Annotated in this window: 116 protein-coding genes, 4 tRNA genes and 1 pseudogene (1 of these 121 running past the window's edge); 99 read left to right on the plus strand and 22 right to left on the minus strand. The window is 59.2% G+C overall.

What is annotated here, in order from left to right; all coding sequences use genetic code 11:
- Positions 1-106 (plus strand): annotated as a pseudogene (locus CGS49_RS14295) (IS200/IS605 family transposase); the annotation flags it as partial.
- A 593-nt stretch (positions 107-699) separates the two neighbouring features.
- Here the strand turns inward: CGS49_RS14295 and udk are convergent.
- A complete protein-coding gene (gene udk, locus CGS49_RS05245; protein ID WP_097800857.1) occupies positions 700-1,329 on the minus strand; it encodes a uridine kinase in 630 nt (209 codons plus the stop codon).
- 211 nt (positions 1,330-1,540) lie between these two features.
- On the opposite strand from udk, the gene CGS49_RS05250 reads away from it, so the two are divergent.
- Positions 1,541-3,133 (plus strand): phospholipase D-like domain-containing protein, encoded by a 1,593-nt coding sequence (locus tag CGS49_RS05250; protein WP_242975380.1) that lies wholly within the window; start codon positions 1,541-1,543, stop codon positions 3,131-3,133.
- 113 nt (positions 3,134-3,246) lie between these two features.
- On the opposite strand, the gene CGS49_RS05255 is transcribed toward CGS49_RS05250, so the two are convergent.
- Both CGS49_RS05255 and CGS49_RS05260 read right to left on the minus strand, forming a co-directional pair.
- Positions 3,247-3,537: a zinc-ribbon domain containing protein gene (locus CGS49_RS05255; RefSeq protein ID WP_055190671.1), complete on the minus strand. Its 291-nt coding sequence runs from the start codon at positions 3,535-3,537 to the stop codon at positions 3,247-3,249.
- Between the two features lie 305 nt (positions 3,538-3,842).
- Positions 3,843-5,039 (minus strand): acetate/propionate family kinase, encoded by a 1,197-nt coding sequence (locus CGS49_RS05260; RefSeq protein WP_097774388.1) that lies wholly within the window; start codon positions 5,037-5,039, stop codon positions 3,843-3,845.
- Between the two features lie 237 nt (positions 5,040-5,276).
- Here CGS49_RS05260 and CGS49_RS05265 point away from each other — a divergent pair, with 237 nt between their 5' ends.
- The 52 genes from CGS49_RS05265 (at position 5,277) to CGS49_RS14440 (ending at position 45,790) form a co-directional block, all read left to right on the plus strand.
- Positions 5,277-6,479, plus strand: coding sequence for a nucleotidyltransferase family protein (locus CGS49_RS05265; protein WP_097800859.1), 1,203 nt, complete (start codon positions 5,277-5,279; stop codon positions 6,477-6,479).
- 135 nt (positions 6,480-6,614) lie between these two features.
- Complete coding sequence (locus tag CGS49_RS05270) at positions 6,615-7,931, plus strand: NAD(P)-dependent oxidoreductase (RefSeq protein ID WP_097800860.1); 1,317 nt, start codon at positions 6,615-6,617, stop codon at positions 7,929-7,931.
- 105 nt (positions 7,932-8,036) lie between these two features.
- Complete coding sequence (locus tag CGS49_RS05275; RefSeq protein WP_097800861.1) at positions 8,037-9,587, plus strand: DUF1538 domain-containing protein; 1,551 nt, start codon at positions 8,037-8,039, stop codon at positions 9,585-9,587.
- A 30-nt stretch (positions 9,588-9,617) separates the two neighbouring features.
- Positions 9,618-10,301 carry a P-II family nitrogen regulator gene (locus tag CGS49_RS05280; RefSeq protein ID WP_179859040.1) on the plus strand — a complete coding sequence of 228 codons (684 nt, stop codon included), beginning with the start codon at positions 9,618-9,620 and terminating at the stop codon, positions 10,299-10,301.
- 115 nt (positions 10,302-10,416) lie between these two features.
- Positions 10,417-11,292 (plus strand): YitT family protein, encoded by an 876-nt coding sequence (locus tag CGS49_RS05285; RefSeq protein WP_097800863.1) that lies wholly within the window; start codon positions 10,417-10,419, stop codon positions 11,290-11,292.
- 100 nt (positions 11,293-11,392) lie between these two features.
- Complete coding sequence (locus CGS49_RS05290) at positions 11,393-11,647, plus strand: DUF1858 domain-containing protein (RefSeq protein WP_097800864.1); 255 nt, start codon at positions 11,393-11,395, stop codon at positions 11,645-11,647.
- A 12-nt stretch (positions 11,648-11,659) separates the two neighbouring features.
- Entirely contained in the window at positions 11,660-12,313 is a 654-nt protein-coding gene (locus tag CGS49_RS05295; RefSeq protein ID WP_242975382.1) for a class I SAM-dependent methyltransferase, read from the plus strand.
- Entirely contained in the window at positions 12,310-13,086 is a 777-nt protein-coding gene (locus CGS49_RS05300; RefSeq protein WP_097800866.1) for a Nif3-like dinuclear metal center hexameric protein, read from the plus strand. Before CGS49_RS05295 ends, CGS49_RS05300 begins: the two co-directional genes overlap by 4 nt.
- Positions 13,087-13,243: 157 nt before the next feature.
- Complete coding sequence (locus tag CGS49_RS05305; protein WP_097800867.1) at positions 13,244-14,998, plus strand: Rqc2 family fibronectin-binding protein; 1,755 nt, start codon at positions 13,244-13,246, stop codon at positions 14,996-14,998.
- Positions 14,999-15,885: 887 nt separating this feature from the next.
- On the plus strand, positions 15,886-16,197 hold the full coding sequence (gene rpsJ, locus CGS49_RS05310) for a 30S ribosomal protein S10 (RefSeq protein ID WP_005934923.1): 312 nt from the start codon (positions 15,886-15,888) through the stop codon (positions 16,195-16,197).
- A gap of 97 nt (positions 16,198-16,294) precedes the next feature.
- Entirely contained in the window at positions 16,295-16,927 is a 633-nt protein-coding gene (rplC, locus tag CGS49_RS05315) for a 50S ribosomal protein L3 (protein WP_097800868.1), read from the plus strand.
- A 14-nt stretch (positions 16,928-16,941) separates the two neighbouring features.
- Positions 16,942-17,565 carry a 50S ribosomal protein L4 gene (gene rplD / locus CGS49_RS05320; RefSeq protein ID WP_005938033.1) on the plus strand — a complete coding sequence of 208 codons (624 nt, stop codon included), beginning with the start codon at positions 16,942-16,944 and terminating at the stop codon, positions 17,563-17,565.
- On the plus strand, positions 17,565-17,861 hold the full coding sequence (gene rplW, locus CGS49_RS05325; RefSeq protein ID WP_097800869.1) for a 50S ribosomal protein L23: 297 nt from the start codon (positions 17,565-17,567) through the stop codon (positions 17,859-17,861). Before rplD ends, rplW begins: the two co-directional genes overlap by 1 nt.
- A gap of 77 nt (positions 17,862-17,938) precedes the next feature.
- Entirely contained in the window at positions 17,939-18,769 is an 831-nt protein-coding gene (gene rplB, locus CGS49_RS05330) for a 50S ribosomal protein L2 (protein WP_097800870.1), read from the plus strand.
- A gap of 17 nt (positions 18,770-18,786) precedes the next feature.
- Positions 18,787-19,053: a 30S ribosomal protein S19 gene (rpsS, locus tag CGS49_RS05335; protein ID WP_005921883.1), complete on the plus strand. Its 267-nt coding sequence runs from the start codon at positions 18,787-18,789 to the stop codon at positions 19,051-19,053.
- An 18-nt stretch (positions 19,054-19,071) separates the two neighbouring features.
- Positions 19,072-19,407, plus strand: coding sequence for a 50S ribosomal protein L22 (gene rplV / locus CGS49_RS05340; RefSeq protein ID WP_005921882.1), 336 nt, complete (start codon positions 19,072-19,074; stop codon positions 19,405-19,407).
- Between the two features lie 12 nt (positions 19,408-19,419).
- The gene (gene rpsC / locus CGS49_RS05345; protein ID WP_005938023.1) at positions 19,420-20,124 is read left to right on the plus strand and encodes a 30S ribosomal protein S3; all 705 of its coding nucleotides are present in this window, start codon (positions 19,420-19,422) and stop codon (positions 20,122-20,124) included.
- The gene (rplP, locus tag CGS49_RS05350) at positions 20,124-20,564 is read left to right on the plus strand and encodes a 50S ribosomal protein L16 (protein WP_005934913.1); all 441 of its coding nucleotides are present in this window, start codon (positions 20,124-20,126) and stop codon (positions 20,562-20,564) included. The genes rpsC and rplP overlap by 1 nt, the downstream gene beginning before the upstream one ends.
- A complete protein-coding gene (gene rpmC, locus CGS49_RS05355) occupies positions 20,554-20,739 on the plus strand; it encodes a 50S ribosomal protein L29 (RefSeq protein ID WP_005921879.1) in 186 nt (61 codons plus the stop codon). Before rplP ends, rpmC begins: the two co-directional genes overlap by 11 nt.
- A 12-nt stretch (positions 20,740-20,751) precedes the next feature.
- Complete coding sequence (gene rpsQ / locus CGS49_RS05360; protein ID WP_055190687.1) at positions 20,752-21,009, plus strand: 30S ribosomal protein S17; 258 nt, start codon at positions 20,752-20,754, stop codon at positions 21,007-21,009.
- Positions 21,010-21,050: 41 nt separating this feature from the next.
- Positions 21,051-21,419, plus strand: a complete 369-nt coding sequence (gene rplN / locus CGS49_RS05365; RefSeq protein WP_005938014.1) for a 50S ribosomal protein L14 — start codon at positions 21,051-21,053, stop codon at positions 21,417-21,419.
- Between the two features lie 13 nt (positions 21,420-21,432).
- Entirely contained in the window at positions 21,433-21,747 is a 315-nt protein-coding gene (rplX, locus tag CGS49_RS05370; RefSeq protein ID WP_005934911.1) for a 50S ribosomal protein L24, read from the plus strand.
- Between the two features lie 17 nt (positions 21,748-21,764).
- Positions 21,765-22,310: a 50S ribosomal protein L5 gene (gene rplE, locus CGS49_RS05375; protein WP_005938011.1), complete on the plus strand. Its 546-nt coding sequence runs from the start codon at positions 21,765-21,767 to the stop codon at positions 22,308-22,310.
- 17 nt (positions 22,311-22,327) lie between these two features.
- On the plus strand, positions 22,328-22,513 hold the full coding sequence (locus tag CGS49_RS05380; RefSeq protein ID WP_005921866.1) for a type Z 30S ribosomal protein S14: 186 nt from the start codon (positions 22,328-22,330) through the stop codon (positions 22,511-22,513).
- A gap of 110 nt (positions 22,514-22,623) precedes the next feature.
- Positions 22,624-23,022: a 30S ribosomal protein S8 gene (gene rpsH, locus CGS49_RS05385; protein ID WP_005938007.1), complete on the plus strand. Its 399-nt coding sequence runs from the start codon at positions 22,624-22,626 to the stop codon at positions 23,020-23,022.
- 17 nt (positions 23,023-23,039) lie between these two features.
- Entirely contained in the window at positions 23,040-23,591 is a 552-nt protein-coding gene (rplF, locus tag CGS49_RS05390; protein WP_097800871.1) for a 50S ribosomal protein L6, read from the plus strand.
- A gap of 18 nt (positions 23,592-23,609) precedes the next feature.
- Positions 23,610-23,969, plus strand: a complete 360-nt coding sequence (gene rplR / locus CGS49_RS05395; RefSeq protein ID WP_005938000.1) for a 50S ribosomal protein L18 — start codon at positions 23,610-23,612, stop codon at positions 23,967-23,969.
- A gap of 19 nt (positions 23,970-23,988) precedes the next feature.
- Entirely contained in the window at positions 23,989-24,489 is a 501-nt protein-coding gene (rpsE, locus tag CGS49_RS05400; protein WP_005937997.1) for a 30S ribosomal protein S5, read from the plus strand.
- A gap of 14 nt (positions 24,490-24,503) precedes the next feature.
- Positions 24,504-24,689, plus strand: a complete 186-nt coding sequence (gene rpmD, locus CGS49_RS05405) for a 50S ribosomal protein L30 (protein ID WP_005934904.1) — start codon at positions 24,504-24,506, stop codon at positions 24,687-24,689.
- Positions 24,690-24,709: 20 nt separating this feature from the next.
- Positions 24,710-25,150 carry a 50S ribosomal protein L15 gene (gene rplO, locus CGS49_RS05410; RefSeq protein ID WP_005934902.1) on the plus strand — a complete coding sequence of 147 codons (441 nt, stop codon included), beginning with the start codon at positions 24,710-24,712 and terminating at the stop codon, positions 25,148-25,150.
- 1 nt (position 25,151) lies between these two features.
- Positions 25,152-26,447, plus strand: coding sequence for a preprotein translocase subunit SecY (gene secY, locus CGS49_RS05415; protein ID WP_097800872.1), 1,296 nt, complete (start codon positions 25,152-25,154; stop codon positions 26,445-26,447).
- Positions 26,448-26,562: 115 nt separating this feature from the next.
- Positions 26,563-27,195 carry an adenylate kinase gene (locus CGS49_RS05420; RefSeq protein WP_097800873.1) on the plus strand — a complete coding sequence of 211 codons (633 nt, stop codon included), beginning with the start codon at positions 26,563-26,565 and terminating at the stop codon, positions 27,193-27,195.
- A 2-nt stretch (positions 27,196-27,197) separates the two neighbouring features.
- Positions 27,198-27,989, plus strand: coding sequence for a type I methionyl aminopeptidase (gene map / locus CGS49_RS05425; RefSeq protein ID WP_097800874.1), 792 nt, complete (start codon positions 27,198-27,200; stop codon positions 27,987-27,989).
- A gap of 519 nt (positions 27,990-28,508) precedes the next feature.
- On the plus strand, positions 28,509-28,760 hold the full coding sequence (infA, locus tag CGS49_RS05430; RefSeq protein ID WP_005937979.1) for a translation initiation factor IF-1: 252 nt from the start codon (positions 28,509-28,511) through the stop codon (positions 28,758-28,760).
- 35 nt (positions 28,761-28,795) lie between these two features.
- Positions 28,796-28,909, plus strand: a complete 114-nt coding sequence (gene rpmJ, locus CGS49_RS05435) for a 50S ribosomal protein L36 (RefSeq protein ID WP_005921832.1) — start codon at positions 28,796-28,798, stop codon at positions 28,907-28,909.
- An 82-nt stretch (positions 28,910-28,991) separates the two neighbouring features.
- The gene (gene rpsM / locus CGS49_RS05440) at positions 28,992-29,363 is read left to right on the plus strand and encodes a 30S ribosomal protein S13 (protein WP_005937976.1); all 372 of its coding nucleotides are present in this window, start codon (positions 28,992-28,994) and stop codon (positions 29,361-29,363) included.
- 14 nt (positions 29,364-29,377) lie between these two features.
- Complete coding sequence (gene rpsK / locus CGS49_RS05445) at positions 29,378-29,788, plus strand: 30S ribosomal protein S11 (protein WP_005921825.1); 411 nt, start codon at positions 29,378-29,380, stop codon at positions 29,786-29,788.
- A 20-nt stretch (positions 29,789-29,808) separates the two neighbouring features.
- Positions 29,809-30,411 carry a 30S ribosomal protein S4 gene (gene rpsD, locus CGS49_RS05450; RefSeq protein WP_097800875.1) on the plus strand — a complete coding sequence of 201 codons (603 nt, stop codon included), beginning with the start codon at positions 29,809-29,811 and terminating at the stop codon, positions 30,409-30,411.
- Positions 30,412-30,524: 113 nt separating this feature from the next.
- Entirely contained in the window at positions 30,525-31,481 is a 957-nt protein-coding gene (locus tag CGS49_RS05455) for a DNA-directed RNA polymerase subunit alpha (protein WP_097800876.1), read from the plus strand.
- 26 nt (positions 31,482-31,507) lie between these two features.
- A complete protein-coding gene (gene rplQ / locus CGS49_RS05460; protein WP_005934891.1) occupies positions 31,508-31,849 on the plus strand; it encodes a 50S ribosomal protein L17 in 342 nt (113 codons plus the stop codon).
- 1,240 nt (positions 31,850-33,089) lie between these two features.
- Positions 33,090-34,166, plus strand: a complete 1,077-nt coding sequence (locus CGS49_RS14185; protein WP_097800877.1) for an InlB B-repeat-containing protein — start codon at positions 33,090-33,092, stop codon at positions 34,164-34,166.
- A 170-nt stretch (positions 34,167-34,336) separates the two neighbouring features.
- Positions 34,337-35,647 carry a hypothetical protein gene (locus CGS49_RS05470; RefSeq protein ID WP_242975383.1) on the plus strand — a complete coding sequence of 437 codons (1,311 nt, stop codon included), beginning with the start codon at positions 34,337-34,339 and terminating at the stop codon, positions 35,645-35,647.
- A gap of 19 nt (positions 35,648-35,666) precedes the next feature.
- Positions 35,667-36,377, plus strand: coding sequence for a response regulator transcription factor (locus CGS49_RS05475; protein WP_097800878.1), 711 nt, complete (start codon positions 35,667-35,669; stop codon positions 36,375-36,377).
- Between the two features lie 728 nt (positions 36,378-37,105).
- Positions 37,106-38,530 (plus strand): sensor histidine kinase, encoded by a 1,425-nt coding sequence (locus CGS49_RS05480; protein ID WP_097800879.1) that lies wholly within the window; start codon positions 37,106-37,108, stop codon positions 38,528-38,530.
- Positions 38,531-38,593: 63 nt separating this feature from the next.
- Positions 38,594-39,541, plus strand: coding sequence for a DUF1385 domain-containing protein (locus CGS49_RS05485; protein ID WP_097800880.1), 948 nt, complete (start codon positions 38,594-38,596; stop codon positions 39,539-39,541).
- Positions 39,535-40,515 (plus strand): N5-glutamine methyltransferase family protein, encoded by a 981-nt coding sequence (locus CGS49_RS05490; protein WP_097800881.1) that lies wholly within the window; start codon positions 39,535-39,537, stop codon positions 40,513-40,515. Before CGS49_RS05485 ends, CGS49_RS05490 begins: the two co-directional genes overlap by 7 nt.
- Positions 40,516-40,617: 102 nt before the next feature.
- Positions 40,618-41,799, plus strand: a complete 1,182-nt coding sequence (gene recA / locus CGS49_RS05495; protein ID WP_097800882.1) for a recombinase RecA — start codon at positions 40,618-40,620, stop codon at positions 41,797-41,799.
- Complete coding sequence (locus CGS49_RS05500) at positions 41,800-42,321, plus strand: RecX family transcriptional regulator (RefSeq protein ID WP_097800883.1); 522 nt, start codon at positions 41,800-41,802, stop codon at positions 42,319-42,321.
- An 860-nt stretch (positions 42,322-43,181) separates the two neighbouring features.
- A complete protein-coding gene (rimO, locus tag CGS49_RS05505; protein WP_097800884.1) occupies positions 43,182-44,507 on the plus strand; it encodes a 30S ribosomal protein S12 methylthiotransferase RimO in 1,326 nt (441 codons plus the stop codon).
- A gap of 18 nt (positions 44,508-44,525) precedes the next feature.
- On the plus strand, positions 44,526-45,140 hold the full coding sequence (pgsA, locus tag CGS49_RS05510) for a CDP-diacylglycerol--glycerol-3-phosphate 3-phosphatidyltransferase (RefSeq protein ID WP_097800885.1): 615 nt from the start codon (positions 44,526-44,528) through the stop codon (positions 45,138-45,140).
- A 164-nt stretch (positions 45,141-45,304) separates the two neighbouring features.
- Positions 45,305-45,529, plus strand: a complete 225-nt coding sequence (locus CGS49_RS14435) for a hypothetical protein (RefSeq protein ID WP_242975384.1) — start codon at positions 45,305-45,307, stop codon at positions 45,527-45,529.
- 39 nt (positions 45,530-45,568) lie between these two features.
- A complete protein-coding gene (locus tag CGS49_RS14440; protein WP_242975385.1) occupies positions 45,569-45,790 on the plus strand; it encodes a hypothetical protein in 222 nt (73 codons plus the stop codon).
- A gap of 143 nt (positions 45,791-45,933) precedes the next feature.
- On the opposite strand, the gene tig is transcribed toward CGS49_RS14440, so the two are convergent.
- Positions 45,934-47,100, minus strand: coding sequence for a trigger factor (gene tig / locus CGS49_RS05520; RefSeq protein WP_242975386.1), 1,167 nt, complete (start codon positions 47,098-47,100; stop codon positions 45,934-45,936).
- A gap of 439 nt (positions 47,101-47,539) precedes the next feature.
- On the opposite strand from tig, the gene CGS49_RS05525 reads away from it, so the two are divergent.
- From CGS49_RS05525 to CGS49_RS05555, 7 genes are all read left to right on the plus strand, one after another.
- Positions 47,540-48,712, plus strand: coding sequence for an NAD(P)-dependent malic enzyme (locus tag CGS49_RS05525; protein ID WP_097800887.1), 1,173 nt, complete (start codon positions 47,540-47,542; stop codon positions 48,710-48,712).
- 15 nt (positions 48,713-48,727) lie between these two features.
- Positions 48,728-49,567, plus strand: coding sequence for a fumarate hydratase (locus tag CGS49_RS05530; RefSeq protein WP_097800888.1), 840 nt, complete (start codon positions 48,728-48,730; stop codon positions 49,565-49,567).
- Between the two features lie 12 nt (positions 49,568-49,579).
- Positions 49,580-50,134, plus strand: coding sequence for a Fe-S-containing hydro-lyase (locus CGS49_RS05535; RefSeq protein WP_097800889.1), 555 nt, complete (start codon positions 49,580-49,582; stop codon positions 50,132-50,134).
- A 185-nt stretch (positions 50,135-50,319) separates the two neighbouring features.
- The gene (locus CGS49_RS05540) at positions 50,320-50,712 is read left to right on the plus strand and encodes a metal-dependent transcriptional regulator (RefSeq protein WP_097800890.1); all 393 of its coding nucleotides are present in this window, start codon (positions 50,320-50,322) and stop codon (positions 50,710-50,712) included.
- Between the two features lie 166 nt (positions 50,713-50,878).
- The gene (locus CGS49_RS05545) at positions 50,879-54,190 is read left to right on the plus strand and encodes a DEAD/DEAH box helicase (RefSeq protein WP_097800891.1); all 3,312 of its coding nucleotides are present in this window, start codon (positions 50,879-50,881) and stop codon (positions 54,188-54,190) included.
- A gap of 13 nt (positions 54,191-54,203) precedes the next feature.
- Positions 54,204-55,193 (plus strand): dipeptidase, encoded by a 990-nt coding sequence (locus tag CGS49_RS05550; RefSeq protein ID WP_097800892.1) that lies wholly within the window; start codon positions 54,204-54,206, stop codon positions 55,191-55,193.
- 22 nt (positions 55,194-55,215) lie between these two features.
- Positions 55,216-56,064 (plus strand): serine hydrolase, encoded by an 849-nt coding sequence (locus tag CGS49_RS05555; RefSeq protein WP_097800893.1) that lies wholly within the window; start codon positions 55,216-55,218, stop codon positions 56,062-56,064.
- A 45-nt stretch (positions 56,065-56,109) separates the two neighbouring features.
- On the opposite strand, the gene CGS49_RS05560 is transcribed toward CGS49_RS05555, so the two are convergent.
- The gene (locus tag CGS49_RS05560; RefSeq protein WP_097800894.1) at positions 56,110-56,964 is read right to left on the minus strand and encodes a DegV family protein; all 855 of its coding nucleotides are present in this window, start codon (positions 56,962-56,964) and stop codon (positions 56,110-56,112) included.
- Positions 56,965-57,165: 201 nt separating this feature from the next.
- Between CGS49_RS05560 and CGS49_RS05565 the strand changes: the two genes are divergently transcribed.
- The 5 genes from CGS49_RS05565 to CGS49_RS05585 all read left to right on the plus strand — a co-directional run bounded on the left by CGS49_RS05565 (position 57,166) and on the right by CGS49_RS05585 (position 60,955).
- Positions 57,166-57,567 (plus strand): CPBP family intramembrane glutamic endopeptidase, encoded by a 402-nt coding sequence (locus CGS49_RS05565; RefSeq protein ID WP_097800895.1) that lies wholly within the window; start codon positions 57,166-57,168, stop codon positions 57,565-57,567.
- An 11-nt stretch (positions 57,568-57,578) separates the two neighbouring features.
- The gene (locus CGS49_RS05570; RefSeq protein ID WP_097800896.1) at positions 57,579-58,088 is read left to right on the plus strand and encodes a nucleoside deaminase; all 510 of its coding nucleotides are present in this window, start codon (positions 57,579-57,581) and stop codon (positions 58,086-58,088) included.
- A 236-nt stretch (positions 58,089-58,324) separates the two neighbouring features.
- Positions 58,325-59,284 (plus strand): elongation factor P 5-aminopentanone reductase, encoded by a 960-nt coding sequence (ymfI, locus tag CGS49_RS05575; RefSeq protein WP_242975387.1) that lies wholly within the window; start codon positions 58,325-58,327, stop codon positions 59,282-59,284.
- 58 nt (positions 59,285-59,342) lie between these two features.
- The gene (locus CGS49_RS05580) at positions 59,343-60,722 is read left to right on the plus strand and encodes a sigma-70 family RNA polymerase sigma factor (RefSeq protein WP_097800897.1); all 1,380 of its coding nucleotides are present in this window, start codon (positions 59,343-59,345) and stop codon (positions 60,720-60,722) included.
- Positions 60,723-60,879: 157 nt separating this feature from the next.
- Positions 60,880-60,955 (plus strand) — tRNA-Thr (locus CGS49_RS05585).
- 416 nt (positions 60,956-61,371) lie between these two features.
- On the opposite strand, the gene CGS49_RS05590 is transcribed toward CGS49_RS05585, so the two are convergent.
- The 5 genes from CGS49_RS05590 to CGS49_RS05610 form a co-directional block, all read right to left on the minus strand.
- Complete coding sequence (locus CGS49_RS05590; RefSeq protein ID WP_097800898.1) at positions 61,372-62,589, minus strand: iron-containing alcohol dehydrogenase; 1,218 nt, start codon at positions 62,587-62,589, stop codon at positions 61,372-61,374.
- A gap of 220 nt (positions 62,590-62,809) precedes the next feature.
- A tRNA-Thr gene (locus CGS49_RS05595) sits at positions 62,810-62,885 on the minus strand.
- 3 nt (positions 62,886-62,888) lie between these two features.
- Positions 62,889-62,965 (minus strand) — tRNA-Asp (locus CGS49_RS05600).
- A 213-nt stretch (positions 62,966-63,178) separates the two neighbouring features.
- Positions 63,179-63,254 (minus strand) — tRNA-Trp (locus tag CGS49_RS05605).
- Positions 63,255-63,315: 61 nt separating this feature from the next.
- Positions 63,316-63,783: an RrF2 family transcriptional regulator gene (locus CGS49_RS05610; RefSeq protein ID WP_097800899.1), complete on the minus strand. Its 468-nt coding sequence runs from the start codon at positions 63,781-63,783 to the stop codon at positions 63,316-63,318.
- Positions 63,784-63,912: 129 nt separating this feature from the next.
- On the opposite strand from CGS49_RS05610, the gene CGS49_RS05615 reads away from it, so the two are divergent.
- The 10 genes from CGS49_RS05615 (at position 63,913) to CGS49_RS05665 (ending at position 72,941) form a co-directional block, all read left to right on the plus strand.
- Positions 63,913-64,236, plus strand: a complete 324-nt coding sequence (locus tag CGS49_RS05615) for a rhodanese-like domain-containing protein (protein ID WP_097800900.1) — start codon at positions 63,913-63,915, stop codon at positions 64,234-64,236.
- 265 nt (positions 64,237-64,501) lie between these two features.
- Complete coding sequence (locus CGS49_RS05625) at positions 64,502-64,936, plus strand: hypothetical protein (protein ID WP_097800902.1); 435 nt, start codon at positions 64,502-64,504, stop codon at positions 64,934-64,936.
- A 151-nt stretch (positions 64,937-65,087) separates the two neighbouring features.
- On the plus strand, positions 65,088-66,305 hold the full coding sequence (locus tag CGS49_RS05630; RefSeq protein WP_097800903.1) for a cysteine desulfurase family protein: 1,218 nt from the start codon (positions 65,088-65,090) through the stop codon (positions 66,303-66,305).
- A 1-nt stretch (position 66,306) separates the two neighbouring features.
- Positions 66,307-66,747: a Fe-S cluster assembly scaffold protein NifU gene (gene nifU / locus CGS49_RS05635; protein WP_097800904.1), complete on the plus strand. Its 441-nt coding sequence runs from the start codon at positions 66,307-66,309 to the stop codon at positions 66,745-66,747.
- Between the two features lie 147 nt (positions 66,748-66,894).
- A complete protein-coding gene (locus tag CGS49_RS05640) occupies positions 66,895-67,689 on the plus strand; it encodes a hypothetical protein (RefSeq protein WP_097800905.1) in 795 nt (264 codons plus the stop codon).
- Positions 67,690-68,487: a hypothetical protein gene (locus tag CGS49_RS05645; protein ID WP_179859035.1), complete on the plus strand. Its 798-nt coding sequence runs from the start codon at positions 67,690-67,692 to the stop codon at positions 68,485-68,487.
- A gap of 324 nt (positions 68,488-68,811) precedes the next feature.
- A complete protein-coding gene (locus CGS49_RS05650) occupies positions 68,812-69,381 on the plus strand; it encodes a Sec-independent protein translocase subunit TatA/TatB (protein WP_097800907.1) in 570 nt (189 codons plus the stop codon).
- A gap of 91 nt (positions 69,382-69,472) precedes the next feature.
- A complete protein-coding gene (gene tatA / locus CGS49_RS05655) occupies positions 69,473-69,676 on the plus strand; it encodes a twin-arginine translocase TatA/TatE family subunit (protein ID WP_097800908.1) in 204 nt (67 codons plus the stop codon).
- A gap of 2 nt (positions 69,677-69,678) precedes the next feature.
- On the plus strand, positions 69,679-70,479 hold the full coding sequence (gene tatC / locus CGS49_RS05660; RefSeq protein ID WP_097800909.1) for a twin-arginine translocase subunit TatC: 801 nt from the start codon (positions 69,679-69,681) through the stop codon (positions 70,477-70,479).
- 671 nt (positions 70,480-71,150) lie between these two features.
- Positions 71,151-72,941: a glycoside hydrolase family 2 protein gene (locus tag CGS49_RS05665; protein WP_242975388.1), complete on the plus strand. Its 1,791-nt coding sequence runs from the start codon at positions 71,151-71,153 to the stop codon at positions 72,939-72,941.
- 109 nt (positions 72,942-73,050) lie between these two features.
- Here CGS49_RS05665 and CGS49_RS05670 read toward each other — a convergent pair whose 3' ends face one another.
- The 4 genes from CGS49_RS05670 to CGS49_RS05685 all read right to left on the minus strand — a co-directional run bounded on the left by CGS49_RS05670 (position 73,051) and on the right by CGS49_RS05685 (position 79,561).
- Positions 73,051-74,172 carry a foldase gene (locus CGS49_RS05670; RefSeq protein WP_097800910.1) on the minus strand — a complete coding sequence of 374 codons (1,122 nt, stop codon included), beginning with the start codon at positions 74,170-74,172 and terminating at the stop codon, positions 73,051-73,053.
- 118 nt (positions 74,173-74,290) lie between these two features.
- The gene (mfd, locus tag CGS49_RS05675; RefSeq protein WP_097800911.1) at positions 74,291-77,788 is read right to left on the minus strand and encodes a transcription-repair coupling factor; all 3,498 of its coding nucleotides are present in this window, start codon (positions 77,786-77,788) and stop codon (positions 74,291-74,293) included.
- Positions 77,789-78,056: 268 nt separating this feature from the next.
- Positions 78,057-78,635: an aminoacyl-tRNA hydrolase gene (gene pth / locus CGS49_RS05680; protein ID WP_097800912.1), complete on the minus strand. Its 579-nt coding sequence runs from the start codon at positions 78,633-78,635 to the stop codon at positions 78,057-78,059.
- Positions 78,636-78,802: 167 nt separating this feature from the next.
- Positions 78,803-79,561, minus strand: a complete 759-nt coding sequence (locus CGS49_RS05685) for a DapH/DapD/GlmU-related protein (protein ID WP_097800913.1) — start codon at positions 79,559-79,561, stop codon at positions 78,803-78,805.
- Positions 79,562-79,978: 417 nt separating this feature from the next.
- Here CGS49_RS05685 and ppdK point away from each other — a divergent pair, with 417 nt between their 5' ends.
- The 11 genes from ppdK (at position 79,979) to CGS49_RS05745 (ending at position 94,645) form a co-directional block, all read left to right on the plus strand.
- A complete protein-coding gene (ppdK, locus tag CGS49_RS05695; RefSeq protein WP_097800914.1) occupies positions 79,979-82,645 on the plus strand; it encodes a pyruvate, phosphate dikinase in 2,667 nt (888 codons plus the stop codon).
- A 240-nt stretch (positions 82,646-82,885) separates the two neighbouring features.
- Complete coding sequence (locus CGS49_RS05700; protein WP_097800915.1) at positions 82,886-84,784, plus strand: BglG family transcription antiterminator; 1,899 nt, start codon at positions 82,886-82,888, stop codon at positions 84,782-84,784.
- Positions 84,777-85,094, plus strand: a complete 318-nt coding sequence (locus CGS49_RS05705) for a PTS sugar transporter subunit IIA (RefSeq protein ID WP_097800916.1) — start codon at positions 84,777-84,779, stop codon at positions 85,092-85,094. Before CGS49_RS05700 ends, CGS49_RS05705 begins: the two co-directional genes overlap by 8 nt.
- 29 nt (positions 85,095-85,123) lie before the next feature.
- Positions 85,124-85,429, plus strand: a complete 306-nt coding sequence (locus tag CGS49_RS05710; protein WP_097777204.1) for a PTS sugar transporter subunit IIB — start codon at positions 85,124-85,126, stop codon at positions 85,427-85,429.
- A 35-nt stretch (positions 85,430-85,464) separates the two neighbouring features.
- Positions 85,465-86,757, plus strand: coding sequence for a PTS sugar transporter subunit IIC (locus tag CGS49_RS05715; protein ID WP_097800917.1), 1,293 nt, complete (start codon positions 85,465-85,467; stop codon positions 86,755-86,757).
- A 16-nt stretch (positions 86,758-86,773) separates the two neighbouring features.
- On the plus strand, positions 86,774-88,201 hold the full coding sequence (locus CGS49_RS05720; protein WP_097800918.1) for a glycoside hydrolase family 1 protein: 1,428 nt from the start codon (positions 86,774-86,776) through the stop codon (positions 88,199-88,201).
- A gap of 112 nt (positions 88,202-88,313) precedes the next feature.
- Positions 88,314-89,237 (plus strand): AEC family transporter, encoded by a 924-nt coding sequence (locus CGS49_RS05725; RefSeq protein WP_097800919.1) that lies wholly within the window; start codon positions 88,314-88,316, stop codon positions 89,235-89,237.
- Between the two features lie 453 nt (positions 89,238-89,690).
- Complete coding sequence (locus CGS49_RS05730; RefSeq protein WP_005920859.1) at positions 89,691-90,518, plus strand: PRD domain-containing protein; 828 nt, start codon at positions 89,691-89,693, stop codon at positions 90,516-90,518.
- Between the two features lie 308 nt (positions 90,519-90,826).
- Positions 90,827-92,311 carry a PTS transporter subunit EIIC gene (locus CGS49_RS05735; protein WP_242975389.1) on the plus strand — a complete coding sequence of 495 codons (1,485 nt, stop codon included), beginning with the start codon at positions 90,827-90,829 and terminating at the stop codon, positions 92,309-92,311.
- 56 nt (positions 92,312-92,367) lie between these two features.
- On the plus strand, positions 92,368-93,795 hold the full coding sequence (locus tag CGS49_RS05740; RefSeq protein WP_097800921.1) for a glycoside hydrolase family 1 protein: 1,428 nt from the start codon (positions 92,368-92,370) through the stop codon (positions 93,793-93,795).
- Positions 93,788-94,645 (plus strand): YitT family protein, encoded by an 858-nt coding sequence (locus CGS49_RS05745; RefSeq protein WP_097800922.1) that lies wholly within the window; start codon positions 93,788-93,790, stop codon positions 94,643-94,645. Before CGS49_RS05740 ends, CGS49_RS05745 begins: the two co-directional genes overlap by 8 nt.
- Positions 94,646-94,910: 265 nt before the next feature.
- Here CGS49_RS05745 and CGS49_RS05750 read toward each other — a convergent pair whose 3' ends face one another.
- Both CGS49_RS05750 and CGS49_RS05755 read right to left on the minus strand, forming a co-directional pair.
- Positions 94,911-95,237 carry a hypothetical protein gene (locus tag CGS49_RS05750; RefSeq protein ID WP_097800923.1) on the minus strand — a complete coding sequence of 109 codons (327 nt, stop codon included), beginning with the start codon at positions 95,235-95,237 and terminating at the stop codon, positions 94,911-94,913.
- A 96-nt stretch (positions 95,238-95,333) separates the two neighbouring features.
- Positions 95,334-95,531, minus strand: coding sequence for a hypothetical protein (locus CGS49_RS05755; RefSeq protein ID WP_097800924.1), 198 nt, complete (start codon positions 95,529-95,531; stop codon positions 95,334-95,336).
- Here CGS49_RS05755 and CGS49_RS05760 point away from each other — a divergent pair.
- The 10 genes from CGS49_RS05760 (at position 95,509) to CGS49_RS05805 (ending at position 103,552) form a co-directional block, all read left to right on the plus strand.
- On the plus strand, positions 95,509-95,919 hold the full coding sequence (locus tag CGS49_RS05760) for a hypothetical protein (protein ID WP_143405817.1): 411 nt from the start codon (positions 95,509-95,511) through the stop codon (positions 95,917-95,919). The two genes, CGS49_RS05755 and CGS49_RS05760, sit on opposite strands and share 23 nt — an antisense overlap.
- 8 nt (positions 95,920-95,927) lie before the next feature.
- On the plus strand, positions 95,928-96,275 hold the full coding sequence (locus CGS49_RS05765) for a hypothetical protein (RefSeq protein ID WP_179859036.1): 348 nt from the start codon (positions 95,928-95,930) through the stop codon (positions 96,273-96,275).
- A 262-nt stretch (positions 96,276-96,537) separates the two neighbouring features.
- On the plus strand, positions 96,538-97,056 hold the full coding sequence (mobB, locus tag CGS49_RS05770) for a molybdopterin-guanine dinucleotide biosynthesis protein B (protein ID WP_097800927.1): 519 nt from the start codon (positions 96,538-96,540) through the stop codon (positions 97,054-97,056).
- A gap of 12 nt (positions 97,057-97,068) precedes the next feature.
- Complete coding sequence (locus CGS49_RS05775) at positions 97,069-98,088, plus strand: molybdopterin-binding protein (protein WP_097800928.1); 1,020 nt, start codon at positions 97,069-97,071, stop codon at positions 98,086-98,088.
- Positions 98,089-98,305: 217 nt separating this feature from the next.
- Complete coding sequence (moaC, locus tag CGS49_RS05780; protein ID WP_097800929.1) at positions 98,306-98,803, plus strand: cyclic pyranopterin monophosphate synthase MoaC; 498 nt, start codon at positions 98,306-98,308, stop codon at positions 98,801-98,803.
- Positions 98,796-99,764: a GTP 3',8-cyclase MoaA gene (gene moaA, locus CGS49_RS05785; RefSeq protein ID WP_097800930.1), complete on the plus strand. Its 969-nt coding sequence runs from the start codon at positions 98,796-98,798 to the stop codon at positions 99,762-99,764. Before moaC ends, moaA begins: the two co-directional genes overlap by 8 nt.
- 5 nt (positions 99,765-99,769) lie before the next feature.
- Positions 99,770-100,702, plus strand: coding sequence for an MOSC domain-containing protein (locus CGS49_RS05790; protein ID WP_097800931.1), 933 nt, complete (start codon positions 99,770-99,772; stop codon positions 100,700-100,702).
- 224 nt (positions 100,703-100,926) lie between these two features.
- Positions 100,927-101,814 carry a molybdate ABC transporter substrate-binding protein gene (modA, locus tag CGS49_RS05795; RefSeq protein WP_097800932.1) on the plus strand — a complete coding sequence of 296 codons (888 nt, stop codon included), beginning with the start codon at positions 100,927-100,929 and terminating at the stop codon, positions 101,812-101,814.
- A gap of 5 nt (positions 101,815-101,819) precedes the next feature.
- Complete coding sequence (gene modB / locus CGS49_RS05800; protein ID WP_097800933.1) at positions 101,820-102,491, plus strand: molybdate ABC transporter permease subunit; 672 nt, start codon at positions 101,820-101,822, stop codon at positions 102,489-102,491.
- Positions 102,488-103,552: a sulfate/molybdate ABC transporter ATP-binding protein gene (locus CGS49_RS05805; RefSeq protein ID WP_097800934.1), complete on the plus strand. Its 1,065-nt coding sequence runs from the start codon at positions 102,488-102,490 to the stop codon at positions 103,550-103,552. Before modB ends, CGS49_RS05805 begins: the two co-directional genes overlap by 4 nt.
- A gap of 74 nt (positions 103,553-103,626) precedes the next feature.
- Here CGS49_RS05805 and CGS49_RS05810 read toward each other — a convergent pair whose 3' ends face one another.
- Complete coding sequence (locus CGS49_RS05810) at positions 103,627-104,958, minus strand: sensor histidine kinase (RefSeq protein WP_179859037.1); 1,332 nt, start codon at positions 104,956-104,958, stop codon at positions 103,627-103,629.
- Complete coding sequence (locus CGS49_RS05815) at positions 104,951-105,646, minus strand: response regulator transcription factor (protein ID WP_097800936.1); 696 nt, start codon at positions 105,644-105,646, stop codon at positions 104,951-104,953. The genes CGS49_RS05810 and CGS49_RS05815 overlap by 8 nt, the downstream gene beginning before the upstream one ends.
- Positions 105,647-105,843: 197 nt before the next feature.
- Here CGS49_RS05815 and CGS49_RS05820 point away from each other — a divergent pair, with 197 nt between their 5' ends.
- Both CGS49_RS05820 and CGS49_RS05825 read left to right on the plus strand, forming a co-directional pair.
- On the plus strand, positions 105,844-108,063 hold the full coding sequence (locus CGS49_RS05820; protein ID WP_097800937.1) for an FAD-binding protein: 2,220 nt from the start codon (positions 105,844-105,846) through the stop codon (positions 108,061-108,063).
- Between the two features lie 97 nt (positions 108,064-108,160).
- The gene (locus tag CGS49_RS05825; protein WP_097800938.1) at positions 108,161-109,417 is read left to right on the plus strand and encodes a S41 family peptidase; all 1,257 of its coding nucleotides are present in this window, start codon (positions 108,161-108,163) and stop codon (positions 109,415-109,417) included.
- A gap of 73 nt (positions 109,418-109,490) precedes the next feature.
- Here CGS49_RS05825 and CGS49_RS05830 read toward each other — a convergent pair whose 3' ends face one another.
- The 4 genes from CGS49_RS05830 to CGS49_RS05845 form a co-directional block, all read right to left on the minus strand.
- A complete protein-coding gene (locus tag CGS49_RS05830; RefSeq protein ID WP_097800939.1) occupies positions 109,491-110,771 on the minus strand; it encodes a sensor histidine kinase in 1,281 nt (426 codons plus the stop codon).
- The gene (locus tag CGS49_RS05835) at positions 110,768-111,502 is read right to left on the minus strand and encodes a LytR/AlgR family response regulator transcription factor (RefSeq protein ID WP_097800940.1); all 735 of its coding nucleotides are present in this window, start codon (positions 111,500-111,502) and stop codon (positions 110,768-110,770) included. The genes CGS49_RS05830 and CGS49_RS05835 overlap by 4 nt, the downstream gene beginning before the upstream one ends.
- Positions 111,503-111,698: 196 nt before the next feature.
- On the minus strand, positions 111,699-112,049 hold the full coding sequence (locus CGS49_RS05840; protein WP_097800941.1) for a type II toxin-antitoxin system PemK/MazF family toxin: 351 nt from the start codon (positions 112,047-112,049) through the stop codon (positions 111,699-111,701).
- Positions 112,050-112,187: 138 nt separating this feature from the next.
- Positions 112,188-112,325: the 3' end of a holo-ACP synthase gene (locus CGS49_RS05845; RefSeq protein ID WP_097800942.1), read on the minus strand. It continues 276 nt past the right edge of the window; the window shows 138 of its 414 coding nt (coding positions 277-414); the start codon falls outside the window, past its right edge; its stop codon occupies positions 112,188-112,190.

The following is a 112,325-nucleotide window of genomic DNA, read 5'->3' on the forward strand; positions in this document are numbered from 1 at the left end:
CCAAGAGTACATTAAAAATCAACTGCAACAGGACCAGATTGCCGATCAGTTGAGCCTTAAGGAGTTCGTGGACCCGTTTACGGGTAGCAAGGAAACTAAGGCGTAAATAAAAGGGCCCCTTAAGGGGCTTTGCTAGTATTATGCCCTTCTAGGGCTTACTCAAGCCACCGGCTCAGCCGGTGGTTTTGACTGCGATAGACGATTGGGAATGCGCTCCGCAGGAGAAGTTACTACCTGCCGTCAGCGTGCAGGGACGCTCCGCTGGGCCAGAGGCAGGAAGGGGTGTTCCGAGTCCCCCCTCCCTACCTCTGGACTCCACCCACCCCGCAACGGGCCAAGGGCTACTCGCCCTTGACAATCCTGAAGAAGAAGTCGAAGCACAAAAAAGCTAGCGCTGCGCCAGTCGGCGCTATCGCTTTAACGCTTTTTTCGCTTCTCCATTTAAAGCCCCTCAGTCGCTGCGCGACAGCTCCCCCGAGGGGGAGCGGGCACGCCCGCAAGCTTTGCGGTTTGACCAAAAACTTTCCCGCAGCGCCGCGCTTTCGCAGAAAGCAGGCGCTGCAAATGCCGTTTTCCTTCACGACCCCATCCGTGAAAATGGGGTTCAGAAACGCCCGCAGGCGTTTCTGAACCCCGAAATTTAAAATAATTTTTCCGCTGAAAATGGCTAGAGCGCAGCGGAAGCCATTCTAAATCGTTTTATCCCCGGTTTGCCTTCTCGATCAGGGTGCGGATGTGGTGCGCCAGCATCTCCACGGCGGTGCTGTTCTCGCCGCCGTTGGGTACAATGATGTCTGCGTTGCGCTTGCTGGGTTCCACAAAAGCCTCGTGCATGGGCTTGACGGTGGTCAGGTACTGATTGATGACGCTGTCCAGACTGCGGCCCCGCTCCTTCACATCCCGCACCAGACGGCGCAGGATGCGCTCGTCGGCGTCGGTGTCCACATAGATCTTATAGTCGAACAGGGCGCACAGCTCCGGCTCCACAAAGGGCAGGATGCCTTCCACGATCAGCACCGGTGCGGGCTCGATGTGCTGTACCTTGTCGCTGCGGTTGTGGTTGGAGTAGTCGTACACCGGGCAGTCGATGGCGCGGCCTGCCTTCAGCTCCTGCAGATGGTAGATCAGCAAAGCGTTGTCAAAAGCATCCGGGTGGTCGTAGTTCAGCTTGCAGCGCTCCTCAAAGGGCAGCTCGTCGTGGCGCTTGTAATAGCTGTCGTGGGAGATCAGGCGCACTTCATCCTCGCCAAAACGCTCCTTCAGCCGCAGAGCAAGGGTGGTCTTGCCGCTGCCGGAGCCGCCTGCAATGCCAATGATCAGATTATTCATAGGGGTCCCTCCTGCATCATCCTGCCGCTTTGGGTGGAAAAAAGGGCAGGAATGGATTATAATAGGTGCAAAGCTGCCTGTCCGGGACACAGCGCCGGGCGGGCTTGTTCCTGTACATCATAACACAAACCGACACATTTTTACAGCCCCAGGGCTGCAAATGTGCGAGATAAGGGAAAATGCCATGCAGAAAAAACAATTTCAGCAAAATATGAAGGACAAGGTCCGGGTGTTTGAGGATGGCGGCATCCGCCTGCTCAAACGGGGACAGAAGGGCGTGGTACACGCTATTTTCAGCCGTTTTGGTCTGGTGCTGGTTCTGCTGCTTTTACAGGCGTTCGCGCTGTTCAGCCTGCTGCAGTGGTTCGGTGGGCTGCTGCCGCATTATTTTGGCGGCACCCTGCTGGTAACAGCGGCAATGATGGTCTATCTGCTCAATCAGGACATGGATAACAGCGTGCGCATCACATGGCTGGTGGTCACAGCGCTGATGCCGGTGCTGGGCGTGCCGCTGTTCTGGTACACCAAAAGCGATGTGGGCCACAATGCCCTGAAGCACCGCCTGCTGGATCTGGAGGGACAGACCGGCGCCCGGCTGCCGCAGAATGAGCAGACCGTGGAGCTTTTGCAGGAGCAGGCACCCGAAGCGGTGCCACTGGCACGGTATCTGCGGGGCAAGGGCGGCGGCTTTCCGGTCTATGCCGACACGGTGGCCACCTACTTCAACGGCGGCGAAGCTATGTTCGATGAAATGCTGCGCCAGCTGGAAACGGCAAAAAAGTACATCTTTCTGGAATATTTCATCGTGGATGAAGGCCTGATGTGGGGCCGCATTCTGGAAGTGCTGGCCCGCAAGGCGGCGCAGGGGGTGGATGTGCGTGTGATGTATGACGGCACCTGCGAGTTTTCCACCCTGCCGCGGGATTACCCCAGCCGGCTGGAAGCGCTGGGCATCCAGTGCAAGGTGTTCTCGCCGGTCACGCCCTTCGTTTCCACTCACTACAACTACCGCGACCACCGCAAAATTCTGGTCATTGATGGCCAGGTGGGCTTTACCGGCGGCGTGAATCTGGCAGATGAGTACATCAACCACATAGAAAAGTATGGCCGCTGGAAGGACTCGGCCCTGATGCTGGAAGGCGAAGGCGTGCGCTCCATGACGGCACTGTTTTTGCAGATGTGGAGCATCCTGTGCCAGCCGGAGTTTGAGCAGTTCCTGTCCGATCCCATCCCGGCGGCAGCAAACGCCAAGGGCTTTGTGGTGCCCTACGGAGACTGCCCGCTGGACGGTGAGCGGGTGGGCGAAATGGTGTACATGGATATGCTCAACCGCGCCCGGAAGTATGTGCACATCATCTCGCCGTATCTGATTTTAGACGGCGAGCTGGAAACGGCCCTGCGCTTTGCGGCAGAGCGCGGTGTGGATGTGCACCTGATCCTGCCCGGCAAGCCGGATAAGTGGTTCGTTTATGCACTGGCCAAGACCCACTACAAGGCGCTGCTTTCTTCGGGTGTGAAGATCAGCGAGTGGCAGCCCGGCTTTACCCATGCGAAGATCGTGATCGCCGACGGAGTGGAAGCTGTGGCGGGCACCATCAATCTGGACTACCGCAGCCTGTACCATCACTTTGAAAACGCGGTCTGGATGCGCGGCACCGACTGCATTGCCAACATGGAAGCGGATTTTCAGGATACACTCACCCGGTGCCGCAGGGTGGAGCAGACGAGAGAAAGTATCTGGCAGGGCAAAAAGCTGCTGCATCTGGCGGGCATCCTGCTCAAGTTTATTGCGCCGCTGGTGTGAAAGACTCCTTCTGTCATGGCTGCGTAAGCAGACGGGAGAAGCTCTGAATACAAAAAGGCCCGCTGCCTTTCGACAGCGGGCCTTTTGTTACCGATTTAAATAAAAATCAGCGCTTAGTTCTGCTTCATGCGAGCGAAGCAGTCAGAGCAGTAGACCGGACGGTCCTCACGGGGCTGGAAGGGAACCTTGCAAGCCTTGCCGCAAGCTGCGCAGACAGCATCGAACATCTGACGCTCACCGCCGTTGTTGCCGCCACGGACGCCGTTCTTGCGGGCGTCACGGCAGGGCTTGCAGCGCTGGGGCTGATTCTCGAAGCCGCGAGATGCGTAGAACTCCTGCTCACCAGCAGTCCAAACAAACTCCTTACCGCAGTCCTTGCAAACTAAAGTCTTGTCTTCAAACATAGTAGTATCTCCTCTTTGTTAGTTCTTGCCCACGGAAGGATTGTAACCATACCTTTGGTTTTGGGACCATCGCGCTGATCAGTAAGCTTACCAGGGGCTTGAATGAATGGATGCCCTCGGATTGAGGACTTTCCTATTGTACCGTTAATTTTAAAATTTGTCAACCAAAAAACAAACCGACGGCCTTTTATTTGTGGATATGACACAATAAGAGGGACTTTCTTTGGTCAGTTTCACCGCTGCAGAAAAAGAAAGAGGAGCTGCATTCCCGTTGGGGAATGCAGCTCCTCACAAAAAACTTTTGCTTACTTCTCGATGACTTCCTTGGTGTCGCGGGCGATCATCAGCTCCTCGTCGGTAGCAATGACCAGAGTGCGCACCTTTGCGCCCCAGGCAGTGATCTCGCACACATCGCCCACGGGGTGCTTGTTCTTCTCGGTGTCGATGCGGATGCCCAGCCAATCCATGTGGTGGCAGACCTTTGCACGGGCAATGGCATCGTGCTCGCCGATGCCGCCGGTGAAGACGATGGCATCCACGCCGCCCATGGCAGCGATGTAAGCGCCAACGGTCTTCTTGATCTGGTAGTTCAGCATGTCGGAAGCCAGCTGTGCGCGCTTGTTGCCGGCGGCAGCTGCCTCCTCCACGTCACGCTTGTCGCTGGAAACACCGGAGATGCCCAGCAGGCCGGACTTCTTGTTCAGGATCTCGTCCAGCTCGTGGCCGGTGATGTTCAAGGTGTACTTCAGGTAGTTGACCACAGAGGGGTCCAGGTCGCCGCAGCGGGTGCCCATCATCAGGCCGGCCAGCGGGGTCATGCCCATGGAGGTATCAACGACCTTGCCCTGATCCACAGCGGCAATGGAGGAACCGTTGCCCAGATGGCAGGTGATCAGCTTCAGGCGCTCAATGGGCTCTTCCAGATACTCGGCAGCCTTGTGGGCAACGTACTTGTGGCTGGTGCCGTGGAAGCCGTAGCGGCGCACGCCGTACTTCTCGTAGTACTCATACGGAATGGCGTACATATAAGCCTTCGGAGGCATGGTGCTGTGGAAAGCGGTGTCGAACACAGCCACCATGGGGATGTTGCCGAACACCTTGCGTGCGGCCTCGATGCCCAGAATGCCGGCGGGGTTGTGCAGGGGAGCCAGAGGGCTCAGCTCGCGGATGGTCTCGATGACCTCGTCGGTGATCAGGCAGCTTTCCTTGAACTTCTCGCCGCCGTGCACGACGCGGTGGCCGATGGCGTCGATCTCGCTCACATCGTTGATGCACTTGCCTTCGCCGGTGGTCATCTTCTTCACGACCTCAGCAAATGCCTCGGTGTGGGTGGGGAAGATGGCCGGGGTGGTGGCCTTGTGGCCGTTGGCCTCGTGGGTGATCATGCTGCTCTCCATGCCGATGCGCTCGCACAGGCCCTTGCACAGCACCTTCTCGCCGTCCATATCGATCAGCTGATACTTCAGGGAAGAAGAACCGCAGTTAATAACCAGAACTTTCATCTGTGTTGCCTCCTGTATGTTTTTGGTCTGCCCCGTTTGAAAACGCGGACAGAATTTTACAGATTCCTGTGTTTATTATATAATAGGGTGGACGGCTTTTCAAGCCGCAACCCGGGCAAAGCGGTAAAACTTGTGTACAAGGTTTTTGTACATCCTGCCCACAAATGCGCAAAACCCGGGCAGTTTTCTGTATATACGATATAATTTTAACAATCTTTTGGCAAAAGGAGCACTCTCATGAAGTTTGCGGGCATCATCGCCGAATACGACCCCTTCCACAACGGCCACGCCTGGCAGCTGGCGCAGGCAAAGGCGCTGGGGGCAGAGCATGTGGCGGTGGCCATGAGTTGCGGGCTGACCCAGCGCGGGGCCTTGCCGCTGCTGCCGGATGCCGTGCGGGTGCAGGCGGCGCTGCAATGCGGGGCCGATTTTGTGTTCGCCCTGCCCGCACCCTTTGCCTGCGCAGGGGCCGAAGCTTTTGCCCGGGCGGGGGTACGCATCCTGGCCGCTGCCGGGTGCGACGCGCTGGTGTTCGGGGCCGAGACGCCGGACACAGACCTCTTGATGGAAGCCGCCCGGGTGCTGAACAGCGAAGCCTACCGCGCCGAGCTCAAGCACCAGCTTGCCGCTGGGGCCCGCAGCTTTGCGGCGGCCCGGCAGGCAGCGGTGGAAGCTCTCTGCCCGGGCACCGCGCTGGCCGCTTTGCTGGACAAGCCCAACAACAACCTTGCCGTGGAATACTGCAGGGCCATCCTTGAGCAGGGCACGAATATGACCCCGGTGCCGCTGCCGCGCGTGGGGGCGGGCCATGGCCAGGCCCTTGCCGAAAGCGGCCACGCCCAATTTGCCAGCGCCAGCGCTCTGCGCACTCTCTGGGCAGAGCAGGGGGCGGATGCTCTGGCTCCTTATGTGCCGGAAAAAGCGCTGGAATTGTATAAAAAGGCGGAAGTTGACGGAATGTATACGGATTTTGCCGCCGCAGGCCGATGCCAGCTGGCCCTGCTGCGGGCCGCCTGCGCCCAGCCGAACCCCTTTGCGGCGGTGCGCGGTGTCTCCGAAGGGCTGGACCACCGGCTGGAAAACGCGGTGCGGCAGTACACCACCCTGCCCGCTCTGCTGGATGAACTGACCACCGTGCGCTATCCCCGGGCCCGGATGCGCCGCCTTGCCATGGATGCCGCGCTGGGCTATACCGCCGCCCTGCCCGCCCTGCCGCCTTACCTGCACCTGCTGGGTGCCCGGCGGGAGGCTCTGCCGCTGTTGAAGCACACAGCTTTGCCGCTCTCGCATTCGCTGGCAAGGCTGGAACAAGAAGGCCCGGAATGCGCCTGCATTGCAGCCGCGCAGGCAAAGGCCAGCGACTTTGGTGCTCTGTGCCGCAAAGTGCCCGGGCCCATGGGCGGCGTGTATCGTCAAAAAATTATCTTTTTGACGAATTGACAAAAAATAATCGAAAAAATTTTATGCAGAACCCCTTGTATCTGGGCGGAATGTGGTGTATGATTAGAGCAATGCAATGTTGGATACAACAAACAAGAATGGAATCAGAGACCCGCACGCGATAAGGAGGAAATCATGGCACTTCACGTTCTGGACGAAGCCAACCGCTGCCTGGGCTGCAAAAAGCCCCTGTGCCAGCAGGGCTGCCCCATCCACACCAATATCCCGGAGGTCATCCGTCTGCTGAAGGCAAACCAGATGGACGAAGCCGGTAAAATGCTGTTCGAGAATAACCCCATGACCACTGTCTGCGCGCTGGTGTGCAACCACGAGAACCAGTGTGAGGGTCACTGCGTGCGCAACCGGATGCCCAGCCACGACCCGGTGCACTTCTCCATCATCGAGGATTATATCTCTACCACCTACGCCAACAAGATGACCGCAGGCCCTGCCCCGAAGAACGGCATGAAGGCGGCTGTGGTGGGCTCCGGCCCGGCGGGCCTGACCATTGCGGTGCTGCTGGCGCGCTGGGGCTACGATGTGACCATCTTCGACGCCCGGGATAAGATCGGCGGCGTCATGCGCTACGGCATCCCCAACTACCGCCTGCCGGACAGCGTGCTGGACGACTTCCAGTACCGCCACCTGGAACTGAAGGGCATCAAGGTGCGGCCCAACACCACCATCGGCAAGACCATCACCATCGACGACCTGTTCCGCGACGGCTACAAGAGCGTGTTCATCGGTGCCGGCCTGTGGAAGGCCAACGCCATGCACATCAAGGGCGAGACCTTGGGCAACGTGGCCTTCGGCATCGACTATCTGGCCAACTCCAAGGCCTTCCGTCTGGGCGACGACATCGCAGTCATCGGCGTGGGCAACTCTGCCATGGACTGCGCCCGCACCGCCATCCGCAACGGTGCCCGCCACGTCACCTGCTACGCCCGCCGCGACGAGAGCTGCATCAGCGCTTCCGAGTACGAGGTGAGCTATGCAAAGCTGGAGGGTGTGGGCTTCCGCTTCTGCAAGGCTCCCGTGGAGATCCGCGAGAACGGCCTCATCTGCCGCGACACCGTCAAGGGCGAGGACGGCAAGTTCACCCAGGTGGAGGGCAGCGAGACCTTCTACCCTCACACCGGCGTCATCGTCTCGGTGAGCCAGGGCTCCGAGAGCAACCTCGTCAAGACCACCACCGGCATCGAGACCAACCAGAAGGGCCTGCTGACCGTCAGCGAGGACGGCAGCACCACCCGCGCGGGCGTGTTTGCGGGCGGCGATGCCGTCATGGGTGCCCGCACGGTGGTGGAAGCCGTGGCCGTGGCCAAGAAGGTGGCCGAGAGCATGGACGCCTACATGAAGGCTCTGCCTGCCGACGACACCACCGACCCCTATGCCGATATCCCGGTGTTCCAGACGCCCACCTCGGACGTGCTGGCCCAGCAGGAATTGTAAATTAACTGTATCTTTGCCGCTCTGTTTGTTGACGGGGCGGCATTTGATTTGTATACTATTTATATAGTTTGAATGAAACTGTACGGAGCGGATACAAGAAGGGCGGTGGACGCTATCCTAAAAGCCTCTCTCCCCAAACTGCGGGAAAAATTGCTGGAAGCACTGCAGGCGGTGCTGCCCATTGCAGCCATCGTGCTGGTGCTCTGCTTTACCATCGCGCCGGTGTCGCCCAGCATCCTGCTGTGCTTTCTGCTGGGCGCAGCGATGATCGTGGTGGGCATCATGTTCTTCACACTGGGCGCGGAGATGAGCATGACCCCCATGGGCGAGCGGGTCGGCGCGGTCATCACCAAAAGCCGCCGCCTGCCGGTGGTGCTGGGCATCGGCTTTCTGCTGGGGTTCCTCATCACCATTTCGGAGCCGGATTTACAGGTGCTGGCCAATCAGGTGCCCTCCATCCCGAACCGCACCCTCATTTTGTCGGTGGCGGCGGGCGTGGGCCTGTTTCTGGTGTTCGCCTTCCTGCGCATGCTACTCGGCATTGCGCTGCCGAAGCTGCTGGTGCTGTTCTATGGTATCATCTTTGTGCTGGCGGCCTTTGTGCCCAAAGAGTTCCTCGCTGTGGCGTTTGACTCCGGCGGCGTGACCACCGGCCCCATGACGGTGCCCTTCATCATGGCGCTGGGCGTGGGCGTCTCGGCCATCCGCGGCGACCGCCACGCGGCCGACGACAGCTTTGGTCTGGTGGCCATGTGTTCCGTCGGGCCCATTCTGGCGGTGCTCCTTCTGGGCATCGTGTTCCGCGCGTCGGACAGCACCTACATCCCGCCGGTCCTGCCGGAGGTGAGCGACTCGGTGGAGCTGTGGCAGCTGTTCCATGTCAGCCTGCCGACGTATCTGAAAGAGATCGCCGGTTCGCTGCTGCCCATCATCGTCATGTTCGGCGTATTTCAGGCTGCGGCCCTGCATCTGGACAGGCGCACCCTCAGCCGCATCGCGGTGGGTCTGGCCTATACTTATGTGGGGTTGGTGCTGTTCCTCACCGGCGCAAACGTGGGCTTTATGCCGGCTGGTAATTATCTGGGGCAGGTGCTGGCCGGGCAGAGTTTCCGGTGGATCATCATCCCCATCGGGATGCTCATCGGCTACTTCATCGTCAAGGCCGAACCCGCCGTCTATGTGCTGAACAAGCAGGTGGAAGAAGTGACGGATGGTGCCATCTCGGCCAGGGCCATGGGTACGGCCCTCTCGGCAGGCGTGTCCATCTCGGTGGGCCTTGCCATGGTGCGGGTGCTCACCGGCATTTCCATCCTGTGGTTCCTCATTCCGGGCTATGCGGTGGCCATCGGCATCGCCTTCGTGGTGCCCAAGCTGTTCACCGCCATCGCCTTTGACGCGGGCGGCGTGGCCTCCGGCCCTATGACGGCTACCTTTCTGCTGCCGCTGGCGCAGGGCGCCTGCGCAGCGGTGGGCGGCAATATCGTCACCGACGCTTTCGGCGTGGTGGCCATGGTGGCCATGACGCCGCTCATCACGGTGCAGCTGATGGGCCTTGCCGCCCAGCTCAGGACCCGCAAAGCCCGCCCGGCCCAGCCAGCCGCTGTGGGCGCGGCAGCCTTTGCCGACTGGCCGGATGACGCCATCATTGAACTGTAAGGAGGGCGCGTTGTGAGCAGTTTGTTTTTCATGGTCACCATCACCGACCGCCGTTCCACCGACGCCTTTCTGCAGCTGTACGAGAGCCACGGTGTGGACGTCAGCCTGCGCACGGTGGGCAGCGGCACGGCGGTGCAGGAGACCCTGTCCACCCTCGGATTGGAGCGCACCGAAAAGGCGGTGCTGATGGCTGTGGTCACCGAGGAGACCTGGCAGGCAGCCCGGCGGGACCTTCGCCGGAAGCTGCGCATCGACGTGCCGGGCACCGGCATCGCGTTCACCGTGCCGCTGAGCAGCATCGGCGGCAAGCGGGCACTGATGTTCCTCACCGAACACCAGACCCTAAACTGGAAGGAGGAGAGCACCTTGAAGGATACCCGTTACGAGCTGCTGCTGGTCATTGCGAATCAGGGCTACACCGGCACCATCATGGACGCCGCCCGGGCGGCCGGGGCCGGTGGCGGCACGGTGCTCCACGCCAAAGGCACCGGCATGGAGGGCGCGGCAAAGTTTCTGGGCGTGGAGCTGGTGAACGAAAAGGAGCTGGTGCTCATCGTGGCCCGCACACCGGAGAAGAACCGCATCATGAAAGCCATCATGGACGGGGCCGACAAAAAGGCGGGGGCCATCGTGTTCTCACTGCCGGTGACGGATACCGCCGGTCTGCGGCTGCTGGAAGACGAAGAACCGGTGGCCGAGACTTCAGCACAGTAAACAACAGAATGTAAAATTGCGCAAAAATATTCCGCGTTTGCAGGGCGAAGGTCTTGATAAACGCGGATTTTTTCGCTATCATAGAAGAAAGAAATTCAGGAATGGGAGAGAAAAGATGATAAACCTTTCATACAAGCAGCAGATCGCGTTCAATTCGCTGTCCATCATTCTGGGCAACGCGCTCTATGCGCTGACGGTGGTGCTGTTCCTTGTGCCTTCGGGGCTGATCACCGGCGGTGCCACCGGTATTGCACTGGCCGTGAACAAGGCCGTGGGCCTGCCGGTGTCCGGTGTGCTGTTCGTGATCAACATCACCATGCTGGTGCTGGGCTGGATCGTGCTGGGCCGCCGCTTTGCGGTCACCACCGTTGCCAGCACCATTCTGAGCCCCATGTTCCTGGCCCTGTGGGAGCGGGTGTTTGCGGGCTTTGTGCTGACGGATGATCTGGTGCTCAACACCATCTTCGCGGGCTTTGGTGTGGGCATCTCGCTGGGCATCACCATCCGTGCAGGCGCTTCTACCGGCGGCATGGATATCCCGCCGCTGGTGCTGAACAAATATTTCCACATTCCGGTGTCGGCCAGTATGCTGGTGTTCGACCTGCTCATCCTCTGCCTGCAGGCGGCCTTCAGCCCGCTGCAGCAGTGCCTGTACGGCATCGTGCTGGTCATCGTGTATACCATCGTACTGGATAAGGTGCTCATCTTCGGCACCACCCGTACCGAGGTGAAGATCATCAGCAAATACTCCGACGAAATTCGCGAGGCCATCCTCTCCCAGCTGGACCGCGGCGTGACCGTGCTGCACGGCGAGGGAGGCTTCCGCCATGACCCGGAGCAGGTGCTGCTGAGCATCATCTCCAACCGCCAGCTGCCCAAGCTGGAAAAGCTGGCCCACGCCATCGACCCGGCCTGCTTCATGATCGTGAGCCATGTCACCGAGGTGAGCGGCCGCGGGTTCTCGCTGGAAAAGGATTATCAGAATCCCTGAAAATCCCGGCAGATACTTGCAAAGCAGTGCCCAGTTGGGGTATATTATAGAGGAACGGTAGGTTTTGCCGTGAACGTCCCATACAGAAAGGAAACACATCATGTTTGATATTTTCAATATGCTCAAGAAGGAAGACCACAAGGAAGCAAAGCAGGTGACCCGCGATACCATCATCGGCGATATCCTGGACATGGACCAGACCACTGCGCCCTACTTCATGGAGATCGGCATGCACTGCCTGGGCTGCCCGGCATCCCGCGGTGAGAGCATCGAGAAAGCCTGCGCTGTGCACGGCGTGGACTGCGATGAACTGATCGAGAAGCTGAACGAGCACCTGGCTGCAAAGAAGGTATAAGTGCTGCCCACATTGGATGCGCGTCTCGCGGCTGCCGCAGCGCTGGTGCGCCCCGGGGAACCGGTGGCGGATATCGGCTGCGATCACGGCAAGCTGACGGCAGTGCTGGCGGCTTCGGGCAAATACCCGAAGGTGATCGGTGCCGACCTGCGACCCGGCCCGCTGGCCAAAGCAAAGCAGACGCTGGAACATGCAGGCTGTGAAGACCGCGCTGAGCTTCGGCTCGGCGACGGTCTTTCTGTGCTTACAGAGAACGAAGTGGGCAGCATCGTGCTGGCGGGTGTCTCGGCCCAGACCACCTGGGAGATCTTGGAGAAGGCCCCGTGGGTGTTCCGCAAAGGCGGCCCGCGCATCATCATGATCCCGGCCACCCGCCACGACGCGCTGCGCCGCTGGCTGTGGGAGCACGGCTTTGCCTTTATCGCCGACCGCCCGGTGCAGGCGGCGGGCCGCTGGTACGCCGTGATGGCTGCAGAATATACCGGTGAGACCCATGAACCGACCTTCGCCGAATGCCTGTTCGGTGGGACAGGGGAATGGCCTGAGGGCGCAGGCTATGCAGAATGGCAGAAGGCAAAGCTGCCCCGGATGCGTCTCGGTGTGCCGGACGGCAGTGCGCTGGCACAGGAGATCGACGCGATTTTGAAAGAGGGAACAGAGCAATGACAACGGTACAGCAGGTATACGAAGCCATGCAGCACATTGCGCCGCTGGAGCTGGCAGAACACTGGGATAATCCCGGGCTGCTGGTGGACTGCGGCGGGCCGGTGCACCGCGTGCTGGTGGCGCTGGACATCACCCCGGAAGTGGTGGCCGAAGCCGCGTCCAGGCAGTGCGAGGTCATTGTGTCCCACCACCCGGTCATCTTTGACCCGCTCAAAAAGATCGGCCCGCAGGATGTGGCGTTCCAGCTGGTGCAGGCGGGCATTTCGGCCGTTTGTATGCATACCAATCTGGATGCCGCTGAGGGCGGCGTGAACGAAGTGCTGGCAGGCATCTTCGGCATGAAGGATATGGAAGTATTCGCCGAGGGCTGCGGCCGGGTGGGCGAGATCGAACCCATCTCGGTGCCGGAACTGGCCCGCGAGGCCCAGAAAGAGCTTGCCGCGCGCTGCAACGCGCCGGAGAACGGCCCGGCGGTGCAGGTGAAGTTTGCGGATGCCGGTAAGCCGGTCAAGCGGCTGGCCGTCATCAGCGGTGCGGGCGGCAGTCTGTTCGCAGACGCCATCGCCATGGGGGCCGACTGCCTGCTGACCGGCGAAGCCAACCACCACCACGCCATCGACGCGAAGCGCATGGGCCTTTCGCTCATTGCGGCGGGCCACTACGCGACTGAGTTCCCGGTGGCTGCCGCCGTGGCCGTAAAGCTCCGCGCCGCCCTGCCGGAGCTGGATGTGCTGGTGAGCACCGAGAACCGGGACCCTTATACTTATTTATAAAGGAAGATGCCGTCTTTCACTGCGGCCCCTCCCGTGAAAAGGCGTTTGTCGCGGCCCGCAGGCCGCGACAAACGCGAAATAAAAAATAATTATTCCGCTAATTATGGCCAAAGCGAACGCGGCGGCCATTCAAAATCGTTAAACGAGGTAAACCACTATGGCATTGGATGCCGCGACACTGGAACTGACGGCCCGGGAACTGAAAACCGTTCTGGCCGACGCCAAGATCGCAAAACTGTTTGAACCGACCCGCGATGAGCTGGTCATTACCCTGCGCACCCGCACGGACACCTACGCGCTGCTGCTGTCGGCCCGCAGCGGTTCCGCCCGGGTCTGCCTGACCGAAGAGACCTTTGAAAACCCGGAGACGCCGCCCTCCTTCTGTATGCTGATGCGCAAGCATCTCACCGGCGGCAAGCTGCTGGACGTGCGCATGGAGCCGGGGGACCGTATCGTGTACTTCGACTTCCAGTGCACCAACGAGATGGGCGACCTTGTGCGCAACACCCTGTGCGCCGAACTGATGGGCCGCTACTCCAATCTGGTTCTGGTGCAGAATGGCAAAATTATCGACGCCCTCAAGCGGGTGGATTTTGAGGACAGCGACATCCGGCAGCTGCTGCCGGGCCTGCCTTATACCACGCCGCCGAAACCTGCCCGGCCGGACTTCCTGCAGGTGAGCAGCGCGTCCATTGTGGCGGCGGCCTGCCAGCGCGACCTGCCGGTGGCCGATGCCCTCAATAAGACCGTGGCCGGTGTGGGCCCGGTGGTCTGCCGGGAAGCGGCATGGCGTGCCTTCGACGGCGAACACCTGATCGCCAACGAGCTGACCGAGGAGCAGAAGCGCCGCCTGATGGCTTCCATCGACGAGCTGAAGGAAGAACACGACAACGGTGGCTGCCCCTGCAGCGTCACCGACCCGGAAGGCAAGCCCATCGAGTACACCTTCTTCCGCCCGCAGCAGTACGGCGAAAAGTATCTTATTAAGGAATGGCCGTCCTTCAACGCCATGCTGGAAGGCTACTACGCCGAGAAGGACCGCGCCGAGCGCCTGCGCACCAAGAGCAAGGAACTGCACAAGGCCGTGCACAACATGTACGAGCGCGCGGTGCGCAAGCAGGCAGCCCGAAAAGAAGAACTGGCCGCCAGCGGCAAGAGCGAAAAGCTGCGTCTGTACGGCGAGCTGCTCTCGGCCAACCTCTATCTGGCTGAAAAAGGCATGAAAAGCATCACGGTCCAGAACTGGTATGACGACGGCAAAGAGGTGACCATCCCGCTGGACCTGCGGTTCACCCCCAGCCAGAACGCCCAGAGCTTCTTCAAAAACTACAAGAAGAAGCAGACCGCCGCCCGGATGCTGGTGGACCTGCTGGCCGAAGGCGAAAAAGAGATCGCCTATCTGGAAACGGTGCTCTACGAGGTGGAGACGGCCTCCGGCGAAGCTGCCCTGAATGAGATCCGGATGGAGTTGAAAAATCAGGGCTATCTGAAGTATTACAAGCAGCGGGATAAAAAGCAGAAGCCCGCAGATTTCCTGCGGTTTGTGTCCAGCGATGGCTTTGAGATTCTGGTGGGCCGCAACAACGCCCAGAACGACAAGCTCACCCTGCACACCGCCCGTGGCAAGGACTTGTGGTTCCATGTGCAGAAGGCACCCGGCAGCCACGTCGTGGTCATGAGCCGGGGCGAGGATATCCCGGACACCACGAAGCAGGAAGCCGCCGAGCTGGCAGTCATCCATTCCAGTGCCTACAAGGCAGGTGCCGGTGCCAAAGTCGCGGTGGACACCACTGAGGTGAAGAACATCTGGAAGGCCAACGGTGCAAAGCCCGGCATGGTGCTGTACGAGGTGTACACCACGGTGTATGTTACGCCCCGGGACGGGCTGGCGGAACAGCTGAAGAAAAAATGACGATTTGAAATGGCCGACGCGTTCGCTTTGGCCATATACAGCGGAATAATTATTTTTGATATTTGCAAAGCGGCAAAGCCTGCGGGCCTTGCCGCTTTGCGTTTTCACGGGAAGGGTCGTATCGGAAAACGGCATCTGATCTGCGCTGGCTCCCTGCGGGAGCGATCGCGCGGCAGCGTTGAGAGAACACGTTCCGTTAAAGCAATAGAATGCGGCAGATATTTCTGTAGGAAACGGATTTATCCGTTCCGCAGGCAGACAGCATCTGCCGGGCGGCAGGCGGAACGCATGAATGCGTTCCCTACACCGAAACGGCGGGCTTCCCTTTATATATAGGTATAATCCACAAGAAAACGGCCCATACTATCCCAGCAAACGCGGGGCGGGGAGTTTTCCACCCGCAAAATGGATGCGGATTGTGCATCTTGCACAGAAAATGCGCTCTTTGACAAAACAGAGAAAATAAAAAAGAAAATTCGTTCTTTTTTCTGAAAAACACTTGCCAAATGCACGAAGATGTGATAGAATATCTCTCGGCTGCAAAAGGCTTGTGCGATACAAGTCGTGCAGGCCAGCGATATGCGTAGATGCGGGAGGTTGTCATCCGGCGATAGCTGCGATGGGTTATTTCCGCGGAGTATGTCCGATCTTAGAACCGGGCGAAAGAATTACTGACAGCGATGGAATACGTTCCCTCGGCAGAGAAGTTACTCCTCTGCGAAACGGGCGGAACCAATGTTCGGATTTGATTTGCTAATAGATTTCCGGGAGAACTGCCAAGCGGTTCACCGGTTTTTATAGTGCCAAATCGAGGAACACCCGGAACTGTGTAGAGCAATTTATCGGCTCGCCTAGGGCAAAATCAATTTTTTCAGGAGGCGTAAGCAATGGCAGTCAAAGAGAAAATCAGAATCCGTCTGCAGAGCTATGATGCTCAGCTGATCGATGCCGCAGCAGAGAAGATCGTGGAGACCGCAAAGCACACCGGTGCACGCGTGTCCGGCCCCATCCCCCTGCCCACCGATCGTGAGATCGTTACCGTTCTGCGCGCTACCCACAAGTACAAGGATAGCCGCGAGCAGTTCGAGAGCCGCACTCATAAGCGTCTGATCGACATTCTGAAGCCGTCCAACAAGACGGTCGAGGCTCTGATGAGCCTCCAGCTCCCCGCTGGCGTGGACATCGAGATCAAGCTGTAAAAGACACTCGATCAAATTCGATGCCCTCGTTTCCCGAGGGGTCATGTTGGCAGTGACGTGCGCTGCCAACCAATAACCTTTACAGGAGGAAAAGAAAATGGTTAAAGGCATTATCGGCAAGAAAGTCGGTATGACCCAGCTGTTCGATGAGAACGGCAAGGTTATCCCCGTCACCGTCATCGAGGCTGGTCCCTGCACCGTCGTGCAGAAGAAGACCGTCGAGAGCGATGGCTACCAGGCTGTTCAGCTGGGCTTCGGCGAGGTTTCCGCCAAGAAGGTCAACAAGGCAGCTGCAGGTCACTTCAAGAAGGCAAACGTTGCCCCCAAGAAGACCCTGCGCGAGTTCCGTCTGGAAGATGTTTCCGCAATGAACGTTGGCGACGTGCTGAAGGCTGATGTCTTCGCAGCCGGCGACAAGGTCGACGTTGTGGGCGTTTCCAAGGGCAAGGGCTACCAGGGCGTTATCAAGCGCTACGGTCAGCACCGTCTGCGTGAGAGCCACGGCACCGGCCCGGTGGCACGTCATGCAGGTTCTAACGGTTCTACTTCTACCCCTGCTCGCGTGTTCCCCGGCAAGCGCCTGCCCGGCCACATGGGCTTTGTGCGCGTCACCGTGCAGAACCTGACGGTTGTCAAGGTTGACACCGAGAACAATCTGATCGCTGTGAAGGGTGCGGTTCCCGGCTCCAAGGGCACCATCGTCACTCTGGCCAACAGCGTGAAGGCGTAAGGAGGAAAGCGACAATGGCAAAGTTTAACGTAGTCGATATGAACGGTCAGCATGTTAGCGAGATCGAGCTTTCCGACGCCGTGTTCGGTATCACCCCGAACGAGAAGGCTGTCCACATTGCTGTGGTGAACTTCCTGGCCAACCAGCGTCAGGGCACCCAGAACACCAAGATCCGCATGGAAGTTTCCGGCGGCGGCAAGAAGCCCTGGCGTCAGAAGGGCACCGGCCACGCTCGTCAGGGCTCCATCCGTGCACCGCAGTGGACTCACGGCGGCGTCGCTCTGGGCCCCAAGCCCCGCAGCTACAACTACCACATCAACAACAAGGTCAAGCGCCTGGCTCTGCTGAGCGTGCTGTCCGACAAGGCTGCCAATGGCAACATGGTCGTTGTTGACAAGTTCGCCTGCGACGAGTACAAGACCAAGACTGTGGTTGCAATGCTGAACGCTGTTGGCGCCGGCAAGAAGAACCTGCTGGTCAATGAGACTGTCGATGCAAAGTTCGTCAAGAGCGCTGGCAACATCGCTGGCGTGAAGACCACCTTCGCAGGCAGCGTGAACACCTACGATGTGCTGAACGCCGACAAGCTGATCATCAGCGTCGACGCAGCTAAGAAGCTCGAGGAGGTGCTTGGCTAATGAAAACCGCACATGATATCATCCTGAAGCCGGTCATTACCGAGAACTCCATGGCTGGCATCGCTGATAAGAAGTACACCTTCAAGGTCGCTACCGATGCAACCAAGGTCGAGATCGCTCAGGCCGTTGAGGTCCTGTTCCCCGGCGCTAAGGTCGCTAAGGTCAACACCGTTTCCGTGCGCGGCCGTTTCCGCCGCCAGGGCATGCACGCTGGTTACACCGCTGCATCCAAGAAGGCAATCGTGACCCTGACCAAGGACTCCAAGGAGATCGAGTTCTTCAACAGCATGGTCTGATCGAACCCACCGAGGGTTCCTCTATGGGGATATGACCCCGATAATAATTCATAAGATAAACAAAGGAGAATAGCACAATGGCTATCAAGAAGTATGGCCCCACTACTCCGGGCCGCCGCGGCATGACCGTCACGGATTACAGCGTCCTGTCCAAGGTCGCTCCTGAGCGCAGCCTGCTGGAGCCCATGAAGAAGCACAGCGGCCGCAACAACACCGGTCGTATCACCGTCCGCCACCAGGGCGGCGGCAACCGCACCAAGTATCGTGTCATCGACTTCAAGCGTCAGAAGACCGATATCCCCGCTACCGTCAAGACTCTCGAGTACGATCCGAACCGCAGCGCATTCATCGCTCTGGTCGAGTACACCGATGGCGTCAAGAGCTACATCATTGCTCCCGATGGCCTGAAGGTGGGCGATGTGGTCCTGAGCAGCAAGACTGCCGACATCAAGCCCGGCAACTGCCTGCCCTTCGAGAACATCCCCGTCGGTACCATCATCCACAACATCGAGCTGTATCCCGGCCGCGGCGCCCAGCTGGTTCGTTCCGCTGGCAACATGGCTCAGCTGATGGCTAAGGAGAATGGCTACGCTCTGGTTCGTCTGCCCTCCGGTGAGATGCGCAACGTGCCCGTGAACTGCACCGCAGTCATCGGTCAGGTTTCCAACATCGACCACGAGAACGTCAACCTGGGCAAGGCTGGCCGCAAGCGCCACATGGGCGTGCGTCCCGGCAGCCGTGGTACCGTCATGAACCCCTGCGACCATCCCCACGGTGGTGGCGAGGGCCGCGCACCTGTTGGTCACTCCGGTCCTATGACTCCCTGGGGCAAGCCCGCTCTGGGTCTCAAGACTCGCAAGCATCATAAGCGCTCCGATAAGCTGATCGTGAAGCGTGCAGGTAAGTAAGAGAGGAGTTTAAGACAATGGGTAGAAGCATTAAAAAAGGACCTTTCGTCCAGGCTGCTCTTATGAAGCACGTTGAAGCGATGAACGCTTCCGGCAAGAAGCAGGTCATCAAGACCTGGAGCCGCGCCTCCACGATCTTCCCCGAATTCGTTGGTCACACCTTTGCCGTCCACGACGGCCGCAAGCATGTGCCTGTGTATGTGACTGAGGACATGGTTGGCCACAAGCTGGGTGAGTTCGTTCCCACCCGTACCTTCAAGGGCCACACTGGTAATTCTAAGTAATAGAGGGAGGAACACAACATGGAAGCTCGGGCAATTCTTCGTTATGCCCGCATTAGTCCTCGCAAGGTGTCTATCGTTATGGACCTGATCCGTAACAAGCCCCTGGACGAAGCGCTGGCAATCCTGCAGTACACCCCGAAGGCAGCTTGTGAGCCCCTTCTGAAGCTGGTGAAGTCTGCAGCCGCTAATGCGGAAAACAACTTCAATATGGACAAGAACAACCTCTACGTCGCCGAGTGCTACGTCTGCCCCGGCCCGACGCTGAAGCGCATGATGCCTCGTGCACAGGGCCGCGGCTACCGCATCCTGAAGCGCACCAGCCACATGACCGTTGTTCTGAAAGAGAAAGAGTAAGGAGGGAAAACAATGGGCCAGAAAGTAAATCCGCACGGCATTCGTGTCGGCGTTATTAAAGACTGGGACAGCCGCTGGTTTGCCTCCAAGAAGGATTTCAGCGATAACCTCGTCGAGGACCACAAGATCCGCACTGAGCTGAAGGCTCAGCTGAAGGACGCTGGTGTGCCCAAGATCGAGATCGAGCGTACTGTGGACCCGTCCACTTCCGCTCCTCGCGTGACTGTCAACATCTACTGCGCTAAGCCCGGCATGGTCATCGGCAAGGGCGGCGAGGAGCGTGTTGCTCTGCAGAACAAGCTGACCAAAGAGTATGGCAAGACTGTGATCGTCAACGTCATCGAGGTCAAGAGCGCTGCTACCAACGCTCAGCTGGTTGCTGAAGACATCGCTCGTCAGCTGGAGAACCGCGTGACCTTCCGCCGTGCCATGAAGCAGTGCATGCGCAATGCTATGAGCCCCCGCGATCGCGCAACCGTTCCCGCAAAGGGCATCAAGGCAATGTGCTCCGGCCGTCTGGGCGGTGCTGATATCGCTCGTACCGAGAGCTATCACGAGGGCACCATCCCCCTGCAGACCCTGCGTGCTGACATTGACTACGGCTTTGCAGAGGCTGCTACCACCTACGGCCGCATCGGCGTTAAGGTGTGGGTCTACAAGGGCGAAGTCCTCAAGAGCGCTAAGACCGCTCAGAAGAAGGAAGGAGGCAACAAGTAATGTTACTGCCTAAGCGTGTTAAGTACCGCCGCGTCCAGCGCGGCCGCATGACCGGCAAGGCTACCCGCGGCAACGTGGTGTGCCAGGGCCAGTACGGCCTTGTTGCTCTGGAGCCGGCATGGATCTCCTCTACTCAGATCGAGGCTGCCCGTGTTGCGATGACTCGTTACATCAAGCGCGGCGGCAAGGTCTGGATCAAGATCTTCCCCGATAAGCCCGTGACTGAAAAGCCCGCTGAGACCCGCATGGGTTCCGGTAAAGGCTCTCCCGAATACTGGGTCGCAGTCGTGAAGCCGGGCCGCGTTCTGTTCGAGCTGGCAGATGTCGATGAGGCAACTGCTCGTGAGGCACTGCGCCTGGCTATGCACAAGCTGCCCATCAAGTGCAAATTTGCAGTCCGTGAGGACTCCGTGAAGGAGGATGGCACCAATGAAGGCTAATGAACTCCGCGAAATGCAGACCGCAGAGCTGACCAGCAAGCTGGCAGACCTGAAGGCCGAGCTGTTTAACCTGCGCTTCCAGCATGCCATCAACCAGCTGGAGAACCCCGGCCGCATCGAAGCAGTCAAGAAGGACATCGCCCGCGTGATGACCGTTCTGGCTGAGAAGCAGTAAGGAGGTTAAACGATGGAAGAACGTAATCTGAGAAAGACCCGCGTCGGCGTCGTCGTGTCCGACAAGATGGATAAGACCATCGTGGTTGCCGTTAAGGATAGCGTGCAGCACCCCCTGTACAAGAAGATCCTGAAGCGTACCGCCAAGTTCAAGGCTCGTGATGAGAAGAACGAGTGCGGCATCGGTGACCGTGTTGAGATCATGGAGTGCCGCCCCCTGTCCAAGGATGTGCGCTGGCGCCTGGTCCGTATCGTTGAGAAGGCAAAGTAATTTGCCCGCTGCTTTGAACAGTTTGAAAGGAGATATCTGATATGGTTCAGATGCAAACTTATCTCAAAGTTGCCGACAACACCGGTGCCAAGGAGCTGATGTGCTTCCGCGTGCTGGGCGGCACCCGCAAGAGATACGCAAACATTGGTGACGTCGTGGTCTGCTCTGTCAAGAAGGCAGCTCCCGGCGGCTCCGTTAAGAAGGGCGACGTCGTCAAGGCTGTCATCGTGCGCAGCAAGCATGGCGTCCGCCGCGACGACGGCTCCTACATCCGTTTCGATGAGAACGCCGCCGTTATCGTCATGGCCGACAAGAGCCCCAAGGGTACCCGTATCTTTGGACCCGTCGCTCGCGAGCTGCGCGATGCCGGCTACACCAAGATCCTGAGCCTGGCTCCGGAATCGCTGTAAGGAGGTTTTAAAAATGAATAATCTTCATGTTAAAACCGGCGACAACGTTATGATCATCAGCGGCAAGGACAAGGGCCACACTGGTAAGGTCCTGCAGGTCAGCCCCTCTGAGAACAAGGTCATCGTTGAGGGCCAGAACATGGTTACCAAGCACGTCAAGCCTCGTCGTCAGGGCGAGCAGGGCGGCATCGTCAAGGCTGAGGGTGCTATGTACGCATCCAAGGTCATGCCCATCTGCCCCAAGTGCGGCAAGGCCGTGCGTGTGGGCCATGTCGAGAAGGACGGCAAGATGGTTCGCGTCTGCAAGAAGTGCGGCGCTGAGCTGTAAGAAAGGAGTAAGGAACAATGGCTCGTTTGAAAGAACAGTATGTCAATGAAATTGCTCCTGCTCTGAACTCCAAGTTCGGTTACAAGAGCGTTATGCAGATCCCCAAGCTGGACAAGGTCGTCATCAACGTTGCCTGCGGCGAAGCCAAGGACAACGAGAAGATCCTGGAAGCTGTCATGAAGGATCTGGGCCAGATCACTGGCCAGAAGGCAGTCGTCTGCCGTGCTAAAAAGAGCGTTGCTAACTTCAAGCTGCGCCAGGGCACTCCCATCGGCTGCAAGGTCACCCTGCGCGGTGAGCGTATGTATGAGTTCGTCGATCGCTTCTTCAACATCGCACTGCCCCGTGTCCGCGACTTCCGCGGCATCAACGGCAACGGTTTTGACGGCCGCGGCAACTTCGCATGCGGCATCAAGGAGCAGATCATCTTCCCCGAGATCGACTTCGAGAAGGTCGATGCAGTCCGCGGCATGGATGTCTGCTTTGTCACCACTGCCAAGACTGACGAGGAGGGCAAGGAGCTGCTGAAGGCTCTGGGCGCTCCGTTCGCAGAGAACAACTAAGGGAGGAGATTTCTACAATGGCTAAACTGTCTATGAAGCTGAAGCAGTCTCGTCCTGCTAAGTTCTCTACCCGTGCATACACCCGCTGCCGCATCTGCGGCCGCCCCCACTCCGTGCTGCGCAAGTACGGCGTGTGCCGTGTGTGCTTCCGTGAGCTGGCCTACAAGGGCGAGATCCCGGGCGTGAAGAAGGCTTCCTGGTAATCAAACCGGAGGGCCGGATAATTTGTCGGATATCCGCCCCGGGGCAACGGTGTTTCGGGGCGGTATCATTATAAAACAAACGAGAGCTAATCTAAGGAGGTTAGTGGCAAATGCAGATTACTGATCCTATCGCGGACCTGCTGACTCGCATCCGCAACGCTAGCACTGCCAAACACCCTTCTGTGGAGATCCCCGCTTCCAACATGAAGAAGGCTATCTGCCAGATTCTGGTTGACGAGGGCTACATCAAGGGCATGCAGGTCAAGAACGACACCGTTCAGGGCACCATCGTTGTCACCCTGAAGTACCAGGCAAACGGCGAGCCCGTTATCGCTGGTCTGCGCCGCGTGTCCAAGCCCGGCCTGCGCATCTACACCAACTGCGAAGATATGCCCAAGGTCATGAAGGGCCTGGGCACCGCAATCATTTCCACCTCTAAGGGCATCATGACTGATAAGGCTGCACGTGCTGCACACGTCGGCGGCGAAGTCCTGGCCTACGTGTGGTAAGAAAGGGGTAAAAGACAATGTCGAGAATTGGAAGAAAACCCATCGTCATTCCTGCCGGCGTCACTGTCACTGTCGATGAGGCAGCACACACCGTCGCCGTCAAGGGCCCCAAGGGCAGCCTGAATTCCAACTATCATCCCCTGATGACCGTCAAGGTCGAGGGCAATGAAGTTCTGGTTTCCCGCCCCAATGACGAACCCCAGGCCCGCAGCCTGCACGGCCTGACCCGTACCAACATCGCCAACATGGTGAACGGTGTTGTGAACGGCTACGAGAAGAAGCTGGAGATCGTGGGCGTCGGCCTGCGCTGCCAGAAGCAGGGCTCCAACCTGGTCATGAACCTGGGCTTCTCTCATCAGGTGAACATCCCTGATACTGAGGACTGCACCATCGTGTGGCAGGATCCCAACCACTTCACCGTTACCGGTATTGACAAGCAGAAGGTCGGCCAGTATGCTGCTGAGATCCGCGCCAAGAAGCCGCCTGAGCCGTACAAGGGCAAGGGCATCCGCTACGAGGGCGAGGTTGTCAAGCACAAAGAAGGCAAGGCCGGCAAGGGCAAGAAATAAGGTAAGGAGTGAAAGACAATGGTTAAGCAGATCGACAAGAACGAAGCTCGTCTTCGTCGTCATCGCCGCGTTCGCAACAAGATCAGCGGCACCGCAGCACGTCCTCGCCTGGATGTTTTCCGCTCCGCCAAGCACATTTACGCTCAGATCATCGATGATGAGCAGGGCGTGACCCTGGTGTCGGCGTCCACTATGGACAAGGACTTCAACGGCAACGGCGGCAACGTCGAGGCCGCTGCTGAGATCGGCAAGAAGATCGCAGCAAAGGCTCTGGAAAAGGGCATCACCGAGGTCGTGTTCGACCGTGGTGGCTACGTTTATCATGGCCGTGTTAAGGCCCTGGCTGATGGCGCCCGTGAGGGCGGCCTGAAGCTGTAATGAGAGGAGGAAACACATTATGGCTATGAGAAACCGTGAAGACGACGGCATGATCACCAAGGTTGTCTCCATCAACCGCGTTTCCAAGACTGTCAAGGGCGGCCGCATCATGAAGTTTGCCGCTCTGGTTGTCGTGGGCGACGGCAAGGGCACCATCGGTTACGGCATCGGCAAGTCCGGCGAAGTGCCTGAGGCAATCCGCAAGGGCGAGGCTGCTGCCAAGAAGAACATGCACAAGGTTGCCCTGAAGGGCACCACCATCCCCCACGAGATCGTCGGCAAGTACGGCGCAGGCGCCGTTCTGCTCAAGCCGGCTGCACCTGGTACCGGTATGATCGCCGGCGGCCCTGTGCGTGCCGTCATTGAGGCAGCTGGCATCAAGGACATCCGTGCGAAGTCTATGCGTTCCAACAACCCCATCAACGTTGTTTCTGCTACCTTCGCAGGTCTGTGCGGCCTGGTCAGCGCTGAGTCTGTCGCTGAGAAGCGCGGCAAGACCGTGAAAGAAATTCTGGGTTAAGGAGGTAACTAACCATGGCAGATAAGATGCTCAAGATCGAGCTGAAGAAAAGCCTGATTGGCCGCGGCGCTAAGCAGATCGCTACCGCTGAGGCTCTGGGCCTGAAGAAGCCGGGCGACGTTACCGTTCAGCCTGACAATGCCGCTACGCAGGGCAAGATCGCTAAGATCGGCTTCATGCTGAGCGTCACCGAAGCCTAATAGCAGGGGGTATACGCATAATGAAACTTCATGAATTGCACGCGATTCCCGGCGCAAACAAGGCTGTGACCCGCAAGGGCCGCGGCATTGGCTCCGGCAATGGCAAGACTGCCGGCTTCGGCAGCAAGGGCCAGAAGGCCCGTTCCGGCGTGAAGCACGCTGGTTTCGAGGGCGGCCAGATGCCTCTGGCACGCCGCCTGCCCAAGGTTGGCTTTAACAACATCTTTGCTACCCAGTACGCCATCGTCAACGTGGCTGATCTGGAAGCTGCTTTCAACGCCGGCGATGTCGTCGATACCGAGGCTCTGAAGGCAAAGGGTCTGGTCAAGAAGACCCTGGACGGCGTTAAGGTTCTGGGCAACGGCGAGCTGACCAAGGCTCTGACCGTGAAGGCCGCAGCCTATTCCGCTTCTGCCAAAGAGAAAATCGAGAAGGCAGGCGGAAAGGCTGAGGTGATGTAAGGTGTTCCAGACATTCCGTAACGCATGGAAGATCCCCGAGCTTAAAAATCGTCTCCTGTTCACGCTGGCGATCCTCGTGGTGTACCGTCTGGGCTGTGCCATCCCCGTTCCGTTCGTTTCCGGCTCTGCGCTGACGCAGATGTTCGCAAACGGCGACATGCTCTCCTATCTGAACATGATGAGCGGCGGTGCACTGGCTCGTTGCACGCTCTTCGCGTTAGGTGTGACACCCTATATCAACGCCTCCATTATTGTGCAGCTGCTCACCGTGGCAATTCCTTCGCTGGAAAATCTGGCCAAGGAAGCCGACGGCCAGCAGAAACTGCAGCAGATCAACCGGTATGCCGGTGGTGTGATCGCTCTGATCATGAGCATCGGCTACTACTTCGTGATCCGCAATATGGGCGCATTGAAGTACTATAACGGCGCAGAGGGCATCTTCTCCGCCGTGGTCATCATCGCAACCTTCGTGGCCGGCGCACAGCTGATCACCTGGTGCGGTGAGCAGATCGATGACAAGGGCATCGGCAACGGTGTCTCGCTTCTGATCTTTGCCTCCATCGTTTCCAACTGGTCTTCGCTGTACACCTCTGTCACGGGTCTGCTGACCCAGGCAGCGTCCGGCAAGCCCCAGTACTATGTGTTCCTGCCGCTGCTGATCGTGCTGGCACTGGTCGCCGTGGTCTTCGTGGTCATCATGACCAACGCAGAGCGCCGCATCACCATCCAGTATGCAAAGCGCGTGGTGGGCCGCAAGCAGATGGGCGGTCAGAACAGCTACCTGCCTCTGAAGCTGAACATGAGCGGCGTCATGCCCATCATCTTCGCTTCGGCTCTGGTGTCCATCCCGGGCACCATCGGCAGCTTCCTGCAGATCGATCAGACTGCGCACCCTGTGTGGTACGCATTCTTCCACACCTTCAACTACACTTCGTGGCTGTATGTGGTGATCTACCTGCTGCTGATCCTGGCATTCAACTACTTCTATGTGGCCATCCAGTACAACCCCGTTGAGATCGCCAACAATCTGCGCCGCAACAACGGCTCGATCCCCGGCTTCCGTCCCGGCAAGCCGACCAGCGATTTCATCACCCGCACCCTGAACAAGATCACCCTCATCGGCGCGATCTTCCTGGCTGTGGTGGCTGTGCTGCCGATCATTCTGGGCAACCTGACCGGAATGCGTATCCAGCTGGGCGGTACCAGCCTGCTGATCGTGGTTGGTGTGGCACTTGATACCACCCGCAGCCTCGACAGCTTCATGACGATGCGCAACCACAAGGGCTTCCTTGGTTGATCCACAATAATTAAGATGTGAGAAAGCACTGGAAAGGAGAGTACGCTCGAACTTTTCAGTGCTTTTTTGCTTTTTCGGAGTTTTCATCCACTAACATAAGAAAAGGAGAAATCCTATGAATCTGATTCTGTTGGGCGCCCCCGGCGCCGGTAAGGGCACGCAGGCCGAGATCATCTGCGCAAAGCTGAACATCCCCTCCATCAGCACCGGCAACATCCTGCGCGCTGCTGTCAAGGAAGGCACCGAGATGGGCCTGAAGGCTAAGAGCTTCATGGACGCCGGTGCTCTGGTGCCCGATGAGGTCATCATCGGCATCCTGAAGGATCGTCTGGCACAGCCTGACTGCGCCAACGGCTTCATCCTGGACGGCGTGCCCCGCACCATCGCTCAGGCCGAGGCCATTGAGACCATGGGCATCCGCATCGACAAGGTGCTGGAGCTGCAGGTCGAGGACAGCGTCATCGTTGACCGCATGAGCGGCCGCCGCGTCTGCGAGAAGTGCGGTGCCAGCTACCACATCGTCAACAAGAAGACCAAGGTCGAGGGCGTGTGCGACCTGTGCGGCGGCAAGACCGTCATCCGCAAGGATGACCAGCCCGCTACCGTGCTGGATCGCCTGAAGGCTTACCATGAGCAGACCGAGCCGCTGGTGGAGTTCTACCGTACCCGCGGCAAGCTGGCAGAGATCAAGTTCTGCCCCTCTATCGAGGAGACCACGGCTGAAGTCATGAAGGCTTTGGAGGCATAATTGTGATTCAGATCAAAAATGCGAAAGAGCTGGACGGTATGCGCAAGGCAAATGCCCTGAGCGCAGCTGCCCTGAAATACGGCGGTGAACATATCGAAGCAGGTATGACCACCTGGGAGCTGGACAAGCTGATCTACGACTTCATCGTGAAGCACGGCGGCATCCCCAATTTCAAGGGTCTGTATGGTTTCCCGGGCACGGCCTGCATCAGCCTGAACGATACCATTATCCATGGCATCCCTTCGCATGACATCGTCATCCGTCCCGGTGATATCGTGAGCATCGACACCGGTGCCAAGATCGACGGCTTCAACGGCGACAACGCCTGCACCTATGCGGTGGGCAAGATCGACCTGGAGGCTCAGCGTCTGCTGGACGTGACCAAGGCTGCTCTGTACAAGGGCATCGAGGCTGCCAAGGCAGGCAACCGCATCGGTGATATCGGCTATGCCGTGCAGAGCTACTGCGAGGATGCCGGTTTCTCGGTGGTGCGCGAGTTCGTGGGTCACGGCACCGGCAAGGAGCTGCACGAAGATCCGGAAGTGCCCAACTACGGCCATCAGGGCCGCGGCCCGCGCCTCGTGCCCGGCATGACCATCGCCATCGAGCCGATGATCTGCCAGTACGACTGCAAGATCTTCCAGTCCAAGGATGGCTGGACCGTCAAGACCAAGGACGGCGGCCTGGCTGCTCACTTCGAGCACTCCAACGCGATCCTGAAGGATCACACCGAGATCATGACCCGCTTCTGGGATGACCCGGACTTTGACCCGGAGAAGTTCAGCCTGAAGTAAGCGGGACCCCCGCATAACGGCAAGCGCCGCCTGTGAAAGAGCAGAAATGCTCTGCCGCAGGCGGCGTTTTGGCAGGGGATGACCTGCGATTTGTGCAATTGCGACAACTTTTGGTGAAAAAGTTTCATCTTCCCGGTGGAGAAAACCGAAGGCGGGGGCAGGGAAGAACCGATTTTGAATTTTGAGAAATTTTTATCGGAAATACGGAAAAAACCTCTTGCAAATTGACAACAAAAGGTGTATAATCTATAAATGGCTGTGGAAGCCAGATACTTCCTCGACGGACAGGGATTCTCTGCCCGTTTTGCGGATTTCGTGCCGCAGAAGATGAAGTATGTGGCGATCATCGCCGCCTGTCCGTCTGTGGACCGGCACCCAAGGCAAAGAACACTGAAGCGGCAAGCTGTGGCCAAACGGGCGCAGGCACGCGAAAACCGCAGTGCTTTCAGGGTTCGACGGCAAGGGCACCGGCCCAGGTTCAACGACAAACTGAGCAGATCCAATGAGGAGGCAAATAGCTTGTCTAAGGAAGACGTTATCGAGATCGAAGGCATTGTGCGTGAAGCCATGCCCAACGCCATCTTTAAGGTGGAAATGTTGAGCGAGGATAAGAACACCGGGAAGCTCACTCCCAGCGGCCATATCCTCTTAGCGCACATCTCCGGCAAGCTGCGGACCAATTTCATCCGTATCCTGCCCGGGGACAAGGTTACCGTGGAAATGTCGCCCTATGATCTTTCTAAGGGCCGCATCACCTGGCGCTCCAAATAAGCACCAGGGTATCAACCAAAAGGAGGTTCAACATCATGAAGGTCAAGCCTTCCGTGAAACCCATCTGCGAAAAGTGCAAGGTCATCCGCCGCAAAGGCCGCGTGATGGTCATCTGCCAGAACCCCAAGCATAAGCAGCGCCAGGGCTAATTCGGGCGCCTGGGGGTCAAGTGCGTAGAGTCCCGGCGCAGACCCCGACACTGACATGGGATGATTTTTGGAGGAAACTACTATGGCACGTATTGCCGGCGTTGACCTGCCCCGCGAGAAGCGCGTTCAGGTGGGTCTCACCTACGTTTATGGTATCGGCCAGACCACTGCTAACAAGATCCTGGAAGCAACTGGCATCAACCCCGATACCCGCGTCAAGGACCTGACTCTGGAAGAAGAAGCCAAGATCCGTGACTACATCGATCAGGCAAACATCATCGTTGAAGGCGACCTGCGCCGCAACGTTGCTCTGGACATCAAGCGCCTGGTTGAGATCCAGTCCTTCCGTGGCACCCGCCATCGCAAGAATCTGCCCTGCCGCGGCCAGCGCACCAAGACCAATGCACGTACCTGCAAGGGCCCGAAGCGCACTGTCGCTAACAAGAAGAAGTAAGGAGGATTTGAGAAATGGCAAGTGCAAATAATGCCAAGAAGGGCGCTAATGTCCGCATGAAGCGCAAAGAGCGCAAGAACATTGCTGCTGGTCAGGCTCATATCCAGTCTACCTTCAACAATACTGTTGTCACCATCACCGACCTGCAGGGTAATGCAGTGTCCTGGTGCTCCTCCGGCTCCCTGAACTTCCGCGGCAGCCGCAAGAGCACCCCGTTCGCAGCTCAGTCCGCTGCTGAGACCGCAGCAAAGACCGCCATCGAGCATGGCATGAAGACTGTTGAAGTCTACGTCAAGGGCCCCGGCGCTGGCCGTGAGTCCGCTATCCGTGCGCTGCAGGCTACCGGCCTGGAAGTCACCCTGATCAAGGACGTGACTCCTATCCCCCACAACGGCTGCCGTCCCCCGAAGCGCCGTCGTGTCTGATCGAAGGAGGAAATTGAATTATGGCAAAGAATACGCAGCCTATCGCAAAGCGTTGCAAGGCCCTGGGCATTTCTCCTGCGGTCATGGGCTATGCAAAGAAGAATACCACCCGCAACTCCAATGGCAACATGCGCAAGAAGCAGTCTGAGTACGCATCTCAGCTGAAGGAGAAGCAGAAGGTCAAGTTTATCTACGGCGTTTTGGAGAAGCAGTTCCACAACGCTTACCTGCGTGCAGAGGCTCGCCCCGGCAAGACCGGTGAGAACCTGCTGCAGATCATGGAGTGCCGTCTGGACAACGTCGTGTTCCGCCTGGGCTTTGCTCAGACCCGCCGCGACGCCCGCCAGCTGGTGTCTCACGCTCACTTCACCGTCAACGGCAAGAAGGTCAACATCCCCTCTTACCAGGTGAAGGCCGGTGACGTGATCGAAGTCCGCGAGTCCAGCCGTTCCTCTGCAAAGTTTGCAAAGCTGACCGGCCCCGAGGCTCCCGTTGTTGCTCTGCCCTCCTGGCTGAACCGTGAGACCGGTTCTCTGAAGGGTGTTGTCGCAAAGCTGCCCGAGCGCAGCGATATCGACTACGAAGTCGCAGAGCACCTCATCGTCGAGCTGTACTCCAAGTAATCCATTAAGAAGGACTGGCCTTCCTATTGGATGGCAATCTTTCGCATTCTTTTCTTTGAAAGAATTTAATAATGGGCCGGTGGGAACACCGGTTTGACAAGGAGGGCATAGATATGATGGAGATTGAACGTCCCAAAATCGAAACGGCAAGCCTGTCCCCGGACGGCCGCTACGGCAAATTCGTGGCAGAACCGCTGGAGCGTGGCTTTGGCATCACACTGGGCAATAGCCTGCGTCGTGTGCTTCTTTCCTCTCTGCCCGGTGTCGCCGTGACCAGCGTCAAGATTGACGGCGTGGTTCACGAGTTCTCCACCATTGAGGGCGTCAAGGAAGACGTTACCGAAATTGTCCTGAACCTGAAGGGTATCGCTGCAAAGCTGTACACCGATGGTCCGAAGACAGTGCGTGTTGAGGCAGTTGGCCCCTGTGAGGTCACCGCCGACAACATCAAGCAGGGCGACGACATCGAAATTCTGAACCCTGAGTGGCACATCGCAACCCTGGGCGAGGGCGCCAAGCTCGTCATGGAGCTCACCTTCGACAAGGGCCGCGGCTATGTGCCCGCAGAGCGCAACAAACAGGCTATCATCGAGAAGAACGATATCAACACCCTTCCCGTTGACAGCATTTACACCCCTGTGCTCAAGGTGAACTACAACGTCGAGAGCACCCGTGTTGGCCAGGCCATTGACTACGACAAGCTGACCATCGAGGTTTGGACCGATGGCACGATCAATGCGCAGGAAGCCGTTTCTCTGGCTGCCCGCGTGCTGACCGAGCACCTGAACCTGTTCGTCAACCTGTCCGACGAGGCCGCTGGCGCTGAGATCATGGTGGAGAAGACCAACGACGACAAGGAGAAGGCTCTGGAGATGACCATCGAGGAGCTGGATCTGAGCGTGCGTTCCTTCAACTGCCTGAAGCGTGCAGGTATCAACACGGTGGAAGATCTGGTCAGCAAGAGCGAGGACGAGATGATGAAGGTCCGCAACCTCGGTCGCAAGAGCCTGGAAGAAGTCATGGCAAAGCTGGACTCCCTGGGCTTCAAGCTGAACTCGGAAGACGAATAACTAAAATAATTAAGGAGTGAAACGGGATGCCCGGTACCAGAAAGCTCGGTAGAACCAGCGACAGCCGCAACGCTATGATGCGCGCTATGGTTACCTACCTGTTAGAGAATGGCAAGATTGAGACCACTGTCACTCGCGCTAAGGACGTTCGTTCCATGGCCGAGAAGATGATCACCCTTGGCAAGGCCAGCGACCTGCACACCAAGCGTCAGGTCTACGCCTACATCACCAAGGAAGATGTTGCAAAGAAGCTGTTTGACGAGATCAGCCCCAAGTACGCTGACCGCAACGGCGGCTACACCCGCATCATCAAGATCGGCGCTCGCCGCGGCGACGCAGCTGAGATGGCAGTTCTGGAGCTCGTCTGATCCTGCTCTGACTGTTTGATACAGTAATAAAAGCCCTTTCCCAGCAATGGGAGAGGGCTTTTTTGCGCTTTTCAGCCGTTTTTGGCATGTTCCCGGAAATTTGCTTTGCTTTTGACTCAGAAACCGACAAAACGCCCAAAAACTCGACCTTATTTTCTGCTGTTTCGTCACTTGACACGATAGGGGGGGGGGGTAGAATGGAAAAAATGGGCACTTTTTCTCATGGTGCCCGGAAAAAAGGCGAAAACGGAGGACAAAAACAATGCGAAAAAAGAGTTTGCGGTTCATCAGTGCGGCCCTTGCGGTGAGCATGATGGCTTCCACTCTGCCCGTGGGTGCATTCGCGCTGGAAGTGGGTGCGGGTGAAACCACTGCGGCGGTGAGTGAGCAGAAAGCGGCAACGCCTTGTCATCTGGATGGCGGCAAAACGATTGGTGAGACATTCGTTGAAACATACGGCACAGTTTATACTCTGAGCGGTAACTATACACAGGGCATTACCATTGAAACGAAGCAGGATATCACCATCAATATTGATGGTGAGGTAACAATTACAGGCGTTGCCAAATTTCTGGATGTCACAGGTACTGGTAAGGTGACCATCAACGGCACAAAAGATGGTGTGGACCAGAAAATCAAGATGACGACCGATTGCAACGTGATGAACACTGGGGATACAGGAGTGGTGTATCTGGAGGCCGCAGGTGCAGACGTTACATGCAACGGTGGCGATTACTACAGCAAGGAAACGAGCGAAGTCAATTCAACATATTCCGTGTTTTGCGTAAAGGACGGTTCCTTAAAACTGAATGAAGTCACAGCAGAAGCTGGTGAGCGCACTCATGTAATTGATTGTGGAGGAAATAGCTCGGCGAGCGTTGAGATTCATGGAGGGAATTTTAAAGCATCTGGAATTAATAGTGGAGGGATTGACTGCAGAGGCAAGGGAAGTGTGTCCATCTACAATGCAAAGGTGGAGAGTGGAAATTATGTGCTTGCAGTCGGCGGTTCGAGTGCAGAGTTAAAGATTTATAATAGTACCGTTGTGGGAGAGAATGAAAACTCTTGCGTTACGGTACAATCTGGCGGTTCTTTCTGGGCAGAAAACTGCGAGTTTACATCCGTTGGAAATCGAAACTACAACGGCGGGCTCCTTTATATGCTGAGCGGCAAAGCGACGATCAAGGACAGCAATTATGTCGCAGAACGGAACAGTGTAACTGGTATTCTTGCCCAATACTTGGCCTTTGCATTCTTGAATGGCCCCCATAAGCTGACCGTTGAAAATACAAAAATCAAGGGCTGCAAAAAGGCGTTTGAGTTGGAATATGACCGGGAAGGCTCGGACATTGAACTGAAAAATGTGACCTTTGAGGACAACGAGACTGATATCTATCTGAAGAATGACAGCAGTACCCCCGCCAACGCACCGCAGGTGGAGCTGGACGAAGGCACGAAGGACACAGCCGGAGCCATTACAGTTGAAGTGGCGTATCCCGCCGATGACGTGCAGATCACCACAAAGACCACAGGCAAAGACTACCAGCAGAACCTGAAGCTGACCGGTAAAAATGACGGCTGGCTGATTGGCTACGAGAAGGGTGCAGACGGTGAGTACCGCTACCTGACCCAGCGCAAGGGTGACAAGTACTTCGGCCTTAACACCATCAACGCCACTGCCACGACCGGCGAAGGCGACAATGTGACCACACTGAAACCCTATGCGCAGCTCAAAGAGGGTACTCCGGTGAATCTGACTGCCGATATCCTGGAGGGCAAAAAGTTTGCTCGCTGGAAGGTGGAAAAAGTAGCAGATGGTACACCAGTGACCGGCCTGCTGGATGCAGAAACAGAGAATACGGAAAACACCAGCTTCTCTATGCCCGAGTATGATGTGATTATCACTGCCGAGTACGAAGACGAGAGCATCGTTGACCCCGGCACGGGTGACACCGACTACGGCGGCGATATCGCGGCCGGTGTGGTCATCGGCGGCATTGCGGCGGTTGGCGCTTATGAAGTGGGCACCGGCCTGTACCGCATCCTCGCCATGGATGATGTGGCCATGCCCACGAACCGCATTGCCCTTGCAAAGCTGCTGTGGGAGCGCGCCGGGAAACCTGAGCCCGAAAGCACCGCGCTCTACAGCGATATCAGCGCCGAGGATACCGACGCCCAGAAGGCCGCCCGCTGGGCCGTGGAGCAGGAACTGCTCAACGATGCAGAGGATGGCAAGTTCCACCCCGCTTTCCCCGTGAGCAAGCTGCGCGTCTGCCTGACCTGGGAGAACGCAAAACAGAAGGGCCTGTTTGATTAAACCCAAAGCAAAGAGCTGAAAGTGCCGCCGCACGCGATACCGTGCGGCGGCACTTTTTGGTGTGTGTTTCTCGTTTTCAGGTGTTGGCATTGCGCGGCCGCCGTGGTATACTGACAATAGCGCAGTCTGGGCTTTGGCCCGGCAATTTTCTGCGAAGGGAGGGATCGCAGTTGAAAAACCTCATGTGCCGCTGGGCGGCACTGGCCTGTGTGCTGTTGTGCCTTGCGCTGGCCGGCTGCAGCGCGCTGCCCGGCGAACGCGCCCAGGTGGAAGAACTGCTCCGCGCGCCGAAGCTTTCCGGCGATTACGGCAACGTGCAGACGGCCCTGAACGACTGGCTGGGGGAGAGCGCCCAGCTCAAATACCCCATGCAGGGGGAACTGCTCTCACCCTTCCTTTTGCAGGACCTGGACGGCGACGGCCAGATGGACGCCGCCGTACTCTACACCACGGCCCAGAGCACCAACGTGTGCATCGCCATCCTGCAAAAGACCGACGCGGACGGCTGGCAGGTGCGCCAGAACGTGGAGGGCCTTTCCGACACGGTGGAAAGCGTGGGCCTGGCCCAGCTGCAGCCCGGCGACGGCGCACAGCTGGTGGTGGGCTATCTGTCCGCCCAGGGCGACCACTATCTGGCCGTGTATTCCTACGCCCAGAACCAGCTCTCCACCATTCTGGAACAGCAGTATGAGCAGTATCTGGTGGAGGACATCACCGGCGGCGGCAATCAGGACCTGATCCTCATGTCCACGCTGGAAGACGGCGGCGTGCAGATCGAACTGCTCACCGTGGACAAAGAGGGGTCCTTCCAGCAGGTGGCCGTCATGGGCCTTTCGGCCAACCGCTTCTCGGGCTGTGCCTCGGTGGCGGCGGGCATGGGCGCGGACGGCAGGCACTATCTGGTGCTGGACGGCTGGACCGGCATCTCCGGCAACAACCTTGCCAGCGTGCTGCTGTATTTCGACGAGGAGACCCAGCAGATGGTGCCCGCCACCCAGATCAGCACCGAGCGGCTCTATAATGCGTCCCTGCGCAACGTGTCCACGCTGGTGAGCCAGGACCTGGACGACGACGGCATCGTGGAGATCCCCACCCAGCCGGACGAAGCGGGTCTGCTGAACATGAGCCAGAGCCGCCGCATGGACTTCATCGTCTGGATGGACTACACCAGCCCGGAGCCCAAAAAGAGCTTCGGCCTGCTGGACGAGGAGACCAACTGCTACATCGAGCTGCCCATGGAGTGGGAGGGCAACCTCAAGCTCACCGACAGCGAACAATACGACGGCGCGGTGGAGCTGCGCACCCTGGACGAAGACCAGCTGGTGATGACCGTGCGGCTGGCCCGCACCACCTCCAGCTCCAAGGGCTGGACAAGGCTGGGCATCGTGGCGTCCCGCCAGATGCAGGCAAAGCTTGCCCCGGATGTGGAGATCGCCGACAAGGATTACCGCCTTTCCAAGGCATTGCATCTGCTCAACTGATAGAACGGAGGAATGGTACATGGTACGAGTGCTTGTGGTGGAAGATGAAGCCAATATCCGCGAGATGATCGCGCTGAACCTGCGTCTTGCAGGCATGGAAGCGGTGGAAGCGGAGAGCGCGGAAGCCGCGCTGCCGCTGCTGGAACAGAAGCCGGGCTGCGACGCCGCCATTCTAGACGTGATGCTGCCGGGCATGAACGGCTTCTCGCTGTGCGAGACCATCCGCCGCACCGACCAGAAGATCGGCATCATCATCCTCAGCGCCAAAGGGCAGGAGCAGGATAAAATTCGCGGCCTGTCCATTGGTGCCGATGACTATATGACCAAGCCCTTCAGCGTCAGCGAGCTGCTGGCCCGCGTGGAGGCGCTCTGCCGCCGCGTCAGCCGCAGCACCGGCGGCGAGGAAAAGGGCGAAAAGGGCGGCAGCCTGGGCATGCTCACCAGCGGCGATTTCGTGCTGGACGAGAACCGCCGCGTGCTGCTGAAGGCAGGCCAGCCCATCGAACTGACCCAGGTGGAGTTCCAGATCATGGAGCTGTTCTTCCGCAACCCCGGCATCGCGCTGGTGCGCGAGAAGATTTTGAAGGGCGTGTGGGGCGAGAACTACTTCGGTGATGTGAAGATCGTGGATGTGAACATCCGCCGCCTGCGCATGAAGGTGGAAGACGAGCCCAGCCACCCGGCCCATATCCTCACGGTGTGGGGCTACGGCTACCGCTGGGAGGAGTGACCTCTGCCCCTGCTGCGGCGGCGGCTGCCGTTTGCCATCCAAGCCTCTTCCTGTGAAAAGGGGACAGCGGAGCGTCCGCAGGCGTTCCGCTGTCCCAAACTTAAAAATTATTTTTCCGCTATTGATGCGCAGAGCAGCGCGGCGCGCATTCCCAATCGTCCGTTCCCAGCCATTGCCGCGCAGCGGTGCTGCGGGGGAAGTTTCTGCCCACCGCAAGCGGGCTGGACGCTCCGCTGGGCCAGAGGCAGGGAGGGGTGTTCCGACTCCCCCCTCCCTACCTCTGGACTCCACCCACCCCGCAACGGGAAAGGGGCTGCTCGCCCCTTTCAGACCCCAAAGAGGAAGTCGAACCGGAAAAAATCTAGCCGCTTCGCTCAGACGGGTTGCGGTGCCCAGCGTCCACTTCGTGCCTTGAGCGGCACTCGTGTCCTGCTGACCGCTGCCCCAACAGCTCCTCCCTGTATCCGCCGCTGGCGGCGGTCGTCGCCGTTGCACTTTTTTCTCGCTTCTCCGATTTGAAGGCCCCTCAGCCGCTGCGGCGGCAGCTCCCCGCAGGGGAGCGGGGTGCCAGCAGATGCCGTTTACCGTTACGGCCCTTCCCGTGAAAAAGTAAATCAGAAAAGCCCGCAGGCTTTTCTGATTTACAAATATATAAAAATAATTTTTCCGCTGCTATTGTCAGAGCGAAGCGGAGACAATTCTAAATCGTTTGAAAGGAGGAGACCGCCATGCGAAGCGGTATCACCCGCCGGTGGCTGCGGGGCAGCCTGCTCATCACAGTGCTGCTGGTGCTGCTGGCCGAAGCTATGTTCCTGTACAGCTACACCCGCAGTTATTACAACAGCGTCCAGCAGACCATGTACCGGCGGTTCTCCTCGGTGTCCGGCCAGCTGAAAATGTACACCGGCGACACCGCCCAGAGCACGGCGGCCACCCGCAGTGTGGCGCTGCGCCGCATGGTGGAGCAGTTTGCCGACAAGGACAAGTACGAGTTCATGCTGCTGGACAGCTACGGCGGAGTCATTGCGTCTTCCAGCGGCACCAGTGCCGAGGGCATCGTCACAAACAACGACTTTGAGCTGGCGCAGGACGCTTCCGACGGTCTGGGCGTGGCGGTCTACCGCACCCAGTCCGGGGAGCTGGTCATGGCGGGGTGCTATCTGGTGCCCTATGCCGCCGAGGACGTGGCGGCCATGCGCCTGGTCACCAGCCTTGCGCTGATCGAAGCTCAGATCAAAAACGCCATCCTCGCCAGCCTGGTGATCGTGGCGGTCATTCTGGCGTTCACCGTGATGTCCGGCTTGTACTTCATCCGCAGCATCGTGGTGCCGCTGGGGCAGGTGGAGCGCACCGCCGCCGGCATCGCCCGGGGCGAACTGGACGTGCGATTGCCGGTGACCGGCGACGAGCACGACGAGGTGGACCGCCTGCGCGGCACCATCAACCAGATGGCCGAAGGGCTGGAGGAGACCGAGAAGATGAAGAACGAGTTCATCAGTTCGGTCTCCCACGAGCTGCGCACGCCGCTGACCTCCATCCGGGGCTGGGTGGAGACCCTGCGCACTCTGGACGACCCCACCGACGAGAACTACCGCAAGGGGCTGGAGATCATCAACAACGAGACCGGCCGCCTCTATAATATGGTGGAAGAACTGCTGGACTTCAGCCGCCTGCAGAACGGCCGCATCCGCATGGACTGCCGCCCGCTGGACCTTGTGGCCGAGCTGACCGACGCGGTGCTGTTCTGTGAAGCGCGCATCCAGCGCGAGGGCCTTGTGCTGAGCTACAGCGAACCGGAGGAGATGATCCCGGTCTACGCCGACCCGGACCGCCTGCGGCAGGTGTTCATCAACATTCTGGACAACGCCATCAAGTATTCCGCACCCGGCGGCCGCATCACGGTCAAGCTGTGGGCAGGCGAGTACAAAGCCTTTGTGGAAATTCTCGATCAGGGCCGCGGCATCCCGCCGGAGGACCTGGAGAACGTCAAGACCAAGTTCTACAAGGGCAGCAACTCGGTGCGCGGCAGCGGCATCGGCCTTGCGCTGGTGGATTCCATCATGACCGCGCTGGACGGCACCATGGACATCAAGAGCACGCTGGGCCGGGGCACGGTGGTCACCCTGGGTCTGCCGCTGTACCATAAGGCATAAAAAGAAGTTTTTTCACAATTCTGTGTTAAAATAAAGGGAAAATAAATCCGATAGGAGAACCCAATGAATCAACCCAACAAGGAACGTTTCAAGACCAGCGTCGGCGGGCAGGCGCTGATGGAAGGCGTCATGATGCGCGGCCCGGAGCGCATCTGCTGCGCGGTGCGCAAGCCCGACGGCACCATCGAGACCAAGATCGACCCCGTGAAGCACCACGGTGTGTGGACCAAAATTCCCCTTGTGCGCGGTGCCATTTCCATGATCGAGAGCCTCATCGTGGGCTACCGCTACATGATGTACTCGGCCCAGGTGAGCATGGGCGACGACTACGACCCCGCCGAGGAGGAGACTGCCTTTGAAAAATGGGTGGGCGAACACCTGGGCGAAAAGGCCGAGAATGCCCTGCTGGCCGTGGCGGCTGTGCTGGGCGGCTTGCTGGCGATCCTGCTGTTCACGGTGCTGCCCACCTTCCTCGTGGGCGGCGTGGACCACTTTGTGGCGCTGGGCCGCTGGGGCAAGGTGGTGCTGGAAGCACTGCTCAAAGTGGGCATCTTCCTGGCCTACATGGTGGGCATCTCTAACATGAAGGAGATCCACCGCGTGTTCGAGTACCACGGTGCCGAGCACAAGACCATTGCCTGCTACGAGGCGGGCGACGAGCTCACCGTGGAGAATGTGCGCAAGTACACCCGCTTCCACCCGCGCTGCGGCACCAGCTTTTTGATTTTGGTGGTCATCGTCAGTGTGTTCCTCTACAGCGTGCTGCCCTGGGGCAGCATCGGTCTGCGGGTGGTGTGCAAGCTGCTGCTGCTGCCGCTGGTCATGGGCATCAGCTATGAGCTGCTCAAGTGGTGCGGCCGGTCAGATAACTGGGCCACCCGCATCATCCGGCAGCCCGGCATCTGGGTGCAGCACCTGACCGTGTTTGAGCCGGACGACAGCATGATCGAAGTGGCCATTGCCGCCGTGACGCCCGTCCTGCCCGAGAACCCGGAGGATGGCAAATGGTAACAGCTGGTATGACCCCGCGCGAAGCCGTGCGGGAAGCAGAAAACCGCCTGACCGCTGCCGGCTGTCCGGACGCGGATTTTGATGCGCGGGAGTTGTTCCGGCTGGCATCCGGGCGGGACATGCGCATCTCGGACCGGCCCCTGACCGCAGAAGAAGCGGACAGGCTGGAAGCCTTGTGCAGCCGCCGCGCGGCCCGGGAGCCGCTGCAATACCTGTGCGGCAGCTGGAGCTTTCTGGACTTTGAGCTGGCCGTGGGGCCCGGTGTGCTCTGCCCCCGGGCGGACACCGAGGTGGTGGCCGAAGCGGCCGCGCAGGCTGTGGCGGACATTGCCACGCCGAAGGTGCTGGACCTCTGCGCAGGGACCGGCTGCCTGGGGCTGGGCGTCAAGCGCTTTTGTCCTACTGCGCAGGTGGCCTGTGTAGAAAAAAGCCCGGAAGCCTTTGCGTATCTGGAAAAGAACGCCCGCTGTGCACTGGCCGGGCAGGGCAGGCAGACCGAGAACCTGCTGGAGCCCACTGCTTTTGAGCAGGCGGACGCCCCGGCATTTGATTGGGGCCCTGCGCTGAACGCCCTCAAGGCAAAGCCCGCCTATGCCGTACAGCCGGTACAGGGGGATCTGTTCACCTATTGGGAAACCCTGCCGGAAGGGCAGCTGGACCTGATCGTGTCCAACCCGCCGTACCTCACCGCTGCCGAGATGCAGCAATTGCAGCCGGAAGTGGCGCAAGAACCTGCCATGGCGCTGGAAGCAGGGGAGGACGGCCTTGTGTTTTACCGCGCCCTTGCGCAGCATTACCGGCAGGCCCTGCGTCCCGGCGGCGCACTGGTGCTGGAGATCGGCTGGCAGCAGCGGCAGGCTGTGACCGACCTGCTGGCCGAAAACGGCTGGGCCGACATCGAATGCCGCAAAGACTACGGCGGCAACGACCGGTGCATCATCGCCCGGCGGCCGCAAATAAAATTGGAAAAATAAAACAACTTCCTGTTGTAATATTTTGATTTTGTGTTATACTATAGAAGAAAGTAAAACACAGCCCGTTTTCTGTGGGCAAAAAGCATAAAGGAGCAGCACGCTATGGCAAAAAATCAGAACACTGTCGCCCCGGCAACCAAAAAGACCGGCGCGGAAGCCAAGAAGGACGCTCTGGCCACCGCCCTGGCCCAGATCGAAAAGCAGTTCGGCAAGGGTGCCGTCATGAAGCTGGGCGACAACGCCGCCATGCAGGTGGATTCCATCTCCACCGGCAGCCTGGGCCTGGATATGGCGCTGGGCGTGGGCGGTGTGCCCCGTGGGCGCATCGTGGAGGTGTACGGCCCGGAGTCCAGCGGTAAGACCACGCTGGCGCTGCACGTTCTGGCCGAGGCCCAGAAGAAAGGCGGCGAAGTGGCCTTCATCGACGTGGAGCACGCGCTGGACCCCGTCTATGCCGAAGCACTGGGCGTGGACATCAATAACCTGTTGGTCAGCCAGCCGGACACCGGTGAGCAGGCCATGGAGATCTGCGAAGCACTGGTGCGCTCCGGTGCCATCGACGCCATCGTCGTGGACTCGGTGGCTGCCATGGTGCCCCGTGCCGAGATCGAGGGTGAGATGGGCGAGAGCCACGTGGGCCTGCAGGCCCGTCTGATGAGCCAGGCCATGCGCAAGCTGACTTCCGTCATCGGCAAGACCAACACGGTCTGCATCTTCATCAACCAGCTGCGCGAGAAGGTGGGCGTCGTCTACGGCAGCCCGGAGGTCACCACCGGCGGCCGCGCCCTGAAGTATTATTCCTCGGTGCGTATCGACATCCGCCGCGTGGAAGGCCTGAAGGATTCCTCCGGCCAGTTCATCGGCAACCACACCCGTGCCAAGATCGTCAAGAACAAGGTGGCCCCGCCGTTCCGTGAGGCCGAGTTCGACATCATGTTCGGCGAAGGCATCTCCAAGGTGGGCGAACTGCTGGACCTGGGCGTCAAGCTGGGCATCGTGCAGAAAAGCGGTGCGTGGTTCAACTATGGCGACATCCGCCTGGGCCAGGGCCGCGACAACTCCAAGCAGTTCCTGAAGGATAACCCCGAGATCGCCAACGACATCGAGGGCCAGATCCGCGCCAACGCCGACAAGCTGTATGCTTCCCGCCGCCCGGCAGGCAAGGCCGCTGCTGCGCCCGCCGACGAAAAGGCCGAGGCACCCGCACAGGACGCCAAGGAGCCGGTGGTCAAGGCCCCTGCCCGCAGCAGCGAGAGCGAGCTGGACATCATGGTGGAGGACTAAATGTCCTTTTACCGGAAAAATTACCGCCCGCGCCGGGACGGAGAGGAGCCGGAAAAGTGTGCCGACCCGGCCAAGGCCCGCGCCCGGGCGCTGGACGCCCTTGCGGCCCGGGAGATGACCAGCGGCCAGCTGTACGAGCGGCTGTGCGTCCGCTTCACCGAGCAGGCTGCCGCCGAAGCCGTGGCCGAAATGGTGGAGCTGGACTACGTCAACGATGACCGCTATGCCGAAGCCAAAGCCCACAGTCTGCTGGCGGCCCGCAAGAGCCGCCGCGCCGCCGCCCAGAACCTGCGCCAGAAGGGCCTGAACGCCCAGCAGATCGAGCAGGCGCTGGAAAGCGTCTACGCCCCGGACGAGGACGGCGAAAGCCCGGAGCTGGAGGCCGCCGCCGCGCTGGTGCGCAGCCGCTACAAAAACAAGCTGGCGGCAGGCCGCCGCGACCTTGTGGTGGCGGCACTGCAGCGGCGCGGGTTCGCGTATGCGGTGGTGAAGGAAGCGATCCGCAGGGCGGAGGAAGAATGACGTTCTGTTAGGGACGCTCCGCTGGGGACGCTCCGCTGGGGACGCTCCGCTGGGGACGCTCCGCTGGGGACGCTCCGCTGGGGACGCTCCGCTGGGCCAGAGGTAGGGAGGGGTGTTTCGACTCCCCCCTCCCTGCCTCTGGACTCCACCCACCCCGCAACGAGAAAGTGGCTGCTCGCCCCTTTCAACCCCAAAGGAGAAGTCGAAGCGGAAAAATGCTAGCCGCTTCGCTAAACGCATTTTTCGCGCTTCTCCGATTTGAAGGCCCCTCAGCCGCTGCGGCGGCAGCTCCCCGCAGGGGAGCGGGGGCGCCCTCTCCGTCACCTTCGGTGACACCTTGTCCCCTTTTTGTCGCTGCGCGACATCTTCCCCCGACCGGGGGAAGTCTTTCAAAGGGAGAGGCAAGAAGCACTCCCATTACGCCCTTGGCACCCTTTCAAAAGAGTATCAAGAAACATTTCCTCCACGGTCTTGGCTCTCCCTTCGGGAGAGCTGGCAAACCCGAAGGGTTTGACTGAGAGGGCGAAAGCCCCCTTCGGGACAGACTCCCCCGGCCGGGGGAGGTGGCACGAAGGGCCAGAAGGGGAACAGCTGGCGTTGCAAAGCATCTGAGAGGGGGTGCGCCCCGGAGTGCTGCCCGTTCTCTCCGCTGACGCGATGCTCCCGCAGGGAGCCAGCGACAGCAGATGCCGTTTACCGCTGCAGCCCCTTTCGTGAAAATGCGTTTGGAGTGCCCCGCAGGGCACGACAAACGCGAAATATAAAAAGAACAGTTCCGCTGAATATGGCCAGAGCGCAAGCGGAGGCCATTTTAAATAGTCAAAAGCAACCCTCAAAAGAGAAAGAGAGTATTATCCCCTATGAAAATTGCGTGTATTTCCCTCGGCTGCCCGAAGAATCAGGTCGATCTGGACGTGATGGTGCACATCCTGCTGTCCGCCGGTCACGAGACCGTGGCCGACCTGGCCGAAGCCGATGTCATCCTTGTCAACACCTGTGGCTTCATCGAGAGTGCCAAGACCGAGGCCATCGAGAACATCCTCGAAGCCTGCTCTTACAAGCAGCAGAACCCGGACCTGAAGGTCATCGTCACCGGCTGTCTGGCCGAGCGCTACCGCAGCCAGATCGAGGAGGAGATCCCCGAGGTGGACGCTGTGGTGGGCTGCGCCTCCAACAAGGCCATTGATACCATCGTGGCCCGCCTGTTCCACGGCGAGGACCATCTGGAAAGCTACGGCGCGAAGAAGGACTTCCCGCTGGGCGGCAAGCGCGTCATCGGCACGCCTGCCCACTATGCGTACTTAAAGATCGCCGAGGGCTGCAACAACCGCTGCCACTACTGCGCCATCCCCGCTATCCGCGGCCCGCTGCACAGCCGCGACATGGCCGACTGCGTGGCCGAGGCCCGCTGGCTGGCCGGTGAGGGCGTCAAGGAGCTCATCGTTGTGGCCCAGGACCCCACCGCCTACGGCGAGGACTGGGGCAAGCCCGGCAGCATCTGCGAGCTGCTGGACAAGCTGAACAAAATTCAGGGTCTGGAATGGATCCGCATCATGTACGCCTACCCTGAGCGCATCACCGACGACTTTATCGCCGCCATGAAGCGCAACGACAAGGTGGTGCCCTATCTCGACCTGCCCATCCAGCACTGCAACGACACCATCCTCAAGAACATGAACCGCCGCTCCAACCGCGCCGAGCTGCTGGACGTCATCGGCAAGCTGCGCTGCGAGATCCCGGGCATCACTCTGCGCACCACCCTGATCGCGGGCTTCCCCGGCGAGACCGAGGAGCAGTTCGAGGACCTGTGCAACTTCGTCAAGGAAGTGCAGTTCGACCGTCTGGGCTGCTTTGCTTATTCTGCTGAGGAGAACACCGTGGCTGCCAAGATGGACGGCCAGATCGAGCAGGAAGTCAAGGACAAGCGCGCCGAGCTCATCATGCAGATCCAGACCGGCATCATGGCCCAGAAGCAGGCCGACAAGGTGGGCCAGACCGTCCGCGTGCTCTGTGACGGCATCGACGAGGAGAGCGGCCTGTACCTGTGCCGCACCATGGGCGATGCGCCCGAGGTGGACGGCAACGTGTGTGTTTCCAGCGAGGAACCGCTGTACCCCGGCCAGTTCTACGATGTGCTGGTGGACGACAGCGACCTCTACGATCTGTATGGTACTGTCGCAAAATAACGAATTGGAGGAATCTGTATGAATCTACCCAATAAACTCACCCTGACCCGCATCATTCTGGTGCCGGTGTTCATGATCTTCGTCTCCCTCACCACGGTGAGCGGCAGCGCAGACGGCACCTTCCAGCCGGTGTATTACCTGATCGCGGGCATCATTTTTGCCATCGCCAGCTTCACCGATTTTCTGGACGGCCATCTGGCCCGCAAGTGGCACATGGTGACCGACTTCGGCAAGTTTGCCGATCCGCTGGCCGACAAGCTGCTCACCACCGTTGCCTTCATCTACATGATGCGGGACGGCGTGTGCAGCCCGGTGGTGCTGTGCATCATCCTGGCCCGCGAGTTCGCAGTGTCCGGCCTGCGCATGATTGCCGCCGGTGCCAAGGACGGCAAGGTCATCGCTGCCAACATGTGGGGCAAGGTGAAGACCGTACTGCAGATGCTGAGCATCATCTTCTATTTCTTTGGTCTGTCCTTTGCCACCATGTCGGCCACCGGCGTGGAGCAGGCCGCCCGGCAGATCATCGTGCTGAGCATTTCCATCGTGCTGTGCTGGCTGGTGGCTGCCGTCACCGCTATCTCCGGCATCAAGTACCTGTGGGATAACCGCAGCTTCATCAACACCGCAAAGTAAAAAGAACCCTCTCCGTCAGCGCTTGCGCGCTGCCACCTTTCCCGAGGGGCGAGGCTTCAGCACTGAGATGAAATTCTCGGTTTGGCGAAGGCCTCCCCCCTTTCGGAGAAGCTGGCAATGCCGAAAGGCATTGGCGGAGAGGGTTTTGTAATAGGAAAGATATCATGAAAAAATTCGCTGACACTGCCCGCCGCGTGCTCTCCATCGCTTTGAACCTGTTCATCGTGTGCGCAGAGCCCATTGCCCTGCCCATGAGCTGGGACTGGGGCAAAGAGCAGATGTTCCTCTTTTACATCGAGGACTCCAACATCTTTGCGGCCTGCGTCTGCGCGCTGGTGGCGGCGGCACAGCTGGTGTGTATCTTTACGGGCAAAGAGCTGCCCCGCTGACTGCGCACCCTCAAGTACATTGCCGCCTGCTGCCTGACCATGACATTGCTCACGGTCATCTTCGTGTTGGGGCCCATGTATGAGGACGGCAACGGCTGGTACATCATGCTCTGCACCAGCTCCATGCTCTACCACCACCTGCTCAACCCGCTGGCGGCCATCCTGTCGTTCACGGTGCTGTGGTGCATCGCTATCCTGGGGATGGATTATCTTTACGCCTGGCTGCTCTGGAAGGGGAACGGCGGGAAGAAGAAACAGTAAAGAAAAGCAGCATCCAAAGGTTCTGACCCCTGCTGTGAAAAATGAGAACCAGAAAATCCGCAGATTTTCTGGTTCTCAAAATTTATAAAAATATTTCCGCTAAAATAGCCAAAGCGTACGCGTCGGCTATTCTAAATTGTTTTTCAGGACACAGTAGCGTGGTCTTCCAGCCAGTCCAGCACGCAGGACTGCAGCGCGTTCAGGCGGGCGCGGTTCTGGCCGTAGGTGTCGGCGTACTCGGCGTCGGCAGCGTCGATCTGCTCCTGGGTGGGGGTGATGTTCTCGGCATCGGCCACGGCCTGGAAGATCAGGTCCTGCTTTGCCAGATGCTCAAAGTAGGAGTCCGAAGCGGCCAGCATGGCGTCGGCGTCGGTGTAGCCTTGGGTCTGGGCAAAGGCGTCGAGGTCCATGCCGTAGCGGGAAGCATACTGGTTGTAGTAGCTCAGGAACATGCGGATGTAGTAGCTGGTCAGGACGGAAGGCAGGGCCTTGAACTCGGAGTTCTCCATCAGGTAGTCCACGATGGCGTTCTCGTAGTTGTCGGCATACAGCGCACTGCTAAAGTAGCTGTGCAGGTCGTCGGCGGTGTGCAGGCCGTCGGTGGTGCCAAAGTTGGAGTCCACCCATTCGTCGGTCAGCTCCGGGGTGACGCTCACGGACAGGGCGTTCAGGGTCACGCTGAACACGGCCTCTTTGCCGCTGAGGGTAATGGTGTTGCCCTCGGCGTCGGTGGAGTCGCCGTAGCCATCCGGGAAGGTGACGGTCACATCAAAGGTGTCGCCCACGTTGTGGCCGATGATCTGGTCTTCAAAGCCGTCGATGAAGCTGCCGCTGCCCAGGGTCAGGTCATAGCCCTCGGCGGTGCCGCCGGTAAAGGCCACGCCGTCCACCGTGCCGGAGTAATCAATGTTGGCAATGTCGCCGCTCTGGGCGGCACGGCCGGTGACTTCCTGGGTGGTGGCGTAGCGGCTGAGCAGGGTGGAGATCTGGAACTGGATATCGTCCTCAGCGGGGGTCAGGTCGGCCTCGTTGATGGAAATGGCGTTGTAGTCGGCGGGCAGGGTGATGTAGTCTGCCGTGTTCTGGATGGCCGTCCAGCGGCCGTTCTCATCCAGATCGTCGCTGTAGTTGAAGTTCTCGTAGTCAAAGTCGGCCACAGAGCCGAAGCGCGAGACTGCGGCTGCGGCCGAAGATGCGGCTTCCTCGGTGGTCTGCTTCTTTTTGCTCAGGGTAAAGCAGGCGAGAATAACGCACGCTGCCGCCGCAATGGCGCACAGGATGCAAAGGATCTTGCGAGTGGTGCTGTTCAAACGAATAACCTCCTGTTGCAGCGGCCCGCAAAGGGCCGGAAAAGCAAATGATACCGTTCCATTATAAACGCTCGAGCGGCAAAAAGAAAGCTCTTTGCAAAATTTCCACAAATCCTGCGGCGGCTTTGTATCACTTTTGCCCGGTTTTGTGCTGCAAAAGCGTCGAAACCGGTGGAAATGCCCCGGCGGTTCTGTTACAATAAAACTATGTAAGCCTTCCCCTTTGGGGGAAGGGGGCATTGCGTCAGCAATGACGGATGAGGGGAAGTTATCTTCCGTATTCGCTCTTGGGGAACGAAAGCAATTGGGACATTCCCCTCATCCGCTTCACTTCGTTCAGCACCCGTCCCCCTCTTTGCCGCTTACGCGGCATCTCTCCCCAGCCGGGGAGAGTCTTTCCCGAGGGGGAAGGCTTTTTGTGGAATTGGAGGACAACACAATGGATTACAATAAAGCAGCCCTGGAAATGCACGAGACCCACAAGGGCAAGGTGGGCATCACCAGCAAGGTGGAGGTCAAGACCCGCGACGACCTGTCCACCGCCTACACCCCCGGCGTGGCCGAGCCCTGCCGCAAGATCAAGGCGAACCCCGACGATGTGTATAAGTACACCTTCAAGGGCAACATGGTGGCCGTGGTCTCCAACGGCACCGCTGTGCTGGGCCTGGGCGATATCGGCCCGGAAGCCGGTCTGCCCGTGATGGAAGGCAAGGCCGTGCTGTTCAAGGAGTTCGGCGGCGTGGACGCCTTCCCCATCTGCATCGACGCCCATGACGCAGCCAGCGTCATCGCGGCCTGCAAGGCCATCGCGCCCACCTTCGGCGGCATCAATCTGGAAGATATCAAGAGCCCGGAGTGCTTTGAGATCGAGGAGACGCTGGAGCGGGAACTGGACATCCCCGTGTTCCACGATGACCAGCATGGCACCGCCATCGTCGTCACCGCTGCCCTCATCAACGCCCTGCGCGTGGTGGGCAAGAAGATGGAGGATGTGCACATCGTGCTGAACGGCCCCGGTGCCGCCGGTACCGCCATCATCAAGATGCTCATGACCGCCGGTGCAAAGGATATCATTGCCGTGGACCAGTTCGGTACCCTGTACAAGGGCTGCAACAGCGCCGAGGCCCATAAGAACTGGCTGGGCGAAGTGACCAACCCCCGCCAGATCAAGGGCGGCCTGAAGGAAGCCATCGAGGGCGCCGACGTGTTCATCGGCGTGTCCAAACCCGGCATCCTGACCACCGAGCTGTGCAAGACCATGAATAAGGACGCCATCGTCTTTGCCATGGCAAACCCCACCCCGGAGATCATGCCGGACGAAGCCAAGGCAGGCGGTGTGCGCGTGATGGCCACCGGCCGCAGCGACTTCCCGAATCAGGTCAACAACGTGCTATGCTTCCCGGGCCTGTTCAAGGGCGCATTGAGCGTCCGCGCCCGCGACATCAACGACCAGATGAAGCTGGCCGCCGCCTACGCCATCGCCGACCTCATCACCGACGACGACCGCAGCGAGGAGAACATCATCCCCGGCGCCTTTGACCCCCGCGTGGCCGAAGCCGTGGCAAACGCCGTGGCAAAGGCTGCCCGCGAGACCGGCGTGGCCCGCCTGTAAGCGGAGGAAGCGCTTATGAGAACCATTTCCGCACAGGAAATCACCAACACTGTGGCACGCCTTTGCATTGAGGCCAACACCCGCCTGCCGCAGGACGTGCAGAATGCGCTGGACAAGGCCCGGCAGGAAGAACCCTGGCCGCTGGCAAAGAATACCCTTGACCTGCTTTGGTCGAACCTCTCCGCCGCCAAAGAGCAAGACCTGCCCATCTGTCAGGATACCGGCATGGCCTGCGTGTTCGTGGAACTGGGCACCGATGTGCACATTGACGGCAGCTTTGAAGCCGCCATCCACGAGGGCGTGCGCCGGGGCTACACCGATGGCTACCTGCGCAAGAGCATCGTGGCGGACCCGCTGCGCCGGGGCAACACCGGCGACAACACCCCGGCAGCCATCACGGTGCATCTGGTGGACGGCGACGCCTGCCGCATCACGGTGGCCCCGAAAGGCTTTGGCAGCGAGAACATGAGCCAAATCAAAATGCTCAAGCCCGCCGACGGCGTGGAGGGCTTTAAAAAGTTCGTGCTGGATGTCGTGAAGCAGGCCGGCTCCAACCCCTGCCCGCCCATCGTGCTGGGCATCGGCGTGGGCGGCAGCTTTGATAAGGTGGCGTATCTGGCCAAAAAAGCTCTGCTGCGCCCGCTGGACGTGCCGAACCCGGACCCGTATTATGCTGCCCTTGAGCAGGAGCTGCTCAGTGCCATCAATGAACTGGGCATCGGCCCGCAGGGCTTTGGCGGCAAGACCACCTGTCTGGGCCTTGCGATTGAGCAGATGCCCACCCATGTGGCGGGCCTGCCTGCGGCGGTGAATGTTTCCTGCCACGTCACCCGCCGCGCCAGCGCGGAACTGTAAGGAGGGGCAACAATGGAATATAAATTGACAACGCCCTGCACGGCTGCGGACCTGGCCCCGCTCAAGGCGGGCGACACGGTGCTGCTGTCCGGTGTGGTGTACACTGCCCGCGACCAGGCCCACAAGCGGATGATCGAAGCACTGGATAAAGGTGAAAAACTGCCCTTCGACCTGACCGGCAGCGCCATCTACTACGTCGGCCCTACGCCGGAGCGCCCGGGTGAGGTGATCGGCTCGGCGGGCCCCACCACCAGCGGCCGCATGGACGCCATGAGCCCCCGCCTTTTAGACCTGGGCAACAAGATCATGATCGGCAAGGGCAAGCGCGATGACGCCGTGAAGGCGGCGGTCGTGCGCAACGGCGCGGTGTATCTGGCCGCGCTGGGCGGTGCCGGTGCCCTGATGGCCAAAAGCGTCGAGACGCTGGAAGTCATCGCCTGGCCGGACCTCGGCTGCGAAGCCGTGCGCCGCCTGACTGTGCAGGACATGCCGCTCACGGTCATTCTGGACGCCCACGGCGGCGATCTGTACCAGTCCGGCCCGGCGGCGTATCTGGAAAGCAAATAATTTATGGCCTTTGCACAAAACGCAACCGGATAAAAACCGGCAAAACAGCAGATTTGTGCAGAAGAAAATTGGTTTGTTTTAACAAACTTCCTGCGAATTGCTTGCACAACGGCAAAAAGTGTGATATCCTGTATCATATGAAACCGTGGTGCTTTGCATCCCGGCACAGACAGGAGGCAAAAACCATGCAGATCCACCAATCCGCAGAAGATTATCTTGAAACGATCCTGATGCTGAGTCAGCGTATGGGCAAAGTGCGCTCCATCGACGTGGTCAATGAGCTGGGCTTTACCAAGGCCAGCGTCAGCATTGCCATGAAGAAGCTGCGCGAGAACGGCTATATCGCGGTGGACGGCGAGGGCAACCTGACCCTGCTGGACCCGGGCCGCGAGATCGCAGAGCGCATCTATGGCCGCCACCGCCTGCTGACCCACTTCTTCATGCAGCTGGGCGTGGACGAAAAGACCGCCGCCGAGGACGCCTGCAAGGCAGAGCACATCCTCAGCGAGCAGACGCTGGAAAAGATCCGTGCCCGCGCCATTGAGACCGACGCCGAGCTGGCAAAGCCTGCCGAGTGACCCGCTCATTTTCAAGATCACAAGATCAAAGAGGATCCCGCTTCTTTCGAGAGGCGGGATTTTTTTGCGCCCAAATGAGCTGCAGATTGCTCTTGCATCCGGGGCGCGGGTGCGGTATGCTTATAAGATAAGAAGGTTTTCACAGCCAGACCGGGAGGGAACAGCCATGGATGCAGACGAGATCCGCACGCTTTTGGGCGAGAATATTTTTGAGCGGGCCAAAAAGTACCGCAAGCGCATCCAGCAAAGCACCTGCACCGTCAACGAGGACGGCGTGCGCCACCTTTCGGCCGTGGTGCAGGGCAAGGGCGGCAGCTATTACTACACACAGGCATGGCTGCGGGAGAACGGCAGCTTTGTCAGTGCGTCCTGCAACTGCCCTTACAATGAAAACGGCGAGGGCACCTACTGCAAGCACATCGGTGCGCTGCTGCTGGAAGATGCCGAACAAAACGCCCCGGCTCCGGCTCCTGTGCAAAACAAGCCGGACGCCATCCCGGGCGTTACCCGCGGCGCAGCGGGCCTGAATGCAGAGCCGTCCCGGAAGGACAGCTATGCCTCCGGGCTGGAAATGCTGTTCGGCCGCAAGTGGCACGGCGACGCACCCACCACCGACTACGAGGCCCGGCGGCTGCTGGATACCTATAAAGAAGCTGCCCTTGAGAACCTCGGTGTGGACGAGAACACCCAGCGCACCGGGTTTGCCCATCTGGAACCGGAACTGACCCTGGTGCCCGGTGCACAGCCCTGGCTGCGTCTGCGCATCTCAGACGGCGGGCGGCAGTATGTGGTCAAAAGCATCCCGGATCTTTTGGAAAATATCGAGCATGGCCGCAGCATCAGCTACGGCAAGGCGTTGGCCTTCGTGCACCGGTGGGACGCCTTTGACGAGGAATCCCGCGCCCTTCTGCAGCTGCTGCGCCGTCTGGTGAGCGCCAGACAGAGCATGGACAAGGCCGCCGTGCGGGTGTACGGCGGGGCCGAGCAGGGCCCGGCGGGCGGCACGATCCTGACCGGCGAGATTTTTGATGCCCTTGTGCAACAGTACGAGCACACCGGCCTTCTGGGCGGGTACGAACTGCGGGAAGGCCTGCCCACCATCACCCTCACCGTGGAGCGCCGCCGCGGCGGCGTGCAGGTGGAGGGCAGCCCGGCGCTTGCCAGCGTGCAGGGCCTTGACTACGATTACCTGTTCAGCGAGACGACCCTCTGGCGGATGCAGCGGCCCGGCTGCACCCGTCTGCTGCCTGCATTGCAGGCACTGGGCGGCAAAAGCCTGTTCTTCACCAGTGCTGACGCCACGGCCTTCTGCAGCTATGTGCTGCCGGAGCTGGGCAACAAGCTCAACATCGTGGACCCGGAACGCCTGCTGTTGAACCAGATCCCGCTGGAACCGGTGGTGCAGTTCTATCTGGACGCGCCGGACGCCTTCCGGGTGGAGGCCCACGCCGAATTTTTGTACGGCGAAGACCAGGTCACGCCCTTTGCCCCGGCCCCGGCAGGCCTTTTGCGGGACGTGCGTGCCGAGAGCCGCGCAAAACGGCTGCTGGCTTCTTATCTGCAGACCGGCGTCGGCGGCAATGAGGATGTGTACGGCACCGCCGACGAGGACGATATCTACCGCCTGCTGGAAGAAGGCGTCCCGGCATTGCTGGCCGAGGGTGAAGTGTACCTGACCGATGCTTTTCGCAATCTGCAGGCCGCGCCGCCGCGCATCACGGTGGGCGTGTCGGTGCACGGCAGCGTGTTGGACCTGGAAGTGGACACCGGCGAGTTCCCGGTGAGTGAGCTGAAGGACCTGCTGCGCTCCCTGCACCAGAAAAAGCGCTACCACCGCCTGCGGGACGGCAGCCTTCTGCGGCTGGACGACAGTCTGGAAGGGCTGGACGAGCTGAACGACACGCTGGAGCTTTCCGGTGCCAAGCTGAAAAACGGCCACGCCGAACTGCCGCTCTACCGGGCACCCAGCTTGGACTGGGCGCTTTCGGGCCAGAACGGCCTGCGCTTCAACCGCGACGATGCCTTCCGACGCATCAGCCGCAGCTTCCACGCCGTGAAGGACAGCGAGTACACCCCGCCGGAAAGCCTGCACAATGTCCTGCGCAAGTACCAGCGGGACGGCTACCGCTGGCTGCGCACGCTGGACGGCTACGGCATGGGCGGCATCCTTGCCGATGACATGGGCCTCGGCAAGACGGTGCAGGTGCTGAGCTACCTGCTGGCCATGAAGGAGAACGGGCAGCGCCTGCCCAGCCTCATCGTCTGCCCGGCGTCACTGGTGCTCAACTGGCAGGAGGAATGCCGCAAGTTCACCCCGCAGCTCACCTGCGTGGCCGTGGACGGTGACGCCGCCCACCGGGCAGAACTGGCAAAGCAGTGGGCGGATGCCGACCTTGTGGTGACCAGCTATGACCTGATGCGCCGGGACGAAGAACTTTACAGCGGGCAGGCGTTCTATGCCTGCATTCTGGACGAAGCCCAGGCCATCAAGAACCACACTACCCAGAAGTACAAGGCCGTCTGCGGGGTGAACAGCAAGGTGCGCTTTGCCCTCACCGGCACCCCGGTGGAGAACCGCTTGGGCGAACTGTGGAGCATTTTCTCCTTCCTGATGCCGGGCTATCTGCCGCCCTACAAGACCTTCTGCGCCCGGTTCGAAAAGCCCATCGTGCAGGAGGACGACAAAGACGCACTGCGCCGTTTGAACCAGCTCACCGGCCCGTTCATCCTGCGGCGCATGAAGTCGGAAGTTTTGAAAGAGCTGCCGCCCAAAACCGAGAATCTCCACCGCATCGAGCTGGACGAGCAGCAGCGCAAGCTCTACCTTGCCGCTGTGGTGGACGCGCGGGAAAAGCTGCGCGCCGCCAAGCCTGAAGACAAGATGGCGGTGTTCGCTGTGCTCATGCGCCTGCGGGAGATCTGCTGCGACCCGCGCCTTGTGGCCGACAACTGGGAGGGCGGCAGCGCCAAGCTGGACGCCTGCATGGAGCTGGTGACGGCTGCCGTGGAGGGCGGCCACCGCATCCTGCTGTTCAGCCAGTTCACCTCCATGCTGGACCTGCTGGCAAAGCGGCTGGACGAAGCGGGCGTGAGCCACTTCACCCTGCAGGGCTCCACCCCAAAGCCGGTGCGTGCGGAGCTTGTGCGCCGGTTCAACGGCGGCGAAGCGGATGTGTTCCTCATCTCACTGCGGGCCGGCGGCACCGGCCTGAACCTGACGGCGGCGGATATCGTCATCCACTACGACCCGTGGTGGAACGTGGCCGCGCAGAATCAGGCCACCGACCGCGCCTACCGCATCGGCCAGCGCAACCCGGTGCAGGTGTATAAGCTCATTGCGCAGGACACCATTGAAGAAAAGATCGTGGAGCTGCAGCAGGCAAAGCAGGACCTTGCTGAGACGGTCGCCGGCTCGGCGGATGGAGCTATCCTGTCCATGAAGCCGGAAGAACTGCTGCAGCTGCTGCAGGAAGAATAAAGGGGAGAAAGCGATGAAAGTCTGGGATCTGCACTGTGATACCCTCAGTGAGCTGCGCAAAGCCGAAAAGGCGGGCCAGCCTAAGAGCTTTGCCCATAACGATCTGCATATTGACCTTGAAAAATTACAGCAAGGCGATTACATGCTGCAATGCTTTGCGGCGTTTGTGAATCTGGGAGACCAGACGCCCGGGGCCGACCCGCTGGTGACAGCGCTGGAGGAGATCGACCAGTTCAAGCGCATCATGGCGGCGTACCCGGACAAGATCGCCCCGGTGTACACAGCCGCAGATATCCGCAAAAACGCCGAGGCCGGGAAGATCAGCGGCATGCTCACCATCGAAGAAGGTGCCTGCTGCAAGGGGAGCCTTGGCGTGCTGCGCCGCATGTACGAGCTGGGTGTGCGCATGATGACCCTGACCTGGAACCACGAAAACGAGCTGGCCGCACCCCAGCTGAACCCCGGCGGCGTGCTGGTGCCCCAGACCGAAAAGGGCCTGACCGGGACCGGATTTGAATTTCTGGCCGAGATGGAGCGGATGCACATGATCGTGGACGTGAGCCACCTTTCGGATAAGGGCTTCTGGGATATCGTGGAGCACGGCACCCGGCCCTTTGCGGCCAGCCACTCCAACTGCCGGGCGCTGGCACCCCACACCCGCAACCTGACCGATGAAATGATCCGTGCCCTTTCCGAAAAAGGCGGCATTGCGGGCCTGAACTACTACGCACCCTTCCTGGACGCCGACCCCACCCACCCGGAGAGCTGCCGCAGCACGGTGGAGCGCATCGCAAAGCATGCGGCCCACTACAAGCAGGTGGGCGGTGCGCAGATGATCGCCCTTGGCAGCGACTTTGACGGCATCGACGGTGCCCATCAGCTGGAAAATGCAGCCTGCCTGCCCCTGCTGGCCGACGCTCTGCGCAAAGAGGGCTTCACCGAGGACGAGGTAGAAGGCGTCTATTCCCTTAACGCCCGGCGCTTTTTTGAACAGAATTTGTAATAACAACGGAGAATATGCCATTATGGAGAATAACATGACGCTGGAAAAGCGCATCGAAGCGGAGCTGTACTGCTATCAGGGCAAGATGAGCGTGTTCGTGGACGACCTGCAGGGCCATACCGTTGAGGTGGGCGCGGACGAAGAATTTGAGACGGCATCCACCATCAAGGCCTTTCTTCTGGCGGCATTGTACCTGCAAGTGCAGCGGGGCAAAGCGGACCTCAGCGAAGAAATTGAATATGAGCAGAGCCAGTTCGTGGACGGCAGCGGCATGCTGCGGGCGCTGGGCGTGGGCGCAAAGCTCCGGGTAAAAGACACCGCCACCATGATGATCATCTGCTCCGATAACATTGCGACCAACATGCTCATCGACTACCTGGGGCTGGATGCCATCAACGCCTGCATCCGGGAGTTGGGCTTTGCCCACACCGTGCTGCACAACCCGCTCCACTTCGACCGCTACCGCAAACTGGGTACCACCACGCCGCGGGACTACGCCGCCCTGTTTGCCCGCATCGCAAAGGGCACGCTGGTCAGCGCGCAGGCCAGCGCCGAGATGCTGGCCATCCTGCGCCAGCAGCACTACAACACCATGCTGACCCACGACTTCCCGCAGTATTATCTCGACTGCGAGGAGACCGGTGCGCCGGAGCTGATCTGGGTAGCCAGCAAGAGCGGCAGCATGAACGCCTGCCGCAACGACGGCGGCATTGTCCACACGCCCTACGGCGAGTACGTCATCGTGCTGATGAACAAGGAATTCCACGATATCATCGAGTACAACGAACACCCGGCCATGGTGTACGGCGCAAAAGTTTCGCGCATGATTTTGGATCAGGTGCTGGCGTGTGAGGGGAAATTGTGGCTGTAAAAAAAAAAAAAGGACTGCTGTACACTGTACAGCAGTCCTTTTTGCTTAAAGGTCCAATCCTTTGTCAAAAAACGCCAGACCAAACGCACCCGGGCCCGCATGGGTGCCGATGACGCAGCCGATCTGCTGCACCAGCGGGGCATCCATGTGCAGGTTGTCCCGGAAGTAGTTCTCGATGGGCTGCACCTCCCGCAGGCCAGTCGAATAACCGGCCACGGCTTCAAAGTCCGGGTGGACGCCGCCCAGCTCGTCGATCTTTTTGAACAGGGCCACATAGGCGCCGGGCAGACCCCGGGCTTTGCCCGCCATGGCCACCTTGCCGTCCTTGATGGTGATGAGCGGCTTGATGCCCAGCATGCCGCCGGCCACGGCCACGGCGGCGGGCAGGCGGCCGCCCTTGCGCAGATACTTCAGGTCGTCGATGGCAGCCACAAGGTGCAGGTGCTCTTTGGCGTGCTCCAGATCGGTGGCGATCTGCACCAGCGTCTTGCCGGCGTCCCGCAGATGCACGGCCAGACGCACCAGCAGCGCTTCGCCCAGGCAGACATTGGCGCTGTTCACGAACAGCACATTGTCCACATTGGCGAGGTCGGCGGCCAGCTTGGCGCACTGCCAGGTGCCGGACAGCTCATGGGACAGGAAGATGCCAAGCACTTCGTCCCCGGCGGCTGCGGCTTCCAGATAGAACTTTTCGAACAGTTCCGGGCTGGGCTGGCTGGTGGTGGGCAGTTTGCGGCAGGAAGCCAGTTGTGCGTAGTATTCGCTGGGGGTCATGTCGATGCCGTCCCGCAGAACGGTGCCGTCCTCCAGCGTGACATTCAGCGGGATGACGGTCACGCCCAGCTGTTCGGCCTCGGCGGGCAGGATGTCGGACGCAGAATCGGTGAGAATGCGGATCATAAAATACCTCCGGTTTTCCGGTGAAACACATATTAACCGACGATTTTCATCAAAACGTCGGAAAGCATTATACCAGAACCAAGGGGGAAATGTCAATTGTTTGAGCCAAAATTGCTTCGTCCCAGCGCAGAATCCTTGCGCCCGGGCCGTCGGCTGTGGTAAGATAGAGAGCAGGACCATACATGGAAGGAGGGCGGGGCCATGGAGCAGAACACAAAAACCACGAAGCGGAATGCCCTGCTGGCGGCCTTTGGCTGTGCGGTGGGGTATCTGCTGGGCGGCAAACTGCTGGCGCTGCTGCCCGTCCCGGCCCTGCTGCCGGAACGGCTCCTGTCGTTTTTGCACCACTGTGCCGCCGCGCCCATCGCGGAGGAACTGGTGTTCCGCGGGGCCATCCAGGGTCTGGCAAAGCCGCTGGGCCGCTGGCAGGCAGTGCTGCTGCAGGCCGTGCTGTTCGCTGTGCAGCACGGCACCCCGGCGGGCATGGCCTATGCGCTGGTGTGCGGCCTTGCGCTGGGCGCGCTGCGGGAACGCACCGGCAAAGTATGGCCGGGGATGCTTTTGCATACATTGAATAATCTGCTGGTCTTTGCAGCAGGATAGAGAGGGAACCCATGACCGATTTTGAACTGATGGGCCTTGCACTGGAGGAGGCCCGCAAGGCCGCCGCTCTGGGCGAGGTGCCGGTGGGGGCCGTGGTGGCCCGCAGGGGCGAAGTGGTGTCGGCCGCCCACAACACCCGGGAGACCGAGAAAAACGCCCTGCACCATGCAGAGCTTCTGGCCATCGATGCGGCCTGCAAAAAGCTGGGTGGCTGGCGGCTGTGGGAGTGTGAGCTGTTCGTCACGCTGGAGCCCTGCCCCATGTGCGCCGGGGCCATCCTCAACAGCCGCATCCGGCGGGTGGTGTACGGCGCGGCGGACGCAAAGGCAGGCTGCTGCGGCAGCGTGACCGACCTGTTTGCCATGCCCTTCAACCACCACCCGAAAGTGGAAAAGGGCCTGCGCGCCGAGGAGGCCGGGGAGCTGCTGCAGGCGTTTTTCAGGGACCTGCGGGCCCGCCTTGCGGCCCGCCCGAAGTGGAAACCGCCTGTGCCGCCGGCCGAGAATGTGAAGAAACCGTAAAAAAGTGGAAGCTGCGTGAAAAAGTGGGCAGCTTCCACTTTCTTTTTTCGGCAAATTGTGCTATATTATTTAATGGTGTTTTGTCGAAACCCATCTTGAGCGCCCGCCCGCCGCGCCGAGCACCGGACTTTGACCGGAGAAGAAAAGGACGCAGGCGGCAGGCTGTGGGGGCGAAAAAGCACCTCCTGCCGGTGCACCGTGTGCACGGCAGAGAACACGACAGGAGGATACGACTCTTGTACGAAGACGAATTTGAACTGACCTTTGATCTGCAGAGCGAGGAACCGGCCGCGCAGGAACCAGTCGTGCCGCAGCCTGCACCGGCAAAACCGGCAGCTGCGGTGCCGCCCATTGCGGATGAGCCCACCCGGGTCATGGTGCTGGAAAAGCAGCCGGAGCCGAAGGCGGAACCGGCCCGGCCCGCCGCACTGCGGCCCGCCCAGAAGCTGCCGCAGGCCGAGCGCCCGGCGCAGGGCGGCCGGTGCGTGCTGATCTCCGGCGGTGACCGGGGCATCGGCGCGGCGGCGGCCCGCCGGTTCTACCACGCAGGCTACCGGGTGGCGGTGCTGTACCACAGCAACGCCGACGCTGCCGCAGCGCTGGAAAAAGAGCTGCCGGGCGTTGTGGCCGTGCAGTGCGATGTGGCATCCCGCCCCAGTTGTGAGCTGGCCTTCCGCACCGTGGAGCAGGCTCTGGGCCGGGTGGATGTGCTGGTGAGCAATGCGGGCATTGCCCAGCAGAAGCTGTTCACCGATATCACCCCCGCCGAGTGGCAGCGGATGCTGGATGTGAACCTGTCCGGCGCGTTCCACCTGTGCCAGCTGGTGCTGCCGGGCATGATCCGCCGCAAGGCGGGCCGCATCCTGACCGTGAGCAGCATGTGGGGCCAGACCGGCGGCAGCTGCGAGGTGCACTATTCGGCGGCAAAGGCGGGCCTCATCGGCCTGACGAAGGCACTGGCAAAAGAAGAAGGCCCCAGCGGCATCACGGTGAACTGCGTGGCACCCGGGGTCATTGATACCGATATGATGGCAGCATTCACCGCCGAGGATAAGGCGGCGCTGGCCGAGGAGACCCCCGTGGGGCGTCTCGGCAGCGCGGACGAGGTGGCACGGCTGCTGGTGTTCCTGGCAAGCGAGGACGCCGGTTACATCACCGGACAGGTGTTCGGTGTGAACGGGGGACTTGTGATCTGATGCGCAGGAACGATTTATTACAGGATTTCCATCCCCGGAGCAAGAAGGAGAGAGCAAAATGGGCATGACTTTAAAGGAACTGTTGACGAAAGGCGAAGGCACCATTTCGGCCAAGGAGGCCAAGGCGCTGGCTGTACAGTGCAGAATGGACGAGGAAACGCTCTATACCCTTCTGGAAGAACGCGGGATCAAGGTGCTGGAAGAAGATGCCGAGCCCAGCCTGGATGTGGAGAGCATCATGGCTGAGGTGGAGAACGCCGAGAACAACAACGACGATCTGGGCCTGAGCGAGGAGAACGAGGAAGAACAGAGCGAGGAGAACCCGGCGGACCTGAAGGCCGCCATGGACGAGCTGCTGGACGACCCCGTGAAGAACTACCTCAAGCAGATCGGCCAGATCCCGCTGCTGAGCGCGGAGCAGGAGGTGGAGCTGAGCCGCCGCATCCATGCCGGTGCCGAGGCTGCCCACATCCTGCAGGCAGACCGCCAGAAGTACGGCGGGGCTGAGTACATCAAGAAGAACAGCGCACGCTTCTCGTTTGAGGAAGACGAGAACAGCCGCAGCTACACCGAGGACCTTGACGAGGAAGGCAGCGAAAAGTCCGCCGAAGACGCCGAGGAAAAGGCCGCTGAGGAAGAAGCCATGGAGGCCGTGGAGAACGGCCCCTTGAGCGACGAAAAGCGCGAGGAGCTGCTCAAGACCCGCCGCGACGGCCTGAATGCCCGCCGCAGCCTGAGCGAGGCGAACCTGCGCCTGGTGGTGTCCATTGCCAAGAAGCATGTGGGCCACAATCTGGCGTTCCTCGACCTGATCCAGGAGGGCAACATCGGCCTGATCAAGGCTGCTGAAAAGTTTGACTGTGACCGCGGCTTCCGCTTCTCCACCTACGCCACCTGGTGGATCCGTCAGGCCATCACCCGCGCCATCGCGGATCAGGCCCGCACCATCCGCATCCCGGTGCATATGGTGGAGACCATCAACCGTATGCGTCAGGCCACCAACCAGCTGGTGTACCAGAACGGCCACGAGCCCACCCCGGAAGAACTGGCAAAGGCCATGGATATGAGTGTGGAGCGCGTGCGCGAGATCCAGCGCATGGCCCAGGAACCCGCCAGCCTGGAGAGCCCTGTGGGCGAGGAGGAGGATTCCTCCCTGGGTGATTTCGTCGCCGACGAGAACGCCGAGGCCCCCGGCAAGGCGGCCGACCGCGCCATGGTGGCCCAGCAGATCAATCTGGCCCTCAAGAGCCTGACCCCCCGTGAGGAGAAGGTCATCCGTCTGCGCTTCGGCCTGGATGACGGCCGCCCCCGCACGCTGGAGGAAGTGGGCCGCGACTTCGGCGTCACCCGTGAGCGCGTGCGCCAGATCGAGGCCAAGGCCATCCGCAAGCTGCACAGCCGCAAGTGCCTGTCGCTGCTGAACGGCCTGATCGAGTGATGACGGCAGAGTTTTGAACAAGCAGACCGCCCGGCTGTGGAAAACGGCCGGGCGGTTTTTGCGTAAAAACCGACTTTTTGCGAAAGACGCAAACTATTTTGCAAAAAACACTTGCAAAACAGCAAAAGTTGTGGTATTATAATTGAGCTGTGATTGTGCTGCTATAGCTCAGTTGGTAGAGCGCATCCTTGGTAAGGATGAGGTCTCCAGTTCGAATCTGGATAGCAGCTCCAGCTCAAACGCCTCGAAGCGGAAACGCTTCGGGGCGTTTTTCGTTGTGTAAAGTGCTTTGCGCGGGGAAAGTGAATGTCTTTTTGAAAGTGCGCCGGGACGCTCCGCTGGGCCAGAGGCAGGGAGGGGTGTTTCGACTCCCCCCTCCCTACCTCTGGACTCCACCCACCCCGCAACGAGAAAGGGGCTGCACGCCCCTTTCAGACCCCAAGGCAGAAGTCGAAGCGGAAAAATGCTAGCCGCTTCGCTAAAAGCATTTTTCGCGCTTCTCCGATTGATAGGCCCCTCAGCCGCTGCGGCGGCAGCTCCCCGCAGGGGAGCGGGGGTGAACCTGCTCCAAAACAAAAAACGGCTGCTGTCTCTCAAAGTGAGAAAACAGCAGCCGGAATGGGAGGCTTATACCGTTACGCCGTCAGGCTCAGAAGTCCACCTCGGTGTCGTAGTAGCAGCACTTCAGCAGCTTTTCCATTTCCTCCTGGCTGGGCTGGCGCGGGTTCGAGCCGGTGCAGGCATCGGCAATGGCGTTTTTGGCGATCTCGGGCAGACGCTCCAGGAACACTTCCTCCGGCACAAAGCCCTGCTCGGCGGGGTAGGAGTCCGGGCCGTAGTGCTGGATGCAGTGGGGGATGTTCAGCGCGTCGTTCATACCGCGCAGGTACTCGATGAGCAGCTTCACCTTCTCGTCGTCGGTGGTGCCGCCCAGCTTCATCTCGTCGGCGATGACGCCGTAGCGCTTCTTGGCCTCGGGGTCCTTTGCGTTGAAGGCAATGACCTTGGGCAGATACATGGCGTTGGCTGCACCGTGGATGATGTGTGCGCCGTAGTCTGCAAAGGCCGCGCCGGTCTTGTGAGCCATGGAGTGCACGATGCCCAGCAGTGCGTTGGAGAAAGCCATACCGGCAAGGCACTGGGCGTTGTGCATGGAATCGCGCTTGGACATATCGCCGTTGTAGCTGTCCACCAGATCGCCCTGGATCATGCGGATGGCAAAGATGGCCAGCGGGTCGGTGTAGTCGCAGTGTGCAGTGGAAACGTAAGCCTCGATGGCGTGGGTCATGGCGTCCATGCCGGTGTGGGCCACCAGCTTCTTGGGCATGGTCTCGGCAAGGTCAGGATCAACGATAGCCACGTCCGGGGTGATCTCAAAGTCTGCAATGGGGTACTTGATGCCCTTCTGGTAGTCGGTGATGATGGAGAAGGCGGTCACCTCGGTAGCAGTGCCGGAGGTGGAGGAGATGGCACAGAAGTGTGCCTTGCGGCGCAGCGGCGGGATGCCGAACACCTTGCACATCTCCTCAAAGGTGATGTCCGGGTATTCGTACTTGATCCACATGGCCTTGGCCGCGTCGATGGGGGAGCCGCCGCCCATGGCGATGATCCAGTCCGGCTCAAACTTCAGCATGGCTTCGGCACCGCGCATGACCGTTTCCACGGAAGGATCGGGTTCAATGCCCTCGAACAGCTCCACTTCCATGCCGGCTTCCTTCAGGTAAGCCACGGCGCGGTCCAGAAAGCCGAACCGCTTCATGGAGCCGCCGCCGACGCAGACGATGGCCTTTTTGCCGGTGAAGGACTTCAGCGCTTCCAGAGCGCCTTTGCCGTGGTACAGATCGCGGGGAAGGGTAAAACGAGCCATAGGGGTTACCTCCATTTGTTCAAACTACTCTCTGCTGCGGCCCGGGAAGCCGCCTTCTATACTATGACAATTGTATAACAATCATGCAGCAACATCAATTGACGGTTCCGAAGGAAAGTTCCCCGCATTTTTGGGCAGAGTAGCCAAGCAGATGGATGCAACAAAGAAACGGCAAACAAAAAAACACCCCGAAGTCCTAAGACTTCGAGGCGCTTGCCTGTGGAGCTGCTATCCAGATTCGAACTGGAGACCTCATCCTTACCAAGGATGCGCTCTACCAACTGAGCTATAGCAGCAAATGGCGACCCGGATCGGGCTCGAACCGACGACCCCCAGCGTGACAGGCTGGTGCTCTAACCAACTGAGCTACCGGGCCATGATCGCTCAAGTTTCGCGCGGCGCTTACCGCCGGAACGTGCCTTATTATATCGAAAAAAGTCTGTCTTGTCAAGCACAAATTTCAGAAAATCAGAAAATTGTGCAGCAGATGCAGCTCCCGGTCACGACCCCTCTGGTGAAAAGGCATTTGGAGCGGCCCGCAGGCACATACAAAACAAAACGCACAAGTTCTGAAGAACCTGTGCGTTTGTGGCAGGGGTAGTAAGTCTCGAACTCACGGCACGCGGTTTTGGAGACCGCTGCTCTACCAACTGAGCTATACCCCTAAATTGTGACATTCGCTGAATGCTAGATTATTATAGCCGATGCAAACGCGAATGTCAAGCATTATTTTTCAGCTTTCGTGCTGCACCCGCAGCAGCCCTCTTTTTTCGCGGTGTCGGCGGCGGGCAGCTGGCTGGCCAGCTGTTCCAGCGTGACGCTGTCGATGTACTGGTTGATGACCTCGTCCAGCCCGGTCCAGAAGGGCAGGGTGAAGCACTGCTCGGACATGGGGCACTCGTTGGTCTCGCTGCCCAGGCAGGGGATGGGGGCCACGCTGCCCTCGATGGCGCGCAGGATCTCACCGGCGGTGTAGTCGGCGGGGGCTTTGGTCAGGCGGTAGCCGCCCTGACTGCCGCGCTCGCTTTTCACAAGGCCCACGCGGGCCAGCGGGGTGACGATCTGCTCCAGATATTTCAGGCTCAGGTTCTGCCGCTCGCTGATCTCCTTGAGCGAGACGGTGGTGCCCGGGGCGTAGCGGGCCAGTTCGGCCATCAGGCGCAGGGCGTAGCGGCTTTTGGTGGAAAATTTCATGGTGATTCTCTCCTTACTGCTCTTTATAGTATAACACGCCGCACGGCTTTTGCAAAGGTATCCTCTTGTGCAAACAAAAAAGGTCTGTTATCATAAGATGGATAAGACGTTATCGCAAGGAGTGAGAGTATGAGTGAGAAGATAACCCCCGCAGACGCCATCCGCCTGCTGGATGCGGGCAGGGCCGTGGCCGTGGATGTGCGGGAGCCGGACGAATTTGCTGTGGGGCATATCCCGGGCGCAAAGCTGCTGCCGCTGGGCAGCGTACTTGCCCGCGCCGCCGAGGTGCTGCCGGAGAAAGACGCCGCATGGCTGATCTACTGCCGCACCGGCCGCCGCAGCGCCGACGCCGTGCAGAAGCTGGAAAGCCTGGGCTACACGAACCTGTATGATCTGGGCGGCATTTTGAGCTGGCCCTATGAGATCGAGGGAGATTTTGAGGGGCATTTTTAAGGAAAACCATTGAAATGCCCTCCGCTTACGCTCTGGGCATAAATAGCGGAAAAATTATTTTTATTTCGCGTTTGGAGCGACCGCGTTTGCGGAGCGCAGCGTAGCAATGAAAGCCCCAGTGGGGCTTTTAAGCGGCAGAGCGGTCTGCGTTAGCAGATGGAGGGGCTTTGCCCCGACAAGCTCTGCGGGCCACTCCAAACGCATTTTCACGAAAAGGGTCGTGAAGAAAAACGGCATATACCATATAACAGAAAGGACAACTGCCATGTCGTTCCACGCAAAAGATTTCGCCGGCAGCCACTGCGGCTGCCGCTACCAGCAGGACTACCGCCCCACCCTTGGCCGGGACGGCAAGAAGGAATCCGGTACGCTGGAGGTCATCAAGTTCTATTACGATGGTGCCATCCGCTTTGAGCAGCACTGCTACGGCGAAGCGGCCACCTTCGTGTTCGGCGTGTGGGCGTCCGGCATGGATGCGGACGGCACCCTGCACTGGGTGCTGCCCGACCGCCGCAAGAGCTACTATGACGAAGCCTACCTGCCCAAAAAGCTGGACCGCGTGGACGAAGACGGCAGTCTCTATTTTGACGGCAGCGTTTTTCCATGGAAACTGGCCGATGACTTTGCCGAAGACAAGCGCTGGGGCTACCCCAAATGGAAAGTAATGCTGGGAAAACTGACCGGTAAAGGCAAAAAATAAGTCTGAATCACGAAAATATAGTATTCCTATTGACACAGTAGGGGATAATACGGTATAACTATCTCTGTCAAAATGAGAATTTGCGGGCAAATGCCCGGACGACGCGGAGCGCAAGAGAGACGCCCTGCGCCCGCCAGAAAGGATAATTCCGATGGAAAATATGGAGAAAGTGGTCTATCTGGACAACGCCGCCACCACGGCCTGCGCGCCGGAAGTGCTGGCCGTCATGGTCGAAGCACTGAGCGGTGCCTGCGGCAACCCCAGCAGCCATTACAGCGTCGGCTACGAAGCCAAAGAGTTCGTGGACGCCGGCCGCGCACAGGTGGCAAAGGCCATCAACGCTTCCCCCGCCGAGATCTTCTTCACCGGCTGCGGCTCCGAGGCGGACAACTGGGCCGTGAAGGGCTCTGCCTTTACCAAGGCACGCCAGAACAAGAAGCACCTCATCACCAGCGCATTCGAGCACCATGCCATCATGCACAGCATGGCTGCACTGGAGCGTCTGGGCTTTGAGGTCACCTATATCAAGCCCACCGCCGAGGGCTATATCCGCCCCGAGGACGTGGAGGCTGCCATCCGCCCCGATACTGCCCTCGTCAGCATCATGATGGCCAACAATGAGATCGGCACCATCCAGCCCATCAATGAGATCGCTGCCATCGCCCACAAGCACGGCGTGTGGATGCACACCGACGCCGTGCAGGCCGTGGGTGCCATCCCGGTGGACGTGAAGGAGCTGGGCGTGGATATGCTGTCCATGAGCGCCCACAAGTTCAACGGCCCCAAGGGCATGGGCGCACTGTACTGCAAGAAGGGCGTCTGGCCCCAGAACCTGATCGACGGCGGCAGCCAGGAGGCCCGCCACCGCGCCGGCACTGAGAACGTGGCCGGCATTGCAGGCATGGGCAAGGCACTGGAAATTGCCACCACCCATCTGGGCGAGCGCATGGCCCACGAGCAGCAGCTGCGTGATTACGTCATCGACCGCATCCTGAAGAACATCCCGGAAGCCCGCCTGAACGGCGGTGTGGAGCACCGCCTGCCCGGCAACGTGAACATCAGCTTCCCGGGTCTGGAGGGCGAGACCATCCTGCTGGATCTGGATATGCACGGCATCTGCGCCTCTACCGGCTCTGCCTGCAACTCCGACAGCCTGGACCCCAGCCATGTTCTGCTGAGCATCGGCGTGCCCGAGGAGATCGGTCATGGTTCCATGCGGTTCACCTTTGGCCCGCAGAACACCATGGAAGAAGCAAAATATCTGTGTGACGTGCTGGAGGAGGTCATCCCCCGCCGCCGCGCAATGAGTTGTATGTGGCTGCAGGGCCAGAACAAGGCCCGCCAGTTCAGCCTGAAGGGAGAGCAGTAAGATGGCAAGCATGTATAGCGCAAAGGTCATGGAGCATTTCGCAAATCCGCACAACGTGGGTGAGATCCCCGACGCAAACGGCGTGGGTGAAGTGGGCAACCCCAAGTGCGGCGATATCATGCGCATGTACCTGAAGATCGAGAACAACGTGATCGTGGACGTCAAGTTCCTCACCTTCGGCTGCGGCGCCGCCATTGCCACCAGCAGCATGGCCACCGACCTGATCAAGGGCAAGACCATCGACGAGGCCCTCAAGCTGACCAACAAGGCTGTTGTGGAAGCGCTGGAAGGCCTGCCCCCCATCAAGGTGCACTGCTCCGTTCTGGCGGAGCAGGCTGTCAAGGCTGCTCTGTCCGACTACTACCGCCGTCAGGGCATCGACCCGGAACCCATCGTGGGCAAGATCGAGGAAGACTGCGACCACTGCGAGAGCTGCGGCTAAAAGCTGATATCTGAAATAAGAACGCCTGTTATTGGACAATATGCCCGATAGCAGGCGTCTTTTTTGTGGAAATGGGAATCCTTTACAGCATATTGAAAAATGATATAATAGAGAAAAGATTGTTGCCTTTTCAAAAAAGGAGGAAATATGAAAAAATGCAAACTTGCAGCAATGGCGTGGCTAAGTGTATGTATTGTTCTGTTTACTTCCTGTGGCAATTCTGCGGGGGTGTCTGCTAGTTCCACTAGCGAGGTGAAAAGTACGGCTGTAAGCGAAAGCACAGCGGAAGAAAAACAGCCCTATGAGATACTTCGTGAGAAAGAAGATGAAACAAAACAGATTGCGGCAGACGAAGAACAGCAGACGAAAGAACTTCAAGATGCATTGAGCGAATTTGAGTTTCTTTATACAGAATTTGAAGGCGGCGATGCCCTGATGGGGGTGAGTCTGCATTGTGATAAAGTAGCAGAGAAAGGCGAAAGTTGTATCTTGCCGGTTCTTTATATATTTGGCCCGTCGATGCCACCATATTTGTGTGTGGGATTCAATTATATAGGCGACGAATATCTGGATATGGATACAGTGGAGATTGATACAGATAATTACAGATATACTTATGACAGCGAGAGCTTTATGCAGGAAGTTCAGAAAACTACAGCAGAAGTGAACGATGGTAAAGAAAAAGCGGACGAGCTGGCGTTGAGACTTGTGACGGAAGACGATATAGATAATTTGGCGGATATTATAAAATCCGATAAAGTACAATTGACATTTGCAAAGTATAATACTGCAAAACCTGTTTTTGTAGAATGTGAGATGCCGGACGAAGATAGACATGCTATTACGGATGCTTTGAACGCGTATTACCTATACTTGAATGCCAGTGAGAGGGTGCGCGCAAAGGCGCTTGCAGATATTTCGTATACCGAAGTTGAATCATAAATGAAAGGGGCAGATAGAATGCGTAGAAAAATCACGGCCATAATTTTAGCAATGTTAATGATTCTGACGCTGACGCCGATGAATGCTTTCGCGGCAGCGCCGTCTGTGCAGGAAGTGGAAACACTGATTGCACAGATTGGAACAGTCACGCGCGAGAACCGCAGTGCAGTTGAAAAGGCTGTCAATGCTTATAACCAATTGGACGATGCTTCTAAGGCTGGCGTGTCAAATTTTGCTGTGCTGGCCGAAGCACAGCAGATTTTGGGCATCAAGGATGCACTGGCTAAGTTGGAAATGCATCAAGACAAAGTTGAGAATACAAAAATATGGTTTAGTCCATATACTGAAAAGTGTGAAGAAACTGGTCAATCGGTGGTAGCGCTGTGCATTGGAATGAAAGAAAATATTAATATGCCAATGTTGATGATGTCAATGGAGTACATAGGAGATAAAGACTTAAGAATGAATGCAATCAAAATAAGGGCAGGCGATAATAAATTTACTTACAATTCTGGTGCGTTTGAAAAAATAGAACGGGGAAACATAAAAATAAATAATATAGAAAAATATGCAGAACGTGGTACGACATGGGTGGAAGAATTTGATATTAAAATGTTGAAAGAATTTTTAAGTGCAGATGAAGTAATCGTAAGATTCCAAAGAGAAAACTATGGTACAACAGAGTATATTGATCATACAGTGACTCCAGAAGAACGTCAGGCTATCACGGATGTATTGAATGCCTACAATCTTATGTGCTCGGTCAGTCCGGAAGTGTTGCACAAGGCGCTTGCGTAATTTTGGACTTCCGGCCCGCCGACCACACCACGGTTGTATACTGTCCGAAACGTAATAATTGCATATAAAAATATCGTTTGTTGATAAAAAAGCCCTACTTGCTCACTCGTTCATGAAAAGTTCATATATTGTTCAGAATGAGTTCACCACTTTTCGGTATAAGTAGGGCAACAAATGCGCAAATGCGCAGGACCCAAGGTGGATACCGGCGAAACACAGCGAGGGAAACCGAAACGCGGCTGCCTTTGCCGGGGCGCAAAACGCCCCCGGTCAGAGCATCGGCGCTGGATGGCCCGGCCCGCACAGGAAAGGAATTGGATCATTATGAAAATTGGTTTTTGGGAACTTGTCGTGGTCGTGATCGTGGCGTTCGTGTTCATCGGCCCGGATCAGCTGCCCGTCTACGCAAAGAAGATCGGCAAGATGCTGCGTGAACTGAAAAAGTACACCGGCGCTGCTTCCGAGGAGATCCAGAAGAACGTGGTGGAACCGCTGAATGAGATCCAGGCTCCCCTCAAGGAAGCCGTTGCCCCGCTGACCGATATCAAGAAGGATATCGACAACAGCGTGAAGGATGTGACCAAGAGCTTTACCGGCATTGGCAAGACCAGCAAGGAGGAGGCCGAGAAGAAGGCCGCCGAGGCTGAGGAAGTGGTGGACCTGACCGAGGAGCCGGTGGAAGAACTGGCCGAGGATGCCCCCACCGAGAAGGCCGAGCCGGTCATCCCGCCCGAGCAGCAGCCGAAGGCCCAGCCTGCCGAAGCCCCGGCTGAGGAAGCTGCTCTCGCAGAAGCTGCCGAGGCTGCCCCGGCACAGCCTGCTGCTGAAGCGGCCCCTGCCGCCGCACAGCCCGAGGAGGACCCCCGCCAGAACGATATCCTGCCGCAGGACTGATTACTTACTGGATGCACCCGCGCCCGCGGTTGCCTGATACATGCAATAAGCCCGCCACGCGGCGCGGCAAAGTAAAAAGGAGATTTTTATTATGCGTATTGGTACTAACGAACTGCTGATCATTCTGGTCGTCGCTCTGCTGATTTTTGGACCCAAGAACCTGCCGAAGCTGGGCAAGATGTTCGGCAAGACCATCAACGGCTTCAAGAAGGGCATGGAGGACGAGGAAGGCTCCGATGATTCCGAGGAGAAGACCGAGAAGAAGGTTTCCAAGAAGGACGAAGACGAGGAGTAATTGTGGCTACGAACGTTAAGCGCAAAAAGAAAAAAGCCGAAGTAATGGCAGAGGACGGCAGCATGACGCTGACCGGCCATCTGAAAGAACTGCGGAACAGGCTGATCATCTGCGCGGTGGTGTTCGTGGTGGGTGTTGTGGTCTCGCTGGCATACGCCGACCGTCTGATCGATCTGCTCACTGCCATGGGCCGCGAGTATTACCAGTTCGTGTCCATTGCCCCGCAGGAAAAACTGATGCAGTATTTCCGGGTGTCCATTCTGGCAGGCGTGGTGGTCACTGTGCCGGTGGCGTTCTACCACATCTATGCATTTGCAAAGCCGGGCCTGAAAAAGAGCGAGAGCGCCTTTTTCAAGCTGGTCATGCTGCTGGGCCTGATCCTGTTCTGCGTGGGCGTGCTGTTCGCCTACAAGCTCATGATGCCCTTCATGCTGCGTTTCCTCAGCACCGGCATCAATGGTGCAGAGTACATCCAGACCACCACCAGTATCGAGAGCTATGTCAACCTCTGCTTGACCATGTTCATCATTTTTGGCTGCGTGTTTGAGATGCCTCTGATTACCATCATCCTTTCCAAGATGGGCATTATCAACCCGCAGCTGCTCAAGCAGGTGCGCGGCGTTGCCATCGTGCTGATTTTCTTCATCGCGGCTGTTGTCACCCCGCCGGACATCGTGTCCCAGTGCATGGTGGCGGGCCCCATGGTGCTGCTGTACTTCATCAGCATCTTCCTGAGCGGCATCTTCTACAAGCCGCACAGCGACGATGAGGATGACGAGGACGAGGAAGACGACGAGCAGTAAGCGCGCGGCCCCATCGGCTTTCTGAACCGAAAATGCAAAAGCTGCCGTACCGTTTGGTGCGGCGGCTTTTTTGTTAAGAATGGGTTCCCGCAAAGTGCGATTTCGAGTGGGGGCAGGTCTTATGGCTTTTGCAAAGGGCATCGCCGCCGGGACGCTCCGCTGGGCCAGAGGACAAGAGGGGCGTTTCGATGCGCCCCTCTCATCCTCTGGACTCCACTTACCCCTGACGAAAAAGGGGCTACTCGCCCCTTTTAAACCCCAAAGCAGAAGGGCTCCATACAAAAAAGCTAGCCGCTTCGCTCAACGCTTTTTTGTGTTCCGCCGATTTATAGGCCCCTCAGTCGCTGCGCGACAGCTCCCCGCAGGGGAGCGGGTGCAGCAGATGCCGTTTCCCACTGCGACCCCTCCCGTGAAAAAGAGTTTTAGAAAAATCCGCAGATTTTTCTAAAACTCAAATATAAAAATAATTTTTCCGCTATTATTGCAACGGCGACGACTGCGGCCTGCGGCCGAAACAGGGAGGAGCTGTTGGGGCCGTGGCCAGCAGGATGCAAGGCCCGCTCAAGGGCCGTAGCAGACGCTGGGTGCCACAACTCGTCCAGAGCGAAGCGGAGACAATTTTAAATCTTATTGCTTAGTCACTACAAACTGTGCTAGAATGGAGCCAACAGATGAAAAAAGGTGGTGGCACCATGCATCCTTTGCCCGAATACCCCCGCCCGGCTCTGCGCCGGGACAGCTGCGAAAACCTCAACGGCCTGTGGCAGTATGCCATTACCGCCTCGGCAGAGCACCCTGCCGCATGGGACGGCAGCATTCTGGTGCCCTATTCCCCGGAAGCGGAAGCCTCCGGCGTGGGCCGCACCCTGCAGCCCGGTCAGTGGCTGCACTACCACCGCTTTTTTGCCCCGCCTGCGGGCGAAGGCGGCCGGGTGCTGCTGCACTTCGGCGCGGTGGATCACGCCTGCGCCGTGCAGGTGAACGGCCATCTGGTGGGCGGCCACCGGGGCGGCTACTGGCCCTTCAGTTTTGACATCACCGACCAGCTGAACGGCACCGGGCGCAACAGCCTGTGGGTGGCGGTGCAGGACCCCACCGGCAGCGGCACCCAGGCCCGAGGCAAGCAGACCCTGAAGCCCGACGGCATGTTCTACCCGGCCCAGAGCGGCATCTGGCAGACGGTCTGGCTGGAGCGCGTGCCGGAAAATTACATCCAATCCCTGACCATCACCCCGGACTACGACGCCCGCACCGTGACGGTGAAAGCCCACACGGCAAAGCCCGGCGGCGCGGCGAACCTCTGGGCCGTGGTGCGGGCCGGGGGCGTGACCATCGCTGAGGACTGGGGCAGCGACGACGCCGACCGCGACGGCGAAGTGACGCTGGACATTCCTCCGGAACACTTCTTTCCGTGGAGCCCGGACACGCCCTTCCTCTACGACCTGACCGTGGGCACCACCCAGGGGCCGGAAGAAGACTTTGACACCGTGCACAGCTACTTTGCTCTGCGCAAGTGGAGCTGCGTGCCGGATGCCCACGGCGTGCTGCGCTTCTGCCTGAACGATCAGCCCATTCTGCTCAACGGTCTGCTGGACCAGGGCTACTGGCCCAAGGGACTGTACACGCCGCCCTCGGATGCGGCGGTGGAGCGGGAGCTCAGCGAAGTAAAAGCCCTGGGCTTCAACCTGCTGCGCAAGCACGCCAAGATCGAGCCGCAGCGCTGGTATTATCACTGCGACAAACTGGGTCTTGTGGTCTGGCAGGACATGGTGAATGGCGGCAGCGCGTATAACCTCTGGTTCGTCACCTACCTGACCAACGTCCTGCAGCCGCTGCTGCGCCGCCTGCCGGATGCAGAGCCCCTCTGGGGCCTGCTGAGCCGGGGCAAGGATGCAAGCCGGGAAGAATACCGCCGTGAGCTGGAAGCCACGGTAGACGCGCTGCGGTGCCACCCGTGCATCGGCTGCTGGGTGCCCTTCAACGAAGGGTGGGGCCAGTTCGATGCGGCCGGGGCGGTGCAGGCCCTCCGCACGCGGGACGACACCCGCCTTGTGGACGAGGCCAGCGGCTGGTACGACCAGGGCGGGGGAGATGTGCACTCCCTGCACAACTACTTCTACCCGCTGCATGTGCGGCCCCAAAAACGCACCGTGGCCCTGAGCGAGTACGGCGGCATCGCATGGCCCATGCCCGGCCACGAGGCCCCGGGCAAAACCTATGGCTACGGCACCGCCAAAAGCCGGGAAGAACTCACGGCCCGTTACAAAAAGCTGCAACTGGGCACCGTGCTGCCCCAGCTGAAAAAAGGCCTTTCGGCGCTGGTGTACACCCAGCTCACCGATGTGGAGGACGAGGTGAACGGCTTGTTTACCTACGACCGCACAGCCATCAAGCCGGACGCCAACGCGGTGCGCTCGGTGAACGCGGCGCTGGCGGCGGAATTTGCAAAAGTGACAAGATAAAATTCTGCAAAACGAAAGCCAGAAACACCGACCGGTGTTTCTGGCTTTCAGTTTTAAGAGATAAATTCAACTGTAAATGGCAAAGCGCACGCGGAGCCATTTTTGATGATCAGCTGTTGGAGCTGCTGCTGTTGTCGATCTTGGAAGCGGGCAGCTTGTTCATGGCAGAGCTGTCCAGACTGTGGGTCAGCTCGGCACCGTAGGCGGCGAGGGCATCTTCCAGCTCGTCGCCCTTCATGTCGCTCAGGATGGTATCCCGCAGGCTGTCCAGCGAAGCGACATTCAGCGGGTCCAGACGCACCATCAGGATCAGGCTGGAACCGTTCAGCTGCACGGCGGCGGCTTCGCCGTAGGCAAGGCCGCGCAGGGCATCGGCGGCACCGTCCTGGGTGAAGGCAGTGTCCACGTCGCTCTCGGTCAGCAGTTCGGTCTGGACATTGACCGAATCCGCCGAGAACTCGCCATCCAGCACGGCGTAGATGTCCGGCAGGGCGGCCTTGGCGGCTGCGGTCAGGCTGCTGACCTGCTCGCTGGTGGTCTCAGGCTCGGCCAGGTTCACACTGTCAGCAGCGGTCTGGGCCAGGCTGAGCATCTCGGCCTTCTGGTCGTCGTCGGCAAAGACATAGGTGCTGGTGTTGTACAGCGGGATGGTCACATAGCCGATCTCATACATGCTGTCGTCCAGATGGCTGGTCAGCTCGTCGTCGGCCACCGGGGTCTCGCCGTCCGGGCCGTAGATGAGGCCCAGCAGAGCGGTGTGCTCCAGCTGCAGGCGTTCGAAGGCCTTGAGGGTCTCCAGGCCAATGCCGTTGGCGGTGTAGGTGTCGCCGTAGTTGTCCATCATCTGCTGAGCGTAGCTGTCGGCGGTGGTGATCTGTGCGTCGGTCAGCTCCCCGCCCAGCTCTTTGAAGCGGGCGTCCACAGCGGCCAGCGTTTCCAGCGTTTTCTGCGTTTTCTGGGCCACGTAGTCGCTGACCACAGCGGTCTCGCCGGTGTCGGAATCGGTGGTGATGGTCTCTTTCAGAAAGGCTTTCACGTTCGTGGCGTCCTGATCAGTGCCGGCCAGCTGGGCGGCCTGCTGATAGGCACCGTATTGCGCCAGCAGGTACATGCCGGAGGTGACCTCAAAGTCGCCGATCTTGCCCACTGTATCCGGGGTGGAAATGACGCAGCCTGCAAGGCTGAAGGTAAGTGCCAGTGCGCACACCAGTGCGAGAAGTTTCTTTTTCATACAAATGCTCCTTTTGAAATAGGCTTCCCCCTCGGGGGAAGCTGTCGCCGTAGGCGACTGATGAGGGGAAGTTATCTTTTAATGCCGGTGGGAAACGGCATCGGACCGCTGCTGCCCCTCATCCGTCCGCTTCGCGGCCACCTTCCCCCGAGGGGGAAGGCTTTAGAATTTCATCCATCGCCTTCAGGATGCTCTGCAGCAGCTCCAGCGGCTTTTCATCCGGCTGCAGGTTCACCGAGAGGTAGGGCCGGTTGCCCGCGCCTGCGGTGACGCGGCCGTTGAAGGCGATGAGCAGGCCGCGGATCATGGGCACGTCCAGGCTTTCCAGCTGCAGCACGAGGGTGTCTTTCTTCTGGGTCACTTCGGTGACGCCTACAGCGCTTGCCTGCACCCGCACCAGCGACACGTTCACAAGATCGCTCACCGAGGGCGGCGGGTCGCCGTAGCGGTCGATCAGCTCGTCCAGCACGTCGGCGGCGTCCTCGGGGGTCTGGATGGCCGCGATGCGCTTGTAGGCTTCGATGCGGCCCGGCCCGTCCGCGATATATTTTTCCGGGATATAGGCGTCCACCCGCAGGTCCACAAGGCATTCGCTCTTGTCGCGCTGCACCGGTTCGCCCTTGGCCCGGGCAATGGCCTGCCCCAGCATCTTCACATAGAGATCGTAGCCCACGGCTTCCATGTGGCCGTGCTGACTGTGGCCCAGCAGGCTGCCCGCGCCGCGAATTTGTAAGTCGCGCATGGCGATGCGGAAGCCGGAACCAAAGGCCGTGAACTCCCGGATGGCAGAAAGGCGCTTCTGGGCGATGTCGGTGAGGGTCTTATCGCGCCGGAAGGTGAAGTAGGCGTAAGCCTTGCGGCCGCTGCGGCCCACGCGGCCCCTTATCTGGTACAGCTGGGCAAGGCCCATGCGGTCGGCGTCCTCAATGATGAGGGTGTTGCAGTTGCGCACGTCGATGCCGGTCTCGATGAGGGTGGTGCACACCAGAATATCAATCTCGCCGTTCAGCAGATGCTGCCACACGGGGTTCAGATCTTCCTCGGTCATCTTGCCGTGGGCAATGCCGATGCGTGCGCCGGGCACCAGCTTGCTCACATGGGCGGCGCAGGCTTCGATGTTGTCCACCCGGTTGTGCAGGTAGTACACCTGCCCGCCCCGGGCAAGCTCCTTCTTCATGGCTTCGGCAAGGATCACGTCGTTGTATTCCAGCACAAAGGTCTCCACGGGCTGCCGCTCGATGGGCGGCTGCTCGATGGTGGAAAGGTCGCGGATGCCGCTCATGGCCATGTTCAGCGTGCGCGGGATGGGCGTAGCGGACAGGGTGAGCATGTCCACCCCGATGAAGTTCTCTTTGAGCTTTTCCTTGTGCTTCACGCCGAAGCGCTGTTCCTCGTCGATGATGACAAGGCCGAGGTCGTGGAACTTCACGTCCTTGGACAGCAGCCGGTGGGTGCCCACCACGATGTCCACGCTGCCCGCCTGCAGGCCTTTCAGCGTTTCCTTCTGCTGCTTGGCGGTGCGGAAGCGGGACATCATCTCCACCTTCACGGGGAAGGCTTCCATGCGGGAGAGGATGGTGTTGTAGTGCTGCCACGCCAGCAATGTGGTCGGGGCCAGGATGGCGCACTGCTTGCCGCCCATCACGCACTTGAAGGCGGCGCGCAGGGCCACTTCGGTCTTGCCCACGCCCACGTCGCCGCACAGCAGGCGGTCCATGGGGTAACCTTTTTCCATGTCCTGCTTGATCTCGGCGGTGGCGTTGAGCTGGTCGTCGGTCTCGTCGTAGTCAAAGCGGGTCTCAAAGTCCCGCTGCCAGTCGCCGTCGGGCGGGAAGGCGTAGCCCGTGGCCTGCCGGCGGCGGGCATACAGCTCGATCAGCTCCTGCGCCATCTCCTCGGTGGCTTTTTTCACCTTGGCGCGGGTGCGCTGCCACTCGGCACCGCCCAGCTTGGCCAGCTTCACCTTTTCCTCGTCGCCGGGGGCGGTGTAGCGGCTCAGCAGGTCCAGCTGGGTGACCGGCACATACAGCACGTCCGAGCCGGAATACTGCACCTTGAGGTAATCTTTGGTGGCACCCTGTACTTCCAGCCGCTGGATGCCCGCATACATGCCGATGCCGTGGCTCTGGTGCACCACATAGTCGCCGGGCTTGATGTCCGAGAGGCTGGACAGGGCGTTTTTGTTCTTTTTGCGCTTTTTGGTCTCGGCAGCGGTGTCTTCGTCCAGACCGTGCCGGCGGCTGGAAAGCACCGCCGCATGGGCGAACGGGAAGGTGCACCCGGCGGTCAAATGGCCCGGCAGCACCTGCACGATGCCCTTGGCCGGCCGCACATCGCGGCTCATGCTCACGGCATAGCCCTTGTCGGCAAGGTCCCGGGTCAGGGCGGCGGCACCCTTGGGTGTGCCGGAGAACAGAGTGATGGCGTATCCCTGCGCAATCAGCGGGTCAAGGTCCTCCCGCAGGGAAGCGAGGTCGCCGTTCCAGTTGGGGGCGGCAAAGGCCTCGGCGTTGATGAGGTCTTTCAGTTTGAACTCGTTCATGCCGCGCAGAAAGTTCTCGCACAGCAGGGTGCTCTGCTTCTGGGCAGCGGCGGCAAGGTCCTCCATGGTCTGGTACAGCACGTCCAGCCCCGGGCAGAGCACACCTTCTTCCAGCAGGCCGGTCAGCTCCTCGCTGCGGCGGAACTCGGTGGCCTTTTGCGCATCCCGGATGCCGCCCACTTCGTCCAGAACGAACAGCGGCGCATCCAGATGGTCCAGCAGCGTGGCCGGTTCCGGGTAGCGCAGGCCGTAGTATTTGTCCATGGCTTCCGGCATCAGCCCGGCGTCCAGCTGGGCGAGGTCCGCTTCGGTGGCCTTTTCCAGCGCGGTGCGGTGCTTGCCCCGGGCCTTTTTCACGGCGGCGCGCAGAGCTTCGGCGGTTTCCGCCGTGTCGCCGAACAGCACCTCGCGGGCAGGGGAGAGATAAATTTTTTCCAGTGCCGTATCCCGCCGCTGGGTGAGCAGGTCGAAGGACGAGATGGAGTCGATCTCGTCGTCCCAGTACTCCACACGGGCGGGTTGGCGCATGTCCGGCGCGTAGATATCCACGATATCGCCGCGCACGCTGAACTGGCCGGGGCCGTCCACCTGGCTGCGCCGCACATACCCGGCGGCAAACAACCGGGCCACAAGGCCCTCACGGTTGTATACCATGCCGGGCTTGAGGGTGAGGGTGTTCTTCAAGAATTCGTCCCGGGGCACTGTGTACTGCAAAAGGGCCTCGGCGGGCACACAGACGGCGTTCAGCCGCCCGCCTGCCAGCGAACCCAGCACCGACAGGCGGCGGTACTCGTATTCACGGCCTGCGCCCTCCACCGGCCGCAGCATGAAGTCCCGGGGCGGGAATACGGCGGCGGAGAGGCCCAGCGCCTTGAGGTCGTCCGCAAAGTGGGTGGCCTCGGCTTCGCCGGGGGTCACGATGCACAGCACGCGGCCAAGGTCTTTCTGCAGCGCGGCGTACAGCAGCGCGCGGCCCGCGGGCGGCAGGCCGAACAGCGCCGCCGGCCCTGCGGAGCCAAAGCTTGCGGCGACCTTCTGATATTCCGGTGTGGCCTTGAGTAAGGCTTCGTACATGGAAAAACCTCCTTTCCTGCTGGGATGACCATTGAAAATGCGCTCCGCGTTGCTCTGCGCATAATCAGCGGAAAAATTATTTATAATTTCGCGTTTGGAGCGACCGCGTTTGCGGAGCGTAGCGTAGCAATGAAAGCCCCAGTGGGGCTTTTAAGCGGCAGAGCGGTCTGCGTTAGCAGATGGAGGGCTTTGCCCCGACAAGCTCTGCGGAGCGCTCAAAACGCATTTTCACGAGTAGGGCGTGAACGGGAACGGCAGAAGCAACCCTTTACCCGTTATACTTGCTCTGCGCCAGACTTAGCTTGCCATCCATGATGAGCTTCGCGGCGGCTTCCAGGTCGGGGTAACGGTCAGCAAGAGCTTTGGCGTCCTCGGCCGGGAACTTGCCCAGCACCCATGCGGCAAGGTCGTAGTCCGGGTGGGGCTTTGCGCCGATGCCGATGCGGATGCGGGGGAAGTTGTCGCCGCCCAGCCGCGCGATGATGCTCTTTAACCCGTTGTGGCCGCCTGCCGAGCCGGAAGGCCGGATGCGCAGCTTGCCGGGTGCTTGGGTAATGTCGTCACACAGCACGATGACGTGGTCGGCGGGAATTTTGAAAAAGTTCGCGGTGGGCGCAATGGAGTCGCCCGAAAGGTTCATGTAGGTCAGGGGCTTGAGCAGGACCACCTTGTGGCCGTCCACTTCGCCCTGGCCCCACAGGCCTTCGAATTTGGTCTTGCTGACGCTGATGCCCCACTTGCCGGCCAGGTAGTCCAGCGCGGCATAACCGGCGTTGTGGCGGGTGCCGTCGTATTTTGCTTCCGGGTTGCCGAGACCGGCGATCAGCCAGATATCAGTTGCATTCATAGTTATTGTGTTTCCCTTTTCTTTGAAAATAGTCCGATGCAATTGCTAAGTATAACATACGCGCGCGCAAAAAGATATACATTTTAAGCGAAAAAGATGCTCCTGCAAGCAAAAACCGCCGCGCAGGGCGATCCTGTGCAGCGGTGATGAATGCGTTCGGTGGGCAGTTATTTGTTCTGCTCGGCCTCCAGTTTCTGCTTTTTGGCAATGTAGGCTTCCATCTTGGGTTCAGCCCAGCCGTCCAGATTGGTCTGGCGCTCCCGGGCGATGCCCAGCGCCTGCGCGGGCACATCCTTGGTGATGGTGCTGCCGGCGGCAGTATATGCGCCGTCGCCCACCTTCACGGGGGCAACGAGGTTCGTATTGCAGCCGATGAAGCAGTAATCGCCGATGGTGGTGCGGAACTTGTCCTTGCCGTCGTAGTTGCAGGTGACGGTGCCGCAGCCGAAGTTGCAGTACTTGCCCACATCGCTGTCGCCGATGTAGGTCAGGTGGCTCACCGTGTTGCCCCGGGCAAAGTTGGAGTTCTTGGTCTCGACGTAGGCGCCCAGATGCACGCCGTAGTCGGTGACGGTGTTCACCCGCACATGGGTGAAGGGGCCGATGTTGTTGTGGGGGCCCAGGTGGCTGCCGTAGACCTGGCTGGCGTTGACAGTGGTGCCTTCGTCCACGATGCTGTCCTCAATGAGGGTGTTGGGGCCGATGACGCAGCCCGCGCCGATGACCGTCTTGCCGCGCAGGATGGTGCCCGCCAGAATGACGGCACCCGGCGCAATGACCACGTCCGGCGCGATCTGCACCGTGCGGCTGTCGATGATGACGCCGTTTGCAATGTGCTGCAGCAGAATGGCGTCGCGGGCGGCTTCGGCGGCATCCAGCTGCTCACGCGCTGCGTTCAGCGCAGCGGAAGAAACCGTGTTTTCCATGATGTGAGATCTCCCTTCCCGGCACGCACTCCCGGCGGCAGGCGCTTCCCGGAAGACCCGGAAAAATGTTGCCTGCATATCCAAAGATGCATACAACAGGAGTATTGTGCCGACAAAAAGAATGCTTGAAATTTCAGGGATGGAAAGTTGTATCCAACAGGGCGAGAAACCGCGTCAGAAAACGAAAAACCTCTCGAACTTTCTCCCATTTTATATTACCGGAAAACTTAGTAAAATTCAAGGGATTTGCATAAAAAACAGCAAACAAATTCGGGATTTTGCCCGGTGGAAAGAGATGGATTTTCTGGTATAATAGTTAGGCATTCACAAAACAATGTTCATCGACTCAGTAAGACAAGGCAAGCGATGAGACCGTGTGCAGATGTATCACGGTCAAAAATGGGAGGTAAACAACGCATGAGCAAAAAGTATCTGTACTACTTCAGCGAAGGCAATGATGCTTTCGGCGGCGACAAGGTCACCATGAAGAATACTCTGGGCGGCAAGGGCGCCGGTCTGGCAGAGATGACTGCCGCCGGTATGCCGGTTCCCCAGGGCTTTACCATCACCACGGATGCCTGCACCCAGTATTATGCAGACGACCGTCAGATCAACGATGCGATCACCGCTGACATCTTCGAGCACGTCAAGGGCCTGGAGAAGATCACCGGCAAGACCTTCGGCGATAACGAGAACCCCCTGCTGGTCTCCGTCCGTTCCGGCGCACGTCAGTCCATGCCCGGCATGATGGACACCATCCTGAACCTGGGCCTGAACGATCAGGCTGTTGAGGGTCTGGCCAAGAAGACCAACAACCCCCGCTTCGCATACGACTGCTACCGCCGCTTCGTGCAGATGTTTGCAGACGTCGTCATGATGGTCCCCAAGAGCCTGTTCGAGGTCGAGATCGACAAGATGAAGGAAGCCAAGGGCGTCAAGAACGACGTGGACCTGACTGCCGATGACCTGAAGGAACTGGTGGGCATCTTCAAGAAGATCTATGAGGAGAACGAGGGCAAGCCGTTCCCCCAGGATCCCCGTGATCAGCTGATCGAGGCTGTCAAGGCCGTGTTCCGCAGCTGGGATAACCCCCGTGCAAACGTCTACCGCAAGATGAACGAGATCCCCTACGAGTGGGGCACCGCTGTCAACGTGCAGCAGATGGCATTCGGCAACTCCGGCGACCGTTCCGGCACTGGCGTTGCATTCACCCGTGACCCCGCCACCGGCGCAAAGAAGCTGATGGGCGAGTACCTGATCAATGCACAGGGCGAGGACGTCGTCGCAGGCGTGCGCACTCCTTCTCCCATCAGCCACCTGAAGGATCAGATGCCTGAGGTGTACGATCAGTTCGTTGAGATCGCAACCCGTCTGGAGAACTACTTCCGCGATATGCAGGATATGGAGTTCACCATTGAGGACGGCCACCTGTACATGCTGCAGACCCGTAACGGCAAGCGTACCGCTCAGGCTGCTCTGCAGATCGCATGCGACCTGGTGGACGAGGGCATGATCACCGAGCAGGAAGCTGTCCTGCGCGTGGAGCCCAAGCAGCTGGATACCCTGCTGCATCCCCAGTTCGACGCAGCTGCCCTGAAGGCTGCCGAAGTCGTCGGCAAGGGCCTGGCAGCTTCTCCCGGTTCTGCCTGTGGCCAGATCGTCTTTACTGCTGAGGAAGCAGAGGAGAAGGTCAAGTCCGGCGAGATGAAGAAGGTCGTTCTGGTCCGTCTGGAGACCTCTCCCGAGGATATCGTCGGTATGCAGGTGTCTCAGGGCATCCTGACCGTCCGCGGTGGTATGACCAGCCACGCAGCCGTTGTTGCTCGTGGTATGGGCACCTGCTGTGTCTCCGGCTGCGGCAATGATAACGACGTGAAGATCGACGAGGAGGCCAAGACCTTCGAGATCAACGGCCACAAGTTCGTTGAGGGCGACTGGATCTCCATCGACGGTTCTACCGGCAACATCTACGGTGAGCAGGTCGCTACCGTGGCTGCCACCGGCAACAAGAACTTCAACCGCTTCATGGGCTGGGCAGACGCAGCTCGTCAGCTGCTGGTCATGACCAACGCTGATAACCCGCGTGACGCACAGCAGGCAGTGGATCTGGGTGCTGAGGGCATCGGCCTGTGCCGTACCGAACACATGTTCTTCGCTGAGGACCGCATCAAGGCTGTCCGCGAGATGATCTGCGCACGCACCGTTGAGGAGCGTGAGGCTGCTCTGGCCAAGGTCGAGCCGTTCCAGCAGGGTGACTTCGAGGCGATGTACCGCATCATGGGTGAGCGCCCGATGACCATCCGTTACCTGGATCCGCCTCTGCACGAGTTCCTGCCCACCAAGGACGAGGACATCAAGGAGCTGGCTGCCGACATGGGCATGACCTTCGATGACCTGAAGAATGTGGTTGCATCTCTGCACGAGTTCAACCCCATGATGGGTCACCGTGGCTGCCGTCTGGCTGTTACCTACCCCGAGATCGCTGCTATGCAGACCCGCGCTGTGATCAAGGCTGCTCTGAACGTTTCCGCTGAGACCGGCTACATGATCACCCCGCACATCATGATCCCGCTGGTTGGCGAGGTCAAGGAGCTGAAGTTCGTCAAGGACGTTGTCGTCAAGGTCGCTGATGAGCTGATCGCTGCTGCCGGTGTTGACATGAAGTACCAGGTCGGTACCATGATCGAGATCCCGCGTGCCGCTCTGACCGCTGGTGAGATCGCCAAGGAAGCTGAGTTCTTCAGCTTCGGCACCAACGACCTGACCCAGATGACCTTCGGCTTCAGCCGTGATGACGCTGCCAAGTTCCTGGGCGCTTACTACGAGAACAAGATCTACGAGAGCGATCCGTTCCAGCATCTGGATCAGATCGGCGTTGGCAAGCTGGTCAAGATGGCTGCACATGACGGCCGCGAGACCCGTCCCGATCTGGGTCTGGGCATCTGCGGCGAGCACGGCGGCGATCCCACGAGCGTCGAGTTCTGCCACAACGTTGGCCTGGACTACGTCAGCTGCTCTCCCTTCCGCGTGCCTATCGCACGTCTGGCTGCTGCTCAGGCTGCTATCAAGAACCCCCGCAAGTAATTGCGTGAGAGCTTGAGAGAGCACCAATAAAGTATATGAACCGTCCCGGTTTTCGTAACAGGAAGCCGGGGCGGTTTTTGTGTTGACTGGCAGAATATCCAAACGGTAAAATATACATGCAACAATTTCCGGAGTGGATGTGGAAATTCTGGACGTGGAACGAATTGAGCAAAAATGCTATAATTTTAACAGTGATAAGAAAATAAATGTGCTAATCAACAGGCTGGGGGAGGTGAAAAGATGGACGAGCGGATCTGGACGATCGCTGAAATACTGGACAAAAGTGGCCCTATGACGGCGGATGAACTGGCCGCACAGCTGAAACTCAGCGGCAAAACAGTGCGGAGCCTGATTAAGACCTACGCAAAGGAAATGCAGGAAAATGGCTTTTGCATCACAGCCAAACCCGGCAGGGGGTTCGGCATTGAGATCACGGATGCACAGACGTATGTGTCGGGCAGCAAACCACAGCAGGGAGAACGGACCGGCATCCCGCAGGACGCGCAGGAGCGGATACAGCGGCTGAGACAGTATCTGCTGGAAAAGGATGGCTATTCCAAGCTGGATGATCTGAGCGAGCAGTTTTTCGTGTCGCGGCGGTCAATCTCCAACGATCTGCGCGAAGTGGAGCGGCAGCTGGCGGAATACGGGCTGAGCATCCGCCGCAAACCGGGCTACGGCATCTGCGTGGTGGGCCGTGAGACGAACCGTAGGATCTGCATTGCGGCGCAGCGGGACGAGAGCCGCCCGGTCGGGCAGCAGATACAGGAGCTGGTCAGCCGGGTGCTGGAAAAAGAAAAGTTCGCCATGTCCACGATGGCGCTGGATAATCTGGCGGTCCACCTTGAGGTCGCAGTGGAGCGCATCCGCACAGGGCACGCGATAGAAAGCTCGGATGGCATGCAGGCGGACCTTCCGGAGCGGATCCTAGAAGTGGCCAGCCACATCGCCGTGCAGATCGAAAACATGACGGGCGTGGCTTTTCCACTGCCGGAGGTCTACTACATTGCTATGCATCTGAACGGCAAACAGATGTACCGGGCAAACGCAATGACCTCGGATGAAAATTTGGTGATTCCGCAGGAGGTCAACCGCATCGTATCGGATATGATCGAGCATATCTACGAGGCGTTCCGCATCGACTTCCGGGACAATCTAGAATTGCGCATGGGCCTGTGCATGCACATGGTGCCCTTGCTAGCGCGGATCAAGAGTGGGATGCGGATGAAGAACCCGATCCTGCAGGATATCAAGCGGGAGTATCCGCTGGCCTACGAAATGGCCACGCAGGCGTGCAGCGTGCTGCGAAACGTCAGCCCGAACCCCATCAAGGAGGACGAGATCGGTTATATCGCCGTCAGCTTTGCGCTGGCACTGGAACGGCAGAAGGCCAAAGAGTGGGCACCTAAAAACATCCTGATCGTCTGCGCCAGCGGCAAAGGCAGCGCCCAGCTGCTGGCTTACCGCTACCAGCAGAAATTCGGCAAGAATTTGGGCCGGGTACAGACCTGTGACGTGATCGGGCTGCGGAGCGTGAACTTCAGTAAGATCGACTATGTGTTTTCCACGGTGCCTATTCCCATTTATGTCCCGGTGCCCATCCGACAGATCCAGTTCTTCCCCACCGAAAAAGAACTGACCCAGATGAAAAAGCTCTTGATGCAGGGCAAAAAGGGGACTGTGGAAGAATATTTCAGCCCGGAGCTGTTTCTGCCACATCTCAACTGCGAAACACGGGAGCAGGTACTGGAACAGATGTGCCGGTTCGTGTGCGGCAAAAAAAAGCTGCCGGATGATTTTTTACAGCTCGTGAAAAAGCGGGAATCGCTGGCCGCCACTTCGTTTGGTGGGCTGGTGGCAATGCCGCATCCGTGGAAGGCAGTCAGCAAAGATACCTTTGTCTGCCTTGCCATTCTGGACAAGCCCGTGCAGTGGGGCGAAGCAAAGGTACAGGTGGTATTTCTGGTGTCCATCGCGGACGATGCCACTGCTAAACTGCAAAAATTCTATCAGGTTGTTGCGCAGCTTATGGTCGATGAAGCCTGCATCTGCAAATTGATCGCAGAGCGCCGGTTCGAGGTCCTGTTGGGGCTGCTGAGACAAAAAGAACAAGGACTGGAGGAACAAGAAAATGGTTGATGACGAGAAGTACGAAGTTGCATTTGAAATTATCGCCTGCGCTGGTGATGCAAAATCGCTGGCACTGATGGCAATCGAGGAGGCCCGCAACGGCAATTTTGAACAGGCTGAAAAAAATCTGGCCGAAGCAAGAGAGCAGATGGCCAAGGCGCACGATGTACAGAACGATATGCTGCAGAGCGAAGCTCAGGGCAAGAGCGTGGAACTGAACATCGTGCTGATCCACGCAGAGGATCACCTGACCATGGCAATCATGTCCATCGATTTTGCAGAAGAGTTCATCGAGCTCTACAAGCAGAATCATAAATAAACACGGAACACAAGAAAGGAAGGATCGTTATGAAAATCATGTTGGCATGCTGCCTGGGTATGTCCACGAGCGTCGTTGTCCAGAAGATGAAGGACGCCGCAAAGGAGCAGGGCAAGGACTATGAGATCTGGGCTGTGGATCAGAACAAGATCGCGGAGAACGTCGGCAACTTTGATGTGCTGCTGCTGGGTCCGCAGGTGCGCCATCTACAGCGCAAGGTCAAGGCAACTGTGGGCGACAGTGCACCGGTGGCGGTCATTGATGCACTGGCCTATGGCCGCTGCAACGGCGCTGCTATCCTGAAGCAGGCCGAGGATCTTGTAAACAACGGCTGAGCCGTTTGGATAAGCCCTTTTGGAGGAGAAAAAACATGAGTAAATTTAGCGACAAGTTCGTTGATGGCATGAGCCTGGTGGCCGAAAAAGTGGACGAAAACAAGTTCCTTGGTGCAATCAAGGATTCGTTCACCATCTACATGCCGTTCGTTATCGTTGGCTCGTTCATGAACCTGTTCAACACCATCCTGTGCAGCACTACGACTGGCCTTGCCAAGTGGGTCCCCGCACTGGAAGCACTGAAGCCTATCTTTACCGCTGCAAACTTTGCAACGCTGTCTTGCATGACCCTGCCCATCGTGTTCCTGATCGGTCTCAAGCTGGGCAAGAAGAACAATGTGCCGGAGCACATCTCCGCTATTATGGCGCTGGCTTCCTATCTGACCATCTGCCCGCAGATCGTCTCTGTAGTGGTGGACGACAAGACTGGCACCGCCAGTGGCCTGCCCGGTGCAGCATTGGGTTCTCAGGGTCTGTTTGTGGGTATGCTGGTCGCCATTCTGGCAAGCCAGCTGTTCGCCTTCCTGATGACCTTCGATAAGCTCAAGATCAAGATGCCGGCATCTGTTCCCACTGCTATCACTACTTCTTTCAACGCTCTGATCCCCATCGTGCTCACCCTGTTGGGTGTTTCCGTTGGCGGTTACGCATTCCGTCAGATCAGCGGCCAGTACCTGACCGACTGGATCTACACCACCATCCAGCATCCTCTGGAGAACGCATTCCAGAGCCCTGCCGGTCTGTTCATCATCATTCTGGTCTGCCGTGCATTCTGGTTCCTGGGTATCCATGGCGACCTGATCATCAAGCCTGTGCGTGACCCGTTCTTGGCTGCTGCTCTGGCTGCAAACGTTGCCGCTGTTGCTGCTGGTCAGACTCCGTCCTCTCCCATCACCTACGGCTTCTGGGTCGCATTTGTGGTTCTGCCGGTTTCTCTGCCCGTCTGTCTGGCCACCTTCCTGGTGTCTAAGCGTGAAGATTATCGCGCTGTTGCCAAAGTTGCCATTGGCCCCGCACTGTTCGGCATCAGCGAGCCCATGGTCTTTGGTCTGCCTCTGGTTTTGAACACCACCATGCTGATTCCCTCCATCCTCTCTGTTATGCTGTGCTCCGGTACTGCACTGTTTGCAAGCACGATTGGCTTTATGCCCTGCAACACCGTTGACGTTGCCTTTGGTACGCCCGTACTGCTGAGTGCACTGATTGGCCACGGCTGGCAGGGTGTTGTAGTGCAGATTATTGGTCTGGCACTGGCAACTCTGGTGTATATCCCCTTCATGATCATTGCCAATAAGCAGGCAGAAGCAGAGCAGGCCGCTCAGAACTGATAAAAGGAGAACTGCTGTGAAAACCTTTGCAAAAAACTTCTTATGGGGCGGCGCACTGGCGGCAAATCAGTGCGAGGGCGCTTATCTGGAAGATGGAAAGGGCTTAGAGATCTGCGACCTGCTGGAGACCGGCAAAGATCGTTTCATCAAGCTGGACCCGGCGCTGGAACTGCATGAGGGTCACGTCTATCCCTCTCATGAAGCGATCGACTTCTACCATCACTACAAAGAAGACATTGCCATGTTTGGCGAGATGGGCATGAAGTGCCTGCGCACCTCCATTGCATGGAGTCGCATTTTCCCGAACGGCGACGATGCCGAGCCCAACGAGAAGGGTCTGAGCTACTACGAGGATATGTTCCGGGAATTGCACCGCTGGGGCATTGAACCGGTGATCACAATCTCTCACTTTGAGACTCCGCTGGCGCTGGTCAAAAAGTACGGCGGCTGGGACAACCGCAAGCTGGTCGGCTTCTTTGAGCGCTACTGCAAGGTGTTGTTTGAGCGCTACAAGGATCAGGTCAAGTACTGGATGACTTTCAACGAGATCAACAACACCCTCAAGCTGCCTTATCTGGCAGCCGGCATGGTGGTGGCAGATGATGCCAATGCACCGCAACGGCAGTATCAGGCTGCACACAATATGTTTGTGGCCAATGCACTGGCTGTCAAAGCCTGCCATGAGATGATACCGGGTGCAAAGATCGGCTGCATGCTGTCTTTGAGCACAGCATATCCCAACACCTGCCGCCCGGAGGATGTGATGGAAACCTATCAGCTTCGTCAGCGTTCGCTGTTCTTCTCGGATGTGATGCTGCGCGGCCGTTACCCCTCTTACATCGATCGCAAGTGGGAAGAGCTGGGCGTACAGGTGCAGATGGAGCCGGGTGATTTTGAGCTGATTGCACAGAACACCAACGACTATCTGGCTTTCAGTTACTACATGACCTCTACCCACATTGCCGGCATGAAGATCCGCTCCAATACGGGCGGTCACGTAGGTGCGGACAATCCCTATCTGGAAAAATCCAAGTGGGGCTGGCCAATCGACCCGGTGGGTCTGCGATTCGTCTGCAACGAACTGTATGACCGCTACCAGAAGCCCATGTTCATTGCTGAAAACGGCCTTGGTACGGCAGACACCATTGACTCGGATGGCCGCATCCGCGATACTGCCCGCATGGAGTACCTCAAAAAGCACATCGAAGCTTTGCAGCAGGCTGTGGCTGACGGCTGTGATATCTTCGGCTACACTTGGTGGGGGCCCATCGATATCGTGAGTGCCGGCACTGGCGAGATGGAAAAACGGTATGGTTTTATCTATGTGGATAAGGATAATCAGGGCAACGGAACCCTGCAGCGTCGGAAGAAAGATTCCTTCGAGTATTACAAAAAGGTGATCGCCTCCAACGGACAGGATCTGGAACTTCCCGCCGAGGACTAATCAAATAAAAAAGATCGGTGCAGTATTTTTCAAAACAACAAGAAAAATACTGCACTTGATTTTTTGTGTGAGGGTGCAGCACGTACAACAGCTGCCGCAAAGGAATATCGATATGATAAGTTTGATTCTGGCAAAAAAGATCCTTTCTCTGTTTTTGGTCATGGCTCTGGGCATTGTGCTGGTGCGCTGCGGCATCGTCCGCAGTCGGGACAGCAAGGTGCTCTCCATGATCTCATTGTATCTGGTCATGCCATGTGTGATCATCTCGTCGTTTCAGGTGAAGTATCAGTCCGAGATTCTGAACGGTCTGCTGCTGGCACTGGCTACGGCAGTGCTGCTGCATCTGGTGCTGATCGTGGTGGTCGGTTTTCTGGGTAAGGTGCTGAAACTGGATGGTGTAGAGGAAACCTCGCTGATCTATTCCAATGCAGGGAACCTTATTATTCCCATTGTGACGGCCATTCTGGGCAAGGAATGGGTCATTTACACCAGCGCATTTCTTTCGGTGCAGCTTTTTCTGCTGTGGAGCCATGCTAAAATGAAGCTCTGCGGAGAAAAAGGAATCGACCTGAAAAAGATTCTGACCAATATCAACATGATCGCCATTTTTGCTGGGGTGCTGCTGTTCCTGCTGCAGATCCAGTTGCCTGCACCGGTGCAGGATGCGGTGGATTCGATCAGCAGCATGGTTGGTCCAATGGGAATGCTGATACTCGGTATGCTGATCGCAGAAATGGACCTGAAAAAACTGATGAGCTATCACAGACTATGGTGGATCACACTGCTGCGTCTGGTGGGCATCCCGCTGATAGGAATCGTACTGTTGAAATACAGCGGCCTTGCAGCACTAGTGCCGGAGGGCAGAACAATACTGCTGGTTACACTGCTTGCCATCTGCACGCCGTCCGCATCCACACTGACCCAGATGGCGCAGGTGTACGGCAAAGATGCAGACTACGCAAGCGCTATCAATGTGGTAACGACCCTGCTGTGTATCGTCACGATGCCGCTGATGGTGGCACTGTACCAGATGTGAGTACGTGCGGACGCTCTGTAATTTTGCCACCCGCCCAGGCTGCGATTAAGTCTCCCCGGAAATAAAATCTGATAGGACAAAGAAGAAAAAAGCTCTTGGCTTCTGTAATGGAGGCTAAGAGCTTTTTTGCATCTTGTTTTGTAAGCGGAAAGAGGTTCCAATAATAGAAAAGAAAGCGTACATCGGTCGAATAAGGTGGTGGACTTATGAATGGTTTAAAGTTAAAAGAAGAAGTATTTATGCACAAAAAATGACCGATAAAATTGTAAAAAAGGCGAATGGAATCTCTATGAATTTTATGTTAACATCTTATTACAACACGTGATTCCTCGGAAGCGTCAGTTGTACTTGTGAACAAAGGATAGTGCTCGGTAGAGCGTCTATACCTGCAGGTATAATTGTGACTGCAGTCCGAGGTTTTTTCTTTATCCGAAACGGAGAGGGATGGGTGCTATGCGAATTGTTCGGAAAATCAATAACAGTGCCGCTGTTGCTCAGGACTCCCGCGGGAAGGAACTGATCGTGATTGGTAAGGGCATCGGGTTTCCGGCGGTTCCATACGAACTGACGGATATGTCGCGGATAGACCGCACGTTTTACGATATCGACCCGCGTTATTTTGAGATGATCAGTACTCTTCCGCAGGAGATTCTTCTGGCGAGTGCCGACATTACAGAAGATGCGCAGGTCGTACTGAATACGACCCTTAACTCCAACCTGCCGCTGACGCTGGCCGACCACCTGAACTTTGCGGTGGAGCGCTTTCGCAGCGGATTGAACCTGACGATCCCCATTGCCTATGATATCCGTCATCTGTATCCCAATGAGTTTGATCTGGGCGTAAAAGCATTGGATATCCTGAAGGAATACACGGGGGTCTCACTTCCGGATTCCGAAGCGGTCAGCATTGCAATGCATTTGATCAATGCTGAAATCGAAAACAGCGAGATCCATTCCCTCGTAAAGGCGTTGGAGATTCAGGAAGGCGTGGAGTCCATTGTGGAGCGGGAAATGAACCTGAAACTGGATAAGGACAGCTACAGTTACTACCGGTTCACGATGCATATCCGCTATCTCATCCAACGGCTGATGAGCGGTACTCAGAGCGAAACGGGGAGTGGCAGCATGGTAAAGATGCTGGCCAATGATTACCCTAAAACATATATCTGTGCTAAAAAGATTGCGGCTTTCTTGCAAAAGCAGGAGAATTGGTGCTGTAACGATGAGGAACTTCTCTATTTGATGTTACATATCAACCGCGTCTGCCAGAAAAATACATAAACAGCTTCCGTTGCTTGGAGCGGCACTCGCCATTTGCGGGACGTGATCCGGGGACAGAGCGCATCCGACCTGAAAACGCTTGCGTTTTCAGGCAGTTTGAAGGCGCTTTGTGCCCGGATCTTTTATTACATATTGAATGAACAGCGGTGCAGGGCCCGCATCGTTTTTCAGATAAAAAATCAGGAGGATCAGCCATGAAACAGGATGCATTCTTTCAAACTATCATACATCACATCGGTGGTGAAGGCAATGTTGCACGAAAACGTTTTGACGGAGAGCACCTGTATATCACTGTGAAAGACAGCGGTATGGCAGATCTAGAAGAACTGAACCGTTTGGATGGGGTTTCCGGTACGGAACTGAACCGGAACATTCTGTCCGTTACCATCCAGGAAGATTTTTTGGAGGATGTTACAATGGCAAAAGATTTCAAACAGTTGGCGCAGAATATCATGACGTTGGCTGGAGCAAAGGAAAATGTTACTTCCGTATTTCACTGCATGACCCGTCTGCGCATGACGGTCAAGGACGTCAAGAAGGTAGACCAGAAAGCCATCAATGATCTGGATGGTGTGCTGGGCGTCACCTATCAGGGCGGCCAGCTGCAGGTCATCATCGGCAAGGATCTGCTGAAGGTTTATGAAGAAGTGCTGAAGCTGGGCTACAGCGATGGCGGTGCTGTGGACGAAAAACTGGACGGTGACCTGAAAGGCGAAAAGATTTCGGTTGGGCAGGCAGTGATTGGTTACATTTCCGCTGCCGTACAGCCTATGGTTCCGGCACTGATCGGCGGCGGTATGATCAAGGTGTTCCTGCTGCTGATCTCCAAGGTTTATGCTCCCTTTGCGGACAGCTCTACCTATACGCTGCTGAGCATCGTGGGCAATGCGGTGTTTTACTTCATGCCCATTCTGGTCGCTTATGGAGCGGCCAAGAAACTGGGCGCGACCCCCACATATTCCATGGTCGTGGCCGGTGCACTGGTCGCCCCTGAGTGGACGGCTATTGTAAGTGCTGGCGATCCAGTCACCATGTTTGGTATCAATGTTGCCCTGAAAGGATACGGCAGTTCTCTGCTTCCTGCGCTGCTGCTGGCAATCGTTGCGTATTATGTGGAAAAATTCCTGAACAAAGTGATCCCCGGTGTGTTCAAGCCTATCTTTGTCGGTACGTTGACAATGGCCGCCACCTATGCCGTCTCGATCCTTGCACTGGCGCCTCTGGGTCAGCTGGCAGGCACCTATGTCACCGCCGCGATCCTGTGGTTGTATAACATTGCAGGCCCCATCACGGTTGCGCTGTTTACGGCTCTGTTCCCCTACATGGTCATGACCGGTATGCACATGACCTTGGGAGCTCCCATGATCCAGCTGCTGTCGGAAAATGGTTTTGATCCCCTGTTCCGCCCTGGTATGCTGCTGTCCAACATGGCAGAAGGCGGCGCTTCTCTGGGCATCGCCATCAAGGCAAAGGACAAGGAAATCAAATCCGAAGCACTGTCCGTTGCAGTGGGCTGCATCTTTGCTAGTGTGACCGAGCCGGCCATTTACGGTTTTAACCTGCCGCTGAAGAAACCTATGTGGGCTGTTTCCCTTGGCGGCGCCATCGGTGGTGTCGTGGCCGCTCTGCTGGGTGCCCATAACTACGAGTATGGTTCTTCCTCCCTGTTTGCCCTGCCGATCTTTGAGGATACCATCGTGGCTATGGTTATTGCAATCATCGTGACGATCGTAGCATCCTGTGTACTTACGATTCTCTTTGGCTTTGACGAGGAAATCTTGAAGAAACACTGATCTCAAAATTTTGTTCGCCCCGGGGAGCGCATGCGTCCCGGGGCGTTGGAGGTATTATGAAACTTACGTCCGATTTTTTGTGGGGTGGAGCACTTGCTGCTAACCAGTGCGAGGGTGCCTGGCAGGAAGACGGCAGGCTGCCTGCGTCTGCTGACTTCCTGCCGGATGCAGCCCACGGCAGATGGAATGCCATGCTGCATCCGGGAAACATTCTGGAAACGCAGTACGATTATTATCCTAGCCGGGAAGCAATTGATTTTTATCATCGATACAAAGAGGATATCCGCCTTCTTGCAGAAATCGGGATCAAGGCGCTGCGTCTGTCCATTTCATGGACGCGGATCTATCCGACCGGGGAAGAGAACGCCCCGAACGAAGATGGCCTGCGTTTTTACGAGGAGCTGTTTACGGAGTGTCGTAGGTACGGGATAGAGCCGGTGGTCACCCTGTGCCACTTTGATGTGCCGGAAGCCCTGATCCGGAAATACGGTGCCTGGGCAGACCGCAGGCTGATCGCACTGTATGAAAAATACGCTGCCACCGTGTTTGACCGCTACCGGAATCTGGTAAAATACTGGATGACCTTCAATGAGATCAACATGATCACTCACATCCCTTATCTGGGCGGTGGCCTGCTGGTGGACAAGGACGACCCGGAGTTCAACCAGATCGTGTACAATGCCGCGCATAACCAGCTGGTGGCAAGTGCCTGCGCGGTGCGGACCGGTAAAAAAATCAACCCGGATTTCCGAATCGGATGCATGATGGCGGCCGGAAGCTTTTATCCCTATTCCTGCAACCCCAATGATGTGATGGAAGCACGTATCAGTAACAACAAAAATTACATTTTTCCGGATGTCCAATTGAACGGCTGTTACTCCGGATTTGCCCGGAATTACTTTGCAAAATTGGGCATCACGCTGGACGAACAGCCGGGTGATGACGAACTTCTGGCTCAGAACACCTGCGATTTTCTGGGATTCAGTTACTATTCCTCCAGGCTGATCTCCACGGATCCGGAGCATCTGAAAAATGTGGCGGATGGCAACGCCATTACTACCCTGCGCAACCCGTATTTGCAGATCACGAAATGGGGACGTCAGATCGACCCGGTCGGCCTGCGCGTGACCATGAATGATCTGTATGATCGCTATCACAAGCCGCTGTTCATTGTGGAAAATGGTTTGGGCGTGGAGGATACTCTGGAAGTGGACGGTTCCGTCCATGACCCCTACCGGGTGGAGTATCTCGATGCTCATATCACCCAGATGAAAAAAGCAGTTCTGGAGGACGGCATTCCCTGCATGGGATATCTGGTCTGGGGCATCATCGATCTGGTCAGCGCGGGCGGCGGTGAAATGGATAAGCGGTACGGACTGGTCTATGTAAATAAACATAACGACGGCACCGGAGACCTCGCCCGCTACAAAAAAGATTCTTTTGGCTGGTATGCACAGAAGATTCGGGAAGAATGCTATGAATAAAGCATATAAGCAGTATTTTGATCTGATATTTGGCTCCACACTGCTGACTTTGGGTATCTACCTGTTTGTCACCCCCAATGGTATCAACTTTGGCGGTGTGATTGGCCTGGCTCAGATTATAGAGATTTTTCTGCGCAGATTCATTGCGATCCGCAGTGATGCAAACCTTGTTGGTATGATCAATTTCCTCATCAATGTACCGCTGTTCCTGATAGGATACCGGGTCATGAGCCGCAGGTTCTGCATCAAAACCATGCTCTCGGTAGCAGTGCAGACGTTGCTTCTCTCAGTACTTCCGCCGCTCAAAGCACCCCTTGTGGAGGATGTGCTGCTGAACTGTATCTTCGGCGCTATTCTCTGTGGTGTAGGTGTCGGCTATGCGCTGCGGGGCAGTGGGTGCTGCGGCGGCATGGACATTGCATGCATGTGTCTGGTAAAGAAATACCCGGATTTTAAAAGCGGACGGCTTTCCATTTATGTCAATGCGGTTCTCTTTTCGGTCTGCCTATTCCTTTTTGATTTGGAAACTACGATGTACTCCATCATCTTTGTGGCAATCCTGTATACGGTGGCAGATAGGTTTCACGACCAGAACATCAATGTGGCGGCCCTGATATTTACGGATGTTTCCACTGTGCAGACTGAAATCCTGCAGAAGATGGGGCGCGGCGTTACCTTCTGGAACGGATACGGTGCGTACACCAACCACCCTAAGAAGATCCTTTTCTGTGCCGTGAACAAGTATGAAATCGGGGAGCTGCAGGAAATTATTCACGAGCAGGATCCCAATGCCTTCGTCACATTCTTTGTAGGTCCTCTGATCCATGGCGGATTTGAAAAAAGGCTATGAGATTGAGAGTGATCGCATAGAACGAATGAAGCGAGGAACGCTCTGTAATTTTGGCACCCGCTCAGGCTGCTATCAAGACCCCCCGCAAGTAATTGCGTGAGGGCTTGATGCTCGACAAGCACAAATAAAGCAAACAAAGCCCCTCGGTTTCTGTAATAGAAGCCGAGGGGCTTTTTGCTGCAAGAAAGAATGATTTCCGGCTTTTTTGGGGGGGGGGGGGGAGTAAAACAGCGATGATTCTGCCAAAGAAGCGCGGACAGAGGACTCAGGTCGTTTCTTCGCTGAGGGTGCTTTCCGGCCCGAACGCTTCCCCGACGATGGAGTAATCGCCGGATGCCGTGTGGAAAGTGCCCGTCAGGCCGCTGCCGGCCAGAACGCAGTCGGCCTGATAGGAAATGCGGGAGACAAGGGTCTGGATCTGGCCGGAAAAGACGCGCCGGCCGGCAGAGCAGACCTGCCCGGAAAACGGATTTGCCCGGTGCAGAAAGTGCAGCGTCCCCTGCAATGCGCTGCCCTGTTCGGTCCATGTGAGCGTCCCCCGGCGCATGCCGAGCTGGGTGGAGACCTGGATCTGATAACGGTGTTCTGTCATGAAAAACGGCTTCTTTCTGTTAGAGTGTCTCCATGATAACAGAATCTTTGCCGCAGGAAAACCAACAAAACGGCACGAATGGGGAGCAATGCGGAGTTATTTGCCGTTCTGGCGGAGCACGGCGGGCAGCGAGGTCATCACGAACTGGGAGAGATACGCGATGGTGTTCTCCTTTTCTTCGGGGGTATGGCTCTCGCGGAACCAGTTGACCAGAATGCCGGCGAAGGCTTCGGTGTAGAAGTCCCGCAGAAAGCGGTGGTAGTCCGGCGGGATGGAGGGCACCTTCAGCGGCAACCTGTTCGTCTCCGACACTTTGCGGGACATCGACCGCCTGAGCAAGGCGGGGCAGGCAGAGCCCACCGATTATGAGACGCTGATCGCACTGGAAAACGCCCCCAAGCGGTTCGGGCAGATCACCGTGACCTTCAAGGATGAAGACCATGTTCTGGGTCGGGTGAACCTGGAATACGGCGATTCTCTGGATGAATCCGGCTACCCGGAACTGCCCGCAAAGGAGGGCTGCGCCGCCCGCTGGAGCACCACGAAACTGACGGATCTGCATCTGGATACGGTGGTGGAAGCGGTGTATACGGATTATATCACCGCCCTTGCCAGCATCTATGAGCGCGAGGCCGGCCGGTCTTCTTTGCCAAGGGATCGTTCGGCGACCGCGACAGCCTGACCGTCTCGGTGCGGGATCTGCCCGGAGAATTGCGCAATGCCGTTGAAAGCTGGCAGCTCACCATCCCGGACGACGGGCAGGAGAGCCATACCGTGCGCTATCTGCCCCTTGAAGTCGGCAAAAAGTACAAGGTTTATGCAAAGCAGGACGGCAGCTGGAAGCAGCTGAGCACCGAGACGATCGGCAGCTATCTGGCCTTCGATCTGCCCGGGAATACCGCAGAGCTGGCCGTCGTGCCCGGCAGCAGCGTCCCGGCCTGGGTCATTGTGACCGCCGCAGCGGCCGTGGTGCTGGCAGGCGGCACCGTTCTGATCCGGCGCAGGAAAAAAGCACCTGTAAAGCAGGCAGAAGAATAACCGCTCATGCCCTGTTGCATGGAAGAAGGAAATCTGCACATGTTGTTTGGAACGGGCCTGAAAATGTGCGCATGAAAAGCACCGAGAAAGCATAACGAACCGCCCCGGTTTCCGCAATAGGAAGCCGGGGCGGTTTTGGCAGTGCGGCCATTTGCAGGCAGATACGGCTGCGGCCTTGACTTTTTGACGCAAAACCGATATGCTGGTAACATTCAAACAAACCGGAAGCTGCACGGAAAAGGAGAAAACGAGGTGCTTTGCTTTGTACAGTGAATCGAAACAGGCTCTGGCCGATCAGCTTGAGCTGAAACGCCCGGCGGTGCTGGCCGTCAGCGGCGTGCATGGCAGCGGAAAGACCACTCTGCTGGAAAAACTGCTGCCCATCCTGCGCGGCCGCGGGCTGAAGGTGGGGGTCATCAAACACGACGGCGGCGATTTTGCCCCGGATGCGCCCGGCACCGACGGCCGCCGGCTGCGGGAGGCCGGGGCCCAGGGCGTGGCCGTGTACTCCGGGCAGCGCTACCTGCTGACGGAGGAGTTCCGCCTGACCGAGCAGGACCTGCTGGCCCTGTTCGAGCGCCACGGCTACGACCTGGTGCTGCTGGAAGGCTTCCAGAACAGCGGCTGGCCCAAGATCGAAGTGGTGCGCAGCGCGGTCTCGGCCGCGCCGGAGTCCATCCAGCCGCTGGCGGTGGTGGGCGACATCCCGGGCGCGAATTTCGGGCTGGAGGATACCCAGGCACTGGCGGACTGGCTCGTTGCCCAGATGCCCACGCTGTAACGGAGGCACACCATGAAACTGATCCGTACCGAAGACGCGGTGGGGCAGGTGCTCTGCCACGACATCACCCAGATCATCCCCGGCGAGTTCAAGGGTGCCCGCTTCCGCAAGGGGCACATCGTGCAGCCGGAGGATATCCCGGTGCTGCTCTCCATCGGCAAAGAGAACCTCTATGTCTGGGAAAAGCGCCCCGGCATCCTGCACGAGGACGAAGCCGCCGCCCTTTTGTACAAAGCAGCGGCGGGCCGCAACATCCATGGCACCGAGCCGAAGGAGGGCAAGATCGAGCTCATCGCCGACTGTGCCGGCCTTTTGAAGATCGACCGCGCCGCGCTGCTGGCCGTGAACCGCACACCCCAGATGATGATCGCCACCATCCACGGCGACCTGCCCGTGAAAAAGGGCCAGAAGCTTGCCGGCACCCGCATCATCCCGCTGGTGATCGAGCAGGAGAAGATGGACGCCATGCAGGCCGCAGCAGGCCCGGAACCCATCCTGAACGTGCTGCCCTTCCACCCGAAAAAGTTCGCGGTCATCACCACCGGCAGCGAGGTGTTCAAGGGCCGCATTGAGGATAAATTTACCCCCATTCTGGTGGGCAAACTGGCCGAATACGGCTGCGAGATGACCTACCACAAGACCTGCGACGACGACCCCGCCGGCATCACCGCCGCCATTCTGGAAGCGAAAGCCGCAGGCTGCGAGCTCATCTTCACCACCGGCGGCATGAGCGTGGACCCCGACGACCGCACCCCGCTGGCCATCAAGAACACCGGGGCAGAGATCATCACCTACGGTGCGCCGGTGCTGCCGGGGGCCATGTTCCTCGTGAGTTATCTGGACGGCGTGCCGGTGTGCGGCCTGCCCGGCTGTGTGATGTACGCCAAGCGCACTATTTTTGACCTGCTGCTGCCGCGCCTGCTGGCCGACGACCCCATCACCGCCGAGGACATTGCCCGCCTGGGCGAAGGCGGCCTGTGCCTGGGCTGCGCCGAGTGCCGCTGGCCCAACTGCGGGTTCGGGCACTGCTGAGAACCCTCTCAGGCGCTGACGCGCCAGAGTCCCCCTTTTGTCGCTTATGCGACATCTTCCCCCGGCCGGGGGAAGTCTTTCCTCAAAGGGGGAGCCAAGGGCTGAGAGAAGCTTCTTGCCTCTCCCTTTGGGAGAGGTGGCATCATGCAAGTGATGACGGAGAGGGCGAGACCGGCTTACTGATTTGATTTATTTTAATTTGAAAGATATAATCGTTATGAGTGAAACGAATCTGACCCATTTTGATGCCGCCGGCAATGCCGTGATGGTGGACGTGAGCGAGAAGCCCGTCACGGCCCGGCAGGCCGTGGCCCGGGGCATCATTACCATGAACGCCGAAGCCTTTGATGCCGTGGAGCGCGGCACCGTGAAAAAAGGTGACGTGCTGGGCGTGGCCCGCATTGCAGGCATCATGGCCACCAAGCGCACCAGTGAGCTCATCCCCTTGTGCCATCCGCTGCCGCTGACCAAAGTCAGCGTGGACTTCACGCTGCTGCCCGAGCGGCAGGCAGTGGAGGCGGTGTGCACCGTGAAAACCACCGGCGTCACCGGCGTGGAGATGGAAGCCCTCACCGGTGTTTCCACCGCGCTGCTCACCATCTACGACATGTGCAAAGCCGTGGACAAGGGCATGGAGCTGGGCGAGATCGGCTTAGTGGAAAAGACCGGCGGCAAGAGCGGGCACTACGTCCGGGCCGAGGGCGGCTATGTTTGACGCATACGGCCGCAACATCCACTACCTGCGCCTGTCCGTCACCGACCTGTGCAGCCTGCGCTGCCGCTACTGTATGCCGGAGGGCGTAGAGAAGCTGGCCCATGGGGACATTCTGACCTATGAAGAATTCCTGCGGCTGGCGGCGCTGTTTGCCCGGTGCGGCGTGGACACCGTGCGCGTGACCGGCGGCGAACCGCTGGTGCGCCCGGGGGTGGAGCAGCTGGTGGCCGGGCTGAAAGCCACCCCCGGCATCCGCAAGGTCACCATGACCACCAACGGCGTGCGGCTGGCCGAAAAGCTGCCCGCCCTGCTGGCGGCAGGGCTGGACAGTGTGAACATCAGCCTCGACACGCTGGACGCGGAGACGTTCCGGCGCATCACGGCCCGGGACGAGCTGGCCCATGTGCTGGAAGGCATCCGGGCCGCCCTTGCCAGCGGCATCCCGGTCAAGCTGAACTGTGTGCCGCAGGCGGGCGTGAACGAGGGTGAGCTGGAAACCATTGCGGCCCTTGCACAGGAATACCCGCTGCAGGTGCGGTTCATCGAGATGATGCCCATCGGCTGTGGGGCTGCGCTGCCCTGCCTTTCCGGCCCGGAACTGCTGGCCCGCCTTGCCCGCCGCTGGCCGCAGCTGCGGCCGGTGTCCGGTGCAGCTTTCGGCGACGGCCCGGCGGTGTACTATACCGCGCCCGGCTGGCAGGGGAGCGTGGGCTTCATCGCGGCGGTGCACGGCAAATTCTGCGGGTCCTGCAACCGGGTACGTCTGACGAGCCAGGGCTTTCTGCGCCCCTGCCTTGCCAGCGAAACGGGCACCGACCTGCGCGCTCTGCTGCGCGGCGGCGCGTCCGATGAGCAGCTTCTGCAGGCCATCCGGGAAGTCGTTTTTGAAAAGCCCCGCGAGCACCATTTTGAGGACCGCTCCATGCCCGCCACCCGCGGCATGTACCAGATCGGAGGATAAACATCATGGGAAAAATTCTGGCCATCTGCACCAGCTCCCGGCGCGGCACCGCCAAGACGGCTGTGCCCAGCGCGGTGCTGACCCCGGAGTGGGGCATCGTGGGCGACGCCCACGGCGGCAGCTGGCACCGGCAGGTCAGCCTGCTGAGTGCAGAAAAGATCGAAGCTTTCCGCGCGAAGATCTGGGTGGATTACGGTGCCTTTGGCGAAAATCTGGTGGTGGAAGGCTTCGACTTTGCCGCCCTGCCGGTTCCCAGCTTTTTTGCCATCGGGGACGCCGTGCTGGAGATGACCCAGATCGGCAAGGAGTGCCACAGCGACTGCGCCATCCGCAGGCAGACCGGCGACTGCATCATGCCCCGCGAGGGGGTGTTCGCCCGGGTGGTCAAAGGCGGCACCATCCGCACCGGCGACGAAATGACCCTGCTGCCCACCCCGGCAGACCTGCCCCTGCGGGCGGCGGTCATCACCCTTTCGGATAAAGGCAGCCGCGGCGAGCGGGAGGATGAAAGCGGCCCGCTCATTGTGGAAATGCTCACGGCCGCGGGCTACAAGGTGGAGGAAGCACTGCTTTTGCCGGACGATGCCGCCCAGCTGAAAGCCCAGCTCCTGCGGCTGGCCGACGGCCGCCAGGTGAACCTGATCCTCACCACCGGCGGCACCGGCTTTGCGCCCCGGGACATCACGCCGGAAGTTACCCTGTCGGTAGCCGACCGCAACGCCCCCGGCATTGCCGAGGCCATGCGGTACCACAGCCTTACCATCACTCCGCGCGGGATGCTGAGCCGCGCCGCCAGCGTGTTGCGGGGCAAGACGCTCATCGTCAACCTGCCGGGCAGCCCCAAGGCCGTAAAGGAGAATCTGGAATACATCCTGCCCAGCCTTGCCCACGGCATCCGCCTTGCCGCCGGTCTGGACGGCGAGTGCGCCCGCAGGTGATGCTCGTACACAGCAGATGAAGTCGTACTTTTGCAGGACGATTCACAATTTGAACCGTTCCACGCGTTATTTTTGGCCGGTTTGCCGCTTGACGGCCCGGCCGTTTTTTTGTATGCTTTTCCATGTGATAATTTGTGCCCGTTCTGGGGGCTTATCCCGGTGGGCGGCACCGCATCCTGTACCGTATCGAACACCCAAAACCATCAAACACAGGAGAGTTTATCATGAACAAGACCAAAATTTCCCGCCGCAGCTTTCTGGCGGCTGCCGGTGCTGCCGGCGCATCCATCGCGCTGACCGCCTGCGGCGGCTCTGCTTCCGGCACTGCATCTTCCGCAGCAGGTTCTGCCGCTGCTTCTTCCGAGGCTGCCGGTGAGAGCGTGGAGCTGATCGTGTTTGCAGCCGCTTCCCTCACCGAGACGCTGAATGCCATCGCCGAGACCTACTCGGCCGATCACCCGGGCGTGACCTTCCGCTTCAACTTTGATTCCTCCGGCACCCTGAAGACCCAGATCCAGGAGGGGGCCGACTGTGATCTGTTCATCTCGGCCGGTCAGAAGCAGATGAACCAGCTGGACATCACCGCTTCCGCCGATGTGAACACCGAAGGCCTGGATCTCGTGGACAGCGATACCCGCGTGGACCTGCTGGAAAACAAGGTGGTGCTCTGCGTGCCGGAAGGCAATGATAAGGGCATCGACAGCTTTGACGACCTGGCCGAGCACCTGAAGGCGCAGGATATCCTGTTCTGCATGGGCAACAGCGATGTGCCCGTGGGCCAGTACACCCAGAAGATCCTGGCTTACTACGACCTCGACGAGGAAGCACTGGCCGCTGCCGGTGTCATCACCTACGGCTCCAACGTCAAGGAAGTCACCACCCAGATCAGCGAAGCCAGTGTGGACGCCGGTGTGGTCTACTGCACCGACGCCTACAGCGCAGGCCTGACCCCCGTGGACGAGGCCACCAAGGAGATGTGCGGCCAGGTCATCTACCCCGCCGCTGTGTTGAAGAACGCCCCCAACGCAGACGCCGCCAAGGCCTTCCTCGCTTACCTGCAGTCCACCGAGGCCGCCAACGTGTTCGCCAAGGTCGGCTTCACCGCAGTGTAAGGCCTATGGACTGGTATCCCTTATGGAACAGCCTGCGCATCGCCCTCATCAGCTGCGCAGCGGTGTTCTTCCTCGGCATTTTTGCCGCCTACTATATCGCAAAGCTTCCCCGCACCGTGAAAGGCGTGCTGGATGTGATCCTCACCCTGCCCATGGTGCTGCCGCCCACGGTGGTGGGCTACTTTCTGCTGCTGCTGTTCGGGGCAAAGCGGCCGCTGGGCATCTTTTTCATGGAGCATTTCGGCGTCAAGCTGGTCATGAACTGGTACAGCGCCATCTTTGCGTCCATCGTGGTGGCCTTCCCGCTCATGTACCGCACGGCCCGGGGCGCGTTTGAGAGCTTTGACGAAACGCTGGCCTGGTCGGCCCAGACGCTGGGGCAGTCGGGGGCGTGGATCTTCTGGCGGGTGCGGATGCCGTACTGCCGCCAGGGCATCCTGGCCGGGACGGTGCTGGCCTTTGCCCGGGCGCTGGGCGAATACGGTGCCACCAGCATGATCGCGGGCTACACCCCCGGCAAAACGGCTACCATCGCCACCACCGTGTACCAGCTCTGGCGCACCAACGACGAAGCCGGGGCCATGCGCTGGGTGCTGGTGGATATCGTCATCTCCGCCGTGGTGCTGCTGGCCGTGAACCTGCTGGAGAAAAAACAGAAAGCGGGGGGCCGCGCATGAGCCTGGAAGTGAACATTGAAAAGAAGCTGAACGGCTTCACCCTGCGTTCGGAGTTTACCGCAGGCGACACCGCCACGGCCCTGCTGGGCGCGTCCGGCTGCGGCAAAAGCATGACATTGCGCTGCATCGCGGGCATCGTGAAGCCGGACATGGGCCGCATCGTGCTGGACGGCCGGGTGCTGTTCGACAGCGAACAGCACATCGATCTGCCGCCCCAGCAGCGCGGCGTCGGCCTTTTGTTCCAGAACTACGCGCTGTTCCCCAACATGACCGTGGAGCAGAACATCCTCTGCGGCCTGAAAGCCGAAAAAGACAAAGCCGCCCGCAAGGCCCGCTGCGAAGAAATGCTGCGCGCCATGCGGCTGGAAGAACTGGCCAGCCGCCGCCCGGCGGAGCTTTCCGGCGGGCAGCAGCAGCGCACCGCGCTGGCCCGCATCCTGGTGGGCAAGCCGAAGATCCTGATGCTGGATGAGCCCTTCAGCGCGCTGGACAGCTACCTGCGCGAGGAAGTGGAAGGTGAAGTGGGGGCACTGCTGGCCGGTTTTTCCGGCACGGCACTGCTCGTCACCCACAACCGGGACGAGGCCTACCGCCTGTGCCCGGAGATGATCGTGATGGACGGCGGCCGGGTGCTGCGTGCCGGTGCCACCAAAGCGGTGTTTGCGGACCCGCAGAGCACCACCGCCGCCCGGCTGACCGGGTGCAAGAACATCCTGCCCTGCACCCGGGTGGACGAGCACACGGTGCAGCTGACCGGGTGGAATGCGCCGCTGCACCTTGCCGCCCGGGTGCCCGAGGGCTGTACCGCCGTGGGCATCCGCGCCCACGACTTTGCGCCCTGTGCGCCGGGCGCACCGAACGCCCTGCCCGTGCAGCGCCTTTCCACCAGCGAGAACCCCTTTGACTGGAACGTGATCTTTGCGGCCCCCGACGGCACCACCCGCCTGTGGTGGAAGGTGAGCAAGGCAAACCTTGATGCTGCCGCTCCGGCCGCACCGCAGTGCCTTGCCGCTGCGCCGGAGAGCATCATGCCGCTTGTGGACAGCAGGCCCGCGCGCTGATGCGATAAAAAACAAAAGAACTCCCCGGAAGCGTGTCCAAAACACACTTCCGGGGAGTTTTTTGCTGCAATGGGTCAGAGCGGGAAATACAGCGTCAGGCAGAAGCTGCCGCCGCTTTCGCTGCGGCGGACGCGGCCGTGCATCTGGGCCATCATGGCCTCCACATTTTTCAGCCCCACGCCGTGGGAGTCGCCCTGCGGGGTGGCACGCACTGCGTTGGAAAGGCGCACGCACAGGCTGTCTCCCTCCCGGGTGATGCCGAACCGGACGGGCTGGGCTGGGTCGGCGTATTTCTGCAGGTTGGACACCAGATTGTCCGCGATGCGGCACAGCGCGTCCACGTCCAGCTGCAGGGTGCACGCGGGGCAGTCGGCTTCCGGGTACTGCACCTGCCAGCCCTGTTCTTCCAGCAGGGAAAGCTTTTCGGCGAACACCTGCAAAAACACTTCCGGCGCGTCCAGCGCTTCCAGCCGGGGCTCCCGGCGGGATGCTTCGCCGCTGGCGATGCGGAACAACCCGTTGCTCAGCTCAATGACGCTCTGGCAGCTGCGCACGCACTTGTTCAGATAGTCGTCGTGCTGCTGCGGGGTCTGGTAGCGGTGCTCGGCCAGCAGCTCCAGATAGCCCAGCTGGGCGGTCAGCGGGGTGCGCAGGTCGTGGGAGAGGGAAGTGACCAGCTCATACCGCTGCTGCTGGGCCTGCTGCACCTGCTCCATCTGCTGTTTGAGCGAGGCGCTCATCTCGTTCAGGCTCTGGGCCATCTGGGCCAGCTCGTCGGTGCCGCGCACCGGGACCTTGTAATCCAGCTGGCCGCCTTCCAGCACCCGGATGCTCTGTTCCAGCGTTTCCATGTAGTTCAGCTTTTTCCACACGGCCCACAGCACGATGCCGATGCCCAGCACGAGGCACAGCCAGAACTCGGCGGTGCGCACGGCTTCGTCCACCGCAAAGTCAAAGTAGCCGTAGGCATACAGGGTGGCGCTGCCGTCGGAAAATTCCAGCGGGTAGGTGCGCAGGTAGGCGCTCTCGTCCAGCGTTTTGGAGGCCTGACTGTAGGTGCGGTAATACTCCACGTTGTTCAGCGCGGAATCGTAGATGACCACGCCGTCCTTCTCCACCCGCAGGATGCAGCCGCCGGGCTGGTCGCCGTGCGAGTACCAGTCGGTGATGCGCCGCACCTGCCGGCTGCTGATGCCGCTTTCGGCTACATTCTGCTGGATGAGGGTGCCCACGGCGTCGGTCTTGTTCTGCAGAAAATCAGAGTTCGTGTAAAAGCTCTGCAGCACCACCCGCGAGACCGGCTGCAGGCCGGTGTACAGCAGAATGGAGACGGTGACCGCCAGCAGGATGGTGCGCAGCAGCTCGCCCCGCAGGCCGTGCCAGAGCTTTTCCCAGAAATCAGCCAAAGCGATACCCCTTTCCCCAGACGGTCTGGATGAGCTTGGGGTTCTGGGGGTCATCCTCCAGCTTGACCCGCAGCTTGCGGATGTGCACCATCACGGTGCCGTTGGAGGAGTAGAGATACGGCTCGTTCCACACGCTCTCGTACAGGTTCTGGGCCGAGAAGATGCGCCCCGCGTGGGAGGCCATGAGCAGCAGCATCTGGTATTCCAGCTCCGGCAGGTCGATGGGCTGGCCGTTCTTTTCTACCTCATTATAAGTGCGGTTGATGCGCAGCGGCCCGCGCACCAGCCATTCGTCCTCCTCAGGTTCGCTCTTGCCCTGATACACCCGGTAGCGCCGCAGCAGGCTCTTGACCCGGGCGGTGAGCTGCGCGTGGGAGAAGGGCTTGGGCAGGTAGTCGTCGGCACCCACCCGCAGGCCGAGAGAGATGTCCTCGTCCTGCCCTTTGGCCGTGAGGAACAGCACCGGCACGTTGCTCTGCTTGCGAATGGCCTCGCACACCCGGATGCCGGAGATGCCGGGCATCATGATATCCAGTATGACGAGGTCCAGCTCCGGGCTGAGCAGCTGCAAAGCCTGCTCGCCGCTGGAAGCCAGCGTGACGGCGTAGCCCTCGCTGGTGAGCAGGATCTCCAGCAGTTCCCGGATATCCGCATTGTCGTCCACGACAAGGATCTTGTATTGTGTCATTGTTCTGCTCCGCTCCAAAAATTACTTTTCAAGGTCTATTTTACAGCCATTTGCCGGTTTGGCAAAGAAAATTAAGAATCGTTAAGAAATAGACATGCCGGTTGTTAAGACTTTATCATTATACTGAAAATATCGCGTGTGTGCAACACATCCGCACGAAGAAAAAAGAAGAAGAAAAACGGAAAGGGAGAAATTTCATGAAAAAGATCTCGCGCAAGGGCTTTCTGAAGATCGCCGCTGCCGCCGCCATGAGCGGTGTCACCGCCGGTGCTCTGTCTGCCTGCAACTCCTCCAGCTCCTCTGCTGCCGCTTCCACCGCAGCTTCCGGTGCATCTGTGTATACCGCAGGCACCTACACTGCCACCGCAAAGGGCATGAACGACGTCACCGTCACCATGACCTTCTCCGAGACCGCCATCACCGAGGTCAAGGTGGACACCGCCAACGAGACCCTCGAGCTGGCTGTCAACTCTGCCGAGGACTTCCAGACCATGCTGATGGATGCCCAGAGCGCTGAGATCGACGGCGTGTCCGGTGCAACCGTCACCTCCAATGCCGTCAAGGAAGCCGCTGCAAACTGCATCCAGCAGGCCATCGGCCTGACCGGCGGCGACGCTGCGGACAACAGCGCCGATTACGGCGATGATCCCCGCGGCGAAGCACGCGCTGCTGCCAAGGCAGATGGCCGTGTGTTCGGTTACTCCGGCCCCGGCGACTGGCTGGGCGAAGCTCCCGCCTTCGACAGCGTGGACAGCGAAGTGGACTGCGACGTGTGCGTCGTGGGTCTGGGCCACGCAGGCGTGGCTGCTGTTCTGGGCGCTGCCGAGAAGGGTGCCAAGGTCGTGGGCATCGAGTCCCAGACCCAGGACAACTTTGCATGGTACGGCGAGGACATCGGTGCATGGAACTCCCAGTTTGCACAGGATGCCGGCATCCCGGCCTGGGATCTGGGCCAGATCACCGACGAGTTCGTTACCCGCAGCGGCGGCCGTGCCGACCCGGGCATCGTCAGCCTGTATGTGCAGCACTCCGGTGAGACCCTGGACCACATGCTGGACGTCTGCAAGGAGATGGGCGTGGACGAGCGCGTTTACACCTACGACAACACCGAGGACGGCTGGACCATCATCCACCTGAACGCGGATTACGATAAGATCGCAGCCGGCAACAACATCTACGACTGCCTGGATAAGACCAACTACCCCCGCAAGCCCGGCACCCGCACCTGGCCCGCAACCATCCAGTTCATGGGCCCCTACAGCGCAGAGCCGGTGGACGGCGTGGCTGCCAACAGCGTGCTGAAGTATGTGCAGCAGGCTCAGCTGGACAAGGCTGTGCAGGACTACGGCGCTGAGCTGTACTACGGCACTGCCGCTCAGGTCCTGGTGCAGAACGACAACGGCGACGTGGTGGGCGTCATCGCAAAGGACGCCGACGGCAAGATCGTCAAGTACAACACCAAGATGGGCGTTGTGATGTGCGGCGGCGACTACGCCGGCAACGCAGACATGTGCTGGGCCCTGATGAACGAGTACATGGAGCGCAACGAGCGTGAGGGCGGCCTGAAGAAGGACTTCTTCTCCTTCATGGGCGGCCGCGACGGCTCCAGCCTGAAGATGATGTGCTGGGCAGGCGGCATGATCGAGCCGGCTCCCCGCGGCACCATGATCCTGGGCGGCGGCATCAACTCCACCCCCTGGGGTGCCAACAGCATGCTGTGGCTGAACAGCGACGGCAAGCGCTTCTGCAACGAGGGCAACGTGACCGGTGCTTCCACCGCCACCGCCCGCCAGAAGAACGAGACCGGCTGGCTGGTCACCGATAAGAACTTCATGCAGAGCATCTGCGCCTGCGGCATCGAGCACTCCGGCCCCAACGCCGGCCGTCCGCAGTACTATCAGGACCTGATCGACGACATGGAGGCTCTGCCCTGCTCCAGCGAGGAGCAGTCCATCCGCAGCTGCTTCGTGGCCGAGCGCATGATGTCCAAGATCTACAAGTGCGATACCCTGGAAGAACTGGCCAAGGCAATGGGCGTGCCCGATGATAAGATGGACACCTTTATGGCAAGCATCGAGGAGTACAACGCCATGTGCGATGCCGGCAAGGACGACAAGTTCGGCAAGGATGCCAGCGCCCTGATCCCCATCCGTGAGGCTCCCTTCTACGGCTGCGCACAGACCCTGGGCAACCGCAGCGCAAGCCCCAGCATGGTGACCATGAACGGCATGATGACCGACCTGAACCTGAACGTTCTGGACGTGGACTATGCTCCCATCAAGGGCCTGTACGCCGCAGGCAACAGCCTGGGCGGCCGTTACGGCACCGGCTACAGCACCCCCTGCGCAGGCAACTCCATCGGTATGGCTGTCACCCACGGCCGTCTGGCTGGTCAGTTCTGCGTGGACAACGCCTGATCTTTCTGTTAGAATAAATTGAACAAGCGGCTGCTGTACAGACCACTGCGCAGCAGCCGCTTTTGCGTGAAACAACATCCGCCGAGGAGGGCTGGATATGGAGAGCAACAAGCTGTTGAAGGATCTTTTCCTGACCGTGCGCAACGATTATGCCGGTTGGGAGGCAAAGCAGGCGCGGCACAACCCCTCGCCCTTTGTCACCATGCTGGGCCAGGCCTACTACGACCGGCGGATGTCCTCGCTGCTGGTGCTGCAGGCCGTGAGCCAGTACTGCGCCGGAATGCGGGACCGCAACCTGAAATTTGAACTGATCGCCGAGGGCTATGTGCCCTTCTCCCGTGGCTTTTCGGTGCGCCGGTGCGCAAAGGGTATGTTCGTGGACGCTGTGACGCAGGAAGCGCGCCTGCGCCCAGGTGACGAAGTGCTGGCCATCAACCGCACCGCGCCGGAGCGCATCGTGAAGAACCTGCCCAACCCCCTGCTGGCCGCTGACGAGCCGGAGCGGGAGCAGTGGAACGGCTACCTGAAGCTGGCCCGGGACATTACCGTGCGCCACGCCGACGGCACCGAGGAAATGCTGGAGCTGGCCCGGTATCCGGTGGACACCGACGCCGCCCCGGCGCTGCGGAAGCTGCCCGGCGGCGCACTGCTGCTGGACCCCGGCAGCATGAACGACGCCGAAGCGCTGGAAGCCTTCGTGGAAGCCCACCGGGCCGTGCTGGATGGCTGCAGCCGTCTGGTGCTGGACCTGCGTGCTGCGGCGGGCGACGACGAGGAAGCCCTGCTGCCGCTGCTGCCCTACATCGTGAAGGCGGACTGCACGGCTGCGGAAGCCTTCGGCGACCGGCGCATCCGCACCAACTACACCAAAGTGAACTGCACCCGGCTTATCCGGATGCTGACGCCCTACCTTGTGGACGAGGACCCGGCACTGCGGCAGATGGCCCAGCAGCTGACGGCCTATTACCGCGACCAGAGCGGCAAGGGCTGGGTGGACGAGGTGGAGGAGCTGCCCGTCCCCGCCGAGACGCCCATCCAGCGCCGGGGCCCCGAGAAGGTGGTGGTGCTCACCGACACCTGGTGTGAGCAGGAGGCCGAGCGCTTCGTCCAGCTGGCAAAGCAGCAGGGCAGGGCCGTTCTGCTGGGCCGCCCCACCATGGGCACGCTGGACTACACGAACCCGGTGATGGTGGAGTATGACGAGTTCATCTTCACTTACCCCATCAGCCGCACCGCGGCTTCGCTGGAAGGCGAAGGCGTGGACGAGCGCGGTGTGCAGCCGGACGTCCTTGTGCCCTGGACGCCGGAGGAATGCACCGCTGACCTGCTGGCCCAGAAAGTACTGACCCTGTAACACTTGCCTGAAAAAACAGAACGCTCCCCGTGTTTCACAAACGAAACCGGGGAGCGTTTTTTGCTTGCTGTGGTCAGATGGAGATGCGCAGGATGAACTGCTCCTGCTTCTGGGTAAAGCTGTAAATGCCGCCGTATTTCTCCACGATGGCGCAGATGCTGCGCACACCCAGACCGTGGCCCGACTCCCGGGTCACCGGCACGCCGTCCTCAAACAGAACGGGTGTGCTGCAGGCATTTGCCAGCTGCAGGAAAAAACGCCCGTCCTGCTCGTAGGCGGAAGTCTCGATAAAGGCGGGAAGCCCGGCGGCATTCTGTCGCTGGCAGGCATGCAGGGCGTTTTCCAGCGCGTTGGACAGCAGCACGCACAGGTCGCTTTCCGGCAGCGGCAGGGTCTGCGGCAGGGCAGAGCGGACCCGGAAGTCCACCCCGCAGCCCGCGGCCCGGGCAGCGAAGGCCGAGAGAATGAGGTTCGCGGCCTCGTTCTCGCAGTAGACCGTCACCTTGCTGGCCTCGATCTCCCTGCAGACACTGCGGATGTAGTCCTGTGCGGTGTCGGTGCGGCCGTTCTCGATGCAGGATGATATGTACTGCAGGTGATGGCGCAGGTCGTGGCGGTAGGTGCTGGCCTTGCGCTGGCTCTCCCGCAGCGCGTCGATCTCGCGCACGGCCTGGGCCACCTGCAGGTTCAGGCTGTTCTGGGTCTGTTCCAGCTGGCTGCGCAGCATCTGCTGCCGGTTGGTCTGCAGCACAAAGAACAGATAGGCCAGGCTGCACACAAAGGGCATGAACTCCACGGCAGCCTGGTTGCCGCTGGAGAGCAGATCGGTGTAGATGCGGGTGAAATAATCGAAAGCGTAGCTCAGAAGCGGGATGATGCCGAACTGCAGCTGCAACGACAGCGGCGAGTGCGAAAGCGACCGCACCGACGGCGCGCACCAGCGCACCAGTGCAGCCAGCAGCGGCAGGGTGACCAGCAGTTCCATGGCATCCTGCAGCACGGTGCCGCCCGCCGGGAACAGCGCGATGACCAGCAGCGCAGCCCAGCGACGCAGCTGGCAGCACAGGTAGGCTGTCAGCACCGCCACCAGCGGCCAGAGCCATTTGCCGGTGAGCACGGCCAGCAGCAGAAACAGCGGCAGATGGGTGATGACCGGGTACAGATACCGGGCAAGACTGGTGCCCCAGTGCAGGCTCACCACGGCCTGCAGTGCCAGCATCAGCACGGTGCTCACGGCCAGGATGCCTTTGCGCTGGCGGGTCCATTCCAGGTCGCAGAAGGCGGCGGACAGCACGATGCCGAAGACGCCCACCGAGGCGAGGTTGAGCAGAGAAAGAACGGCCGAGACGGTCATAGCATCACCTGCTTCCGGCTGAACGCGTATTCCAGATACTGGTTCTTGATATCGGCGGCGCGGCCGTGGGGGATGGGGATCTGCGCGCCGTCCGTCAGCACAAGGGTCTTGGCCGTGATGCTGCGGATGTACTCCATGTTCACAAGGAAGGACCGGTGGGGCCGCAGAAAACAGGGGTATTCCGCCAGCTGGCGGGCCAGCTCGTCCATGCTGCCGGTGCTTTCCAGAATGCGGCCGTCCGTCAGGTGGAACACCAGGGTGCGGCTGAGCACCTCGCAGTAGAGCAGCTTTTCCAGCTCGATGCGGGAAATGCCGCTTTTGCAGCGCAGGACCAGGCTGCGCTGTTCGGCGCGGCGGCACGCGGCCATCACCGAATCCATCAGGGGGAAGAAGCTGTCCTCCCAGATGGGCTTGAGCAGATAGAAATAGGCCCCCACCACATAGGATTCCACCGCAAACTCCGTCGACGAAGTGAGGAAGATGATGTGTACCGTCTTGTCGTACTGCCGGATCTCCTTGGCGGCGGTGATGCCGTCCTCGGCCGGCATGAGGACGTCCAGCAGCAGGATGTCGTAGCGGGCCCCGCTCTCGATGGCGGCCAGCAGGTCCAGCGGGCTGCGGAAGGCAGTGCATTCCAGGTCGGCCTTGCGCTGGGTGCGGTATTTTTCCAGCAGAGCCGTCAGCTGGTCGTGAATGTTCGGGTCATCGTCACAGAACGCGAGCCGGGTCATAGGGCGAGCACATCCTTTGCTGCGCGTCTGCGGCCTGCCCCACCCGGGCACAGACCGCATCGCATGATAGAAAAAGTATACCATTTTTTGTGCGGGCTGACCAGTGCATTCGCCGCCTTTTTCCCGAAAGTTCGGCGCGGCAAAAAAAGCGGCTCCCCGCTGTCTGTCAGCAGGGTGCCGCTTTTGCGCAGGGGTTTTAATAGGACGTCAGCCCCAGGCTCACATCCAGTGCCTGGTCCACCCGTTTCTGGTCCTCCGGGGTGATCTGCCCGGCGCGCTGGCGCAGCCGGTGCTTATCCAGCGTGCGGATCTGTTCCAGCAGCACCACGCTGTCCTTGGCAAGGCCGGTATCCTCGGCCCGGATGTTGATGTGGGTGGGCAGGCGGGCTTTGTCCAGCCGGGATGTAATGGCCGCTGCGATCACGGTGGGGCTGTGCCGGTTGCCGATCTCGTTCTGCACGATCAGCACCGGCCGCACGCCGCCCTGTTCCGAGCCGACCACCGGCGAAAGGTCCGCGTAGAAAACTTCTCCTCTGTGTACCTCCATGGAATCTCCCTCCCTGTATTCGGAGGATGTGCCCCGCTATGTGATGCGTCCGGCGCATCCTGTCTGCCCTCAGTATGAGCAGGCGGCGGGGCGGTTATGCAGTGCGGGGCGATATTCCATTGTATGCAGACAGGGCGCTCAGGTTTCCGGCTGTTCCAGCGTGCAGAAGGCCAGTGCCATGCCGCCTTCGTGGCTTAAGGACAGCCGGGCTGTCAGGCGGTGCGCCTGCACCCAGTCGGCGGTCTTGCCGGAGAAGCGGTAGGCCGGCGCGCCGCT

The organism is Faecalibacterium langellae, assembly GCF_002549775.1.
Classification (GTDB): Bacteria; Bacillota; Clostridia; order Oscillospirales; family Ruminococcaceae; genus Faecalibacterium; species Faecalibacterium langellae.

What these genes read in the sequence shown, in the direction of transcription:
- udk (WP_097800857.1), bottom strand. Translation starts at nt 1,329, where the DNA reads ATGAATAATCTGATCATTGGCATTGCAGGCGGCTCCGGCAGCGGCAAG.
- CGS49_RS05250 (WP_242975380.1), top strand. Translation starts at nt 1,541, where the DNA reads ATGAAGGACAAGGTCCGGGTGTTTGAGGATGGCGGCATCCGCCTGCTC.
- CGS49_RS05255 (WP_055190671.1), bottom strand. Translation starts at nt 3,537, where the DNA reads ATGTTTGAAGACAAGACTTTAGTTTGCAAGGACTGCGGTAAGGAGTTT.
- CGS49_RS05260 (WP_097774388.1), bottom strand. Translation starts at nt 5,039, where the DNA reads ATGAAAGTTCTGGTTATTAACTGCGGTTCTTCTTCCCTGAAGTATCAG.
- CGS49_RS05265 (WP_097800859.1), top strand. Translation starts at nt 5,277, where the DNA reads ATGAAGTTTGCGGGCATCATCGCCGAATACGACCCCTTCCACAACGGC.
- CGS49_RS05270 (WP_097800860.1), top strand. Translation starts at nt 6,615, where the DNA reads ATGGCACTTCACGTTCTGGACGAAGCCAACCGCTGCCTGGGCTGCAAA.
- CGS49_RS05280 (WP_179859040.1), top strand. Translation starts at nt 9,618, where the DNA reads ATGGTCACCATCACCGACCGCCGTTCCACCGACGCCTTTCTGCAGCTG.
- CGS49_RS05285 (WP_097800863.1), top strand. Translation starts at nt 10,417, where the DNA reads ATGATAAACCTTTCATACAAGCAGCAGATCGCGTTCAATTCGCTGTCC.
- CGS49_RS05290 (WP_097800864.1), top strand. Translation starts at nt 11,393, where the DNA reads ATGTTTGATATTTTCAATATGCTCAAGAAGGAAGACCACAAGGAAGCA.
- CGS49_RS05300 (WP_097800866.1), top strand. Translation starts at nt 12,310, where the DNA reads ATGACAACGGTACAGCAGGTATACGAAGCCATGCAGCACATTGCGCCG.
- CGS49_RS05305 (WP_097800867.1), top strand. Translation starts at nt 13,244, where the DNA reads ATGGCATTGGATGCCGCGACACTGGAACTGACGGCCCGGGAACTGAAA.
- rpsJ (WP_005934923.1), top strand. Translation starts at nt 15,886, where the DNA reads ATGGCAGTCAAAGAGAAAATCAGAATCCGTCTGCAGAGCTATGATGCT.
- rplC (WP_097800868.1), top strand. Translation starts at nt 16,295, where the DNA reads ATGGTTAAAGGCATTATCGGCAAGAAAGTCGGTATGACCCAGCTGTTC.
- rplD (WP_005938033.1), top strand. Translation starts at nt 16,942, where the DNA reads ATGGCAAAGTTTAACGTAGTCGATATGAACGGTCAGCATGTTAGCGAG.
- rplW (WP_097800869.1), top strand. Translation starts at nt 17,565, where the DNA reads ATGAAAACCGCACATGATATCATCCTGAAGCCGGTCATTACCGAGAAC.
- rplB (WP_097800870.1), top strand. Translation starts at nt 17,939, where the DNA reads ATGGCTATCAAGAAGTATGGCCCCACTACTCCGGGCCGCCGCGGCATG.
- rpsS (WP_005921883.1), top strand. Translation starts at nt 18,787, where the DNA reads ATGGGTAGAAGCATTAAAAAAGGACCTTTCGTCCAGGCTGCTCTTATG.
- rplV (WP_005921882.1), top strand. Translation starts at nt 19,072, where the DNA reads ATGGAAGCTCGGGCAATTCTTCGTTATGCCCGCATTAGTCCTCGCAAG.
- rpsC (WP_005938023.1), top strand. Translation starts at nt 19,420, where the DNA reads ATGGGCCAGAAAGTAAATCCGCACGGCATTCGTGTCGGCGTTATTAAA.
- rplP (WP_005934913.1), top strand. Translation starts at nt 20,124, where the DNA reads ATGTTACTGCCTAAGCGTGTTAAGTACCGCCGCGTCCAGCGCGGCCGC.
- rpmC (WP_005921879.1), top strand. Translation starts at nt 20,554, where the DNA reads ATGAAGGCTAATGAACTCCGCGAAATGCAGACCGCAGAGCTGACCAGC.
- rpsQ (WP_055190687.1), top strand. Translation starts at nt 20,752, where the DNA reads ATGGAAGAACGTAATCTGAGAAAGACCCGCGTCGGCGTCGTCGTGTCC.
- rplN (WP_005938014.1), top strand. Translation starts at nt 21,051, where the DNA reads ATGGTTCAGATGCAAACTTATCTCAAAGTTGCCGACAACACCGGTGCC.
- rplX (WP_005934911.1), top strand. Translation starts at nt 21,433, where the DNA reads ATGAATAATCTTCATGTTAAAACCGGCGACAACGTTATGATCATCAGC.
- rplE (WP_005938011.1), top strand. Translation starts at nt 21,765, where the DNA reads ATGGCTCGTTTGAAAGAACAGTATGTCAATGAAATTGCTCCTGCTCTG.
- CGS49_RS05380 (WP_005921866.1), top strand. Translation starts at nt 22,328, where the DNA reads ATGGCTAAACTGTCTATGAAGCTGAAGCAGTCTCGTCCTGCTAAGTTC.
- rpsH (WP_005938007.1), top strand. Translation starts at nt 22,624, where the DNA reads ATGCAGATTACTGATCCTATCGCGGACCTGCTGACTCGCATCCGCAAC.
- rplF (WP_097800871.1), top strand. Translation starts at nt 23,040, where the DNA reads ATGTCGAGAATTGGAAGAAAACCCATCGTCATTCCTGCCGGCGTCACT.
- rplR (WP_005938000.1), top strand. Translation starts at nt 23,610, where the DNA reads ATGGTTAAGCAGATCGACAAGAACGAAGCTCGTCTTCGTCGTCATCGC.
- rpsE (WP_005937997.1), top strand. Translation starts at nt 23,989, where the DNA reads ATGGCTATGAGAAACCGTGAAGACGACGGCATGATCACCAAGGTTGTC.
- rpmD (WP_005934904.1), top strand. Translation starts at nt 24,504, where the DNA reads ATGGCAGATAAGATGCTCAAGATCGAGCTGAAGAAAAGCCTGATTGGC.
- rplO (WP_005934902.1), top strand. Translation starts at nt 24,710, where the DNA reads ATGAAACTTCATGAATTGCACGCGATTCCCGGCGCAAACAAGGCTGTG.
- CGS49_RS05420 (WP_097800873.1), top strand. Translation starts at nt 26,563, where the DNA reads ATGAATCTGATTCTGTTGGGCGCCCCCGGCGCCGGTAAGGGCACGCAG.
- rpmJ (WP_005921832.1), top strand. Translation starts at nt 28,796, where the DNA reads ATGAAGGTCAAGCCTTCCGTGAAACCCATCTGCGAAAAGTGCAAGGTC.
- rpsM (WP_005937976.1), top strand. Translation starts at nt 28,992, where the DNA reads ATGGCACGTATTGCCGGCGTTGACCTGCCCCGCGAGAAGCGCGTTCAG.
- rpsK (WP_005921825.1), top strand. Translation starts at nt 29,378, where the DNA reads ATGGCAAGTGCAAATAATGCCAAGAAGGGCGCTAATGTCCGCATGAAG.
- rpsD (WP_097800875.1), top strand. Translation starts at nt 29,809, where the DNA reads ATGGCAAAGAATACGCAGCCTATCGCAAAGCGTTGCAAGGCCCTGGGC.
- CGS49_RS05455 (WP_097800876.1), top strand. Translation starts at nt 30,525, where the DNA reads ATGATGGAGATTGAACGTCCCAAAATCGAAACGGCAAGCCTGTCCCCG.
- rplQ (WP_005934891.1), top strand. Translation starts at nt 31,508, where the DNA reads ATGCCCGGTACCAGAAAGCTCGGTAGAACCAGCGACAGCCGCAACGCT.
- CGS49_RS05475 (WP_097800878.1), top strand. Translation starts at nt 35,667, where the DNA reads ATGGTACGAGTGCTTGTGGTGGAAGATGAAGCCAATATCCGCGAGATG.
- CGS49_RS05480 (WP_097800879.1), top strand. Translation starts at nt 37,106, where the DNA reads ATGCGAAGCGGTATCACCCGCCGGTGGCTGCGGGGCAGCCTGCTCATC.
- CGS49_RS05485 (WP_097800880.1), top strand. Translation starts at nt 38,594, where the DNA reads ATGAATCAACCCAACAAGGAACGTTTCAAGACCAGCGTCGGCGGGCAG.
- CGS49_RS05490 (WP_097800881.1), top strand. Translation starts at nt 39,535, where the DNA reads ATGGTAACAGCTGGTATGACCCCGCGCGAAGCCGTGCGGGAAGCAGAA.
- recA (WP_097800882.1), top strand. Translation starts at nt 40,618, where the DNA reads ATGGCAAAAAATCAGAACACTGTCGCCCCGGCAACCAAAAAGACCGGC.
- CGS49_RS05500 (WP_097800883.1), top strand. Translation starts at nt 41,800, where the DNA reads ATGTCCTTTTACCGGAAAAATTACCGCCCGCGCCGGGACGGAGAGGAG.
- rimO (WP_097800884.1), top strand. Translation starts at nt 43,182, where the DNA reads ATGAAAATTGCGTGTATTTCCCTCGGCTGCCCGAAGAATCAGGTCGAT.
- pgsA (WP_097800885.1), top strand. Translation starts at nt 44,526, where the DNA reads ATGAATCTACCCAATAAACTCACCCTGACCCGCATCATTCTGGTGCCG.
- CGS49_RS14435 (WP_242975384.1), top strand. Translation starts at nt 45,305, where the DNA reads ATGAAAAAATTCGCTGACACTGCCCGCCGCGTGCTCTCCATCGCTTTG.
- CGS49_RS14440 (WP_242975385.1), top strand. Translation starts at nt 45,569, where the DNA reads ATGACATTGCTCACGGTCATCTTCGTGTTGGGGCCCATGTATGAGGAC.
- CGS49_RS05525 (WP_097800887.1), top strand. Translation starts at nt 47,540, where the DNA reads ATGGATTACAATAAAGCAGCCCTGGAAATGCACGAGACCCACAAGGGC.
- CGS49_RS05530 (WP_097800888.1), top strand. Translation starts at nt 48,728, where the DNA reads ATGAGAACCATTTCCGCACAGGAAATCACCAACACTGTGGCACGCCTT.
- CGS49_RS05535 (WP_097800889.1), top strand. Translation starts at nt 49,580, where the DNA reads ATGGAATATAAATTGACAACGCCCTGCACGGCTGCGGACCTGGCCCCG.
- CGS49_RS05540 (WP_097800890.1), top strand. Translation starts at nt 50,320, where the DNA reads ATGCAGATCCACCAATCCGCAGAAGATTATCTTGAAACGATCCTGATG.
- CGS49_RS05545 (WP_097800891.1), top strand. Translation starts at nt 50,879, where the DNA reads ATGGATGCAGACGAGATCCGCACGCTTTTGGGCGAGAATATTTTTGAG.
- CGS49_RS05550 (WP_097800892.1), top strand. Translation starts at nt 54,204, where the DNA reads ATGAAAGTCTGGGATCTGCACTGTGATACCCTCAGTGAGCTGCGCAAA.
- CGS49_RS05555 (WP_097800893.1), top strand. Translation starts at nt 55,216, where the DNA reads ATGGAGAATAACATGACGCTGGAAAAGCGCATCGAAGCGGAGCTGTAC.
- CGS49_RS05560 (WP_097800894.1), bottom strand. Translation starts at nt 56,964, where the DNA reads ATGATCCGCATTCTCACCGATTCTGCGTCCGACATCCTGCCCGCCGAG.
- CGS49_RS05565 (WP_097800895.1), top strand. Translation starts at nt 57,166, where the DNA reads ATGGAGCAGAACACAAAAACCACGAAGCGGAATGCCCTGCTGGCGGCC.
- CGS49_RS05570 (WP_097800896.1), top strand. Translation starts at nt 57,579, where the DNA reads ATGACCGATTTTGAACTGATGGGCCTTGCACTGGAGGAGGCCCGCAAG.
- CGS49_RS05580 (WP_097800897.1), top strand. Translation starts at nt 59,343, where the DNA reads ATGGGCATGACTTTAAAGGAACTGTTGACGAAAGGCGAAGGCACCATT.
- CGS49_RS05590 (WP_097800898.1), bottom strand. Translation starts at nt 62,589, where the DNA reads ATGGCTCGTTTTACCCTTCCCCGCGATCTGTACCACGGCAAAGGCGCT.
- CGS49_RS05610 (WP_097800899.1), bottom strand. Translation starts at nt 63,783, where the DNA reads ATGAAATTTTCCACCAAAAGCCGCTACGCCCTGCGCCTGATGGCCGAA.
- CGS49_RS05615 (WP_097800900.1), top strand. Translation starts at nt 63,913, where the DNA reads ATGAGTGAGAAGATAACCCCCGCAGACGCCATCCGCCTGCTGGATGCG.
- CGS49_RS05625 (WP_097800902.1), top strand. Translation starts at nt 64,502, where the DNA reads ATGTCGTTCCACGCAAAAGATTTCGCCGGCAGCCACTGCGGCTGCCGC.
- CGS49_RS05630 (WP_097800903.1), top strand. Translation starts at nt 65,088, where the DNA reads ATGGAAAATATGGAGAAAGTGGTCTATCTGGACAACGCCGCCACCACG.
- nifU (WP_097800904.1), top strand. Translation starts at nt 66,307, where the DNA reads ATGGCAAGCATGTATAGCGCAAAGGTCATGGAGCATTTCGCAAATCCG.
- CGS49_RS05640 (WP_097800905.1), top strand. Translation starts at nt 66,895, where the DNA reads ATGAAAAAATGCAAACTTGCAGCAATGGCGTGGCTAAGTGTATGTATT.
- CGS49_RS05645 (WP_179859035.1), top strand. Translation starts at nt 67,690, where the DNA reads ATGAAAGGGGCAGATAGAATGCGTAGAAAAATCACGGCCATAATTTTA.
- CGS49_RS05650 (WP_097800907.1), top strand. Translation starts at nt 68,812, where the DNA reads ATGAAAATTGGTTTTTGGGAACTTGTCGTGGTCGTGATCGTGGCGTTC.
- tatA (WP_097800908.1), top strand. Translation starts at nt 69,473, where the DNA reads ATGCGTATTGGTACTAACGAACTGCTGATCATTCTGGTCGTCGCTCTG.
- CGS49_RS05665 (WP_242975388.1), top strand. Translation starts at nt 71,151, where the DNA reads ATGAAAAAAGGTGGTGGCACCATGCATCCTTTGCCCGAATACCCCCGC.
- CGS49_RS05670 (WP_097800910.1), bottom strand. Translation starts at nt 74,172, where the DNA reads ATGAAAAAGAAACTTCTCGCACTGGTGTGCGCACTGGCACTTACCTTC.
- mfd (WP_097800911.1), bottom strand. Translation starts at nt 77,788, where the DNA reads ATGTACGAAGCCTTACTCAAGGCCACACCGGAATATCAGAAGGTCGCC.
- pth (WP_097800912.1), bottom strand. Translation starts at nt 78,635, where the DNA reads ATGAATGCAACTGATATCTGGCTGATCGCCGGTCTCGGCAACCCGGAA.
- CGS49_RS05685 (WP_097800913.1), bottom strand. Translation starts at nt 79,561, where the DNA reads ATGGAAAACACGGTTTCTTCCGCTGCGCTGAACGCAGCGCGTGAGCAG.
- ppdK (WP_097800914.1), top strand. Translation starts at nt 79,979, where the DNA reads ATGAGCAAAAAGTATCTGTACTACTTCAGCGAAGGCAATGATGCTTTC.
- CGS49_RS05700 (WP_097800915.1), top strand. Translation starts at nt 82,886, where the DNA reads ATGGACGAGCGGATCTGGACGATCGCTGAAATACTGGACAAAAGTGGC.
- CGS49_RS05705 (WP_097800916.1), top strand. Translation starts at nt 84,777, where the DNA reads ATGGTTGATGACGAGAAGTACGAAGTTGCATTTGAAATTATCGCCTGC.
- CGS49_RS05710 (WP_097777204.1), top strand. Translation starts at nt 85,124, where the DNA reads ATGAAAATCATGTTGGCATGCTGCCTGGGTATGTCCACGAGCGTCGTT.
- CGS49_RS05715 (WP_097800917.1), top strand. Translation starts at nt 85,465, where the DNA reads ATGAGTAAATTTAGCGACAAGTTCGTTGATGGCATGAGCCTGGTGGCC.
- CGS49_RS05725 (WP_097800919.1), top strand. Translation starts at nt 88,314, where the DNA reads ATGATAAGTTTGATTCTGGCAAAAAAGATCCTTTCTCTGTTTTTGGTC.
- CGS49_RS05730 (WP_005920859.1), top strand. Translation starts at nt 89,691, where the DNA reads ATGCGAATTGTTCGGAAAATCAATAACAGTGCCGCTGTTGCTCAGGAC.
- CGS49_RS05735 (WP_242975389.1), top strand. Translation starts at nt 90,827, where the DNA reads ATGGCAGATCTAGAAGAACTGAACCGTTTGGATGGGGTTTCCGGTACG.
- CGS49_RS05740 (WP_097800921.1), top strand. Translation starts at nt 92,368, where the DNA reads ATGAAACTTACGTCCGATTTTTTGTGGGGTGGAGCACTTGCTGCTAAC.
- CGS49_RS05745 (WP_097800922.1), top strand. Translation starts at nt 93,788, where the DNA reads ATGAATAAAGCATATAAGCAGTATTTTGATCTGATATTTGGCTCCACA.
- CGS49_RS05750 (WP_097800923.1), bottom strand. Translation starts at nt 95,237, where the DNA reads ATGACAGAACACCGTTATCAGATCCAGGTCTCCACCCAGCTCGGCATG.
- CGS49_RS05760 (WP_143405817.1), top strand. Translation starts at nt 95,509, where the DNA reads ATGGAGGGCACCTTCAGCGGCAACCTGTTCGTCTCCGACACTTTGCGG.
- CGS49_RS05775 (WP_097800928.1), top strand. Translation starts at nt 97,069, where the DNA reads ATGAAACTGATCCGTACCGAAGACGCGGTGGGGCAGGTGCTCTGCCAC.
- moaC (WP_097800929.1), top strand. Translation starts at nt 98,306, where the DNA reads ATGAGTGAAACGAATCTGACCCATTTTGATGCCGCCGGCAATGCCGTG.
- moaA (WP_097800930.1), top strand. Translation starts at nt 98,796, where the DNA reads ATGTTTGACGCATACGGCCGCAACATCCACTACCTGCGCCTGTCCGTC.
- CGS49_RS05790 (WP_097800931.1), top strand. Translation starts at nt 99,770, where the DNA reads ATGGGAAAAATTCTGGCCATCTGCACCAGCTCCCGGCGCGGCACCGCC.
- modA (WP_097800932.1), top strand. Translation starts at nt 100,927, where the DNA reads ATGAACAAGACCAAAATTTCCCGCCGCAGCTTTCTGGCGGCTGCCGGT.
- modB (WP_097800933.1), top strand. Translation starts at nt 101,820, where the DNA reads ATGGACTGGTATCCCTTATGGAACAGCCTGCGCATCGCCCTCATCAGC.
- CGS49_RS05805 (WP_097800934.1), top strand. Translation starts at nt 102,488, where the DNA reads ATGAGCCTGGAAGTGAACATTGAAAAGAAGCTGAACGGCTTCACCCTG.
- CGS49_RS05815 (WP_097800936.1), bottom strand. Translation starts at nt 105,646, where the DNA reads ATGACACAATACAAGATCCTTGTCGTGGACGACAATGCGGATATCCGG.
- CGS49_RS05820 (WP_097800937.1), top strand. Translation starts at nt 105,844, where the DNA reads ATGAAAAAGATCTCGCGCAAGGGCTTTCTGAAGATCGCCGCTGCCGCC.
- CGS49_RS05825 (WP_097800938.1), top strand. Translation starts at nt 108,161, where the DNA reads ATGGAGAGCAACAAGCTGTTGAAGGATCTTTTCCTGACCGTGCGCAAC.
- CGS49_RS05830 (WP_097800939.1), bottom strand. Translation starts at nt 110,771, where the DNA reads ATGACCGTCTCGGCCGTTCTTTCTCTGCTCAACCTCGCCTCGGTGGGC.
- CGS49_RS05835 (WP_097800940.1), bottom strand. Translation starts at nt 111,502, where the DNA reads ATGACCCGGCTCGCGTTCTGTGACGATGACCCGAACATTCACGACCAG.
- CGS49_RS05840 (WP_097800941.1), bottom strand. Translation starts at nt 112,049, where the DNA reads ATGGAGGTACACAGAGGAGAAGTTTTCTACGCGGACCTTTCGCCGGTG.